We start from the raw sequence: 115,343 nt of genomic DNA, 5'->3' as shown, positions 1-115,343 counted from the left end.
CCAGGATCGACGACGCGCGGCCCAAGGTGGTCGTGTCGGCCTCCTGCGGGATCGAACCCTCGCGCGTGGTGCCGTACAAGCCGATGCTCGACGCCGCGCTCGACCTGGCCTCGCACCGGCCCGCGCACTGTGTGATCCTGCAGCGCGAGCAGGCCCCCGCCGAGCTGGTGGAGGGGCGGGACGTCGACTGGGCGAGCGCGAAGGCCGACCCGGCCGAATGTGTGCCGGTGCGCGCGACCGATCCGCTCTACATCCTCTACACCAGCGGCACCACCGGCCTGCCGAAGGGCGTCGTGCGCGACAACGGCGGGCACGCGACGGCGCTGCTGTGGAGCATGGCCAACGTCTACGACATCGCGCCGGGCGAGGTGTTCTGGGCGGCCTCCGACGTCGGCTGGGTCGTCGGGCACTCCTACATCGTGTACGGGCCGCTGCTGCGCGGCGCCACGACCGTGCTGTACGAGGGCAAGCCGGTCGGCACCCCCGACGCGGGCGCGTTCTGGCGGGTGATCGCCGAGCACCGGGTGAACGCGCTGTTCACCGCGCCGACCGCGTTCCGTGCCATCAGGAGGGCCGACCCGCAGGCGGCCCTGCTCGACGGGTACGACATCTCGTCGCTGCGGACGCTGTTCCTCGCCGGGGAGCGCCTGGACCCCGACACCTACCACTGGGCGGCGGACAGGCTTGGCGTGCCGGTCGTCGACCACTGGTGGCAGACCGAGACCGGCTGGCCCGTCGCCGCCAACCTGCGCGGGCTGGAGCCCATGCCGGTCAAGCCGGGCTCCCCCACCGTGCCCGTCCCCGGATACGACGTGCGCGTGCTGCGCGCCTCGGGCGAGGAGTGCGCCCCCGGCGAGGAGGGCGCGATCTGCATCCGGCTCCCGCTCCCGCCGGGCACGCTCCCCACCCTCTGGCAGGACGACGAGCGCTACGTGCGGTCCTACCTCACGGCCTTCCCCGGCTACTACCTGACCGGCGACGGTGGCCACCTCGACGAGGACGGCTACCTGTTCGTGATGGGCCGCACCGACGATGTGATCAACGTGGCCGGGCACCGGCTGTCGACCGGGTCCATGGAGGCGGTGCTGGCCGCGCATCCGGCGGTGGCCGAGTGCGCGGTCATCGGGGTCGCCGACGAGCTGAAGGGGCACGTGCCGCGCGGCTTCGTGGTGCTGAAGAGCGGGACGGAGATCGACCCCGAGACCCTGCGGGCCGAGCTGGTCCTCGCCGTTCGCGAGCAGGTGGGCGCCGTGGCCGCCTTCAGGCAGGTGGACGTGGTCCCGGCCCTGCCGAAGACCCGGTCGGGAAAGATCCTGCGCAAGACCATGCGCGGGATCGCGGAGGGCTCCGACGAGCCCGTTCCCTCGACCATCGAGGACGCGACGGTGCTGGACGCGCTGCGCCCCGTCATCGGACGCCGCACCACCGCGGACGGTTAGATGCCGGTAGGCCAACGCCTTCGCATTCCCGGGCACCGCACCACCGCAGACGGTTAGGTGCCGGTAGGTCAACGCCCTCGCGCACTTCAGGCACCGTATCGCCGTGGATGACCAGGCCCCGGCAGATCCCCGCGTGTCATCCGGCGCCGCATCACCGCGGACGGCCGGCTCACGCGTGTCGTCCGGCGCGGCACCGGTGGGGGCTGTCGTGGACGGCCGGGTTCAGCCGCGAAGGCCGCACCGCCCGGAGAGCCGACGCTCGGCATCATCACGGTCACAATCTGTTCCCTTTTACGGCTTATCGCACCATGCCATCGTTAAGGTTTCAGCGTGGCGCATGAAGCGGGCATGCTGGTCGCCGGGCGATATCGGCTGATGGACGTGCTGGGCCGCGGCGGGATGGGCACGGTGTGGCGGGCGCGGGACGAAAGCCTGGAGCGCCAAGTAGCGATCAAGGAGCTCATCCTCCCCGACTATCTGGACGTTCCCGCACGTGAGACGCTCTACAGGCGGATGCGACGTGAGGCCCGCGCCGCGGCTCAGTTGAAACATCCGGCGATCATCACCGTCCACGACCATGTCGTCGAGGCCGACGGCCGCCCGTGGATCGTGACGGAGATCATCGACGGACCCTCCCTCGACGAGTTGCTGAGGACCCAGGGGCACCTGCCGCCCCGGCGGGTGGCGGCGATCGGCGCGCAGATCCTCGCGGCCCTGGAGGTCGCGCACGCCGCCGGGATCACCCATCGCGACATCAAGCCCGCGAACGTCCTGCTCGAAGGTGAGCGGGTCGTACTGACCGACTTCGGGATCGCCGCCGTGTCACCCACGGCGCCACCCGCTGCGTCGCCCACGGCCCCGTCGCCCGCAACCCTGTCGTCCACCACCCCACCCACACCAACTGGGTACGGTCGGTCGCCTTCAGTCCCGACGGCAAGATCCTCGCCACCGCGAGTGACGACAAGACGGTGATCCTGTGGGACACGTCCTCACCGGTCGGAGCCGCGGCTTTTCCGTGACCGTGGCTCATCGGAGCGGGCGTGCTCGTCATCGCGGCGGCGGGAGCGGGGGAATCCGTGGAAACCCCCTACTGTCTTGTCGGGGTTCCTTGAGCCTTGCCGGATTTCCTGGAAAGCTCCTGCGGCGCCAGGTACGCCCACTGCCAGAGAGTCTCGACGGGCCCCCGCTCGAAGCGCCGCAGCCAGAGCGTGGACAGCGTCATGAAGAGCGCGCAGATTCCCGCCCAGGCCGCCACGACCCACCACGGCCGCAGGCCGTCGAGCGTCGCGGCCAGGCCGAGCCCCCAGCCGTAGCAGAGCGCCGAGGCGACCAGGTTCTGGAAGATGTAGGAGCTCAGAGCCGTACGACCGACGTTGGTCAGCCCTCGCCTCAATACGCCGGGGGCGCCGCTCGCCCGCCGCGCGAGGGTGGCGACGAGACCGAGCAGCCCCAGCGCCACCAGCGGGGGCAGCAGGTACCGGTCCACCAGGAACCAGCCCGGACCGGCGAACGCAGTGGCCAGGTTCAGCGGCAGGCCCACGGCGAGTCCGCCGACCATGAGCCTCCGGCGCAGTGCCGCGCCCCGCTCCGAGTCCTCGAACACCCCGGCGCGCATCAGCTGGGAGCCGAGCAGGAACAGCACGATGCCCATCGGGACGATGAAGAGGATCTCCAGCCGGTAGAGGACGATCATCTCGATCCGGGCGGCGACCTGCTGCGGGTAGGTGCCGCCGGTGAAGAGCGTGGACGACTCCGCCCCGGTGTCCAGGCTCGCCGAGCTGGTGCCGACGGTGAGCAACCCGATCAGCGCGGCGAACACCGACCCGACAGTGATCATCCACACCCTGATCACGCGGTCGCTCCTGCCGATCAGGTACGCCACGATGATCGAGGTCAGCGCGTAGCCCATGAGCACGTCGAACTCGAAGATCAGCAGGTAGTGGATCAGACCTTCGACGAACAACAACCCGGCCCGCCACAGATACCAGCCGGGCCACGGCACGCCACGGCGCGCGGCCGAACGGTACTGGAGTTCGAGCCCGACCCCGAAGAGCAGGGTGAGCAGCGCGAGGAACTTGCCGTTGGTGAGGAAGCGGAGGAAGGTCTCCACGGTTCCCGGCTGCCCCAGCGCCCCGATGACGTCGGCGGGACCGCCGGGATCGGTGAAGATCCAGATGTTCGTGCCCAGGGTGCCGACGATGGCGATGCCTCTGAGCAGGTCGAGCACTTCGATACGACGACTTGTCACCCCTTCACGATCCCGTCCTGCGGGCCTGCGGACATCGTCTCGCAGACCCATTCGGGACGTACATCGATGTATGTACCGTGCCCGGATTCCGGTCCACAAGGTCCGCGCTTCCCGCCTGGCCCCCGCGGCCCGCCCGGTCGGCCTCGTGCTCGGCGCGTGCGCGCGATCGTCCCGGGGTGATCACACGCCGCACCGGATACGCCCTCCGGCCGTGACGGCGCGGCACCCGTGGAGAACGGGGTCAGTCTGCCCGAACAGCCGACCCGGCGGCTCCCGTCAGTCGCCGGAGACGACGCGGGCGTGCAGCCGGACGGCGGTCGCGGAGTCCCAGCCGAACGCCTCCCGGCCGGCCAGCCACGCCGCCGCCCCCGCGCCGTCGCCCGCCAGGACCGCCGAGGGCCCCAGCCTCTCCCGTACGGCGGAGGCGATCGGTCCCTCGCTGGTCAGTACGCTCCCGGCCAGCACGATCGGGCTCGTCTCGCCCGCCCGGCGGACCTCGGCCACCGTCTCGCAGAGCAACCGGGCCGCGTCGGACACGATCGTGAGGGCTGCCGGGTCCCCCTCGGTCGCCGCCCGACTGACGAGCGGGGCGAGCCTGGCCAATTCCAGCGGGGGCCGCGACTGCGCGCGGACCACCAGCCTGATCGCGAGCGCCCTCATCTCCTCCGCCGTGCCCGAGGCGAGCGTGCTCAAGGCGAGCGCACCCGAGTCCACCGTGCCCGAGGCAAGCGCACCCGAATCCACCGTGCCCGAGGCAAGCGCACCCGAATCCACTGTGCCCGAGAAAAGCGGCTCGCCCTCCAGCAGGGCGCCCGCGACCAGGCCGGTGAGCCTGCCGCCCGCGTCGCCCCTGCTGAGGGCGTGGACTGCGGCGGACGCCGCCTTCCTGCCCAGCCAGAACCCCGAGCCCGCGTCGCCCAGCAGCCAGCCGAGCCCGTCGGCGATCATCACCGGCTCGCCGTCCTCGATCCTGGCGGCGATCGCCCCGGTACCGGCGATGAGGGCGGTGCCGCGCGGTTCCGCCGTACCCGCGGCGAAGGCGATGCCCAGGTCGCCGGTGAGCCGGGGCGGGACGCGCAGACCGGCGGCGGCCCACATGGGGTCGAAGACCAGGCGGTCCAACGCCCCGCCACCCGCCAGCCCGATGACCGCCCCGCTCACCAGGCCCGGGTCGATCCCGCGTAGCGCGAGCCCCAGCGCCCGGCCGATGTTGGCCACCGCGGCGGCGTTGCCGTGGGCCGCGGGGTTGCCGCCCGGCGCCCTGCCGTACCCGGCCCGCCGTCCCGAGGCGTCGAGCAGCAGCGCCCGCGAGGAGGTCCCGCCGACGTCCAGCCCGAGGACGTACATCGCGCTCAGAGATGCTCGCCGAAGAACGCGGTGACGGCCTCGACCGCCCGGGTGACGTGCGGCTCGGTGTCGTAGAGGTCGATGTGCAGCCTCGCGTCCAGCCAGACGATCCGCTTGGGGTCGTCCATCCGCCGGTACGCCTCCTCGGCGCCCTCGGGTGAGCAGAAGCGGTCGACCAGGCCGTGCACGATCAGACCGGGCTTGGGCGAGAGGAAGTCGGCGCCCATCATGTTGTCCACGGTGATCAACTCGCGGACGGAGGCCCGGGTGACCTCGTTGCGCCAGTGCTCCGAGGCCCCCCTGGAGGTGCCGTAGTAGGCGAACGGCTCGTCGCCCGGCATCGCCGCCTCCCCCTCCTCGGCCACCGCGGGGAGATACTCCACCTCAGCACCCCCGTCCTGGCGCTCCAGCACCTCCGTGAACGAGGCCAGCGCCTCCTGGTATCCCGAGGGGGACATTCCGGCGCGCATGCCGTAGGGGTTGTTGTAGGCCCCCGCGACGCCCGCGAACGCCTTCACCCGGGGGTCGAAGGCGGCGAACCTGAGCGCGTAGCCCCCGCCGAGGCAGATCCCGAGCGCGCCGATCCTGTCGCCGTCCACCTCCGGGCGCGAGCGCAGCAGCGAGACCGCGGCCCGCAGGTCCTCCAGCTTGCCCTGGGGGTCCTCGTGGTTGCGTGGCTGTCCGCCCGACTCCCCCCAGTTGCGGTGGTCGAAGGCGAGCGTCGCGTATCCCGCGTCGGTGAGCCGGGCGGCGTACAGGCCGGTGACCTGGTCGCGGGTGCCGGTGAACGGGCCCGTGAGGACCACGCCGGGGTGCGGGCCCGGCCCCGCCGGGATCCGCAGGTCGCCGAAGAGGGTGATCCCTCCGGCGGTGAACTTCACCTTTTCCGACATGCTCCAAGTCTGTACGGTCCGCGCCGCGGAAGCCAACGAGCCCCCCGCGGCCCCCGCACACCCGCGGACCTCCGCTGTCTCCACACCCCCGGGTGTCCCCGGGCCGGCCCGTTCCCGCTCGTCCGGCCTGAGCCGGGAACGGGAACGGGAACGGGACTTACCAGGATCTTCCGGGTCTCAGGAGTCGAATCCGAGCCCCATCCGATCCAGGGTGCGCAGCCAGAGGTTGCGGCGGCCCTGGTGCAGGTCGGCCTGGGCGATCGACCAGCGGGTCATCTGGATCCCGGCCGAGCGGACCGGCTCGGGCGGGAACGGGACGGGCTTCTCCTTGACCATCCTGAGCTCGGTCCGCTCGGTCCGCTCTCCGGCGAGCAGATCGAGCATGACGTTCGCCCCGAACCGGGTCGCGCCGACGCCCATGCCGGTGTATCCGGCGGCGTAGGCGAGGCGCCCGCCGTGCGACTGGCCGTAGAAGGCGCTGAAGCGGCTGCAGGTGTCGATGACCCCGCCCCACCTGTGGGTGAAGCGCAGCCCGGACAGCTGGGGGAACGTGGTGGAGAAGTGTTCGGCCAGCTTGACGAAGGTCTCGTCGCGCTGGTCGTACTCGGGTTTGATCATTCCGCCGTTGTAGTAGACCGCGTCGTAACCGCCCCAGAGGATCCGGTTGTCCTCGGTCAGCCGGTAGTAGTGGAACTGGTTGGCCGCGTCCCCGACCCCCTGCCGGTTGTGCCAGCCCACCGAGGCCAGCTGGTCGGCCGAGAGCGGCTCGGTCATCAGGGCGTAGTCGTAGACCGGCACCAGGAAGTGCTTCAGCCGCCGCAGCAGCGGCTGGAACACGCCGGTGCCGAGCGCGACCCTGCGCGCCCTCACGCTGCCGTGCGGGGTGATCAGGTCCAGGCTCGTCGGGGTGTCCCTCATCGTCCGTACCGGCGTGCGCTCGTAGATGCGCACGCCCAGCGAGAGGCAGGCCTGCCGGAGCCCCCAGGCCAGCCGGGCGGGGTCGAGCATGGCACAGCCGTCGCGCTCCCAGTGGCCGCCGATGTACGTGGGCGAGTTCACCTCCGCCCGGACCTGTTCGGTGTCGAGGACGTCGAAGCGGACGCCCAGGTCGCGGGCGACGCCGAGGTTGCGGTTCATCTCCTCCAGCTGCCACGGCTCGGTGGCCACGTGCAGCTCGCCGGTGCGCTCGTAGCCGCAGTCGATGCCGTACTCGGCGACCGCCTCGCCGATCTCGTCGAGGTTGTCGACGCCGAGGCGTTCGAGCGTGGCGATCTCCTCGGGCCAGCGCTCCAGCCCGTTGGCGATGCCGTGGGTCAGCGTGGCCATCGCGAAGCCGCCGTTGCGGCCGGACGCCGCCCAGCCGATCCTGCGCCCCTCAAGGAGGACGACGTCGAGCGATGGGTCGCGTTCCTTCGCCATCAGGGCGGTCCAGAGCCCCGAGAAGCCTCCGCCGACCACCGCCAGATCGGCGCCGGTCTCGCCGAAGAGCCGCGCCTGCGGCTCGGGTTTCGCCGGACTGTCGAGCCAGTACGGCTTGCGCTCCGCGTCAGCAAGAGCCTTCAGCGGATCCACAAATCTCACTTCCCTACGTGAGTCAGGTTGTCTTTGTGTGTATCGCGTGGTCGTGGAGATCACGCGCGGGTTCCCCCCCGCCTGAGTCCGATCTCGCCTCCCTGTTCTGTGCCGGGAATCTGTACTCTGCCGGATTCTGTCTCTGCCGGATCCTGGTCTTTACCGGATTTCGCTCTCCTGCGGGACGTTGTCCGCCGGAACCGTCGTCGCCGGTGATCCGGGTACACCGAAGCCCCGTGGCCCGGTGAGGGCACGGGGATCGACGACGGCTAGGTGCGGCGGCGCGCGGTGACCGTGTTGACCACGGCGATGGCGACGCCTACCGCGAATATAAGCGTTCCGAGGATGTTGACCTGAGGCGGCACCCCGATACGGGTGGCCCCCCAGATCCACAGCGGGAACGTCTGGGTGGCTCCGCTGGTGAACTGGGTGATCACGAAGTCGTCGATGGACAGGGCGAAGGCGAGCAGCGCGCCGGAGAGGACCCCGGGCAGGATCATCGGGAAGGTGATCCGCCAGAACGTGATCCACGTGGACGCGCCGAGGTCGCGCGCCGCCTCCTCGATCGACCGGTCGAGCCCGATCACCCGGGCCCGCACGGTGATCGCCACGAAGGAGAGCGAGAACAGCACGTGCGCGACGACCACGGTCGCGAAGCCGGTCTGCACACCGACGCTGATGAACAGCGACAGCAGCGAGGCGCCCATCACGAGCTCGGGCGAGGCGATCGCGGCGAACATCACGAGGTTGGTCGCGCCCTGCCCGCGGAACCGGTAGCGGCCCAGGGCGAGCCCCATGAGCGTGCCGATCACCGTCGTGATCACCGTGGAGAGCACGGCGATGTAGATGGAGTTGCGCACCGCGTCAAGCAACTGGGGGTACTCGTCCAGGCGGCCCCACCACCGGAGGGTGAACCCCTGCCAGGTCACGTTCGACTTGCTCTGAGTGTCGTTGAAGCCGAACAGGATCATGACGAAGATCGGCAGGAACAGCCAGGCGATGATCAGCCAGACGTAGCCGAGGAGCAGCCGGTCGCCCAGCCGCCTGCCGCTTCGCGGGGTCCGCCGCCCGGCGGGCGCGCTCGTCGTCGTGTTCTCGGTGTTCTCCGGGCTCTCCGTGACGTCGATGGTGCCGCTCATCGGGCCGCCGCCTCCAGGACGTTCTCGGTGCCGAGCGCCTTGGCGTAGGCGAAGATGCCGATCAGCATCGCCGCCATCAGCGTGAACGACAGCGCGGCGGCGGTCGGGTAGTCGTTGTTGACCAGATATTCGAGCTGGATGATGTTGCCGATCATCGTGTTCTCCGGGCCGCCGAGGATGCCCGCGTTGACGTAGTCGGCGGTCATCGGGACGAACGTCATCAGCACCCCGGCGAACACACCGGGCAGCGAGAGCGGCAGCACGATCTTGGTGAACGCCTCCCGCTTGGCCGCGTACAGGTCCTGGGCGGCCTCGACCACCTTGGGGTCCACCCGCTCCAGCGCGACGTAGATCGGCAGGATCATGAACGGCAGGTAGTTGTAGACCAGTCCGCCGATCACCGCGTACGTCGTCTGCAGCACGTGGAAGTCCTCGGGCAGCAGCCCCGCCGACTTCAGCGGTCCGAGCAGCATGCCGTCGTCGGCGAGCAGGAACCTCCACGACACCGTGCGCAGCACGAACGAGACGAAGAACGGCAGCAGCACCAGCAGCAGGTAGGTGGACTTGCGGCTGCCGCCCTTGAAGGCGATCCAGTAGGCCATCGGGTAGGCGAGCGCGATGGAGATGAGGGTCGCGGTCAGGCCGTACCCGGCCGAGCGCAGGAACTGCGTCTGGTACTGCGCCAGCGCCTCGCCGTACACCGGGAAGTTGAACGTCTGGATGAATCCGTCGACCACGTTGCCCTCCTGGGTGGACACCGAGGCCATGAAGACCATCGGTACCACCAGGAAGATCGCGAGCCAGAGGCCGCCGGGCAGGATGAGCAGGTAGGGGGTGAGGCGCTTCACCGGCCGATGACCCCTTCCGGTCCGATTCGCTCTCTCATTCGCCTAGCCCTGCGTGACGGGTTGGAAGATGTCCTCGAAGATCTTCTCATCCGCGGAGTTGAGCGTCTTGTACGACCGCAGCTTGGCCATGTCCTCCTCCGAGGGGAAGATCAGCGGGCTCTCGGCGATCTGCTCCAGCGTCTTCTTCTCCTCCCCCGTCGCCTTGGCCGCGTCGGCGAGGACGAGATCCTTCGCGGAGGAGACCGGGGTGATGAAGTTGATGTACTCGACCAGCATCGTGGCGATCTTGGGCTGGTAGACGTAGTCCATGTAGGTGAGCGCGTCGACCGGGTTCTGCGCGGTCTTCGGGATGCACATGTTGTCGGTCCAGATCGTGCCGCCCTCCTCGGGCACCACGAACTTCAGGTCCTTGCCCTCGGCGACCTGCTGGAAGATGTCGCCCGACCAGGCCATGGTGATCCAGATGTCGCCCCTGGCGAGGGCGTCGACGTAGTCGTTCTCGTAGTACTTGCGCACCAAGCCCGCGTCGCGCTGCTCCTTGAGCTTCTCCCCCGCTTTCTTCCAGTCGGCCTCGGTCGACTTGTCGGGGTCGATGCCCAGGGCGAACATGCTGAAGTTGGCGACCTCCTGGGTGTCGAGCATCATGCCGACCTTGCCCTTGTACTTGGGGTTCCAGAGGTCGTGGATGCTCTTGACCTCGTCCACGTACTTGGGGTTGTAGGCGATGCCGGTCACGCCGACCGTCCACGGGATCGTGTGGGCGTTGTTCGGGTCCCAGGTGGGGTTCTTCACCGCGGAGCTCGCGTTCGCCGCGAAGTTCGGCAGCTTGGAGTGATCGAGGGGGACGAGATAGCCCAGCGCGAGGGCCTTGCTCAGCTGGAGGCCGTTGGTGATGATCATCAGGTCGTAGCCGATGTCGTTGTTGGCGGCGAGCAGCGGCTGGATCTTGCCGAAGAACGTGCTGTTGTCCTGGATCGCCTCCTGGTACTCCACCTTGATGCCGGTGTCGGCGGTGAACAGCTCCAGCGAGGGGTACCGCTTGCCGTCCTTGTCGATGTAGAGCGGCCAGTTGGCGAAGCGCAGCGTGCCGTTCTTCTGCTTGGAGCCCCAGTATTCGGCGAGGGCGTCCTTCTGGGGAACGGCCTCCACCTTCTTGCCCTGCACACCGCAGGCGGCGAGGGCGAGGCCGGCGGCCGACATACCGCCCAGACGAAGGGCGTCACGGCGAGTGACGGAGCGGCTCTGCGTCATGCCTCGCAGAAAGGCGGGGTTCGTGCGGGGGTCCATATCGAGCTCAACTTCCGATCGCGTACGAGTGGTGCGGCAGCCACGACAGCCAGACGGCGTCTCCACGCTCCGCCGTACTCGCGCTGTCCAGTGCGTTCTGCTGGAAGACGGTCACCTCTTCGCCGTGTGCCAGGCAGACCGTGTAACTGGTGTAGAGCCCCAGGTACACCACCTCTGAGACGGTGCCGCGCACGACGCTGAGGTCTCCGACGGGTTGCTCCTCCGTGGTTATCCTGATCTTCTCCGGGCGTACCGTGATCGCGATCGGCTCCCCGGCTCCGAACGATCCGCCCTCGGTGAGGACATGGTCGTCCTCACCCAGCTTAAGCACCGCAAAACCTGACTGGAACCGGTCGACAGTGCCGCTGAGCAGGTTGGACGTGCCGATGAACCCTGCTACGAAGGCGGTCGCGGGCCGCTCGTAGATCTCTCTGGGGCTGCCGAGCTGCTCGACCGTGCCGTCGTTCATGACGGCGATGCGGTCACTCATCGTGAGCGCCTCGCTCTGGTCGTGAGTGACGTACACGAAGGTGATGCCGACCTCTCGCTGGATGCGCTTGAGCTCGATCTGCATGGCCTGGCGGAGCTTGAGGTCGAGGGCGCCGAGGGGCTCGTCCAGCAGGAGGGCGCGGGGGTTGTTCACCAGGGCGCGGGCGAGGGCGACCCGCTGCTGCTGGCCTCCGGACATCTCCCTGGGGCGGCGTTTCTCGCGCCCGGTGAGGTCGACGATCTCCAGGATCTCGCCGACCCGGCGCTTGATCTCGGCCTCGGCGACCTTCTTGCGCCTGAGGCCGAACGCGACGTTCTCCCAGACGTTCATGTGCGGGAAGAGGGCGTAGGACTGGAAGACCATGTTGACGTCGCGCCGGTTGGGGGGGACGTCGGTGACGTCCTGGCCGTGCAGCCGTACGGTGCCACGCGAGGGATCCTCGAACCCGGCGATCATGCGCATGGTGGTGGTCTTGCCACAGCCCGAGGGGCCGAGGAGGGAGAAGAACTCCCCCTCGGCGATCGACAGGGTGACACCCTTGACCGCCTGGACGACCTCGCCGTGGGAGACGTACTCCTTGACGACCCCGTCGAGTTCGATCGCGGGCACGTGGGACGAGTGGGAGACGGCGTCGGCCGTCTCCGTGCTCGCCTGAATTTCGGTCATGCCAGGCTTATCCCTCTGTTCGCGGCTATTCGCCGATGTAGTGCATGACGTGCTTGACGCGCAGGTAGTCGTGCAGGCCGAAAACGGACAGGTCCTTGCCGTAACCGGAGTGCTTGAAGCCTCCGTGCGGCATCTCCGAGACGAACGGTATGTGAGTGTTGACCCATACCACGCCGAAGTCGAGACGGTTCGACACCCTCATCGCCCGGCCGTGGTCGGAGGTCCACACCGAGCCGGACAGGCCGTATTTGACGCCGTTGGCCTTGGCGACCGCGTCGGCCTCGTCGGTGAAGGTCTGGACGGTGATGACCGGCCCGAACACCTCGTTCTGCACCATCTCGTCGTCCTGCCTGAGGCCGTCGACGATGGTGGGGGCGAAGAAGTAACCGCGGTCGCCGATCCGGTTCCCGCCGGTCAGGACCTTGGCGTGGCCGGGGGCCCGGTCGATGAAGCCGGTGACGCGGGCCAGCTGGTCGGCGTTGTTGAGCGGGCCGTACAGGGCGCTCTCCTCGGAGAGGTCGCCGGTCACGGTGCTCGCCGCCGCCTCGGTGAGCGCGGCCACGAACTCGTCGTGGACGTCCTCGTGGACCAGCACGCGGCAGGCCGCGGTGCAGTCCTGCCCCGCGTTGTACAGGCCCGCGGTGGCGATGGACTCCGCGGCGGACTTGAGGTCCTTGACGTCGTCGAACACGATGACGGGCGCCTTGCCGCCCAGCTCCAGGTGGACCCGCTTGAGGTCTTCCGCGGCGCTCCTGGCCACGGCCATTCCCGCGCCGACGGAACCGGTGATCGCGACCATCGAGGCGGTCGGGTGACCGACGACCAGCGCGCCGGTCTCCCGGTCGCCGACGACGACGTTGAAGACACCCTTGGGCAGGACGTCTCCGATGATCTCGGCCAGCTTGACCGTGGAGACGGGGGTGGTGTCGGAGGGCTTGAGCACCACGGTGTTGCCGGCGGCGAGCGCCGGGGCGATCTTCCAGACCGCCATCATCATCGGGTAGTTCCAGGGGGTGACCTGGCCCACCACGCCGATCGGCTCATGCCTGATGACGGAGGTGTGGTCGGCGAGGAACTCGCCGGACGTCGGGCCCTCCAGCGTGCGCGCGGCCCCCGCGAAGAAGCGGAAGTGGTCGGAGGCGATCGGGGTCTCGTCCTCGGCCATGCGGGCGCGCGGCTTGCCGGTGTTGCGGCACTCGGCCTCGTTCAGCTCCTCGGCCCTCGCGTCGATCGCGTCGGCCACCTTGAGAAGGAGGTTGGCGCGCTCGCCCGGGGTGGCCTGGCTCCACGACTCGAACGCGGCGGCGGCCGCGGCGTACGCCGCGTCGATGTCCTCGGTGCCCGAGACGGGGGCCTTAAGGTAGATCTCGCCGGTGCACGGATCGATGACGTCGGAGAACCGGCCGCTCCTGCCCTCCACGAGCTCGCCGTCGATGTAGTTCCGCAGGCGGGGGAGTTCGTTGGTCTCAACCGGGGTGGTCACCGTCGGCCTCCTATGGATCGGGGCTGAGTTGTCGCGACTCTTACAGAGCGAGAGTCCTACGACAAGGGATTTCGTTGTTAAGATACCAAATTGCTACGAAATCGCTTGACAGAGGCGCCGGAACTGACAGCATGTCGCATCGGAGCCGCAACATGACGGCAACAGCCCCGCAACATGACGCCAGGGAGCGCCCATGACGACGCCGCCCAAGGTTCGCCGCGAAAACGACGCCAGGCCCGGCCCCGTCGTCCTCGACGAGATCTCCAAGCAGATCATCGAGCAACTGCAGACGGACGGGCGCAAGCCGTACGCCGCGATCGGCAAGGCCGTGGGGCTCTCCGAGGCCGCCGTACGCCAGCGGGTGCAGCGCCTGCTCGACGCCGGAGTCATGCAGATCGTCGCGGTGACCGACCCGCTCACCCTGGGCTTCCCCCGTCAGGCCATGATCGGTATCAAATGCGAGGGCGACCTGGAGACGGTGGCCGACGAGCTGTCCGCCATCAGGGAGATCGACTACGTGGTGCTCACCGCGGGGTCGCTCGACATCATGGTCGAGGTCGTCTGCGAGAGCGACCAGCATCTTCTGGAGATCCTCGGCAAGATCCGGGCCATCCCGACCGTCAGGGCCACCGAGACCTTCGTCTATCTCAAGCTTCACAAGCAAACCTACTCCTGGGGCACCCGCTGACGAGGCCCCACGCACTCCCCCGCCGTATGGCGGCGAACCAGGAGAGACCGGGAAAACCTGAAGGGATGTCGTCATCGGCTGACGCGGCTCTCCAGGGCTCCCGCGAGATCGGCGAGAAACTCGTCGACCTCACCGATCGCGTACCCGGGCCGCAGTATCACCGTGGTGAACCTGGCCTCGCGCACGCCCTCGGGGGTGAGGGGCGTGTCGGTGGTGCCACGCAGGGTGGCCACGGCACGGTCGAGGAAGGCGTCCACCTCGTCCTCGTCGTAGCCCATGCCGAGGCGGCCTGACCTGAAGGCGACCCGCTCCACCCGGGCGGCGTGGCCCTCCCACTCCCCCTGGTCCTCCCGGTCTTTCCGCTCCGGCTCCGCGGGCGCGGTGTTACGGGCGGGGACGATCGGGCGTCCGCCTGTTTCTGTGGACCGGGTCTCGACCGCCACGATGAAGGCCTCAAGCGCGAAGTCGACGGCGAGCTCGTGGTAACCGCCGCGCCTGGTGCGGAGACGAGCGCCACGGATCTCGTCCGCGGTGATCGGCTCCCCCTCCGGGGTGGCCCTGCCGAGGGTGCCCTCGATCCGGCGGACCAGCCGGTCCACCTGAGCCATGTCGTATCCCCTGCGAATCCCAAGAACCCGTGGAAAGCGGTTCAAACCCGCATCCTTTCGCCTCTCCCCGACTGGATTTCTGTCCGTGCATCCCTTCCGAGGGGAGAAATCGAGCGTGGTGGGTCGGGTGACTCACCGAACGAGGCTTCCTGGAGATCCTCTTATTTGTTTATTTATCAGGTCGAGCCCGCTTCCAGGGGGCAGATCGCATCATGGTCGGCGATCAACGGCGAATTCCGGCATGATCACCGGTAATGTTGCGGTTCATGCGGCTCTCCACAGTGTCCTTTCGATACTCGCGGCGCGGCCCCTGGATCCTGCGGGACGTCGAGCTCACACTCCGTCCCGGTTCCGTCATCGAGGTCACCGGCCGCAACGGCGCCGGAAAATCGACGCTGCTGCGGCTGATGGCGGGATTCGTCCCCCCGTCCCGAGGCTCGATCGCCGACCGGCCCAAGGTCGTCGGCTACGCCCCCGACGTGTTCCCCTCAGACCAGCCGTTCACCGTCGCCGCCTACCTCGTCCACATGTCCAGGATTCGAGGGCTCTCCTCCTCCGCCGCCGCGGCCGGGGACCTGGCGGAGCGACTGAACGCGGCCCACCTGCTGGACCAACCGCTCGGCGACCTGTCCAAGGGCAGCGCACAGAAAATCGGGCTCATCCAGTCGCTGCTCGCCCCGCCGGACCTGCTGATCCTGGACGAGCCCTTCGCCGGACTCGACGAGCAGACCCGTACCGAACTCCCTGTGATCATCGAAGAAATCGCCGCACGCGGCGGTACGGTCGTGGTCAGCGACCACCAGAACCAACTTCAGCACTTCCCCGGCGCCGATCACTGGCTCGTCGTGAACGGCGACGTCACCGTCGGCGCCCGCGACTCCGCGGCACTTCCCACCACCTCAACACCTCCCACCCCCGCTCCGCGAGACACCCCGGAAACCAGCCCCTCCCCGGACACCTCGAAGGAGCACTCGCCGCCCCCTCGATCCCCCTCGGAAAGCTCGTCTCCGCAGGTGGTGATCGAGGTGCTCGTGGACGCGGGCGACGCCGACGAGGTGGAACAGAAGCTCCGCGCCGACGGCTACCTCACCAGGCGGTCATCGTGATCCACCTCGTACGCTTCAAGCTCTCCGCCTACGCCCGGTCACACCGGCTGCTCCAGCCGACGATCGGGCTCTTCGCGATGCTGTCCGTCTTCTACTCGACGCTCGCCCCGCCGGGCAAGGAGCTGCCCGCGTACGCGGACTCGGCCGGTTTGCTGATCCTCGTCTTCGCCTGGGCCGCCCGAGGGCTGCTCGACACCGAACCCCCGACGCAGCGGCTCATCTCCATGACGGCCGCCGGGCGTCCCGGCCGCGAGATCGGAGCCGGGCTGCTCGCCGCGCTCACCGTCAACCTCGGCATGGCGGCGATCGCGGTCGGGCTGCCGCTGCTCCACGGCTTCGCCGCCATGCCCGCCCCCGCCGACCTGGCGAGCGGCATCGCGCTGCACGTGCTCGGCGTGAGCGCGGGAACGGCCCTGGGCGCCCTCACCAGCCGCCCGATCCTCGCCTCCCCGGCCGTCTCGATGCTCGCCCTCTTCGGCGGCTATCTCGCCCTGCTGCTGATCAGCCTCACCCCCGCGGGCCACCTCGCGGTGCCGATCATGCCCTGGATGCGCGCCGCCAACGCCGGCCTGCTCGGGGAGGTCCTGCTCCCCATCTCCGCCGCCACCCTCTTCTGGACCGCCGCGAGCCTCCTGCTGTACACACGCCTACGCCGTCTGAACCCCTGAAGGGGGTCGCGGATGCGACCGATCGATGACGGAACCACGGCCGTCAGACGTCGATTTCGAAGCCCGCCACCGGTCTGCGACACACAAGGGTGGGTGTCGTCGAACCACCGGACTCACCGTGGTCCAACGACACCCACCCACTCGACAGCTACACAGACCTCACCCGGATGAACCGCCCGGGCGGAGGACCGCCTCCGGAATCAGAAGGCGGATGAGGCCGCGACCGGGCCGGCCGTCCAGTGGTTCGGACCGGTCGGCCACGTCTGGGACGGCGCCTGCTGTCTGAGCACACTCTCCTCGGGGGTGCCCACGGCGCAGCGCGTGCCGCGCGGCGGCACCTTCAGAGAGATCAAGTACTCGTCGAAGATGTCCGTCTGACACTTGTCCTTGCCGTAGATGCGGTGCCCCCAACCCTCGTATGTGAGCAACACTGCCTTCGGCCCGAGCTGACGTGCCGCGTTGGCGGACCATATCCACGGGGTGGCCGGATCGTGCAGGGAATTCCCGAGCAGCAGCGGCGCGTCGCCCGTGTACCGCAGCGCGTGCGGCGCGTTGGTGGTTGGGTAGTTCATGCAGATCGGCAGGTCGTCGATCGGGTACGGGTGATACCCCGTGTCGGGTGCGAGCCGGTTGGAGACACGGATGAGTGCGGCGTACTCCGCGTAGTTACGCACCTGGAGGTTGTAGTCCTGACAGAGAACCGCGGTCGGCAGATACGCGACGTCACCCTCCACGGGCTGTCGGCCCGGCAGCGGGGGCACCCACTCCGGCAGCGGCCCGCCGTTCAACCAGTCGATCAACTGCCCCAGCATGCGCCACGCCGGCGCCACAGGAAGATGGCTCGCTGCAGACGGATCCGGATCATCACCGAAGGCGCCGGAGACGGTGGTATCCCCTACGGCGTACCAATATGTCAACGTTGAGCATGGCCTGTGCGATGTTCGGTGCGGGGCGACCGCCATGAAGCCGGCCCGCAGCCTGGAAGAGGAGAGACGGCTGGAGAACCAGCCTTGACGACACGTGCCGTCGACACCGATGCCATGACCGGCGACCATGCGGTCAATTACGCGGGGCCGCGACCTCCCAGAGGGCACTCACCGGCATGGCGCGCATGCGGTCGCCGAACGGGAGCGTCTGCGTCCCCGTGTAGAGGACGATTCCCACCGCGAAGTCGTCACCGAGGCGGGCCGCCAGGTGCCGCAGTCCCTTGAAGTCATCCGGTCGCACCGTCGAGGACGCCTTCACCTCTATGCCGACCACCCGTCCCTGGCGATTCTCCAGCACGGCGTCGACCTCTACCTTGTCCTTGGTCCGGTAGTGGAACAGCTCCACACGTTCGTCGGACCAGGTGATCTGGCGAGCCAGCTCCATCAGGACGAAGCCCTCCAGAAGTGGGCCGAAAGCACCTTCCGGACGCACCAAACTCCTGGAGTCGGCGCCCAGGAGGTTGGCCGCGATCCCGGAATCAACGAACGCCATCTTGGGGGTTCCGGTCGCACGGCTGCCGAGGTTGCGTGACCAGGCGGGGATCCGCTTGATCAGGAAGACCTCTTCCAACAGGCCGAGATAGCGATGAATCGTGCTCGTGGAGAGCTCGACGTCCTTGCTCAAGGACCCGGAAACCAGCAGCTGTCCCGATCTGGCGGCCAGCAACCGAATCAGAGCTCGCATCTCCGCCGTCCGTTCGATCTCCGCCAGCTGACTCACATCGCGTGCGACGAGGTCCGCGACGTAGGAGTCGAGGAATCGCTCCCGTCTACGGATGTTGTTGCGCGACACCGCTTCGGGAAACCCACCTCGGACCAGCCGTTCCGCGTACTCGGCACGGCTGACCTCGGAGGTGTGGTGAAGGTCGTCGGGTCCCGCGAAGACCGCGTCCACGAATCCGTCGGCCGTACCGTCGATCTCTCCCTGCGAGAAGGGCCACAGTTCGATGGTCTCCATCCGGCCGGGCAGCGCGTCGGGAAGCCCGCGAAGCCCGAGTACGCGCGCCGACCCGGTCAGCAGGTATCGCCCCGGCCTCGGATCGGTGTCCACCTGCTCCTTGATGGCGAGCAAGCATGTCATAGCCCGAGGCTCAGTGACAGAATGGCCGCTGGGTTGCTGAAAGATTGGTCGCCATCTCGCTGACAGGATGGTCGCTTGGTCGCTGAGAGTTTCGTCGCTGATTCGGTGACGGATTGGTCGCCGTTCCGCACAGGTGGAGATCGCCGACCGGCCACACCTGGCCGGTCGGCGATGCGGCGCAGGGCGTGGGGCGGCTGGGTGCTGTGCCCCGAGGCGGCGATGCGGCGCGGGGCGGCTGGGTGGGTCCCCCGAGGCGGCGCGGGGCGTGAGGACTGGGTGGTGCCCCTGCGGCGATCGGGGCCTCGGGGCACAGCCGTACGGTGAGGGCTACTACTCCGCGCTACTCCGCGGCGGCGAGCTGGCCGCAGGCACCGTCGATCTCGCGGCCTCGGGTGTCACGGACCGTCACCGGCACACCGTGGTACTCCAGGCGCCTGACGAAGGCCCGCTCGTCCTCCGGGCGAGAGGCGGTCCACTTGGAACCCGGGGTCGGGTTGAGCGGGATCAGGTTGACGTGCACCAGCTTGTTCTTGATCAGCTTGCCGAGCAGGTCGGCGCGCCACTCCTGGTCGTTGATGTCCTTGATCAGCGCGTACTCGATGGAGACCCGGCGCTTGGTCCTGGCCGCGTAGTCCCAGGCCGCGTCGAGGACCTCCGCGACCTTCCAGCGGGTGTTGATCGGCACCAGGGTGTCGCGGAGCTCGTCGTCGGGGGCGTGCAGCGAGAGCGCGAGCGTCACCGGCAGGCCCTCGGCCGCGAGCTTGCCGATCGCCGGGACCAGGCCGACCGTGGAGACGGTGACGCCCCTGGCGGAGATGCCCAGGCCGTCGGGAGCGGGCTCGACCATGCGGCGCACGGCGCCGATCACGGCCTTGTAGTTGGCCAGCGGCTCGCCCATGCCCATGAAGACCACGTTGCTGACCCGTCCCGGACCACCCGGGACGTCACCGGCCGCGAGCGCGCGAGCCCCGGCGACGACCTGCTCGACGATCTCGGCGGTGGTCATGTTGCGGGTCAGGCCCGCCTGGCCCGTGGCACAGAACGGGCAGTTCATGCCGCATCCGGCCTGCGACGACACGCACATCGTCGTACGGTCGCTGTAGCGCATGAGGACCGACTCGACCAACGCACCGTCGAAGAGCCGCCACAGCGTCTTACGGGTGGTGCCGGCGTCGGTGGTCATCTCCCTGACCGAGGTGAGCAGCTTGGGGAACAGCGCGGTGGCGAACTTCTCCCGCGCCGCGGCCGGAAGGTCCGTCATCAGCTCGGGATCGCCGTTGAGCTTCTCGAAGTAGTGCCGGGAGAGCTGGTCGGCACGGAACGGCTTCTCACCCAGCTCGGCGACGACCGCGCGGCGCTCGGCCATGGTCAGGTCGGCCAGGTGGCGGGCGGGCTTGGCCCGGCGCGGCGCCACGAAGGTGAGCTGGCCGGGAGCGGGGGTCCCGGACGGGCTGACGGTCGACAAGTCCAACGCCTTCTCTCAACGGTTACGCGATTGCTCGAAGCGGTGCCCGACAGTGATCTAGAGTCCGGAGGTATGGCGACAAACCGCCCCATGGGCCCCGCAGGAGAGCGGGGAGACGGCGTCGAGGTCGTGCTTACCGACATCAATCCCTACGGAAGCCGCACCCTGGTGGTCGAACGTGACGAGACTTCCTCGGTAGCTTACCTGTGCGGGCCGGGAGGGACGGTGCACGGAGCCGTCTGGCTGGCCAACCACGGCCCGGCCCCGGACGGAATCGACCAGGACCGTCTGGAGGCCGAACTGCCACCGGTCGCCCCCAGGGCGAACACCCGTCACCCCGGCGGCAGAGGACCTCTGGGCGCGCTGCGATCGCTGTGGTTCGAGGAGGGCGACGGCGTCGCCCTGTACGAGAACGACGAGCTGCTCGCGGTCATTCCTGGATGGGCGGACATGCGCCGGGGAATGCCCGGCTACTCCCGTGACGCTCTGGGCGAGTCCCCGTTCGCCTGGTCGCTGGAGGATGCCCACGACGGCCTGGCCCCTCGGATCTCCAAGGCGCGCGCCTACTGGGAGTGGCGTGGCGGAGACGGAGCCTGGGCCTCGTTCCAGCAGTTCGTGATGGGTCACCTGGATCGCAAGGTCGGCACCGCGGGCAGGTTCTGGGACGCGGGGGGCGAGCGGATGCCCGCGGTGGGCATCACGGAACGCCCGCCGGAACGTGGCAGGGAGCACACGATCCTGTCCACGGTCGGGATGAGCTGCCAGCGGATGCCCACCGTCGAGCAGTACATCGACCGTCCGGACGCGTACGCCCGGGTGGAGCTCGCCGTCGCCTCCCCCGGTGACGCCCGCGACGCGGCCCGGCTGTTCCTGTGGCTGGGGCAGTATCCGTGGCACTCGGTCACCTGGCTGGGGCACGGCCACACCGCCAGGTGGTATCACCGCCCTGAGACCTTCCCGCTCGGCTCCGCCTACGGCGGAGTGATGATGCTGACCGGGCTGCCGGGACTGCCCGACCTGTCGGGTTTCTCCTTCGGCGGCGACTCCGTCCAGTGGCTCTGGCTCGTCCCGATCACCCCGGACGAGCTGGGTCTGGTCTCGGCCGAGGGCTACCGGGCGGTGCTGCCGCGCCTGTCCGCGACCCGGCTCACCAGGGCGGGATGATCGACGCCCTCCCTGACTCGTACGGGTGACGACCGCACCGCACCCGGGCGGGATGTCACGGGCGGCCTCGGACCGGGGCGGGCTCAGATCAGCAGGGTGAGCAGCACCCAGACCGGGATCAGCGTGGCGACGAGGGAGTCGAGGCGGTCCATCATGCCGCCGTGGCCGGGAAGCACACTGCCCATGTCCTTGACGCCGAGATCTCGCTTGATCACCGACTCGATCAGGTCACCGAGCGTGGCGAAGATCACCACGACCGCGCCGATCAGGACGCCCTTCCAGATGTCGGCCTCCAGCAGCCACGCCACCAGCCAGCCGCCCACCGCCATGCAGGCCAGCGCCGACCCCGCGAAGCCCTCCCAGGTCTTCTTCGGGCTGATCACCGGGGCCATCTTGTGCTTACCCAGGGTGATTCCGGCGAAATATCCGCCGATATCGCTCGCGGCGGTGGTGGCGATGAAGACGACCACCCGGTCGGGGCCCTGGTCGGGGTTGGCGAGCAACAGCGCCACGAACCCGACGAGCAGGGAGGGATAGACGACGACCAGGATGGTCGCGGCGGTGTCGCGGACGTAGTTCTCCGTGCCCAGGAACATCCGCCAGATCATCAGCCCGAGCACGGTCATCGCGAAGACGCCGACCAGCCAGGCGGTCCCGCCCCAGGCCGAACCGGTCAGATCTCCGCCCCAGTAGGCCGCGGCCAGCATCGCGGCCATGCCTGCCAGCACCGGGACGAGGGGGACCTTGATGCCTCTGGCCTCGAACGAGCGGACCAGCTCCGTCACTCCGATACCCACCGCGGCGACCACCACGGCGAGGAAGAGCACCTTCACGAAGTAGAGGGAGGCGATGATGATCGCCGCCAGGGCGAGCCCCACCGCCGCCGCGACGGGGAGATTACGGCCGGTACGGCTATTGCCCGCCACGGGTTCCACAGGGGGTCCTACTTTCATACCTACACAAAATCCTTGTCCCGCACGGACAGCCCGCGCGGGACAAGGATCATGGCTCAAACCTCGAGCAGCTCGGCTTCCTTGTGCTTGAGCAGCTCGTCGATCTTGGCGACATGCTTCTGGGTGAGGTCGTCGAGCTCCTTCTCCGCCCGGCGCACCTCGTCCTCACCGGCCTCGCCGTCCTTGATCATCTTGTCCAGGGTCTCCTTGGCGCTGCGCCGGATGTTGCGAATGGAGACCTTGGAGTGCTCCGCCTTGTTCCTGGCGACCTTGATGTACTCCCTGCGGCGCTCCTCCGACAGTTCGGGGAAGGCCACGCGGATCACCGCTCCGTCGTTACCGGGGTTCACACCGAGGTCCGAGTTGCGGATCGCCTTCTCGATCGCGGCCATCGAGCTCTTGTCGAAAGGCTGGATGATGACCATGCGCGCCTCGGGCACGTGGAACGAGGCGAGTTGCTGAATGGGGGTGGGTGTCCCGTAGTACTCAGCGCTGATCTTGTTGAACATCGACGGGGTGACCCGACCCGTGCGGATGCCCGCGAAGTCGTCCTTCGCCACCGACACAGCCTTGTCCATCTTTTCCTCGGCTTCGAGGAGGGTTTCGTCGATCACAGCGGCTCCCTGTCTTCTCGGTCACTCCCCATCCTCACGCACTCCGCGGGAGGCCATCACGCCGGAGGTCCACCGGACCACCACAATGGCGTACCGCTCAGCTCGCTACGTCAGGTTCGCACCCTGTCTTCTCGGTCACGTGCCCCTCCTCGCTCGCTTCACGGAACGCTTCCACCTCGCGTCCCACTCCGCCGGCTACGTCGGGCCCGCTTCCTGTCCTCTGGTCGCTCACCACTCCTCGCTCGCTTCACGGAACGCTTCCACCTCGCGTCCCACTCCACCAGCTACGTCGGGCTCGCTTCTTGCGCTACCGGCTCGTCACCGTGCCGGTCCTGGCACCATGCCGGCTCGTCACCGTGCCGGGCTCACCAGCGTGCCGATCTTCTCACCGCGTACCGCCCGCATGATGTTGCCCTCACCCATGAGGTCGAAGACCACGATGGGAAGGTTGTTGTCCATGCACAGGCTGATGGCGGTGGCGTCCATGACCCCGAGACCACGGGTCAGCACCTCACCGTATTCGAGATGGTCGAACCGGACGGCGTCAGGGTTCTTACGGGGGTCGGCATCGTAGACGCCGTCCACCTGGGTCCCCTTGAGCAGCGCCTCGGCGCCGATCTCCAGCGCTCGCTGCGCGGCGCAGGTGTCGGTGGAGAAGAACGGCGAGCCGAGCCCTGCCCCGAAGATGACCACGCGGCCCTTCTCCAGGTGGCGGATGGCACGGCGGGGCAGGAACGGCTCCGCGACCTGCTGCATGGTGATCGCCGTCTGGACGCGGGTGTCGATCCCCCGCTTCTCCAGGAAGTCCTGGAGGGCCAGACAGTTGATGACCGTGCCGAGCATGCCCATGTAGTCGGCCCTCGCGCGGTCCATGCCACGCTCGGACAGGGTGGCGCCCCGGAACATGTTGCCGCCGCCCACGACGACCGAGACCTGCACACCGCCGCGGACGGCCTCGGCGATCGAGTCCGCGAGGTGGCTCACGACGCCCGGGTCTATGCCCAGCGGCTCACCGCCGGCGAACGCCTCCCCGGACAGCTTCAACATCACCCGCTTCCAGCGAAGCGGATCCGAGTACGAAGAAACCGCCGGCGTAGCGGGTCCTGTGTTCTCCTGCACGGCGGCGGCCTCCTCGTTTGATGCTCTGCCTGAAGAGCGGATGTCAGGGATCAGGCCTGGCCGACCTTGAAGCGGACGAAGGCCTGGACCTTGACGCCGTTCTCGTCCGCGAACTTCGCGACCGACTTCTTGTTGTCCTTGACGAAGGACTGCTCAAGGAGAGTGAAGTCCTTGTACCAGCCGTTGACCCGGCCATCAACAATCTTGCCGATGGCGGCCTCGGGCTTGCCCTCCTCGCGGGTCATCTCCTCGAAGAGCGCGCGCTCCTTCTCGATGACGTCGGCCGGGACCTCGGCGGGGCTGAGGTACTTCGGGGCCATCGCCGCGGCGTGCTGCGCGATGTCCTTGGCGACGTCACCGTTCGAGGAGTCGAGCTGCACGAGCACGCCGACCGCCGGGGGGAGCTGGGGGTCGGTCTTGTGCATGTAGGCGCCGATGAAACCGCCCTCAAGCACGGCGAACCTGCGGATCTCGATCTTCTCGCCGAGCGCGGCGTTGGCCTCGTCGAGGTGCGTCTTGACGCTCTTGCCGGAGAGCTCGGAGTCGAGCAGCGCGGGCACGTCGGACGGCTTGGTGGCCAGGATGTGGTCGACCACCTGGGCCGCGAGCTCCTGGAAACGCTCGCCCTTGGCGACGAAGTCGGTCTCGCAGTTGAGCTCGAGCAGCGCGGCGGCGGAGTCGCCCTCCTGCTTCAGGGCGACCAGGCCGTTGGAGGCGGTGCGGGCCTCACGCTTGCCGACGTCCTTGGCGCCCTTGAGGCGGAGGATCTCGACCGCGCGGTCGAAGTCGCCCTCGGACGACTCGAGAGCCTTCTTGCAGTCCATCATGCCGGCGGCGGTCAGCTCACGAAGCCGCTTGACGTCGGCCATGTTCACGGAAGCCATTGTCTTTTCCTCGTGGGAATCGTCGTGGATCGGGTGGGTGCCCCAACTGAGCGGCACCCACCCGGAAGGGTCTTGCGGGTCGTACGGCCAAACGAGCCGTACGGAAGTGACCTAGGCCTGCTTCTCGGTGGACTCGGCCTCGGCGGCCGGAGCCTCTGCGACCTCGGCGGCCGGAGCCTCCGCAGCCTCAGCGGGAGCCTCGGCGGTCTCGGCGGGAGCCTCCGCAGCCTCGGCGGGGGCTTCGGCGGTCTCGGCCTCGGCGGCCGGAGCGCTGTCGGCACCGCCCGCGAGCAGCTCCTGCTCCCACTCGGCCAGCGGCTCGGCGCCACCGGCGACGGCCGGCTTGTCGTCCCCGCCACGGTTGGCGCCGGCGCGGGCCATGAGACCGGCGGCGACGGCGTCGGCGACGACGCGGGTCAGCAGACCGACGGCGCGGATCGCGTCGTCGTTACCCGGGATCGGGTAGTCGACCTCGTCGGGGTCACAGTTGGTGTCGAGAATGGCCACGACCGGGATGTGAAGCTTGCGAGCCTCGCTGATCCCGATGTGCTCCTTCTTGGTGTCGACGACCCACACGGCGCTCGGGATCCGGGACATGTCCCGGATGCCGCCGAGGGTGCGCTCAAGCTTCTCCTTCTCGCGGCGGCGCATGAGGAGCTCCTTCTTCGTGAGCCCCGAGGCGGCCACGTTGTCGAAGTCGAGCTCCTCCAGCTCCTTCAGGCGCTGGAGCCTCTTGTGCACGGTGGAGAAGTTGGTGAGCATGCCGCCCAGCCAGCGCTGGTTGACATACGGCATGCCGACACGGGCCGCCTGCTCGGCGATGGCCTCCTGGGCCTGCTTCTTCGTGCCGATGAACATGATCGTGCCGCCGTGCGCGACGGTCTCCTTGACGAAGTCGTAGGCCCTGTCGATGAAGGCCAGCGACTTCTGGAGGTCGATGATGTAGATGCCGTTGCGCTCGGTGAAGATGAAGCGCTTCATCTTCGGGTTCCAGCGACGGGTCTGGTGGCCGAAGTGAACGCCGCTTTCCAGCAGCTGTCGCATGGTGACGACGGGGGTGGACATTGATTGTCCTCCAGATCGGGGCACCCATCTCTGGGCGCTGTTCTCGGTTGGACGCGACAGCCCTCGGCTGTCGCCCTGATGCCCCGAACCGGATCCAGCCGGGCTTTCGCCCGGACCGAGGGATCCCGGTTCTTGACGGGGCATGCGAAGTCGGCCCATGACTCACAGGCCACCAAAAAGTGTACCCGTAACCGCGCCTCTTCCCGACCTTGGGGCGTCAAGCACCCCTTACGCGTCGCGTGGAAGGCCGTGCGGTCGGCGCCGGGCCCGGGGGAAGAGGCTGACCTGTGCCTCGGAGACCCGAGCCCCGGGCGGGGCGTCCATTCGGTCCCTGACGGTGGTCTTGTAGGGGGCGAGCAGCTTCTCGATCCGCTCGTTCAGCGCCTTCAACTCCTCGGCGTCGACCAGCAGGAGGGCGCGGCTGAACAGAGCGGCCTCGCGCCACTCACGCGACTCCCGCTCAAGATTCTCCAGCGCCCTGCTCGCCTCGTCCGCCGCCTGCTCCCGAAACGCCTTGATCAGGAACTCCTTGGCGCCACGCACGTCCGGACCGTCGTCCGGATCAGGGCTGACGCTGAAGCCCGTGGCGCTGGAGCGCCACAGGCGCTCCCTGCCGTCACCGCGGCCGTCGTCGCGCACGGGCGCGTCCTCGACGAAGCCGTACTTGGCGAGCATGCGCAGGTGGTAGCTGGCCGCGCTGGGGGTGATCCCGACGACCTCGGCGACCTCGGTCGCGGTGCAGGGCCCCTCGGCCTGGAGCCGGTTCAGGATCGCGAGCCGCGCGGGGTGCGCCAGCGCGCGCATCGCGGTGGGATCGGTGAGGGACTTGCGCGTCGATGCCTCGGTCATGTGCAGACCGTACCCACTCCATATGTGAAACATTGCCTTCATAACTATGAAGGGTTATCTTCACAGTTATGAAGCGTTCCTTTCAAAATCTTCGGAGACCTGAAGAGGGCGGGTCCCCGTGACTCCCACCACCCCCGTGGCCCCCGAGGACTCCGAGGACTCCGCCATCCCCACGCCCCCCGAACCCTCCTCACCCCCCATCGCTCCCGAGGCCTCCGCGACCGAGCCGGGGCCCCTGCGGAAACAACGCGACTACCGGCTCCTGCTCTCCGCCCGTGCCGTCACCGAGACCGGCACGGAGATCTCCCGGCTCGCGGTGCCACTGACCGCCGCCGTCCTGCTCGGCGCGTCCCCGGCCCAGATGGGCATGCTCACCGCCGCGTCCTCCCTGCCCTACCTGCTGATCGGTCTCCAGGCGGGTGCCCTCGCCGACCGGCTGCGGCGGCACCGGCCGGTCATGGTCGCCTGTGACACGGTCTCGGCCGTCGCCATGGCCACGATCCCCGCGGCCTGGATCACCGGGTCGCTGAGCGTGCCGTGGCTGATCGCGGTGGCGTTCGTCGTCGGCACCTGCTCGGTGATCTTCCGGGCGGTCAACTTCCCGCACCTGGTCACGGTGGTTCACGAGAGTCAGCGGACCGAAGCCCTCGCGGGCTTCCAGTCGGCCTTCGCCGTGGCGACCGTCGCCGGACCCGGTCTCGCCGGACTGCTCGTCCAGCTGATCACGGCACCGTTCGCGCTCCTGGTCGACGCGGTGTCGTTCCTGGCCTCGGCGTTCCTGATCAGATCGATCAAGGCGCCGGAGAACCACACTCCCGCTCCCCGGCGCGGCATGTGGACCGAGATCCGCGAGGGCCTGGCCACAGTGGCCGGGCACCCGACGCTCCGCGCGCTCTGCGGCGCCGGTATCACGATCAACTTCTTCGGCAGCGCCTACATGGCACTGTTCGTGATCTACGCGCTCAACGAGCTCGGCCTGGCCGGAGGGCTGGTCGGCGCCATCACCGCCTTCTTCGGCGTCGGCGGCCTGCTCGGCGCGGCCGTCGTCTCGCGCCTGACCGGACGGTACGGCGAGAACCGCATACTGGCCTGCTCCGTGCTGCTCTTCCCCGTCGACTTCATGATCGTCGCGCTCACCTCAGGACCGGTGTGGCGCAGCTTCCTTCTCCTGGCCGTCAGCGCGGTGATCTCCGGCGTGGCCGTCGTGGCCTTCGCCGTCTGCATGGGCGCCATCACCCTGCGCGAGACCCCCGCCGAACTGCGCGGCCGGGTCAACGCCACGCAGGCCTTCATGATCCAGGGGGTCCTCACCCTCGGCGGTCTCGCGGGCGGCCTCTCCGGTGAACTGCTCGGACTGCGCCCGGTGTTCTGGATCTCCGCGGCCGGGGTGCTGACCGCGGCCGCGTGGATCTGGCTCTCCCCGCTGCGCCACCCCTCCGCCCCCCGAACCCGATGACCTCGCACTCCCCCGGACTCGCCTTCCAGAGCTCTCGGAAGACCTCACCACCAGGTGGGCGGGTGCTCGCCCCTCTCCGGAGGCGGGCTCGACCAGTACGGCGACATACCGTCGATCGTTCCGGGCGCCCGGAGATAGGTCAGACGACCGAAGGCGCTGTCCATCTCCTCGATCACGCCGGTGACATCGGGCTCCGGCGTGGCCGCTCCGTCGACCCGGCCAAGGCCGTCCAGCCATCGCGCGGTCCCGGCCAGGGAGAGCTCCACCCGCCAGGATCCTCCCTCGGCTGATCGGCGGAGCAGTGCGGCCATCGCGCCGAAGGCGGCCAGGTAGCCGGTGGCGTGGTCGAGGACCTGGGCGGGCAGCGGGCGGGGCCGCGCACCGTCGCCGCCCTCGTGAGCGATGCCGCACGCCATCTGCACCAGACTGTCGAACCCGCGCCTGCCCGCCCACGGCCCTTGACCCCCGTACGCCGAGACGTCGACGCACACGATCCCCGGCCTGATCTCCGCCAGCCTCCGGGGGCCGAACCCCAGTGCCTCGAGAGCCCCGGGACGGTAGGACTGCACGAGCACATCGGCCCCCGCCACCAGGTCGCGCAATGCGGCGCTCCCGGCCGGAGTCCTCAGGTCGAGATGGCAGGACCGCTTGCCGAACGCGGTGCCGACCACCAGCCCCGGCACCTCGGGAAGGTGCCCGGCACCCACCCGGAGCACCTGGGCACCGTGAGCGGCCAAAGTGCGGGTCGCCACCGGTCCGGCGATCACCCTGGTCAGGTCGAGCACCCGCACCCCGTCGAGCGCCCGCCCTCCCCCGCCTTTCGAGGCGTCGGTCCTCGCGCCGCCGGAGGCGCCGACCCGGGTCAGGTGGACCAGCGGCGACGCGGCGACCGCCCGTGACTGCGGATGCCCACGCCACCCGGTGCGGTCGCGCATGGCCGCGGCGCACCCTCCCTCGGCCGTCACCGCCTCCTCGACCTCAACGGCGCCCCGGCTCGCGCAGGCGCGTTCGACGGCGTCCCCGTCCGCACCCTCGGGCAACCCAAGCGCCGCGAGGGCCGCGTCACGATGATGGTCGAAGTTGCAGTGCAGCCGAACCCAGCCGTCGGCGGCGCGGTAGTCACCGGAAAGGGGCGCCCACGGATCCACAGCGGCTCCGTCGATCCTGAAGTGGCGCTCGTCCAGAAAGGCGATCGCCGCCTCCCGCACGTCCACGGCGGCCTGGCTTCCGCCTCCCCTGAGCGCGGCCGCCGCCCCGGTGGCGGCCCCGACGGCGACGGCGGCGGCGGTGCCCACGCGGAAGACGGAGGGCAGTACCGGATCGTCCCCGCTCACCCGCACCGGCGGCAACTCGACGCCCACCTCCGCCGCCAGCTCGCGAATACGCTCTTCGACCACGCGATCCCCGCTCTCACGACGTCCTGGGCCATCCTCTCCCCCATCCTCAGCCACGCCTCCCGGCTTGGCCACGTCTACCGTCCACTGTCCACAGAATCCTGTTCGGTCCATCTCCGCCGCATCACGGGTCTTCATGCTTGCCGACATGAAGACCGTCCACACGGTGGGGCTGCGAGCCCTGCTGTGCTCACTGGTCCTGGCCACACCGGCGGGCGCCCACCGCGTGACCTCCCTCGCGCACCCCGTAGGCGCGACCGGCCGCGCATATGGCACGGCGGCCCCCATGAGCACCCCCGCGACCGCCCTCACGGCCGCGCACGGCCACGCGGGGACGACACCCCCCGCTGAAGCACACGCCACCTCCCCTTCCGGGGAGTCCTCTTCCATGGCTCCAGGGGGATCCCGTGCCAGGAAATCCGCTCCCCCTGCCGGAGGGTCCTCTCCTTCGGAATCCTTCCTCTGGGAATGGCCGCTCAGCGGACGGCCACGGGTGCTCAGGGGCTTCGCGCCACCCGCCCAACCGTGGCTGGCCGGTCATCGGGGCACCGACCTCTCCGCGTCCCCCGGAGCCGAGGTGCGCGCCGCGGGAGCGGGAACGGTCGGTTACGCCGGGCCGCTCGCGGACCGGGGCGTGGTGACCGTGCTCCACCCCGGTGGCCTGCGGACCACCTACCTGCCCGTCCAGCCCTCGGTGCGGCGCGGGCAGGCGGTGGCCGTCGGCGAGGTGATCGGCACCCTTCAGGACGCCCCTGGGCACTGCCCCGCCACCTGCCTGCACTGGGGCCTGCTCCGTGACCGCGCCTATCTCGACCCGCTACTCCTCCTCGGCCACGGCCAGGTCCGTCTGCTTCCCGTGTGGCCCACCCCGCCCCTATGACCCCACCGAGAAGGGGACTTCATCCGCCGGGAGGGCGGTCGGGGCGGAGGCGCCAGCCCCGGGAGACGCGTTCGACGTAACCCGCGGCGGCCAGACCTCCGAGGCAGGAGAGCACGGTCTCCAGGTCGACGCCCGCGGCGACGGCTATCGTCGCGGGGCCCACACCGACCCGGGTGGGCATGACTTCGACGACCTTCCGGCTCTCAGGGTCGAGCCGATCTCGGGGAAGCACCGGGCCGCGCGGCTCCGGAGCCAGGTCGGTACCCATCGTTCCGACGAGCTCGATCATCTCTTCGGGACCGGTGACGCAGGTGGCCCTGCCCTGGCGGATCAGCCGATGACACCCCGCGGAGAACTCCGAGGTCACCGGGCCCGGCATCGCGGCCAGATGACGGTTGAGCGCGATCGCGTGTCCGGCGGTGTTGAGTGCCCCGCTTCGCACGGCCGCCTCGACGACCACGGTGCCCCTGGTCAGGGCCGCGATGAGGCGGTTTCTGATGAGAAACCTCGGCCTGGTCGGGTGCGCGCCCATGGGGCACTCGCTGACCAGCACCCCCTGCGACCGGATGGCGGCGAACAACTGCTGGTGCGCGCTGGGATAGGCGACGTCGGCGCCGCAGGCGAGCACGGCGACGGTCGGCCCCTCACCGGCGAGGGCACCCCGGTGGGCGGCCCCGTCGATGCCGTGGGCACCGCCGGAGACGACCCCCCATCTTCTCTCGCTCAGCCCCGCCCCAAGCTCCGCCGCCACGTGCGCGCCATACGGCGTGGCGGCTCGGGAACCGACGACCGCGACGGATCTGAGGCAGGAGAACCGCAGGTCGGCCTCACCGTGGAGCCAGAGAGCGTGGGGCCTGGAGTCTCCCAGGTCGTCCAGCTGGGTCGGCCACTCGGAATCGCCGGGAACCACCAGCCTCGCCCCTATCCGCTCCCCCTCGGCCAGGTCTCGCTCAGGGTCGGCCGTCCTCAGCCTGGCCGCCCAGGAGGCGACCATCCTGTCGATCCTGGCCGCGAGCCGCCCATCCCGCACCGCCCCCGGGCCGTCACCCGCTTCAGGGCGCTCGCCTTCGAAGCGGCCACCGGACGGGATACCACCGGACGGGTCGAACCTCCCAACCGGTAGGCCGGTGCCCCCACCCGGCGAGCCGAGGTTTCCAGCCGGTGAGCAGGGGCCTCCAAAACCGGAGCCTCCAAAAGCCGAGCCAGGCTCTCCAGCCGATGGACCGAGATCTCCAAAACCGAGGTTTCCAGCCGATGCACCAAGATCTCCGACCGGCGAGCCGGAGTCTCCAACCGGTGGACCGGGGTTTCCGGCCGGGCGGCCGTGGGTGTCGGCGAACCATCGGGTGAGATCCGCGTCCGCGGCGCCCTCGCGGATCAGGGCGACGGCGGCCTCGGGGCCGCGTAGGGCCACGAGGGCGCCCATCACGGTGTCGCCCGGCTCGGCCAGGCGCATCAGGGTGAGCCGTGCCAGTCTGTCGCTCATCGTTCCTCCCCCAGCCAGAGCCCGAGCGCGGACTGGGTCTCGTGGAGCTCCGGCCGATCCTTGCCCGCGAGATCGGCGAGGGTCCAGGCCACCCTGAGGATCCGGTCGAGGCCCCGGGCACTCAACCGGCCGCTGTCGAGATGCCCGAGCAGCGGGGACATCGCCACGGCCGGTGGCCGGTATTCGGTATGGAGGGCACGGGCGGGCACCTCCGCGTTGCAGCGCCACGGCGTGTTCGCGAACCGCTTGGCGGCCCGCTCACGCGCGAGCAGCACCCGCTCGGCCACCACCCGGCTCGACTCGATGAACCGGCGGTCGGCGAGAAGCTCGCGCCTGGTCGAACGGAACAGGCCGACCTTGATGTCCACCCGGTCGAGCAGCGGACCGGAGAGCCGGGCGAGATAGCGGCGGCGGGCCGCGGGAGCGCACGCGCACGGGTCGTTCGGGGTGGAGGGCCGCGCGCACGGGCACCTGTTGGCCGCCAGCACCAGCACGAACCTGGCGGGGAAGGTCACCGTCGCCAGCGCCCTGGAGACCGTCACCTGCCCCGATTCGAGCGGCTGTCTGAGCGCGTCGAGAACGGTCGTCGAGAACTCTGGGGCCTCGTCCAGGAAGAGCACCCCCCGATGAGCCAGCGAGACGGCTCCCGGGCGGATCATCCCGCTGCCCCCGCCGATGACGGACGCGACGGTCGCGGTGTGGTGGGGCGCCACGAACGGCGGGCGGACCAGCAGGGGACGGTCCCTGGGCAGCACACCGGCGACCGAGTGGATCGCGGTCACCTCCAGAGCCTGGTCCCGCTCCAGGATGGGGAGCAGAGTCGGCAACCGCTCGGCGAGCATGGTCTTGCCCGTCCCCGGAGGACCGAGCATCCAGAGGTTGTGCCCGCCGGCGGCGCAGATCTCCAGCGCGCGACGGGCGAGAGGTTGCCCGGCGACGTCTCCCAGATCGGGGGCGTCACCGGGCTCCTCCCCCGCACCACAGGCGTCTCCGGGGCCCACCTCGCCGGGAAGTCCCGGCGGGAGAGGACACGCGGCCCTCGAATCGCGATCTGCAGCACCGGCCCCACCTCCCCCACCAGAACCGGCTCCTCCAGAACCGGGCGGGAGGCCCCCTACCGGCCCCTCGGCCCGCAACCAGCTCACCAGCGCGCTCAGCGTGGTCGCCGGAACCACGGTCACCCCCGGCACGAGACCGGCCTCGGCGGCGTTACGAGCCGGGACGACGACGGTGCGGGCACCGGCGGCGACGGCCGCCAGCACGGCGGGGAGCACGCCCCGCACCGGCCTGATCGAGCCGTCCAGGCCCAGCTCGCCCAGGAAGAACGGCTCGGCGACCCTGGCGGCGGGCACGAACCCCGCCGCCGCGAGCAGGGCCATCGCGATCGCGACATCGAACAGGCTTCCGCGTTTGGGCAGGCTGGCGGGGAACAGGCTCACCGTGATCCGGGAGTCGGGCCAGGCGTATCGGCTGTTGACCAGCGCGGAACGGACCCGGTCGCGGGCCTCGCTCAGCGCGGTGTCGAGCATCCCGATGAAGTGCAGACCCGCCACACCGCTGCCGACATCGGCCTCGACCTCGACGAGACGGCCGGTCACCCCGACCAGGGCCACACAGCGCGTGCGCGCGACGGCCACTCACCTCACCCCCTGAGGGGAGCGAACGATCCATGACAGGCCGGGAGCCCCCAGAGCCCCTGAGAGTCGGGGAGGCATCAGCACACCCCCCGCTCGTGGCGGACGACGAAATCCCCGGCGAACCGCTCCAGGGCGACGACATCGACGCGGATCGCGTCGAACCGGCACCGGTCCTCACACTCGGCGAGCCATCTGGCCGCGAGTCTGCGCAGGCGGGAGATCTTCGCGTCCGTGACCGCCTCGAAGGCGGTGCCGTGACTGCGACCCGAGCGGGTCTTGACCTCCACCGCGACGAGCGTGTTCCCTTCTCGGGCGACGACGTCGATCTCCCCGTCGGGGCACCGCCAGTTGCGATCCAGAATCTGCAGGTCGTGTGCGAGCAGATAGTCGACGGCGAGCTGTTCGCCGTGTTTGCCGAGCTCGTCCTTCGCGGCCATGGAACCACCTCCGGTTCCAGACCTTCGCTCAGCTCACCGCACCGCCGAGGAACCGAATGCGAATCTGTGGAAAACCGGCCAGGCAGCGCACACGCCTGTGGACAACCTCCCGCGTCCGCTCGGTCACGTACAGTGCCTCAGGCCGCTCAGATCTGCCCTCACCTGTCCTCAGGGCCCCTTGGGTCCTCGACCCGTCCGTGGGCGAACACCCTCAAGGCCGTCGAGGAAAGCCGCTCAGGAGGAGAAACCCTCCTTTGGCATCTCCAGGTCGGGCTTGGCGAGCTCCTCGACGTTCACGTCCTTGAAGGTCACCACACGGACGTTCTTGACGAACCTCGCCGGGCGGTACATGTCCCAGACCCAGGCGTCCTGCATCTTCACGTCGAAGAACACGTCACCGTTCTCGGCGGTGCGCACGTCAAGATCGACGGAATTGGTGAGATAGAAGCGCCGCTCGGTCTCCACGACATAGGTGAAAAGGCCGACAACGTCGCGGTACTCACGGTAAAGCTGCAGCTCCATCTCGGCTTCGTACTTTTCGAGATCCTCTGCGCTCATACCGGTCCTCCTGTTAAACGCCCACCCCGGCCCGCCCGATCAGACGGCACCGGCCCCCACTTCATTCTCACCCATCACCTCGCCCGCTCCTGACCGCGCCACCGTCGAGAACGAGAAGCGGTGATCCGGACACGGACCGTAGGTTCTGAGAGCCCTGCGATGGTCGGCGGTGCCATACCCCTTGTGCACGGCGAATCCGTACCGGGGATGGCGTTCGTGCAGCGCCACCATCATCTCGTCCCGCGTCACCTTGGCCACGATCGAGGCCGCGGCGATGCAGGCCGCGACCTGATCCCCCTTCCACACGCCCAGCGACGGTGCGGGCAGGCCGGGAACGGGAAACCCATCGGTCAGAACGTAGCCGGGGTGACAGGATAGTCGCGCCACCGCCCTGCGCATTCCTCCGATGTTGGATCTGTGCAGCCCTCGGGTGTCGATCTCACCCGGCGGGATCACCACCACGCTCACCGCCTGCGCGGTCGCCGTGATCCGCTCGTACAGCGACTCACGCCGGGAGGCCGTGAGCAGCTTGGAATCGTCCAGGCCGTCGATCCGGCCGCCCAGCACCACGGCGGCGACCACCAGCGGCCCGGCACAGGCGCCTCGGCCGGCCTCGTCGACCCCCGCCACGGGACCGAGCCCGCGGCGGCCGAGAGCCCGCTCGTAGCCGTACAGTCCCGAATCCCGCCGGACCACGCTGGGTCTGGGGCGAAACGCGACTGTCATGGCACCACGGGTAACACAGCGACCATGACCAGAGAGTACGCCCCCTCCGGGGCATTCGGTACCGCTATCTCACCTTCAGGAAGCTCTCCGGTCTGGCGAGAACGGTGGCCCTGGAGAACGGCCAGTAGATCGCGACGGCACGGCCGATGACGTCACTCTCGGCGACCGTCCCCTCCCCCAGCCTCTCCTCGTGGGCACGCGAGTCGGCGGAGGCGGTGCGGTGATCGCCCATCACCCACAGCCGCCCCTTGGGAACGACCTTCTCGAACGACTCTCCCGAGGGGAAGTCGTCAGGATGGAGATAGGAGCCCTCTTCGAGCGGCACCCCGTTGACCGTGATGCGCTTCTTGGCATCACAGCACTTCACCGTGTCACCGCCGACCGCGATGACCCGCTTGATGGTGTCCTCGCTGTTCCAGCCCTTGAAAACGACGAGGTCACCGCGCTCGGAGTCACCGTGCAACTTGTTGACGACCACCCGGTCGCCCTCCACAAGGGTGTTCTCCATCGACTCGGACGGGATGTAGAACGACTGGAAGACGAAGACCTGCAACAGCAGCGCCACCACCACCCCGCACACCAGCAGGAACAGTGATTCGCGCAGGCCACCGCCCTTGCCGTTCTTCTTTTTCTTCTCAGCCTCGGGTTCAACGGTCATGAGATCCGGCTACCGCCTTGAAAGCCGGCGACGACGCCACAGCACCAGCGGGACGGCTCCCGCGAAACCTGCTAGGAGCGGAGTCGCCCCTCCCACGGCCGCCGCTGCCTTGAGGGCCGACTGGCCGAAGATGTCGGGAATGGGAAGGGTCGTGGCCCTGGAGAACGGCCACACGATCACGAAGGCCCGGCCGATCACCTTGTCCACCGGGATCGTCCCGCCACCGGGGTCACCGAGGTGGGAGCGGGAGTCGAGGGACACCATCCGGTGGTCGCCCATCACCCACAGGCGGCCCGCACCGACCTTGGCCTCGAAGAAGCTCTGGGACGGCACGTCGCCCGGGTAGAGGTAATCCTCGTCGAGCGGCACCCCGTTGACCGTCACCCTGCCCTTGTCGTCACAGCACTTCACGGTGTCGCCGGGGACGCCGATGACCCGCTTGATGTAGTCCTTCTCACCGGGAACCACACCGAAGGCGATGCCGACCCAGCGGAAGAACCCCGCGACCGGGTTGGACGGCTCCTCGATGGGAACCTCGGGGTCCCAGGAATCGACCCCGGAGAAGACCACCACGTCGCCGCGCTCGATGTCACGGACGTGGTAGACGAGCTTGTTGACCAGGACCCGGTCGTTCGTGAGGAGGGTGTTCTCCATCGACTCCGACGGGATGTAGAACGCCTGGATCACGAAGGTCTTGATGACGAGGGCGAGCACCAACGCCACGACGACCAGGACGGGCAACTCCTTCCAGAAGGAGCCCTTCTTCTTGCCTTTGCCGTCCTCGGCGCTCTTCTGAGTGTCTTCGGCGACCACGTCCACCTCGTCCTCGACAGGTCGACGCGAAACCGCGCCGTACTCCCGGTCTTCGCTAGTCATCGCTGACGAGCCTAGATGATGGGCGGTACCAAGTGGTCGAGTGACGGGGTACCGCATAGCCATGCGTATTGCCATAGGAGGTCAAACCTCCTTACATGCGACTGGCCCGCTCCCCGGTGAAGGGGGCACGGGCCAGGCCGACGGGCGCTGACGCGCCTAGCGGGCTTCGCGCTTCTCGCGGATGCGGGCGGCCTTGCCGCGCAGGTCACGCATGTAGTAGAGCTTGGCGCGGCGGACGTCGCCACGGGTCACGAGGACGATCTTCTCGATGACCGGGCTGTGCACCGGGAAGGTCCGCTCGACGCCGACGCTGTAGCTGACCTTGCGGACGGTGAAGGTCTCACGGGAGCCGCCGCCCTGGCGGCGCAGGACGAAACCCTTGAAAACCTGGACACGGGACCGGCTGCCCTCGATGACTCTGACGTGGACCTCAAGCGTGTCACCGGGCCGGAAGTCCGGGATGTCGGTGCGGAGCGAGGACTTCTCAAGCTCGCTGATCAGCGTGTGCATGGCAGTGGTACCTCATTTACGAACGCACCCGGAGGTCCATCCGGCCGCGACGGAGCGGCGTCGCGATGGACACGCGTGCTGAAGTGGACTATGTCTCGGAGACCGCGATGAGACCGGTCCGGGGACCGGATGGGCAGTCGGCGGCAACGCTTCAGTCTGCCATATTTTCCCGACCGACCGGAAATCAACCGGTCAGAGCGGCCGGTCCGGGGGAACCCGCCGAACCCGCCCCGGGCAGATCCAGCTCCGCCAGGACCCGCCTGTCGTGCTTGTCCAGGCTCTCGGGGTCGAGCGCCGCCAGCAACTCCGGCCGGTTTCTCGCGGTACGACGCAGCGCCTGGTCGCGCCGCCACCTGGCGATCTTCCCGTGGTGCCCGGAGAGGAGGATCTCCGGCACCTCGTGCCCCCGCCACTCGGGCGGCTTGGTGTAGACGGGACCCTCAAGGAGGTTCTCCATGGCGCCGGGCGCGAAGGAGTCGTCCACGGCCGAGTTGACGTTGCCGAGCACGCCCGGCAGCAGCCGCCCGACGGCCTCGATCATCACCAGCACCGCCACCTCGCCCCCGGCGAGCACGTAGTCACCGACGCTGACCTCGTCCACGCGCATGCGGGCGCCGTACTCGGCCATCACCCGGGAGTCGATGCCCTCGTAGCGGGCCGGGGTGAACAGCAGCCACGGCTCGGCGGCGTACTCCATCGCCAGCCTCTGGGTGAAGGGCACGCCGCTGGGGGTCGGCACGATCATCCTCGGAGATCCGGCCGGGCCCGAGGCGAGGACCGCGTCGAGAGCCTCCCCCCACGGACCGGCCTTCATGACCATGCCGGGACCACCGCCGTAAGGGGTGTCGTCCACGGTGCGGTGCACGTCGTGGGCGTGGTCGCGGAGCTGGTGGAGGTGGACGTCGAGGATGCCGCGCTCACGGGCCTTGCCGATGAGGGAGACGTCGAGGGAGGCGAAGTACTCGGGGAAGATGGAGATGACGTCGACACGCATGTCAGACCATCTCGTCCGGGTCGAGCAGTCCGGCGGGGGCGTCCACGACGAGGACGCCCTTGGCGAGGTCGATCTCCGGGACCAGCGCCTTGACGAACGGCACGTAGACCTCGGCGACCTCGGCGACCGCGGCACCCCTGGCGGCCCCCGGCTTCCCTCCGCGCCGTACGACGAGCAGGTCCTGGCCGTGGTGGAGCACGTCGGACACCTCTCCCACCGGCTCGCCGTCCGGCTTGACCACGGTGAGGCCGATGAGCTGGTGGTCGTAGAACTCGTCGGGATCCTCGGGGGGCGGGATGTCGTCCGAGTCGATGACGAGCATGGTGCCGCGGAGTTCCTCGGCCCCGTCGCGGTCGGTCACGCCCTCGAACCTGACCAGCAGGATCCCGGAGTGCCAGCGGCGGGACTCGACGACCAGCGGGCCTGTCGACGCGGGATCCGTGACCAGTGCGGTGCCCGGGGCGAAGCGCCTGTCCGGCTCGTCGGTGCGCACCTCCACGGACACGTCCCCGCGGAGTCCGTGCGGGCGGCCGATCCGGCCTACGACGAGCTGCACGCCCGCCTCCTCACGTAATGGTGTCTGTGAAAAACGGACGGGCCACCCACACTGGGCGGGTGGCCCGTTCGCTCGATGGACGCGTCTCGCCGGCTAGCGGGCCTCGTTCAGGTCGAGAAGATCGACCCGGACGTACTTGCCGTCACCAAGAGCGTTCACGACCGTGCGAAGCGCCTTGGCCGTCCGACCGCCGCGGCCGATGACCTTACCGAGGTCCTCGGGGTGGACCCGGACCTCAAGCACACGCCCGCTGCGGATGCGGCGAGCGTGAACCTGGACGTCGTCAGGATGCTCGACGATGCCCTTCACCAGGTGCTCGAGGGCCTCCTCGAGCACCTCAGGCCTCGCCTTCCGGCTTCTCCTCGGCGGCCGCGGTGGGCTCAGCCGGGGTCTCGGCGGCGGCCTCTTCGGCCTTGGGGGCCTCGGCCTTGGGAGCGGCCTCTTCAGCCTTGGGAGCCGACTTGCGGGTCGACTTCTTCGGCGTGGTGGCGGCCTCCAGGGAGAGCGACTCCTTGGCCGCGGCCTCGTAGACGGCGTGACGGTCGGCCTTGGGCTCGGCGACCAGGAGCGGGGCCGGAGCCGGCTCGCCCTTGAACTTCTGCCAGTCGCCGGTGAGCTTGAGGAGCTTGAGCACGGGCTCGGTCGGCTGCGCGCCGACACCCAGCCAGTAGGCCGCCCTGTCGGAGTCGACCTCGATGCGCGAGGGGTTCTCCTTCGGGTGGTACAGGCCGATCTCCTCGATCGCCCGGCCGTCACGCTTGGTGCGGCTGTCGGCGATGACGATGCGGTACTGCGGGTTGCGGATCATACCGAGCCGCTTGAGCTTGATCTTGACTGCCACTGGTGTGGTCTCTCCTGCATTAGAGCGTGGGTGAGCGGCGTCTCATCGAGTGGGGCACGAGGAGAGGACCGTCCAAGGGACAGGCATGGCACGTGGGAGTGAGAGGGCAACCACGTGTCACGATGTTCCAACATGTCATTGTGCCAGACGTGCGGGGGTGCCCTGCCAACTCGCGGCCATCCGGTACGGCGGCCGGAGGGCAAATCTCGGTAATCCCCGTGTGTCCGGGCCCCCCTCCGGGGCGGCCTGGTGCGCTAAATGGCCGCCGTGGCAACCACCCTCAGATCTCTGCTGCTGACCGCGACCGGATCCATCACCGTGCTGGGCACGGTGCTGGCCATCAGGGCGACGACTCCGGCGGGCCAGGCCGACGTATCCCCGGCGCCCGTCTCGTCCCCCATCGGGGGTTCTGCCGGAAGCTCCGCCAGGACCTTCGGAGGACTTTCGGGAGGCGCAGGGGGCCCAGAAAACTCAGAAAGCCCGGAAAACGCGGAAAGCCGGGGAGCACCCGCCTCACCGGTGATCCCGGTCCCGTTGGAGGCCTCGGCCCCGCTGGGACTTCTGCCCCCGTGGGGGATCCCGGTCCCACCGGGGGCACCCGCACGGGCTGCGCCCCCGCCATCCTCGCCGTCCCTGGCCCCCCCGCTCTCGCCCTTGGCGCCCGTGCGGCTTCCCCCGCCGTTCCCGCTGTACGAGGGGGAGGCCGGGGCGCCGAGGTGGGAACACTATCTGGGGCGCACCCCGAGCAGTTCGAACACGGCGACGAGGATGAACCCCCCGACGATGATCACCCAGATCCACCTGGCGCGCGCGTGGAACCCGTCATCGCTCATTTCTGGCCGGGAAACTTGAACTTCGAGGGGTCGAAGCCCGGCGGCAGCTCCATGCCGGGCGGCAGCTGCTGCCGGGAGCCCAGCTTGCCGAGGAGTCCGTTACCCGCGGAGGGCGCGGGCTCGTCGGTTTTGCCGGGGGCGGCCTTGCCAAGCGCGGCCTTGCGCGGGTCTCCGCTGACCCTGCGCCCCTTGGCCGCCTTCTTCTGCGCGGCCTTGCCACCCTTGCGACCACCCGGCATGCCGGGGATGCCCATGCTTCCGGCCATCCGCTTCATCATCTTCTGGGCGTCGAAGAAGCGGGTGACCAGGCCGCTCACCTCGGTCACCGTCACGCCGGAGCCCTTGGCGATGCGGGCTCGGCGAGAGCCGTCGATCATCTTCGGGTTGTGACGCTCGGCGGGGGTCATCGAGCGGATGATGGCGGCGATGCGGTCGAGGTCGCGGTCGTCGACCTGGTTGAGCTGATCGCGCATCTGCCCCATACCGGGCATCATCCCGAGCAGGTTCTTGATGGGGCCCATCTTCTGGACCATCATCATCTGCTCAAGGAAGTCTTCCAGGGTGAAGTTCTCGCCCGAGGTGAGCTTGCTCGCCATCTTGGCGGCTTCGGCCTCGTCGAAGGTCTTCTGGGCCTGCTCGATCAGGGTGAGGATGTCACCCATGTCGAGGATGCGCGACGCCATCCGGTCGGGGTGGAAGGCGTCGAAGTCCTCGAGCTTCTCACCGGTGGAGGCGAACATGATCGGCCTGCCGGTGATGTGGCGGACCGACAGGGCGGCGCCGCCGCGGGCGTCGCCGTCGAGCTTGGTCAGCACGACGCCGTCGAAGCCCACGCCCTCCATGAAGGCCTGGGCCGTGGAGACGGCGTCCTGGCCGATCATGGCGTCGACGACGAACAGGACCTCGTCGGGCGAGACCGCGTCGCGGATGTCGGCCGCCTGCTTCATCAGCTCCTGGTCGATGCCCAGGCGGCCCGCGGTGTCGATGATGACGATGTCGTGCTGCTGCCGCTTGGCGTGGTCGATCGACTGACGGGCCACCGCGACCGGGTCGCCGACGCCGTTGCCCGGCTCGGGCGCGTAGACCGCGACGCCCGCGCGCTCGGCCACGACCGAGAGCTGCTGGACGGCGTTGGGCCGCTGGAGGTCGGCGGCGACGAGTAGCGGCGTGTGGCTCTGTTCCCGCAGCCAGCGGGCGAGCTTGCCCGCCAGGGTCGTCTTGCCCGCGCCCTGCAGGCCCGCGAGCATGATGACGGTCGGCGGGTTCTTCGCGTAGCGAAGCCGCCGGGTCTCACCGCCGAGGATCTCGATGAGCTCGTCATTGACGATCTTCACGACCTGCTGCGCCGGGTTCAGCGCCTGGGAGACCTCGACGCCGCGGGCGCGCTCCTTGACCTGGGCGACGAACGCCTTGACCACGGGCAGCGCGACGTCGGCCTCGAGCAGCGCGATACGGATCTCGCGGCAGGTCGCGTCGATGTCGGCATCGGACAGCCGACCCTTGGATCGAAGGGAGGAGAAGACCGATGTCAGCCGGTCGGAAAGCGTCTCGAACACGTGATTGGCCAGCCTCTGCGCTACAGGTCTGCGACTCGACCTCCCAGCCTATCCGCTGGGAGGTGCGACTGACGCCCTCCCTCGGTCAGCGACCCCAGCCGGGGACGGCCATCCGCATGGTGAGCGCGTGCTCGACAAGCGTGATGAGCGTGGCCTTCACCGCGTCGCGCGAGCGGGCGTCGGTCCGGGAGATGGGGATGTGAGGCGCGAGTGTCAGAGCCTCGCGTACCTCCTCCTCACCGTGGAGGTAGGTGCCGTCCCAGCCGTTGACCGCGACGACGAAGGGGAGTTTGGCCTCCTCGAAGTAGTCGATCGCCGGGAAGCTGTCGGCGAGCCGCCGGGTGTCGACGAGCACGATCGCACCGATCGCGCCGCGCACCAGGTCGTCCCACATGAACCAGAACCGGTGCTGACCCGGCGTACCGAACAGGTACAGGATCAGGTCACGGTCCAGCGAGACACGACCGAAGTCCATCGCGACCGTGGTGGTCGTCTTGTTCGGTGTGAGGCCGAGGTCGTCGATCCCGGCGCTGGCGTCGGTCATCACCGCCTCCGTGGTCAGCGGCAGAATCTCCGACACCGCCCCCACGAAGGTGGTCTTGCCGACACCGAATCCCCCGGCGACGACGATTTTCGTCGATGTCAGGCCGCCGCCGCGGCTAGAGCCTGCGAAGTCCACTGAGCACCCTTTCCAGCAGGTTGAGATCCGGCTTACCCGCGTCCAGCTGCGGCTGGTGGATCTGCACCAGGCCCTCGGCGGCCATGTCGGCCACCAGGATCCGGGTCACGCCGAGCGGGATGCGGAGCATCGCGGAGATCTCAGCGACCGAACGCACTTGCCGACACAGGCCGCTGATCGCCTGATACTCCGGGGTGCGGGTGGATAAATCATGATGTATGGAGGTCGCCGAGGAGACCAGGGCCTCCAGGGCGAGTTGGGTCCGGGGGGCTGTGCGCCCCCCGGTCACGGCATACGGACGGACGAGGGAGCTCTGCTCCGACGGCGCCGGGTGCATGAGATGCGAAGGAGCGCCCTGATTCCGGTAGGGGTCGTCCATCGATTGATAGGGACCGCCCTGTTGCCGATGGGGGTCGTCCATTGATTGATAGGGATACCCGCCGTGCGGGTCCCCCTCACCGATCCAGCCACGGCCTGCCACGGCAGCCTCCTCGCGTCATCGCCGTTACCGTGAATGGGAAGACTGCAGCTCAGCGCGAACGGCAGGAGTCAGCACCTGGCCCGCCCGCTCGACGAGCATCGTCATCTGGTAGGCCACCAGTCCCATGTCACAGTCAGCGGCGGCCAGCACCGCCAGACAAGAACCGTCACTGATCGACATGATGAGGAGCAGCCCTCGCTGCATCTCCACCACGGTCTGGGTGACCGCTCCGCCCTCGAAAACCCGGGATGCCCCCTGGGTCAGGCTGATCAAACCCGCCGCGACCGCGGCCAACTGGTCGGCTCTGTCCCTGGGAAATCCGTCCGAATACGCCAACGGCAGACCGTCTGCTGACACGACGACCGTGTGCGCCACACCCGGGACGTTGTTCACAAAGTCGGTGATCAGCCAATTGACCCCCCGGGCGGCCTGGCTCATTTCGCGCACGTGTCATCCTCCTTGGCGACCATGATGAGCTCGCTCACCGGTCCTCCTTGTTTCCTTCAACGTCCCGGCCGAAGTCGGGATACGGCCGCCCGTCTCCGGCTCCGCCCCTGGCGGCCGCGCGCCCCTGCCGTACTCCCTGCTGGAAGCTAGCCAGCCTGTTGCGCACCGCCTCCGGGGAGATCGTCGGCCGGTGCACGGGAGCTTGGGGTGCCGCGCTCAGGTCGGGCGCGGCCGTACCGGGTACCAGGTTCGCCTTGGGCACCCGCTTGGGCAGCCCGGAACCGGTGATCCCTCCGAGTGAGGGTTCGCTGGCGGCCTTGGCCGCCTGCCAGCCCACGTCGGCGGGCGACGACCAGCCGTTCCCCTGGGCGGGGGCGGCCGGCTGCGAGAGCTGGACGGTCTCGTGGGCGACCTGGGTCTCGGGGACCGCCTCGGTCCGTTCCTGGACGGCCGGGGCCGGCTCGACCTTCCTGAACCAGTCGGACTCGACGGCCGCGAAGATCGGCAGGAACTCCTCCTTCGCCTCTTCCATGGGCGAGGAGTCGGGGATCACCGGCAGCGGGCCGGTGTTGTCCGCCGGATCGAAGACGCGCCGCCCGAACGGCCCGGAGTCGCCGGTGGACGGCCATCCCCCGGAGTCGCCGCGTGAGGCGGCCGACCAGACGTCGGAGCCGCTGTCCCTGCTCTGCTGCCCGCCGGGCCAGACGGGGGCGTCGCCACGCGCGGGCGCGCCCTGGCCCGCCGACCACGTCCCCACCTCGCCACGGGGTCCGCCCCGTCCCTGCCACCCCGAGGGGTCGGGCTGGGAGACGTTCGGCCAGCCGTTGGGATCCGCGCCGGGCGGCGGTACCTGTCCCGGCCAGGGGGTGTCGACGGGCGCCTGCCCGAACTGGCCGCCTCCGAGGGGGGGCTGCGAGGCATCGAAGGAGTTGAACTGCTGCCCCAGGTCGAAGGAGGCGAACGAGTTCTGGTGAGCCGCCTCGAAAGAGGCGAAGGACGGTATCGGGGGGGCCGCGGGGCTGGCCAGCACGGGCGGGCGGTCCATGGAGGCCATCGACCCGGCCCAGTCGCCGCTCTGCATGCCACCGGGAGGCCCGCCCGGACGGTTGGCGACGGCGAGCAGGTTCTCCGGGAGCAGGACCATCGCGGTCAGACCGCCGCTGTCCTGCTGCCTGAGCTGGACGCGGATGCCGTGCCTCAGGGCGAGGCGGCCGACCACGAACAGGCCCATCCTGCGGGAGACGGAGACGTCCACCACCGGCGGGTTGGCCAGTCGCCAGTTGGCCTGGGAGAGCTCCTCGGCGGTCATGCCGATGCCGATGTCGGTCACCGAGACCATCACCCCGCCGCCGTCGATGCGGTTGCTGGAGACGATGACCTTGGTCTCACGCGGGGAGAAGGAGATCGCGTTCTCCACGAGCTCCGCGATCAGGTGGACGACGTCGTTGACGGAGGTGCCCGCCACGGACACTCCCGCGGACAGCTGCAGGTCGACCCGCTCGTAGTTCTCGACCTCCGACAGCGAGGCGCGGACCACGTCGATGAGCGGGACCGGCTGGCTCCACCGGCGGGCGGGCTCCTGGCCCGCGAGGACGAGGAGGTTCTCGGAGTTGCGGCGCATGCGGGTGGCGAGGTGGTCGAGGCGGAAGAGGCTGCCGAGCCGACCCTCGTCCTGCTCGCCCTGCTCCAGGCTCTCGATGAGGGAGAGCTGGCGCTCGACCAGGGTCTGGCTGCGCCGGGAGAGGTTGACGAACATCGAGTTGACGTTGCTCCGCAGCGTGGCCTCCTGACCCGCCAGTCGCACGGCCTCGCGGTGGACCTCGTCGAAGGCCCGGGCCACCTCACCGATCTCGTCGTCGGAGGCGACGCCGATCGGGGTGATGTCGGTGGTCGAGACCTCGCCGCTCTCGCGCATGGTCTGGACGGTCTCGGGAAGACGCTGGCCGGCGATGGACAGCGCCTCGGTGCGGAGCCTGCGCAGCGGCCTGACCAGCGAGCGCGCCATGACGGCGGTGATGATCAGGACGAGGAGGAGCAGCAGCCCGCTCAGCCCTGCGGCGATCAACGCGCCGCGCTGCTCGGACGCCTGCAGGACCTCGCTCTGCATGATGAGGGCGCCGGCGACCTGTTCCTCCACCGTGCGCATGCGCTCGATGACGTGGTTCGAGGCGTCGAGCCAGGTCGCCTGATCGGTGAGCGCGCTTTTTGAGACGTCGACGTTCCTCAGCGGCTGGCCGTTGAGCGCCATGAAAACGGCGCGGGCGCGCATCGCCGCCGCGCGGTCCTTCTTCTGGCCGCTGACCGTGTCGTCATAGAGCTGGCGCTGTTCGACCGACGCCTCGGAGCGGAAGGTCGCGAGCTCTCCGTCGAACTGCGCGCGGGCGGCCAGCATGGCGTTGAGGCCCTCGGCGCTGAACCCCCTGACGGCGAGGGCGACGGCGAGGTTCGCCCGCTCCCTGGACACCTGTTCCTTCGCCCTCGCCAGCGCGGCGAACGCGACCGCGCCGCCGGCGAGCTCCTGGTCGGAGACGCCCTGGATGATCTCGTCGTGCAGGGCGAGCAGGTCCGCGATGGTGCGGGAGTACATGGCGATCGTGGGCTGGGCCGGGAGCTGGGTGTTCTCCCCCGAGGCCAGTTCGCGCACACTCTTGATCTCGTCGATGCGACGGCGGATCTGGGTGAGCTCGGTCTCGCCCCGAGTACCGAGGGTCTCCAGCAGACCGCTGTCGGCCATCGCGGCGTTGACGCGGGGGCTCACCTGCCCGACGGCCTCGTCGACCTCTTCGTACTGCTTGCGCAGGTTCGGCTTGCCGGTGGACGGGCGGCCCTGCGCCACGAACCTGGCCGACAGGTCTCGCTCAAGCTGCAGCTCGTCGACCAGGTCGCTGAGACCCGCCGTGAGCTCGGCGGTGGTGCGCACGCGCTCGTAATCGGCGGCGCTGCTGATCGAGCCGGTGACCCGCAGGCCTCCCAGCACGATCGCGGCCACCGTGGGAACGACGATGAGCGCGATGAGCCGCGACCTCACCCGCCAGTTCCTGAGCGCTAGCTTGCTGCCGTTTCTCGCGGACTCCTCGGAGTCGCGACCGTCGAGGTCCTGACCCGGGCCGCTCCGCGGCCGCCCCCCCTGGTTGTCGAATCCCAGGGCAGGTGCCGGCCCGGATCCGCGTTCGCTGGGGATTGACGCTGTCCTCACTGGCCTCCGCTGCCTCTCCTCGGATCGTCTGCTTGGAGGGGATCGCGTCACGCAGATGATGTGCGAGTGACGCCGACGCATCCATGGGGTAGGGGTTATTGGAGCACAGCCGGATCAGTTCGGCCAACAGCACATAACTCGCATTCTTCACTTAACGGGTACACAGCACCCGTAACCGGGCGATGACTCTCCGCCCTGTAACCACAAACTTCCACAAAGTTGCCAAACAGATTTATTGACATCTTTCGCCACGCCCGCTATATCCGCTCATCCTGTGATTGATACGCATGTGACAGCAGGGGCATCTATGACCGCTTTGTGGCTTCGGGGCGATAGGGGCGAAAGAGGTGATATTTGTAATTTGACTGATCTACTCCGCTACTCTGATCCGCGGTCGGCATACCCCCCTTGACCAACATGCCTCCCGGGACCCCCTCTATGTCGCCCGATGAGTTATCGCGAGTTCCGGCAAGGGCGGTCAAACGCAGCTAAGGAGACCCATGAGGTTCAAACTTGCGAGCCGGGCCGTCATCGCAGGAGTGGCCGCGGCCCTCGTGCTCACCGCCTGCGGAGGATCTGACACCCCCACTGACACCACCGCCGCGAACGCGGGTGGCTTGGAGAAGGCCAGCCTCAAGATGGGGGCGCTGCCGATTCCCGACTCCGCCGCACTCTACATCGCCAGAGACAAGGGCTACTTCAAGGAGGAAGGGCTCACCGTCGAGATCGAGCCGGTGCCCGGCGGCGCCCAGGCCCAGCAGGGCCTCATCGGCGGCAGCCTGGACGCCACGCAGACGAACTACGTCTCCACCTTCCTCGCCGTCTCCAAGGGCCAGAAGATGAAGATCATCTCTGACCTCTACCAGGCCGCCCCGAACTCCTTCAACCTCATGGTGCCGAAGGACTCCACGATCAAGACGCCGGCGGACCTCAAGGGCAAGAAGATCGCGGTCAACAGCAAGCAGAACATCGGCACCCTGGCGGTGACCACGGTGCTCAAGACGCACGGCCTCACCGAGAAGGACGTGGAGTTCGTTGAGTTCCCCTTCCCCGAGATGGGGGCCCAGCTGGCCAGCGGGGTCGTCGACGCCGCCTGGATGACGGAGCCGGCCCTCACCGCGGCGCAGAAGGCCATCGGCGCCCAGAAGCTCGCCGACACGATGGTCGACTCCACCGCCGACTTCCCCATCGCGGGAGTGGCCGTCACCGAGAAGTTCGCCACCGAGAACCCCAAGACGGTCGCCGCCTTCCAGCGGGCGATCGCCAAGGCCCAGCAGATCGCCGCCACCGACCGCAAGGCCGTCGAGGAGATCCTGCCGACCTACACCAAGATCGACGCGGCGACCGCGGCCGTCATCACGCTCGGCTCCTTCCCCACCAGCCTCGACGAGACCCGCCTGCAGCGGGTCGCCGACCTCATGCTTGAGCAGGGCTACCTCACCAGCCCCATCCAGGCCAAGTCCATCCTTCCCGGAAACCTCGGGTGACACGGCGCAACCCGCTCGACAGCAGACTGCTCTGCGGCGCCCTCGGCGTCGCAGGGCTGTTCTGCGTCATGGAGGCCGCGGGCCGGGCCGGGCTGATCGACCCGCTCTCGTTCCCGCTCGCCTCCACGGTGCTCGGCCGGGCGGCCGCTCTCGTGACGGACGGGGAGTTCCTCTCCGACGTCGCCTCGACCCTCGGCGCGTGGGCGACCGGGCTGCTGCTCACGGTCGCGATCGCGGTGCCCGCCGGGTTCCTGCTCGGCAGCCTGCCCCGTGTGGAGAGCGCGCTGCGGCCGATCGTGGAGTTCCTGCGCCCGATCCCGTCGATCGCGCTGATCCCCCTCGCGCTCGCCGTGTTCTCCGACAGGTTCGACATGAAGGTCACCCTGGTCGTCTACGCGGCGACCTGGCCCGTCCTGATCAACACGATGTACGGCCTCAAGGACGTCGACCCGCTCGCCAAGGAGACGCTCCGCAGCTTCGGGTTCGGGAAGCCGGCCGTGCTGTGGCGGGTCTCCCTGCCGAGCACCGCGCCGTTCATCGCCACCGGTGTCCGGCTGGCGTCGGCGATCGCGCTCATCGTGGCGATCAGCACGGAGTTGATCGGCGGCGGCTCCGACGGCATCGGCAGCTACGTCCTGGAGAGCGCGGGCGCCGTGGACACCACGGAGTACGTCATCGCCGCCGCCATCTGGGCCGGTGTCATCGGGGTGGTCACCAACGGCCTGTTCGTGCTCGCGGAGCGGCGGCTCTTCCGCTGGCACACCGCCCGTACGGAGGTGGTGTGATGAACGGCGCGATGCGTGCCGTCGGCCGGCTGTGGCCGGTGCCGGTCGTCGTGATGCTGTGGGAGCTGGTCACCCGCTACCTGGAGATGCTGAGTTTCCCTCCCCCGTCGCAGATCGCCGCCAGCGGGTACACGATGTGGCTGACCGGGCCCGCGGAACAGCTCTGGCTCACCGACGCGGCACTGGAGAACCTCCCGGCGAGCGTCGGCCGCCTGCTGGCCGGATGGGTGCTGGCCGGGGTCGTCGGGATCGGCCTCGGGGTCGCCCTGGGCCGCTCCCCGCTGCTCTTCCGTCTCGTCGATCCGCTCGTCCAGTTCGCCCGCGCCATCCCTCCTCCCATGCTGCTCGCGCTGTTCCTGGCGCTGTTCGCCATCGGCCCCCGGATGCAGATCAGTTTCATCGCGTTCGGCATAGTCTGGCCGATCCTGATCAACGCCTGCGACGGCGCCAGGCACGTCGACCGTCAGCATCTGGACACCGCGAGCGTCTTCGGGCTGTCGGGCCGCGAGCGACTGTTCCGGATCATCCTGCCCTCGGCGATGCCGAAGATCTTCGCCGGTCTCCGGGTCAGCCTGTCGCTCGCGCTGATCCTCATGGTGCTCTCCGAGCTGATCGGCAGTGTCGACGGGATCGGCTTCCAGCTCCTGGACGCCCAGAGATCGTACGACTTCCCCGGCGTGTGGGCGACCATCGTGGTGCTCGGCGTCCTGGGATACGCGCTCAACTCGGCGTTCCTCGCGGCCGAGCGACGTGCCCTGTCCTGGCACCGATCCGCCAAGCAGACGACCTGAGGACCTGTTGTGCTCGAAATCACGAACCTGTCCCATACCTACGGCAGCGGTCCGGGCGCGCACAACGCGCTGGGCGGCATCAATTTGAAGGTCGCCCAGGGCGAGCTGGTGTGCGTCGTCGGCCCCTCCGGGTGCGGCAAGTCCACCCTGCTGCGCTCCATCGCGGGGCTGCTCCGGCCCAGCGGCGGCCAGGTCACGCTCAACGGCGCCCGTGTGGAGCGGACCCCCGACAATCTGGCCGTGGTTTTCCAGGACTACAGCCGGTCCCTGTTCCCCTGGATGTCGGTGGCCGACAACGTCTCGCTCCCGCTGCGCCGCAAAGGGCTGGACAAGCAGCGGCGCAGGCAGTCGGCGCTGGAGGCGCTGGAGGAGGTGGGCCTGCAGGGCGCCGCGGCCAAATACCCGTGGCAGCTCTCCGGCGGCATGCAGCAGCGGGTGTCCATCGCCCGCGCGCTCGCCTACCGGCCCGCCCTGCTGCTGATGGACGAGCCCTTCGGCTCCGTCGACGCCCAGACCCGCGAGGATCTGGAGGACCTCACCCTGCGGGTTCGCGGACTGCACAACATGACGATCGTGCTGATCACCCACGACATCGACGAGAGCGTCTACGTCGGTGACCGCGTCGTGGTCCTGTCCAAGGCCCCCGCCGGGATCGTGGGCGACCTGCGCGTGGACCTGCCGGGCCCTCGCGACCAGATCACCACCCGCGAGCACCCCGACTTCGTACACCTGCGCGCCGAGGTCGGACGTCTGGTACGCGGCATGCGCAGCCCGTCGGCCTCGACCCACTGAAGACGACACGACCTTCGCAAACACGGCTCCCCCTCCGGCCCGCACCCCGGAGAAGAGAGGATTCTCATGAGCGACCCACAGGCACCGGTCTGGGATGCGATCGGCGGTGTATCCCGTTTCGCCGCCCTGGCCGCGATGGCCGAACTGGGCTGCGCCGACCACCTGCGAGACGGCGCCCTCACCATCGACGAGCTCGCGCTGCGCTGCGGCGCCGACGCGTCCGCTCTGGGCAGGATGCTGCGCCAGCTCGCCTCCATGGGCATGGTCGCGACGACCACGCCCGGCACGTACGAGCTGACCGAGGCGGGTGCCGTCCTCCGCGACGACACGCCCGGCTCGTTGCGCTCCGCCGTACGGATGATCGCCGAGGACGGCTTCTGGTACGGCATGGGCAAGCTCCCGCAGACCGTTCGCACCGGAAAGTCGGCCTTCGTGGAGCGGCACGGCCCCCTCTACGAATACCTCGGGGCCCACCCCGAGGCGGGCGCGCTGTTCGACGACTACATGGTGGCCAGGGCACAGCCGTTCGCGGACGCGGTGGCCTCCCGCTACGACTTCTCCGGCCTGCGGACCCTGGTGGACGTGGCCGGCGGCAAGGGGCACATCCTGGCCGCGGTACTGAAGGAGTATTCAGATCTCAGCGGGGTGCTGTTCGACCGGGAACGCGTGGTCAGCGGGGCTCGCAGGTTCTTCGCCGAGGCAGGCCTTGAAGATCGGTGCAGTTTCGTCGAGGGCGACTTCTTCGTCTCCGTACCCGCCGACGCGGACGCCTACCTGCTGAGCAGCGTGATCCACAACTGGTCCGACGAGGACTCCGTACGGATCCTGCGCAGCATCAGGGAGGTCATCCCCGACGAGGGCCGGGTGCTGATCGTGGAGTTCGTGGTCCCGGACGACGACCGACCGCACATCAGCAAGGACGTCGACATGCGGATGCTCGCCCTTTTCGGCGAGGGTATGGAGCGCAGCACCGGCGAGTACGCGGAACTCTTGGGTAAGTCGGGTTTCCGGCTCAACCGGCAGATAGAACTCACCGCAGGTTCCTCCATCATCGAGGCTCTGCCGATGTAGGAATGCGAACGACGGCCGGTGGCGTGAGGTTCACGCCACCGGCCGTCGCCGTTTCGTCCGCCTTTCAGGCGGAACCTCTTTCACCCGCGACCGCCTTTCACCCGGGATCGCTTTCGCAGGCCGTTTTCACGCGCGGCCGTTCCCATCAGGATCGCCCTCATATGACCCGCCTTTCGCATCGCCCGGCTTTCGTTCGGCGCCGTTTTCCGCACAAAAAGGAAATGGCCACCGTGAAATCGGTGGCCACATGAGCGATTGACAGCGCGTGCCGTCGGACCGCGGGCGAAGACGGGTGTGGGCCCCGCCCTCTTCAGGGGACGGGGCCCACACCCGTGACGTCAGACCCTGAGCGTCAGGACGTGCTCGACCAAGGTGATCAAGGTCGACTTCACGGCGTCGCGGGACCGGGCGTCGGTCCGGACGATGGGAATGTGCGGGGAGATCGTCAGAGCCTCCCGCACCTCCTCCTCACCGTGGACGTGCGATCCGCCGAACCCGTTGAGGGCCACGACGAACGGCAGGCCGGCCTCCTCGAAGTAGTCGATCGCCGGGAAGCTGTCGGCGAGCCGCCGGGTGTCGACGAGCACGATCGCACCGATCGCGCCCTTCACGAGGTCGTCCCACATGAACCAGAACCGGTGCTGACCCGGCGTACCGAACAGGTACAGGATCAGGTCACGGTCCAGCGAGACACGGCCGAAGTCCATCGCGACCGTGGTGGTCCGCTTCGTGGGAATGTGCGAGAGGTCGTCGACGTCCGCACTCGCCTCCGTCATCACCGCTTCCGTGGTCAGCGGCATGATCTCGGAGACCGCACCGACGAAGGTCGTCTTGCCGACACCGAACCCGCCGGCAACAACGATCTTCGTCGACGTCATTCCGGCGTCAGAGCCTGCGAAGCCCACTGAGCACCCTTTCAAGCAAATTGAGATCCGGCTTACCCGCATCCAGCGACGGCTGGTGGATCTGCACCAGGCCCTCGGCCGCCATGTCCGCGATCAACACCCGGGTCACGCCGAGAGGCATGCGCAACAGGGCGGAGAGCTCGGCAACCGAGCGCACCTGCCGGGACAGCGAGATGATCGCCTGATATTCCGTGGAGAGCGTGGTGGGGTCCACGCTCGCGAACGTCGCCGAGGAAACCAGCGCCTCGAGAGCGAGCTGCATCCGGGGAGCGGTCCTGCCCCCGGTCACAGCGTACGGGCGAATCAAACGATCTCGTCCGCTCTTGGCCTGAGGCGTGCTCGGGGGGTCGTCCCCCGGACCACGCCAACCTGGTGCGTCCATATCACCCCCCTATCGCTGAACCGACTGCAGTTCGGCCCGGAGCGCAGGCGTAAGCGCCTGGCCGGCACGCTCTGCGAGCAGTGTCATCTGGTAGGCCACGAGGCCCATGTCGCAATCCGGCGCGGCCAGCACGGCCAGCGCGGAACCGTCGCTGATCGACATGGTCAGCAGGAGGCCCCGCTGCATCTCGATCACCGTCTGCACCACAGGACCGCCCTCGAAGACCCGCGAGGCACCCTGGGTGAGGCTGATCAGACCGGCCGTGATGGCGGCGAGCTGGTCCGCCCTGTCCTTGGGGAAGCCCTGGGAGTAGGCCAGCGGGAGTCCGTCCGTGGAGACGATCACCGCGTGCGCGACTCCGGGCATCTCCTTCACGAACTCGGTGATCAGCCAGTTGAAGCCGCGAGCGGCCTGGCTGAGTTGGTTGTTCACTGCTGGTTCTCTCCCTCGACGGTGTTGGCTCGCTCGCTCATCTCAGCGCGCCCCTGCCGTACGCCTTGCTGGAAACTGGACAGACGGCTGCGTACCCGTTCCGCCGATATCGGCGGCATCGGGGGGGCCGGAGCCGCCTGGGCCGCCGAAGCGGCTCCGGGAACGAGGTTCGCCTTGGGTACCCGCTTGGGAAGGCCCGCTCCGGTCACGCCACCCTCGACGGGCTTCTTCGCGACCTCGGCGGCAGCCCAACCCTGGTCGGAAGGGGTGCTCCACGGCTGCCTTTCGGCCGCGGGCTCGGCCGGCCGCGACGGCTGCCCCTGCTGCTGCGGCGTCCGCTGCGGCAGCGGTTGCGCCTGTTGCGGCGTGCGCTGCGGCAGTGGTTGCGCCTGCTGCTGGGGCGTCCGCTGCGGCAGCGGCTGGGCCTGCTGCGAGGGCGGCGGCGTGGAATGCGTGATCTGCGGGATGTTCTGGGTCTCCAGACCCTGCGGACCCCGCCTCACCCGCTGTTCCATCGGCCGCGGCCTGGCCTCGGGCTCCGGCTCCGGCTCGGACTCCGGCTCGGACTCCGGCTCGGGAGCGATGGGCGCGCTGCGGCGGAACCAGTCGGATCCCACCGCCTCGAAGATCGGCAGGAACTCCTCGGGCTCCGGTTCCGTCGGCGGCACCTCGACGACGGGAAGGGCCTGGGTGTTCTCCACCGGCTCCAGCCGGCGCGGCGTCCACGGGTCGATCGCGGGCGGGTCCGGCCAGGCCGAGGGGAACGACGGCGGCGCGGTCGACGCGAGCGGGGACGACCACAGATCCTCCACCGCCGAGGCGGGCACCACCGGCCCCGACCACATGTCCGCGGACGTCGGCATCGGCACCTGGGGAGGCGGTTGGGAAGGCGCCTGGGCGGGCGGCGTCCCGAGACCGGTCGGCTGCCGGGCTCCGCGCGCCGCACCGGTCCCGAACGGGTCGGGGTTCGGAGCGGTCCCGAACGGGTCGGGGTTCACCGAGGCGAACGGGTCCTGGTTGGACATGGAGCCGAACGAGTTCGACTGGCCGTCGAAGGAGCCGGACTGCATGCCCTGCCCCGACATGGCCATCTCGGGCATCAACGGGGACTGGGCGACCACCTGCACCGGCAGCAGCACGACGGCGCTGAGACCACCGGTGTCCGGGCGCCTGAGCTGGACCCTGATTCCGTGGCGCATGGCCAGGCGGCCGACCACGAACAGACCCATCCGGCGGGAGACCGACAGGTCGACCGCGGGAGGCTCGGCCAGGCGGCGGTTCGCCTCGGCCAGTTCCTCGTCGCTCATGCCGATGCCGGAGTCGGTGACCGCCAGGATGACGGCGCCCGTCTCGTTGCCGTTGCTGGACACCGTGATCTTGGTGTCCTGCGGCGAGAAGAAGATCGCGTTCTCGACGAGCTCCGCGACCAGGTGGACGATGTCGTTGACGGCCTGGCCGATGATCGAGATGCCCGACTCGACCCGGAGGTTGACCCGCTCGTAGTTCTCGACCTCCGACAGCGAGGCGCGGACGACGTCGCTGAGCGGGACGGGCTCGCTCCACCGGCGGCTCTGCTCCTGACCGGCGAGGACGAGGAGGTTCTCGGAGTTGCGGCGCATGCGGGTGGCGAGGTGGTCCAGCTTGAAGAGGCTGCCCAGCCGCCCTTCGTCCTGCTCGCCCTGCTCCAGGTCGTCGATGAGGTCGATCTGCCGTTCCACCAGCGACTGGGTACGGCGGGAGAGGTTGACGAACATCGCGTTGATGTTGCTGCGCAGGCGGGCCTCGTCACCGGCGAGCCGGATCGCCTCCCGGTGGACCTCGTCGAAGGCCCGCGCCACTTCCCCGATCTCGTCTCGGGAGGCCACTCCGATGGAGGGCACCTCGACCTGCGGGGCGTGGTCACCGGACTCCCGCAGCACCCGGACGGTCTCGGGCAACCGGGTGTCGGCGACCTCAAGCGCCTCGCTGCGCAGCCTGCGCAGCGGCCGCACGAGCGTGCCGGCCACCCAGGCGGTGATGAGCAGGATCATGACCAGCAGGACCAGGATCGCGGCACCGGAGATCATCGCGCTGCGCTGCTCGGCGCTCTGCATCTCCTGGCTGCGGGAGACCACCGCGGACGCCAGACGGCGCTCGACGGTCCGCATGCCCTCCACGGCCGCGGTGGCGTCGTCGTACCAGACGGTCGCGCTCCTGGCCCAGGTGCGGCCGGTCATCCGTTCCAGCGGCTTGTTCTCGCGCATGAGGGACATGACGAGGGCGCGGGTGGCATCGGCCTGGTCGACCTTGGGGCCGTTCACCGAGTCGCGGAAGCTCTTGATGTCGGCGGCAGAGGCGGTGGCCTGGAAGGCGTTCTCCTCGCTCTGCTGGCTCCGGTAGGCGCCGAGGAGGTCGGCGGGGTCGTCGAAGTCGAACTTGCGGTCGAGGAAGCTGATCAGGAGCGTTCCCCGCTGCCTGGCGACCTGCTCCTTGGCCCGGGTCAGCGCGCCCAGCGCGAGCGCGTCTCCGATGAGGCGCTCGTCGCCGCCGCTGCGACCCAGGTCGTCGTGGAGGGTGATGAAGTCGGTGATCATCCGCGTGTACATGCCGAGGGCCGCTCGGGGGAGCACGCTCCCCTCGGTCATCAGCCTGCGCAGGCCGGGGAGCCCGTTGAGCCAGCGGCGGATCTGGGCGACCTCGGTACGGACGCGGGTGGCCTGCGAGGGGTCGAGGGCGTCCATGGCGGCCAGCACCTGGCCACTGCTCCGGTCGACCACGTCGCGCTGTTCCCGCACCTTGTTGAGGTTGGCGCGGTTGGTGGCGGCGATGTACCAGGCGGTGAGGTCGCGTTCCTCGGCCATCTCGTGGGAGAGGGTGCCGAGCGAATCGACCAGCCCGGCGACCTGGCTCATCCGGCGGTATCCGTCGGCCGTGGACAGGGCCGTGGTGAGCTGGAGGCCGGTGAGAAGTACGGCCGCGGCGGTCGGGAGCAGGATCAGCGCGACCAGACGGGGACGCACGCGCCAGTTCGCCGGCAGGAGTCGACTGCCCACCCCTGACGCGCGGTGGCTCCGGCGGTCTTGTGTCATCACTGGCCTACGTAACCCCTCGCCGGATTTGGAAGCGGCGGAAGCAATTTGAGCACATCCTTTATGTCACTTCGAATGGAGTAAGTGCGGATATATCCCCACAAAAGGGACATGCGGCATCAAAGCCGTCAGGCTGGTCGGAAGGAATCCCTCACCTCCGGAGCCTGATGTTTGATCATCAGATGGCGGGTCACAGAGTATTCCTGAACCGCCTCCTGACTCATGTCCTTACCGAAGCCACTTCCCTTGACACCGCCGTGCGGCGCCTCGGACGCGATGGGCAGATGGTCGTTCACCCAGGTCACGCCCACGTCGAGCCGGTGCGAGACGCGCAGCGCCCTCGCCACGTCCCTGGACCAGACCGAGGAGGCCAGGCCGTAGGGAGTGTCGTTGGCGAGCCGTACCGCCTCGTCCTCACCGTCGAAGGGCAGGGCCACGAGCACCGGACCGAAAAGTTCTCCCTGAACGATCTCACTGTCCTGCGCCGCGCCCGAAATCAGTGTGGGCGGGTAGTAGAAACCGGGCCCTTCGAGCGGGACACCGCCGTGGAGCACCGAGGCGCCCGCCGCCACGGCGCGCTCGACGAAGCCGTGCACGCGGTCGCGGTGCGCGGCGGAGATCAGCGGACCGATGTCGGTGGCCGGGTCCCAGGGGTCGCCCACCGTGATCTGGGCCAGCGTCGCGTGCAGCGCCTCGACCGACTCCTCGTACACGTCGCGGGAGATGTAGACCCGGGTCGCGGCGGTGCAGTCCTGGCCGGTGTTGTAGGTGGCGCCCATCGCGACGCCCCTCGCCATTTCGGACAGGTCCGCGTCGCCGAAAACCAGCGCCGGCGCCTTGCCGCCGAGCTCCAGGTGGACCCGCTTCAGAGAGCCGGTGGCGCCGCGCATGACGGCGCGGCCGGTCGCGGTGGAGCCCGTGACGCTCACCATGTCGACGCCGGGGTCGGTGACGAGGGCCTCGCCAACCTCCGCGTCGCCCAGGACGACCTGGAGCAGACCGTCGGGCGCGCCGGCTCGGGCGAACAGCCGCGCCATCCTGAGCGTGGTGCCGGGGGTCTGCGGGGCGGGCTTGATGATCACGGCGTTCCCCGCCGCCAGAGCGGGGCCGATCTTCCATACCGCCATGACCAGGGGGAAGTTCCAGGGGGCGATCGATCCGACGACCCCGACCGGGCGGCGTACCAGTACCGAGGTGTAGCCGGAGCTGAGCACCCCCGCGCCGGTGCCGTCCAGGGAGCGGGCCGCACCGGCGAAGAAGCGGAGGTTGTCGGCCGCGAACGGCAGCTCGCCGTCGCGGAAGACCGCCGCGGGCTTGCCGGTCTCGATGACCTCCAGCCGGGTGAGCTCCTCCGCGTCGGCCTCGACGAGGTCGGCGAAGCGCAGCAACACCCTGGACCGTTCAGCCGGGGTCGCCGTGCTCCACTCCTCGAACGCCGCGCGGGCCCGCCGCACGGCGGCGGCCACCTCCTCGATCGAGGTCTCGGCCACCTCCCGCAGGAGGTCGCCGGTCGCCGGATTGATCAACTTGCCCATGGAACTTCCCTTGTCGTGGTGATGCGAAAAGCGATCAGGCCCCTGCCCGCTCGATCAGGTCGGCCGCCTTGCGCAGGCCGTCCCTGCCGCGGATCTCCTCACCCGCGGCGGCCAGGCGCTCGCGCAGCGCGGTGTCGCCCAGCAGCCGCTCCAGCGCACCGGTCAGCTCCTCGTCGGAGAAGCCGTAGGTGGACAGGCGCACACCGTAGCCGAGCTCGTCGACGCGCTGCGCGTTGTCGTACTGGTCCCAGAACAGGGGCAGCAGGATCATCGGCTTGCCGAAGTGCAGCGCCTCGGTGGTGGTGTTGTTGCCGCCGTGCGTGATGACGAGGTCGACCAGCGGAATGATCTTCGTCTGCGGGACGAACTCGGCGCCCCACATGTTGTCGGCCAGCTTGATCTCCTCGTGCAGCGGGCCCTTGGAGACGATGAAGCGGTACGGGGTGGTGGCCAGCACGTCGATGACCCGCTGCATGAGGCCGACGTCCGCCGAACCGAGCGAGCCGAGCGAGAAGTAGACCAGCGGCCCCTCCTGGCCGGCGAGCGAGTCGGGGAGCTCGAAGCTCTCGTCCGTCTCGCGCACCGAGGAGTCCAGGCGGTGCCAGGAGTCGCCCAGCGGCCGGGCGTCGGTGTAGTCGGCGATCTCCGGGAAGACGTACAGGTTGAGGTCGCCCTCGTGGATGAAGTCCAGGTCCGGCAGCGAGGGGGCGCCCTGCTCGACGACCCACTCGTTGAAGGCCGTCCAGATCTCGCGGTGGGTGCGGTCGTACTCGGCGTTGAAGGCGTCCCACTCGGAGCGGTCGTCGGCGGGAAGCCCGGAGAAGACCGGAGCGACGCCCTCGCCGCGCACCTCCAGCGGGTTGCAGGAGACGATGCGGACGAACGGCTTGCCCGCCGTCACCAGCGCGGGGAAGGCGATGACATTGTCCTCGACGATGACATCCGGCTGGACGCGCTCGATAATCGCCTTCAGTTGAGGCTCGCAGTACTTGGCGCCGTCGATAAGCGCGTCCCAGATCGGCTTGGTGACCGTCTCCAGCTGTTCCAGCGTCGACTTCCTGTATTCAGGGGCGGTGTCCCTGATGAAGTCCTTCCAGAACTGCCCCGCGTCCTGCTCCTCTTCGGAGGGCGGCGCGAGATCGACAAGGTCCTCCTCGAATCCGAGGGCCTCCAATTTCCCCTTCCATGAGGCCTCAGCTGCGAAAACGACTCGATGACCGCGCTTACGAAGAATGTCACCGATGCCGATGCAGTTGTTCGTGGGCCCGTAGGCACTCTCCGGCATGAACAGGATCGTGAGCGACATCACGCCTCCTTGCGTCTAGGGGGTTGCGGCTCTTTAGGAATGATTCAATTCTCGGCTGGTAAAAACGCTGGGAAAGGGCCACTATGGACCCCGGCACAGAGCGTGGTTTTCAACGAACGGGGGAGTATGACGCGCAAGGGACGGGCGGACCGGCGCCTGGATCTCATCGCGGCCGCACACCGGGCGATCGTCCGGCACGGCACCGAGGGGGTGCATCTCAACCACGTCGCCGAGGAGGCCGGTCTCACGTCCGGAGCGGTCCTCTACCACTACCCGCGCCTGAGCGAGCTGCTCGTCGACGCCCACCACGCCGGGATGGAACGCTTCTACGAGCAGAGACTCAAGCGGATCAGCGGGATGCGCGACCCCGCGGAGAAGCTCGTCGTGACCATCCGCTCGGGGCTGCCGCACGGCCCGGACGATCCGGACGTCCGGCTGCTCAACGAACTCGGCGGCGCCGCGGCCCGCAACAGGATGTACGCCCTCCTGCTGACCACCCTCTACGACCGCCAGGTCTCGCTCTACCAGAGCATCCTCGACACCGGGGCCGCCCTGGAGACCTTCAGGCTGTCGGGTGACTCCCTGCCCATCGCCCGCAACCTGGTCGCGCTCGAAGACGCGTACGGCTACCGCATAACGGCCCGCCACCCGGTTATCGGCCCGCAGGAGGCGGCGGAACTCATCCTCGCCTACGCCAGGACCGCGACGAAAAACCCGCTCAAGTCTTCTCATTGAGGGATCAGCACTCCGTCCCCGTCCGCCCAGCCGAGCGCGACGACGGAACCCGCCCGCACCTGCGTGGCCCCCGGGGTGGCCACCAGGACGGGCGTGGAGCGCCCGCCCACCTGAACCGACACGTGCGAGACGCCGCCGAAGAAGCTCACGTCCACGACCTCGCCGCGCAGCACCCCCTCGCTCCCGATCCTGAGCCGCTCCGGCCGTACGGCGAGCAGCGCGGGCGTGCCGTCGGGCAGGTTCGAGACCCCCGGAAGTATGCCGAGCCCGTCGCCGGCCAGGCCGACCGAGCAGGCCCTGCCGGGGAAGATGTTGTTCGCCCCCACGAAGTCGGCGACGAACGGGGTGCGCGGGCGCTCGTACAGCTCCACCGGGGCGTCCACCTGCTCGACCGAGCCGGCGTTGAAGACCGCGATCCTGTCGGCCAGGGACATCGCCTCCTCCTGGTCGTGGGTGACCACGACGAAGGTGATGCCGACCTCGTTCTGCAGCCGCTTGAGCTCCAGCTGCATCTCCGCGCGCACCTTCTTGTCCAGCGCGGACAGCGGCTCGTCGAGCAGCAGCAGGCGCGGCCGCTTCACGATCGCGCGGGCGAGCGCGACCCGCTGGCGCTGGCCGCCGGAGAGCTGATGCGGTCTGCGCCCGGCCATGGCGTCCAGCCCGACCTTCTCCAGTACCTCATCGACCCTGCGGCGGATCTCCGCCCTGCCCAGCCTCTCCCTCTCCAGGCCGTAGGCGACGTTCTTCGCCACGTTCATGTGCGGGAACAGCGCGTACGACTGGAACATCAGGTTGACCGGGCGGCGGTGGGCCGCCTGGCCGAGCAGGTCGTCGCCGTCGAGCGTGACGGAGCCCTCGTCGGGTGTCTCGAAGCCCGCCAGGATCCGCAGGAGCGTCGTCTTGCCGCAGCCGCTGGGGCCGAGCAGCGCGAAGAACTCGCCCTGCCGGATCTCCAGGGAGACGTCCGACAGCGCCGTGACGTCGCCGAACCGGCGGCTGACACCTGTGATCTTCAGCATTAGGACAGCGACTCCGTCAGTCGGGTCATCCGCTGGGTCACGATGACCGCGGTGAAGCTCACCAGCAGCAGCAGCGTGGCCAGCGCGTTGATCTCGGGGGTGACCCCGAAGCGGACCATTGAGTAGATGACGATGGGCAGGGTCGGCGTGGTGGGCGCCGCCGTGAAGTACGCGATGACGAACTCGTCGATCGAGAGGGTGAACGCCAGCAGCGCGCCCGCCATGATGCCCGGCGCCAGCTGCGGCAGCGTCACCCGCAGGAACGTGGTGAACGGCGTCGCCCCCAGGTCTCTGGACGCCTCCTCCAGTGAGGTGTCGGCGCCGGTGAGCCGGGTGCGGACCACGGCGGTCACGAACGCCATGCCGAACACCGTGTGGGCGAGCAGCACCGAGTGCAGCCCGAGGGTCGACTTGATCGTGGCGTAGAACACCAGCAGCCCGATGGCGAGCACCAGGTCGGGCAGGATCGCGGGCAGCACGCCGAGCGCGTCCAGCGTCCGCGACCTGGTGTGCCTGGCCAGGCCCACCGCGAGCAGGGTGCCGAGCACCGTGGCGAGCACGGTGGAGCCCGTGGCCACGATGAGGGTGTTGACCAGCCCTTCGCGGATCTTGGCGTTTCCGGCGAGGACGCCGTACCAGTCCAGGCTGAAGCCCTCGTAGACGTAGGGGGACTCGCCCGCGTTGAACGACATCACGACGAGCACGACGATCGGCGTGTAGAGGAAGACGTAGGTCACCCAGAAGGGGACGTACAGCAGGCGTGATCTACGCACGTCGGGTACTCCAGGCCTGCAGGAGCAGCAGGACGATCAGCACGGCGATCAGCGCCAGCGCGAGGGTGGACCCGAACGGCCAGTCGCGTGCCTTGAGGAACTGGTCCCTGATCAGGTTGCCGACCATGATGGAACGGCCGCCGCCGAGCAGCTCGGGGATGACGAAGTTGCCGAAACTCGGCACGAAGACGAACAGGCAGCCGGTGAGCACCCCCGGCAGGGTGAGCGGCAGCGTCACCGACACGAACGTGCGCGCGGGTGAGGCGCCGAGGTTCGCCGAGGCCTCGCGCAGTTGCGGGTCGAGCTTCTCGATCGCCGCGTACAGCGGCAGGACCATCAGCGGCAGGTACGAGTAGATCAGGCCGGTGACGATGGTGCCCTGGTTGTAGAGCAGTTCCAGCGGGCTGTCGATCAGCCCCAGGTCCATCAGCGTGCTGTTGACCAGGCCCGGACCGCTCAGCAGGATGATCCAGGCGTAGATGCGGACCAGGAAGTTGGTCCAGAACGGCAGCACGATCGCCACCAGGGCGATCGTCTTCCACTTCCGCGGGAGCTGGGCGATGAGATAGGCCGTCGGATAGCCCACCAGCAGGGCGATCAGCGTCGCGATCGTGGCCAGCTTCAGCGAGCCGAGCACGATCTCCAGATAGAGCGGGTCGAGCAGCCGGGTGAAGTTCTTCCCGGTGACCTCGTAGACCACCCCGCCGAACCGGCCCCTGCGGAAGATCGTGAAGCTGATGAGCAGGGCGAGCGGTACCAGCAGGAAGACGAGCAGGTAGATCAGGCCGGGTCCCAGGAAGACGAACCTTCCCAGGGCACGCGACCGGCGCGCCCGCGATCTCGCGGACGCGCCGGAAACGGCGGAACGTGTCACTGCTTCGCCGTGACCTCGGTCGCGAGCTGGGTGAACTTGGCCGAGTCCTCGCCCAGGTCGATGATCGACTCGCCCTTGAGCAGGTCGGAGGGGCTCATCTGCAGCGGGGCGTTGTCAGCCTTGAGCTTGGGGTCCAGCGCGTCCATCGCGGCCTTGTTCGGGACCTTGTAGAGGATGTTCTCCGCGGCCCAGGCGTGGACCTTCGGGTCCAGGATGTAGTTGATGAAGGCGTGTCCCGCCTCCTTGTTCTTGGAGGACTTCAGCACGACCATGGTGTCCACCCACAGGTCGCTGCCCTCCTTCGGCACCACGAACTTGATGTTCTTCTCGGTGGTCGGGCACCAGCCGTCCCACGCCTCGACCATCACGGCCTCGCCGCTCTTGAGCATGTCGCCGAAGGTGACGTCCTCGTACTTGAGCAGCTTCGGCTTGGCCTCCTCAAGCTTCGCCTTGACCTTGGCGAGCTCCTCGTCGCTCCTGGTGTTGACCGAGTAGCCGAGTGCCTTGATGGCGGGAAGGGCGAGCCAGCGCTCGGTGGTCATCATCGTGACCTTCTTCACCGCGTCCGCCGGCGGGTTGAGAATATCGTTCCAACTCGTCGGAGCGGTCTTCACCAGGTCGGTGCGGTAGCAGATGCCCGTGGTGCCCCAGGTATAGGGAACCGAGAAGACGTTGCCCTTGTCGTAGGACAGCTCCTTGGCCTCGGGGTAGAGGTTCGCGAGGTTGGGGATCAGCTCGGGGCTGAGCTGCTCGAGCAGTCCGGCCTCGTTGAGCGCCTGGGCGTACTGGCCGGAGACGAAGGCCACGTCGATGCCGGTGTCGGCGCCGCTGGTGAGCTTCGCCATGACATCCTCGTTGGTGGCGTGCTCCGTCACCTTGAGGGTCGTCTTGAGGTTGTCCTTGATCCTCTGGGGCAGGTCCTCGGGCGTATAGCCTGTCCAGACAGAGATGGTGATGCTCTGCTTGGAAAGGTCCGCGTTGGGGTTGAGCTGCGCCGTCGAGGCACCGGCGGCGGGCGCGGCGGAGTCCGCGGCCTCCCCGCCACATGCCGAGACTGCGAGTGCGAGACCGGCGGCCAGGGCGGCGGCCGGAAGACGACGGGTGTACCGGGTGCGGGACACGACCGCTACTCCTCCAGAATTCAGTGTAAGTGGGGTAGACCGGCCGTAAGGGACACGGCGGACCAAAGCAGGAGTGTTGCAGTCAACATTAACTTGAGCAAGACTTCCACCGACATCACCACTGGAGAGTTTGGTCCGTTTGTTAAATCCAGCTTCAATCTGGCGCCGGATCGACACGGTTCCCCGGGCCGGCGACGGGCGGACCAGCGAGCTCGTCGAGGCTCTGACCTGCGATATCCCTGATCAATTCGGCGTACGGAGATTCCACTCACTCCCCGTAACGATCACTACTCTTTCCTCAATCGACACTCAATTGTCATCGAGGGCGGAGGTCGAACGAGGGTTCGAGGTCGATCAGACCAACCATTCGGTGGTCGTCGGCGAGAAGGTCGTTGTGAAATGGCTCACCCCGCCCGCACCGCTCCCCCACCCCACACCCGACATGTTCGCGCACCTCACGTCAGTCGGTTTCACCGCGACCGCGACGCCGTACGCGTCCGTCTCCCGGCGCGCCGACGACGGCTCCGAGCTGCTGCTCGCCCTGGTCACCGCGTACCTGCCCGGGGCCGCTGACGGCTGGGAGTGGTGCGTCGACGAGGCCGTCTCGCGCGGCACCTCCTTCGCCACCGACCTGGGCGTCCTCGCCGCCGACCTGCACGCGGCGATGGCGACCCCCTCCGCGACCTTCCCCACCCCCGTCAGGCAGGCGGACGCCGTACGGGCGGGAGAGAGCCCGTGGTCACTCCGGGCGGGCGAGGCGTTGGAGGAGGCACTCGCGCTGACCGACGGCGAGGACGGCGACTGGCTCGCGGAGCGCGCCGACGCGCTCCGCGCCGAGCTGGCGCCCCTCGCCCGGGTGAGGGCCACCCCGTTGATCCGCATCCACGGGGACCTGCACGTCGGCCAGATCCTGCGCTGGCGGGACGGCTACGCGGTGATCGACTTCGACGGCAACCCGACCGTCGCGGGCGCCGACCCCTTCCAGCCCGCGGCCCGCGACCTCGCCCAGCTCACCACGAGCCTCGAACACGTCGGCCAGGTCGCGATCAGGCGCCGCGACGCGGACCCCGCGATGATCGCCGGGTGGTCCGCCACGGCCCGTGCCGTCCTGGAGTCGGCCTACCTCAGGCGGCTGGAAGAGCTGGGGCACGCCGCCCTCCTGGACCGTTCCCTGCTGCGCCCCTTCGAGATCGAGCAGGAGTGCCGCGAGCTCGTCTACGCGGCCAGGCATCTTCCCCGCTGGCGCTACGCCCCGATGGGCGTGCTGCGCTCCCGATACCGCTGATCTCGGCGAACCCGCTGTTCACCACGAAGGAGACCCCGTGATTCCCGACCTGTACCTCGCCGACCTGGAGGCCAAGCCCGCCGCACTGGCCGCCCTCGCCGGCACCCTGGAGGCGGGCGATCCCTTCGCTGGGATTCCCTCCGGGATCCGGCGGGTGCTCCTCCTCGGCATGGGCAGCTCCCGGTACGCCGCCCAGGTGGCCGCGCTGCGCCTGCGGGCCGCGGGGATCGACGCCGTGGCCGAGTACGCCTCCGCCGCGGCGTCCTACCCGCCGAGCCCCGACATCCTGGTGGTCGCCATCTCCGCCACCGGCGGCAGCCGGGAGACCCTGGACGCGGTCGCCCGCCACCGGGGCCGGTCCTTCGTCCTCGCGCTGACCAACCACCCGGACTCGGCCGTCACCGAGGGCGCGGACCTGGTGGTCCCGATGGTGGCGGGCGAGGAGCGCGGCGGTGTCTCCTGCCGGACCTTCCAGCACACCCTCGCCCTGCTCCTCGCACTCGGCGAGCGTCTCACCGCACCGGGCAGGGACGTGCCCGGGTTGATCCGCCGTACGGCCGAGGCCACCACCGACCTGCTCGACCGTCGCGACGAGTGGCTGGAGTCGGCCGCGACGCTGCTCGACGGCCCGAACGGCGTCTACACGATCGCTCCCGCCGAGCACCTGTCCTCGGCCGAGCAGTCGGCCCTGATGTTCCGCGAGGGGCCCCGCAGGGCGGCCGACGCGTGCGAGACCGGTGACTGGGCCCACGTGGACGTCTACCTCACCAAGACCCTCGACTACCGCGCCATCCTTTTCCCCGGCTCCCGCTACGACGAGCAGGCCATGGACTGGATCCGGCAGCGCGGCTCCACCGTCCTGACGGTCGGCGGCGAGCTTCCCGGCGCCAAGGCCTCCGTCCGCTACCTCCATGACGACGACCCCGACGTGGCGCTCCTGACCGAGACCCTGGTGGCCGAGCTCGTCGCCGCCCGCTGGTGGCTCGCCTGAGACCGGCGTCCGCTCCGCCTGACGCGGGACGCCTCCTGTCCCGCGTTCCGCACCCGTACCGGATCTCCGCGAGACGCGACACGTGCGAGGAACGGGCCTATTCCTTGAGGTGGTTGAGTACGCGTTCGAGGAGGTCGGGCCCGGGACCCGCCGCGCTGACCCGGGGGTGGTGGATCCGCACCAGCCCTTCGGACTCCATGTCTGAGACCAGGACGCGGGTGACGCCGAGAGGGACACCCAAAAGAGCGGATATCTCGGCGATCGAGCGGATACTTCGGCACAGATCACTGATGAAACGATATTCCCGGATATAGGAGAGGCCGAGCGGGGCCGTGGTCGTGGTCGAGACGAGTGCCTCCATGGCGAGCTTGGAACTCGGGACGACCCGCCCCCCGGTCACCGCGTACATCCGGATCAGCGAGCTCTCCTCCTCGGCCGGCTCGTCGTCCTCGTCCTCGGACGCGTATCCGAAACGCCCGTCCCGCCGGGCTCCGGCCCCGGCCGTCTCCTCCTGAGCCTCGTATCCCCGCGCCCCGGCACCGGCCGCGCCGACGAACGGCACGAACCCCGGCCTCTCCTCCGGCGAGCCGTATCCCCGCGCCCCGGCGGAAAACCCGTACCGAGGCGTGTCGTCCCACCGCTCCTGCCACGAGGAGGCTCGGCCGTCGTGAAGCTCCCGCCCCTGGTCCCGGTTGTCGGCCCGCACGCTACCCCTCCCTGTCCGGGAGCTCGTTGCGTGCCCTGCGCACACCCTCCTGGAAGCTCGACATGCGGCTGCGCACCTGTTCCGGCGAGAGGCGCGGCACGTCCGGCGCGGGGGACGGCTCGGGTTGCGCGAGCGGCGCGACCGAGCCGGGGACCAGGTTGGCCCGGGGGGTGCGTCTGGGCAGGCCTGCCTCGGTCGTACCGCCGTGCGCCGGAGCGCTCACCGCCTGCGCGGCCTGCCAGCCGCTGTCACCGGGCGAGGTCCACGGTTCCGGCTCGGCCGGCGAATCCTCCGGCGCGGAGTCACCGGGAGCGGCGCCCGCCTCGGGGTGGGCCGTCTCCGCACCGGAGTCCCCGGAGGGATCGGCGATCCGGAACCAGGCGGACTCGACCGCGGCGAAGATCGGCAGGAAGTCGTCCTCCCGCTCAGCCGGGACCTCGCCGGCGAGGAGGTCGGACGGTCCTGGAAGAGGGTCGAACAGGCCGGGGGGCGGCTGCGGGAACTCCCCTCGCTCCCCCGGAGGACGGAACCGCTCCGCGGGCGGGTTCCACACGTTCCGCTCGGTCGCGTCCGACTCGCCCTCTTCGGTGAAAGGTGCCTGCGTGACCGTGGGCGCCGCGAACACGGGAATCCCTCGGTGCGGGAACGGCGAGTCGGGCGAATCGGGCGCCTCACCGGGGAACAGGTGACCGGTCTCGCCTTGCGGGAAGCCGACCACACCGGCGGGAAGCCCCGCGCTCGGTGGCGTACCGCCGAAGGCGGCCGAGGGACCGTGCACCTGTTCCCCGATGGGCGGCAGGACGAGAAGCGACTCCGGGAGCAGGACCATCGCGGCCAGACCGGAGTCCTGCGGGCGGAGCTGGACGCGGATACCGTGCTTGAACGCGAGGCGGCTGACGACGAACAGGCCCATGTGGCGGGCGACCGAGGCGTCGGCGGCCTGCGGGTTCGCCAGCTGCCAGTTGGCCTCGGAGAGCTCGTCGAGCGTCATGCCGATGCCCTTGTCGGTCACCGACACCATCACACCACCGCCGTCGATCCGGCTGTCGGACACCGTGACCCTCGTGGTCGGCTGCGAGAACGAGACGGCGTTCTCGATCAGCTCGGCGAACAGGTGGACCACGTCGCTCACCGCGGGGCCCGCGACGGCGACCTCCGCCCGGACCCGGTTCGTCACCCGCTCGTAGTTCTCCACCTCCGACAGCGAGGCCCTGACCACGTCCATCAGCTCGACCGGCTGCCTCCAGCGCCGCGCCACCTCCTGCCCGGCGAGGACGAGCAGGTTCTCGCTGTTGCGGCGCATACGGGTGGCGAGGTGGTCGAGCTTGAACAGGTCCGCCAGCCGCTGGTCGTCGCGCTCACCGCGCTCCAGCCGCTCGACCAGGGTGAGCTGGCGTTCCACCAGGGTCTGGCTCCGCCTGGAGAGGTTGACGAACATCGCGTTCACGGTGTTGCGCAGCCTCGCCTCCTCCCCCGCCAGCCGAACCGCCTCCCGATGGACCTCGTCAAACGCCCTGGCGACCTCGCCGATCTCGTCACGCGACAGTACCCCGATCGGTGACACGTCGGCGACCATGCTCTCACCGTTCCCACCGTGCGATTCGCGAACCCGCTGGACGTACGCGGGCAACCTCTCCCCCGCGACCTCCAGGGCCTCCCTGCGCAACCGCCGCAGCGGCCTGACCAGCGAGCGCACCACCCAGATGGTGACCACCAGCACGAGCGCCATCAGGGCGGCGACGGCCGCGGCGACCATCAGGGCACGGTTCTGCTCGTCGTCGCCGAGCCGCTGGCTGCGCGCGACGATGACCTGGGCGTGCCGCTCCTCGGCCTCGCGCATGTGGCCGATGGTGACGGTGGCCGCGTCGTACCACTCCTTGGCGTCGTCCTTCCGCTCCAGGTCCAGACCCCTCAGCGAGTTGCCGGAGGCAGCACGGAGCAGGACCAGCTCGCGGATGAGGGCGGCGCGTTCGGCGCTGCGGCCGTTGACGGTCTCGTCGAAGAGGCGGCGGTCTCTGCTTCCGGCCTCGGCGGCGAAGGTCTTGCGCTCGTTACGCTCGATGGAGATCGCGCCGAGGAACTGCTCCATCTGTCCCTGCTCGAACCGTCCCGCCACGAGCACCACCGCGAGCAGCGCCCGTTGGAGGGAGAGTGCCTCCTTGGCGCGGGCGAGCGCGTCCAGGGTGAGCGCCTGGCCGAAGAGGACGTCGTCGGCGCTGCCCTTGCCGAGTTCGTCGTGCAGGGAGAGCAGGTCGGCGATGACCAGGGAGTAGGCGGCGATGGTCGCGTCGGGCAGCAGCGTCGACTTCAGTGCCTGCTCACGCAGCAGGTAAAGGTCGTCCAGACGGGTGATCGCGGTCTCGACCTCTTCCCTGGTACGTCCGCTCACCCCCTCACCGAGCAGCGAGCCGCTTTCGCGGACACGCGCCGCGGAGCCGTCGACCAGGTCCATCTGGGCTTTTATGTTCCTTACGCCGCCCTCAGGGCGGCCGAGGGCGATGAACCAGGCGGTGCGATCGCGTTCCTCGGCCAGCTCATGAGTGAGCGCGCCGACGCGGGCGGAGAGCCGGGCGAGGTCGTTGACTCGCTGGTAGTCGCCCGCTGCGCGCAGCGAGGCGAACACCTGGACACCGCCGAGCAGCACCGCGGCGATGGAGGGCACCAGAACGAGCGCGACGAGGCGACGGCGCACCCGCCAGTTCCGCAGGCGCAGACGGCTGCCCGCGCCCTGGATCTCGTGTGTACTCACCGAACGCTGCCCTCTCGGTGGATGAACCCCCTGGCCGAATTTCCTGTGGTTCTCGGCAATTCGAGCACATATCAACCGGTGGGGCCAAGCGAACGCAGCTCTATAGATGCGTATTCGTGGTGAAGCAGGGACCGCATCCGGAGCTCCAGCTACGACTGGAACTCCGGATGCGGTCAGCCGAATAATCTTATTAGGAACTTCCAGACCCCTATGGTCGTTTGTATCGTTCCAAACGGGGGCGATGCAGGCATCCCAACGAGCGTGACATTGTGATCCACCATATCCGCGCCATATCTTGACCCCCTGCATCGGTAGTTCCCACCGTGCCCCCCGTGCCCTCGGTCCGCCGAGTCCGGGTGGCGAGCCCTGGAGGAGACCGTGGCCACACCCGGCGACGCCGCGCGTCAGGTTCGCGGCTCCCGCTCGACCGTCCGCGTCCTGCTGGCGCTCACCGTACTGCTCCTCCCACTCGCCGCCTGCACCCAGGAGGCGGCCGCACCCGCGCCCCGGGCATCCGACGGCGAAACCGTGAGGATCGCCGTCAACGGGTGGGCGGGCTCCGAGGCGAGCGCCGCGGTCATCGGCCACCTGCTCACCCAGGAGCTCGGCTACCGGGTGGAGACGGTGAGGCTCGACCCGCCCCAGTCCTGGGAGGGCCTGGGGAAGGGCACGGTGGACGTGATCGTGGAGAACTGGGGACACCAGGCCCTGAAGCAGACCTACATCGAGGAGAAGAAGGTCGCGGTCTCCGCGGGAAGGAGCGGCCCCACGGGGGTCATCGGCTGGTACGTCCCCCAGTGGATGGCGGACGAGTATCCCGGGATCACCGACTGGCGACAGCTCAATAAGTACGCACACCTCTTTAAAACCGACAAATCCGGTAATTTAGGTCAACTGCTCGACGGGGATCCCTCGCATGTCACCAACGACGAGGCCCTGGTCCGCAACCTCGGCCTCCACTACAGGGTCGTCTACGCGGGCAGCGAGAAAGCGCTGATCGACGCGGCCAAGCGGGCGACCCGCAACCGGACCCCGCTGCTGATGTACTTCTACGAGCCACATTGGCTTTTCAGCCAGATCAAACTGGCGAAGGTCAACCTTCCGCCGTACGCGATCGGCTGCGACACCGACCCCGCCAGGATCAGGTGCGACTACCCGCCGTACCTGCTCGACAAGATCGTGAGCAGGCGGTTCGCCGACACCGGCGGCAGGGCCTACGAACTGGTCAGAAACTTCAACTGGACGAGCGAGCAGCAGAACGCGGTGGCGAACGACATGACCGACAACGGCCTCGGCGCCACCCAGGCGGCCCAGAAATGGATCGACGCCAACAAAATAACCTGGAAGGAGTGGGTGCCGGGATGACGACTCCCGGCTCACGCCCCGCCGGGGAAGACCCGGCCCCCTTCTCCGGAGACGACCCCGCCGAGCACGGGACCGTCCCGGAGAAAACGCCGGACTACGCGGACGTCCCATAGGCCGTGCGGACCCGCAGAACATGCTCGACCAGAGTGATCAGCGTGCGCTTGACGGAGTCGCGGGAGCGGGCGTCGGTCCGCACGACGGGAATGTGCGGAGCCAGCGTCAGCGCCTCCCGCACCTCCTCCTCCTGGTGCGGGAACTCCCCGTTCCAGCCGTTGACACCGACCACGAACGGAAGCTTGGCCTCCTCGAAGTAGTCGATCGCCGGGAAGCCGTCGGCGAGCCGACGGGTGTCGATCAGAACCACCGCGCCGATCGCGCCGCGGACCAGGTCGTCCCACATGAACCAGAACCGGTGCTGACCCGGCGTACCGAACAGGTACAGGATCAGGTCACGGTCCAGTGAGAGCCGGCCGAAGTCCATCGCGACCGTGGTGGTCGTCTTGTGGGGAGTCAGCCCGAGGTCGTCGATCCCGGCGCTGGCGTCGGTCATCACCGCCTCCGTGGTCAGCGGCAGAATCTCCGACACCGAACCCACGAACGTGGTCTTGCCGACACCGAACCCGCCCGCGACAACGATCTTCGTTGACGTCAGGCCACTCTGGCTAGAGCCTGCGAAGTCCACTGAGAACCCTTTCGAGCATGTTGAGGTCCGGTTGTCCCTCGTTGAGATGCGGCTGGTGGATACGGACGAAGCCCTCGTCGACCATATCGGCCACCAGCACGCGGGCCACGCCGAGCGGAACCTTCAGTAGAGCCGATATCTCGGCGACCGAACGATACGAACGACAGAGCCTGATGATCGCATCCTGTTCGGGAGTGAGCAGCGCCAGGTCCTCCTCCATGATGAAGGAGGAGGAGACCAGCGCCTCCAGCGCCAGGTGGAAACGAGGCTCCGACCTGCCACCGGTCACGGCGTACGGGCGGAACAGAGGCTCGTCGTCCCCGGTTCCGTCAATCCCGAGCACGAGCCTCTCCCGTGATGAGACCGATCGGGAGCGCGGTCATCACCGGCCCCGGGAAGACTGCAGCTCGGCACGGAGCGCCGGGGTGAGCACCTGTCCCGCCCTGTCGACGAGCAGGGTCATCTGGTACGCCACCAGACCCATGTCGCAGTCGGGGGAGGCGAGCACGGCGAGCACGGAGCCGTCGCTGATCGCCATGACCAGCAGCAGGCCACGCTCCATCTCGACCACGGTCTGGGTGACGGAGCCTCCCTCGAACACCCGCGAGGCACCCACCGTCAGGCTGAGCAGTCCCGCCGCGACCGCGGCGAGCTGATCCGCCCTGTCAGGCGGAAACCCCTCGGAACTGGCGATCCTCAGCCCGTCGGCGGAGACGCACACCGCGTGCGCGACACCGGGCGTGCCGCGGACGAACTCGGTGATCAGCCAGTCGAACCTGCGTGCCTCATGACTCAGGGTCGTCACGAGCCTTCCTCCTCGTCAACCAGGCTTCTGGTGGTGGTTTCGACTACTTCGGCGCGGCCCCGCCGTACGCCTTGCTGGAAGCTCGACAGACGGTTGCGCACCCTGTCCGGCGACATAGGCGGCATGGGGCTGACCGGTACGGCGGCGGCCGTACCGGGTACGAGGTTCGCCTTGGGGGTGCGTTTGGGCAGCCCCGCCGCGGTCACCCCGCCGAGCGAAGGTTCACTCGCCGCCTGGGCGGCGCGCCACCCCGCGTCGGCCGGGGTGTTCCAGCTGTCAGGCTCCTCCGCCGGAACGGGCTGCTCGGCGGCCACCGCCCCCACCTGCTCTCTTGTCCGCGGTGTCTCGTGAGCCGGCATGCCGTTCGGGGGCGTCGGCTCCTCCGGCTCGTAAGACCCGCCCTCCGGTCCGGCGGACCCGTCGGCCCCCTCGGCGCGGCGGAACCAGGCGGACTCGATCGAGGCGAAGATGGGCAGGTACTCCTCCTGCTCGGCTTCGAGCGAGGAGACCCCCACCGTGGGCATCTCCTCCGCCGTCGTCTCCTCGTACGAGGACTGGCTCCAGGCGGAGAAATCGGAGGCGGGAAGGGCACCGTTGCCGTTGACCTGGCGCTTGGGCAGGGGCTGACCGCCTCCCTCGGAGGAAACCGGCCAGTCCTGGGCCGGGCGGTCGGCGGAGCCGAACGAAGGCAGATCCACGGACGTCTGCCCGAACGAGGTCTGTCCGAACGACGCCTGCCCGAAAGGATCCCGTCCGAACGGGTCCTGCCCGAACGGAGACTGCCCCTGCTCGAACGAGGGGTGGGTGTGTCCCAGCCCCGGCTGAGACTGCCCGTACGAGAACTGCTGAACGGGCGGGCGACCCGTGGTGGACGGCTGGGCGAGGAGGTCCTGCGAGGGGGCCTGCTCGCCACCCCATGAGGGCGTCTGCACCGGCTGGGTCGCCTGGACGACGAGCGCGGGCGGGAACAGGACCATGGCGACGAGACCGCCGCCCTCCTGCGGGCGCAGCTGGACCCGGATGCCGTGGCGCAGCGCGAGGCGGCCGACCACGAACAGGCCCATGCGCCGCGAAACCGAGACGTCGACGACGGGCGGGTCGGCCAGCCGGCGATTCGTCTCGACCAGTTCCTCGTGGGTCATGCCGATGCCCGGGTCACTCACCGCGAGCAGCGCGCCGCCGCCCTCGATCACGCTGCTGGAGACCACGACCTGGCTCGCCCGGGGGGAGAACTGGATGGCGTTCTCCACCAGCTCGGCGACCAGGTGCACGATGTCGTTGGCGGCGCTGCCCGCGACCGAGATCGTACGGTGCACCTTGACCTGGACCCGCTCGTAGTCCTCGACCTCCGACAGGGAGGCGCGGACGACGTCGACGAGCTTGGCCGGCTGGCTCCGCCTGCGGGTCGGCTCGTGACCCGCGAGGACCAGGAGGTTCTCGGAGTTGCGGCGCATGCGGGTGGCCAGGTGGTCGAGCTTGAACAGGTCGGCCAGGCGGCGGCCGTCCTCCTCGCCCTTCTCCAGACCGTCGATGAGCGAGATCTGCCGCTCGACCAGGGTCTGCGTGCGCCGCGACAGGTTGACGAACATCGCGCTGATGTTGGACCTGAGCTCGGACTCCTCGGAGGCGAGGCGGACGGCCTGCCGCTGGACCTCGTCGAAGGCCCTGGCGACCTCCCCGATCTCGTCGCTGGTGTCGATCGGGATGAGGTCGAGGTCGGGCTCACGGGTGTCGCCGGAGACCCGGAGCCGTCGCACGATCTCGGGAAGCTTGAAGCTCGCGACCTCCAGCGCCTCGGCGCGCAGGCGGCGCAGCGGCGTCACCATCGAGCGGGCGATGACGACCGTGAGTCCGAGCACCAGCAGGAGCAGGAGCAGGATCAGCCCCGCGGTGATGATCGCGTTGCGCTGCTCGGCGTCCTGAAGATCCCGGGCCCGGGTCACCACGTCGCCGGCGACCTTGTTCTCGACCTTCCGCATCTGGTCGAGGACCACGGCGTTGTCCGAGAACCACTGCTTGACCTCGTTGAAGTTCGACAGCAGCCGCCCGGTGCGCGCGGGATTGCTGGCGAGCACGATGACCCTGGCCTTGGTGAGCTCGGCTCGGTGGACCCTCTCGTCGATCAGGGCGGTAGCGAGAAGCTGCGCGTTCGCCGGGGTCGACTCGACGCCGAAGTCCGCCTGGTACTCGTCCATGCGGGAGCGGGAGGCGATGAACTTCTCGATCTCCTGCGGGGTGATGAGCGAGGGCGCGTAGTAACCGGCCAGCAGCCGGGCGCGCTGCTTGGAGACCTCCTCCTTGGCGTACGCCAGATCGCTGAGCGCGCGGGTGTTACCGACGATCTCCGGATCGTCGCTGACGAGCGTGAGCTCCTCGTGGAGTGTCAGCAACGGAGCGATCATGAAACTGTATCGTTCCATCCGGTTGATACCGGGCAGAGCACGCAGCGCGGGAAGGCCGTCCAGCTGGTAGGTCACGTTCTTGGCCGCCTCGACGATTCTGGCTCCGTAGGAGTCGTCGATCGCCTGGACTTCCTGCCGCACCTTCCTCACCAGCGCGTCCACGGTCTTCCGCTGCGCGTCGGAGCTGTCCTTCAGGCTCTTGTTCGTGGGCTGGAACGACGACCAGGCACCGCGGTCACGCTCCAGGCCGAGCGCCTGGGCGAGGTCGCGGAGTCCACCGGAGTACTCCGCCGCGGCGGCGGTCCGCTGGTAGACCGCCACACTGTCGATGGAGGCCACCACCCGTGTGCCGGCGAGTACGACGCCCACCGCCGTCGGTACCAGGATCAGGGCCGTCAGACGCGAACGGACGCGCCAGTTCTTCAAGCCGAAGCGGGCGGCAGGCCGCTTAGCGCGGTCGGGTGCCGAAGCGCCCCCGCCCTCGGATGTCGCCGTAGTCACCGCTCTCGATACCCCTCAATCACGACACAAGTGGACAACATCACACCACAAGGTCACGAGCAAGAATCGGCAAAACCGACATAGGGCCTTCAATCGTTACGAAGGCGACGAGGGACCGATTTTTTACGGTTACCGCAGGGCAGCAAGCACTTGATCGCGTACCTGTGCCCGCTGGACCTCGTCGGTCAGTGGGCGACCGGCTCTGTCGACCACGTAGAAGACGTCCACCGCCTCTGCGCCGAGAGTCTCCACACGGGCGGCCCGTACGTCAAGGCCACATTCACCAAATGCTCTACCAATCCGCCACAAAAGACCCGGACGGTCATGGGCACGCACCTCGATGACGGTCGCGGTGTTGGAAGCGTCGTCCACCAGGTTCACCCTCGGCGGCGCCACCGGCACCCGGGCCGGGCGCATCGACCTGGTCCTCCTGGCCAGGCGTTGCTCGATGTCGAGACGACCGGCCAGGACGAGGCGCAGATCGGCCTCCAGCGTCGCGGGGTCGGGCGGCGAACCGTACTCGGGAACGACCGAGAACTCGATGACGGCGGTCGCACCCGCCGAGGCCGCCGACGCGGAGCGGACCACCATGCGGTGCGCGGCCAGCACCCCGGCCGCGCGCCAGAGCAGGCCGGCGCGGTCGGGCGCGACCACGGTGACCGCTCCCCCGTTGATGCGCACGGCGCCGCCGCCGTGGCGGGCGAGGGAAGCCTGCTCCACCGAGAGCGAGGGCGCGGGACGCAGCGGGGTTCCCGAGAGCGCGGAACGCACCCGGCGTACCAGGTCGGCGACGAGTGAGGCCTTCCACGAGTTCCAGGCGGCGGGCCCGGTGGCGTGGCCGTCGGCCACCGCGAGGGCCGCCAGCAGTTCGAGGACCTCACGCGAGCCGACGGCCTCGGCCACCCGGGAGATCGTCACCGGGTCGTCCAGGTCGCGGCGGGTGGCCGTCTCGGGCAGCAGCAGATGGTGGCGGACCACGGTCTCCAGGATGTCGACGTCGGCCGGGGGCAGGCCCATCCGGGTCCCGATGTCGCGGGCGACGACGGCGCCGGTGGTGGAGTGGTCACCGGGATAGCCCTTGCCGATGTCGTGCAGGAGCGCGGAGATGAGCAGCAGGTCGGGCCGCGAGACCTCGCGGGTGAACGAGGCGGCCCCCGCGGCGGCCTCGATCAGATGCCGGTCGACGGTGTAGCGGTGCACCGGATTGCGCTGCGGGCGGTGCCGCACCCGCTCCCAGTCGGGCAGCAGGCGGACCAGCACTCCCGCCTGGTCGAGTTCCTCCCAGACGGGCACGGCCGCGCGGCCGGCCCCGAGCAGCGCCACCAGCGCGTCACGCGCCTCGTCCGGCCAGGGCACGGGCAGCGGCGGCGACTGGGCGGCCAGCGTGGTGACCGTGGCGGGCGCCAGCGGCAGCCCCGCCTCGGCCGCGGCGGCGGCGGCGCGCAACACCAGGACCGGGTCCTTGCGCGGGTTCACCCCGCGAGCGAGCACGACCTCTCCGCCGTGCTCGACGACGCCGTCGGCGAGCGGGCGGCGACCACGAGGGGTGGGGCCGGTGAGCAGCCGGTCGACGGTGCGCCAGGTGGCGTCGAAGGCGTGCCCGATCGTCCTGGCGGCCTCGGCGAGCCTGCGCATCAGCGCCTCGGCGTCGAGCAGCCCGAGCATCCCGGCGACGGCGTCCTGCTCCTGGAGCACCAGCCTGTCCGCGCCGCGGGCGGTCACCAGGTGCAGACCGTGCCGGACGTCGAGCAGCAACTCATATGCCTCACGGACCCGAGGGCCGGGCGCCGAGGCGACCCACGCCGCCGCCACCGCCTGCATCGCCTGCACGTCGCGGATGCCGCCGCGGGAGTCCTTGAGGTCGGGTTCGAGCAGGAACGCCAGCTCGCCGCTCGCCTCCGCCCGCTTGTCCGCGGCGTCGCGCAACTCGCCCAGGCGGCGCCGGGAGTCGGCACGCCACTCGGCGAGCACGATCTCACGCGCCGAGCGCGTCAGCTCCGGGTCTCCGGCCACGTGCCGCGCCTGGATCAGGCCGAGGACCGCCTTGAGGTCCTCCCTCGCGACCTTGGCCGCCTCGTCCACCGTCCGCACCGAATGGTCGAGACCGACCCCCGAGTCCCAGATCGGATACCAGATGCGGTCGGCGACACGCGCGACGTCCTCCCGCCCGTCGTGGAGCAGGACCAGGTCGAGGTCACTGCCCGGCGCGAGCTCGGAGCGTCCAAGGCTCCCGACCGCGACGAGCGCGACCCCGGTGAGGGCGCCGCGCTCGTCGTTTCTCGTCGTTCCCCCGTTAGGCCCGTACGGCGTACCGCAGGCGGTACGGACCAGGTCCGTCAACCAGCGGTCGATGTCCGCGGCCCGTTCCTTACGGGCCGCGGCGTACGAGCGAGTGTCGCCTCTCACCGGTTAGAGCGCCTCAGGTCCGCGTTCCCCGGTGCGGACGCGGATGACCGTGTCCACAGGGACGGACCACACCTTGCCGTCACCGATCTTGCCGGTCTGCGAGGCCTTGACGATGACGTCGATGACATCCTCGGCGTCCTCCTCCTCGGCGAGCACCTCAAGGCGGACCTTGGGCACCAGGTCGACCTGGTACTCGGCACCCCGGTAGACCTCGGTGTGACCACGCTGGCGGCCGTAACCGCTCGCTTCGCTGACCGTCATTCCCTTGACCCCGAACTGCTCCAGGGCCGCTTTCACGTCATCGAGCTTGAACGGCTTGATGATCGCTGTGATGAGTCTCATGCGTCCACCTTCTTAGACGCCGGGGTGGGGGCCGGACCGTTGACGGCGGCCACACCCGAGGAGTGGATGGTGCCGAGGTCGTAACCGGTCTCGGCGTGGGAGGTGATGTCGACGCCGGTGATCTCGTCTTCCTGCGAGATGCGGAAGCCCATTGTCTTGTCGATGATCTTAGCGATGATCCAGGAGATAACGAAGGAGTAGGCGCCGACCGCGACGGGACCGAGCACCTGCACACCGAGCTGGGAGATCGGTCCGCCGTAGAAGAGGCCCTTCTCCTGGCCGTCGGCGAACGGGTAGGCGGCGACGAAGCCCAGCGCCACCGCACCCACGACACCGCCGACGAGGTGGACGCCGACCACGTCGAGGGAGTCGTCGTAGCCGAGCTTGTACTTCAGGCCGACCGCGTAGGCACAGGCGACACCGGCGAGCGCGCCGATCACGAACGCCGCCCAGGGGTCGACGAAACCACAGGCCGGAGTGATCGCGACCAGGCCGGAGACCGCGCCGGAGGCGACACCCAGGGTGGTGGAGTGACCGTCGCGCATCTTCTCGACGAGGATCCAGGCGCCCGCCGCGACGGCGGTGGCGATCTGGGTGTTGATGAACGCCAGACCGGTCGTGCCGTCAACGGCGAGCTCGGAGCCCGAGTTGAAGCCGAACCAGCCGAACCACAGCAGGGCCGCGCCGAGGAGGACCAGCGTGAGGTTGTGCGGTCGCATCGGGTCCTTGCGCCAGCCGACGCGCTTGCCGATCACCAGGGCGACCGCGAGGGCCGCGGCTCCGGCGTTGATGTGGACGACCGTACCGCCGGCGAAGTCCTCGATGCCGAGGCTGCTCAGCCAGCCGCCGCCCCACACCCAGTGGGCCACGGGGAAGTAGACGACCGTCGCCCAGATGACGGCGAAGACGACCCAGGCGCCGAACTTCACCCGGTCGGCGAGCGCTCCGCTGATCAGGGCGACCGTGATGATCGCGAAAGTCATCTGGAACGTCGAGAAGACCAGGCTCGGCATACCGGTGCCGTCATCCTTGGTCGCCGTCTCGACGAGACCGTTCAGACCGATGTTGTCGAGTCCACCGATAATCTTGTTGAGGAATCCCGAACCGTCTCCGACGGTGTCGAAGGCGAGCGAGTGGCCGTAGAGCACCCAGGCGATCGTCACGACGATGATGCTGACCCACGACATCATCATCATGTTGAGCACACTCTTGGCCCTGGTCATGCCCCCGTAGAAGAACGCGAGACCCGGTGTCATGAGTAGGACGAGTGCGGTACTCGCGAGCATCCAGGCTGTGGAGCCGCTATCGATCTCCATGCGAAGCGACCCTCCTTCCAATTGGCTTTTGCCGGTTTCACATGCAGTGATCGCTTCTGGGCTCCATCGACCGGCCGCGCACTGACGTTGCGCCACAGCGTGTTCTTCTACCGTTTCAAGGTGTGACCTTGCGTGTTTCACATCTGTGAATCTCGGCAGCATGGTGTTTCAGATGTGTTTCGGACAAGGTGTGCCATGACTTGAAGATGGCCTTAAAAGAGCCCAGGTGAACTCCCCTTGGCAGTTACCTGGGCCTCCGCTGCCCCCACGCCACGCCCATCGGACCCCCTCGATCCGGGCAAATAGGTTGGCCCATAACCCCTGGTCACCCGCAGAGCGGACCTTGGCGATGTGCCGCCAGGCTCCCGGGGGGACGGATCAATCTCGCGGCCGTTCACGCTGCGGTGGGCGGATGCTCCGGCCGGCCGTCTCAGTTACCGTCTGGTGGTTCAGGCCTCCGGCCTGCTCGGGCGCGATGCTTGCGGGCTCTTTTAAGCCGGCCGGAACACCCGCCCACCTCCGCTGCGCACGCCCCCGCCGCACGGCGTACGGACCGTAGTCGCTCCCTCTCCGGCCGCCCTGCGTCCTGTGTGCGGCTGAAGCGACCCGTACGAGACCGCCCAGGGCGGGCCGCCGTAACTGAAGCGTTACTTTCGAAAGGAGCGCACGGCGAGCACCGTAGAAAACCAAAAGCCCACCGCGCCGTTCCCTCTCCCCACACAATGCGGCCGAACGCAGAAACACCAACCATGAAACAGCCCGAACCACACCGGTTCAGACCCTTACGAATAGCCGGCACGCCACCGCGCAATGGCACGGAGGTCCTTCGGGCGAGGGATAGCCGCCGTCATCGATGAGCGGGTGGTTTATGGGTGGTGAGCCTAGCCGCAGTGAGGGCGTGGCGGGCGAGGGAGCCGATCTCCAAGCCGCAGTGGACCAAGAGTTGGCCGGTGTTCAGGGGGCGACCGGGATCGCGATAGGCGAGGACTGTCAGACAGGAACCGGGGTGACGTCGACCAAGGATCAGGGCCCCGGCGTTGATTCGCTATGTCCCGCTTCTTCGGGTTGATCAAATGTTGTAGACGGTAAAGGCGTCGTTGTGATCGAGGAGGTCGCGGCGGGCATGGGCGATGTTGGCTCGGTCTGCCAGACGGGCGGTGCTGATCGCCAGATTACGGAAGCCGGCCAGAGTTCTGGGCGCGGTACCTGTCCTGAGCTGGGAGTGATCCTCCCGGAACGTTACGTCACGGACCCAATGGAGCCGATTTTCCACTCCCCAGTGCGCCCGCTCGTCATGGTTGAGGTGAGTGGGCCCGGCCAGGTCGGTGGGCGGGCTGGTGATGCCGTACACGATCTCCTTACTGGTCCACGCGCCGTCCAGATCACCGACGTCGCGGCGGAGCCGGAAGGCTTGCCGGGCACCTGGGAAGAGGGTGTCGTCTACTTCGGCGGTGCGGATGGTCCGGCGTTCGGTACGGTCGTGCCCACGATCACACTCGACGGCGGTGGCGGGGCTCCATCTGAGCTACGGTCCTTACCTGTGCGGTTGCTCTTCAGGAAGCGGCGGCCGGACGTGCTGCCGCATATCTTTGGAAGTCTCGGATGAGCCGTACAGGATCCGAGGGACAGTTGCCGCTTAGCTTGCCGGGGCTGCGCTCCAGCGGTTCAGGGGGAAGTCCATCGTCCAGTTGTACTGTCGAAGCGCTGGGTAGCCGAGCACCACGTCCATCGGCATGGGGTCTTGGGGCAGTGGCACGGCTGCGACGGTGTGGGCTGCGAGAGTGATCTCACCGACAGTGGCCGCCGCCATGCGGTACATCGGCGTTTCCTGTGACGCGCCGGTCGAGTCATAGCCGATGCTCGTGCCTACCAGCGTAAACAACGATCTGTTCTCGGCGATGAAGTCGGCATTCACCACAGTCACGGCGGCACCCGTGTCCCAGCACGCCTGTCCGGTTATACCAGGAAATTTCACGTCTAGAAAAGGGTGCCCACGCGGGCTGCGGCGCAACGGCCAACGCGTCGGCAAGGATCCACCGGGGGCGAACCCGACCTCAGAATGATCGAAGTCGATCACCAAGGTCATGTCGCCAAGAAAGTCCATAGCTACGAGATTCTGCTGGTTCTTACCGGTGGAGCGTACGACGGTGAGGTCGGTTTTCTCGATCGGCCCGATCGTGAGCTTGCTCAGCACCACTAGATCTTCTGTGGGCGAGGCGCCGAACACACCATTGGAACGCTTGTGGCCAGCCACCTTGAGAGTCGAGGTGAACTCGTCGGCCATCAGCTTTGACTGTGCTGCGCCGGTGTCTAACAGTAGACGGTAAGGGCGGCCATCGATCGTCCCTTCCACGAAGAGTGAGACGAACTCAGGGTCGTCCGGGTCTGGTTCCAGAAGTAGCGGCAACGAGATCATCAGCTAAAGCTAGTTCAAGGCCAATTTGGCCGCCAGTGAGGTTCCCCCAAGGCCGGGTAGCTAAGGCTTCGTTGGGGGATGCAAGCGGGACGGTGTGGCCGGTGGGACGGCTGTGTAGCGGCCGGTCCTGACTCTTTTGATCAGTCCTTTCTCGGTCCAGCGGGCGAGTTGTCGGTAGGTGGCGACGAGGGTGACGTCGCCGAGCAGGGCCCCGGCGTTCTTGAGTTCTGATGCGGTATGGCGACGTTGAGCATTTGGCCAGGTGACATGCGAAAGAGCGCGACTTCTGATGATCTTTCAGGCATCTAATCCGAAGATCGCCCCAGGAGTCGCGCTCGTGTCCCCATCTTCCCTGACCAACCCCTGCACGGTCCCGCTTCTTGACCAGCTCACCGACCTGGCGTTGTGGGAAGCCGAACTGACGACCGACCCGGTCGTGGTGGAATCAGCGTTGATACGCCGGTTGGCGGCGGTGCCGGATCAGCGCTCGGCATGCGGGCTACGCCATCCGCTGGTGGTCATCATCGTGAAGCGCAACCAGCCGCTGGCCCGTACCGCCCGCCCAGGCGCTGCTGTCGGGCCCGGACGCCGAGTGGACCCAGAACACCGCCATCGGCGACGATCACGGGCACGGCCGCACCGAACGCCGGACCATCCGCACCGTACAGACCGACGACACGCTGTTCCCCGGCGCCCGCCAAGCCTTCCGGCTCCGCCGCGACGTCGGTGACCTGGACGGCGCCTGGAGCAGCAAAGAGATCGTGTACGGCATCACCAGCCTGCCCGCCGAAGCGGCCGGGCCCGCACACCTCAATCATTACGAACGCGCGCACCGGGGTGTGGAAAACCGGCTCCACTGGGTCCGGGACGTAACGTTCCGGGAGGATCACTCCCAGCTCAGAACAGGTAGCGCACCCAGGGCACTGGCGGGCTTTCGGAATCTGGCGATCAGCACCATGCGCCTGGCCGATCGAGCCAACATCGCCCATGCTCGCCGTGACCTCCTCGACCGCGATGCCGCTTTCGCCGTCTACAACATCTGATCAACATGCCGGAACTGGACATAGCGAATCAACGCCGGGGCCCTGGACCAAGGATGGCATGGATATCGGCGGGATAGCCGGTGGCGACCAGCAGGATGAATGTGATGGACGTGAACAGGGCCGTGAGGTCGTCGTCGCTGAGCGCGTGCGGCCAGATGTGCGGGTCGCCGAGCGCAGTGAGGTCGTGAATGTGGACGTAGCGCAGAGCGGCGCCCAGCCCTGCGCTCCTTTCCGAGGTGGCGCTTCAGCTACGGCGCCTCCCCCGACGCTCCCGTACGGATCGCTTCAGCCACCCACGGAACCCAGGGCGGCCGGAGAGAAAGCCACTACGGTCCGCACGCCGTACGGCGAGAACACGTACAGCGGAGGTGGACGGGTGCTCCGGACGGCTTAAAAGAAGCCCGCAACCACCGTGCCCGAGCAGGCCGGAGGCCTGGGTCACCAGACGGTGACTGAGACGGCCGGCCGGAGCACCCGCCCACCGCAGCGTGAACGGCGAAGAAACCCACCGCGACAAAACCGACCGGCGACGCGCCACAGCCCGAACAGCCGTGGAATCGACCAAGCGTGAACGGCACGAGGCTCACACAACCTGAACACCGTGGAATCGACCAGGCGTGAGCGGCGACGGAACTCGCCACGGCGTGAGCAACACGGAACCGCCGCAGCGACAAGCCTCACCGTGAAGAACCCCACGATCCGGCACGGTCCAAACGAGACCGTGCCGGATCACAAGGGCTCAGGCCGCCGTCGCCATCTTCCGCAGCCGTGCCAGAGCGTCACGCTCGATCCGGCGGGCGCGGTCGCGACCGATGCCGTACCGCTCGCCGACCTCGGTCAGCGTGTGCTCGCGGCCGTCCATCAGGCCGTAGCGCCAGCGGAGCATCTCACGGGTCTGCCCCTCAAGCCCGGTCAGCCACTCCTCAAGGCGCTCGCGCTCCAGGATGTCCATCGCCTGCTGCTCGGGGTCGGCCCACGTGTCATCGGCGATCATGTCGCCGAGCTCGGTCTCGTCCTCGTCACCCACGCCCAGTTGCAGGGAGACGGGGTCGGAGGCCCAGCGGCGGAGCTCACGGACCCGCTCGATGGGGAGTTCGAGCACCGTGGCCAGATCGGCGTCGGTCGGCTCGACGTCGAACTCGGCCAGCATGTCGCGGCGGACCCGCATCAACCTGGTCATCTGCTCGCCCGCGTGGGTGGGCAGGCGCACCGGCCTGGCCTGCTCGTGGATGGCGCGTCCCACCGACTGCCTGATCCACCACGTGGCGTATGTCGAGAACTTGTAACCGCGCCGGTAGTCGAACTTCTCGACCGCGCGGACCAGCCCCAGGTTTCCCTCCTGGACCAGATCGATCAGTGGCATTCCCCGCCCGGAATATTTGCGCGCGACGGCCACCACAAGACGTAGATTGGCCTGGATGAATTCATCCTTGGCCCTCTGCCCGGAAACGGCCAGCCGTTCAAGCTCCTCATCGGCCGCGTTCCCGATCCGCGGCTCCGTCAATCCGCCCAACCCACCGTCCAGCAACTGCTCAGCGAAGAGACCCGCCTCGATCCGCTTGGCGAGCTCGACCTCTTCCTCCGCGGTGAGCAGGGGCACCCGTCCAATCTCTGCCAGGTAGGTCCCGAGCAGGTCTCGATCAGAGACATGCTGATCCTGCGTCCGATTCCCCGTCGGCCTTGCCATCCGATGGCACCTCGCTCCGCGTGCTTATGACGTGTCCAACCGCTCGCTCAAGGCCCCGTGCGCTCAGACACATCGCTTGTCTTTTCAACGGACGGATCAGGGCAAAGATTCCCTCAAGAAGTACGCCTGGAGAATGGTTTTGGATTTCCTCCTCAAGGAGGATGTTTCCCTGCGCCGCGACGAGGACTACGACTAACCCCAGCAAAGTGGCTCAAACCAGGCGGCGCCCTTCCTTCCAGACCTGCCTCACCAGCGGTACCCCCGGCCGGTAGGCGAGGTGGACGTAGGTGGGTGTGTCGAGAATCACCAGATCCCCCCTACTGCCCACCCGCAGTGTGCCGACGTCCCCGCGGCGCAGCGCCCTCGCCCCGCCGTACGTGGCGGCCCTGATCGCCTCCAGCGGCGTCATCCGCATCTCGCGGACCGCCAGTGCCACGCAGAACGGCATGGAGGAGGTGAAGGAGGAGCCGGGGTTGCAGTCGGTGGCGAGCGCGACGGTCACGCCGGCGTCCAGCAGGCGGCGGGCGTCAGGGTAGGGCGAGCGAGTGGAGAACTCCGCGCCGGGCAGCAGGGTCGCCACCACCCCCGACGACGACAGCGCCGAGACGTCGTCGTCGCTCAGATGGGTGCAGTGGTCGGCGGAGGCCGCGCCCACCTCGGCGGCGATCCGCACCCCCGGCCCCGCACCCAGCTGGTTGGCGTGGATCCGCGGCAGCAGTCCCGCCTTCACCCCGGCGAGCAGGATCTCCCTGCTCTGGTCGGCGTCGAAGGCTCCGCGCTCGCAGAACACGTCGACCCACCGGGCGTGCGGCGCGCACGCCTCCAGCATCTCCCCGGTGACGGTGCGGACGTACTCGTCGGCCGAGGAGGCGTCGGGGGGTACGACGTGCGCCCCCAGGTAGGTGGTCTCCTCGGTGAACCTCCGCGCGATCTCCAGTGACCTGCGCTCGTCCTCGACCGTGAGACCGTAGCCGCTCTTGATCTCGACCGTGGTCGTCCCCTGGGCGAGCATCTCGGCGACCAGGGCGGCGGTGCGCACCGCGAGTTCGGCGTCGGAGGCGGCGCGGGTGGCCGACACCGTCGTACGGATGCCTCCCGCCGTGTACGGGCGCCCCGCCATACGGGCGGCGAACTCGGCGGTGCGGTCGCCCGCGAAGACGAGGTGGGCGTGGCTGTCGACGAAACCGGGGATGACGCAGCGCCCCTCCACATCCACCCGCTCGTCGGCGTGCGGAGCCGCGTCGGCGGGACCCGCCCACACCACCTCGCCGCCCTCGACCACCAGCGCCGCGTTCTCGACCTCCTCCCGCGCCGGGTCGCCCGTATAGAGCAGGCCGATGCGATCGAAAAGGGTGCTCGTCACCGGACGGTCCTCGCTCGTCATACCGACCTCTCCTCTCGTACCTCGGCGACCGCTTCCGCGAGCATCGCGCCCACGTCGCCGAGTACGTGTCCGCCGTCGACGACCACGTGACGCCCGCCCGACACCACGGAGTGCACGTCGGCGGCCGTCGCGGCGAAGACCACGGTCTCCGCCAGGTGCGCCGGGGAGGCTCCGGCCGTACGGACCGAGTCCAGGCGCACCGACACCAGGTCCGCCCAGGCGCCGGGGACGAGCATGCCCGCGTCGGCGAAGCCGAGCGAGTCGTGCCCCGCGGCCGTGGCCGCGTTCAGGAGTTCGGCGGCCGACCAGTGACCGCGCCGCTCGGTCGCGAGCCGCTCGTCCAGCTCGACCGCGCGGGCCTCCTCGAACAGGTCGATCACCGCGTGGCTGTCCGAGCCGAGCGTGATGGGCGAGCCCGCCTCGAACAGCCTCCTCGCCGGCCCGATGCCGTCGGCGAGGTCGCGCTCGGTCGTCGGGCACATGCACACGCGCGTGCCGGAGGCGCCGAGCAGCGCGACGTCCACGTCCGACAGGTGCGTGGCGTGTACGGCGGTCGAGCGGGGACCGAGCGCGCCGTGCGCGTCCAGCAGCTGGACCGGGGTCGCGGCGTAGGCGTCCACGCAGGCGGCGTTCTCGGCCCGCTGCTCGGAGACGTGGGCGTGAAGCGGGACCGCGTGGTGCCGGGAGAACTCGGCGACCACGGGGATCTGCTCGGCCCGCACCGCGCGGACCGAGTGCACGGCCACGCCGATCTCCACGTCCCGATCCTCCCGGTATCCGGCCACGAGCGCCTCGGCCCGCGCGGCCCACCCGTCGGCGTCCCCGTCGCCGAACCGCCGCTGCGCACCGCTCAGCGGGGCACCGACGCCGCCGGTCAGGTAGCAGGCGTCCAGGAGCGCGATGCGCAGCCCCGCCTCCCGTGCGGCCTGAACGAGCGCGTGCCCCATCGCGTTCGAGTCGTCGTACGGCCTGCCGTCCGGCCCGTGGTGCAGGTAGTGGAACTCCCCCACGCAGGTGATCCCGGCCAGCGACATCTCGGCGAACGTGGCCCTGGCGAGCCTGAGGTAGGAGTCGGGGTCGAGCGTTCCCGCCACGCCGTACATCTGCTCGCGCCAGGTCCAGAAGCTGCCCTTCTCGCGCTGCGTCACCCCGCGCAGGGCGCGGTGGAAGGCGTGGGAGTGCGCGTTGGCGAGCCCGGGGAGGGTGAGGCCCGCGAGCCGGACGGCTCCGCCGGGCGGGGTCGTCACTCCGGTGACCATCTCGGCGATCAGGGTGTCCCTGACCTTGACGAGCACTCCCGCGACGACCTCGCCCGGCGGCAGCCAGGCCAGCTCGCACCAGTAGTTCAGCTCCCGCACAGGTCCTCCACGATGGCGGCGAGGGCGGTGACCCCGGCGTGACAGTCGGCCCGGTCCGCGTGTTCCTCCGGAGAGTGAGAGATTCCCGTTGGATTGCGGACGAACACCATCGCGCTGGGCACGCCCGCGGAGGCGAGGATGCCCGCGTCGTGTCCGGCGCCGGTCGGCAGGACGGGTGCGCCTCCCGCGGCCTGTGCGACCCGTTCCCGCAGGGCCGCGTCGAAGTCGACGACCGGGGTCCACGACTCGACCGTGACCTCGGCCCCGGAGAAGTCGGTGAGTTCGGCGACGAGCGCCCTCACCGCGTCCTCGTCGCCGCCCCTGGCGTCCAGCCAGGCGCTGACCAGGCCGGGGATGGCGTTGGCGTTGTTGGGCGACACGCGTGTCTTGCCGAAGGTGGCGACCACGCCGCCGCGCTCGGCGGCCTGGCGGGCGTGCAGGACGGTGCGGGCGAAGGGCAGCATGGGGTCGTCGCGGTCGGCCAGGCGGGTGGTGCCCGCGTGGTTGGCCTGGCCGTGGAAGTCGAACCGCCAGCGGCCGTGCGGCCAGATGGCCGAGGCGACGCCGACCCCGGCGCCGGTGTGGACGAGGTCCTGTCCCTGCTCGACGTGGAGTTCGACGAAGACGCCGATGTGCCGCAGGGTCTCCTCGTCCCTGCCCAGAGCGCCGGGGTCGCGCCCCGCCGCGCGCAGCACCTCTGCCAGCGAGTCGCCCTCGTCGTCCTTCAGGGCGCGGGCCCTGTCCGGGTCGAGGATCCCGGTCAGCAGGCGGGAGCCGACGCACGGGACGCCGAACCTGGCGCCCTCCTCGTCGGTGAAGCAGGCGATTCCCACCGGGCGCGCGGGCCGGAAGTCCTTCGCCCGCAGCAGGTCGAGGGCGGCGAAGGCCGACACGACGCCGAGGGGGCCGTCGAAGGCGCCGCCCTGGCGCACCGAGTCGAGATGACTGCCGGTGACCACGCCGGGCCGGTCCGAGGGGTCACCCCACCAGGCCCACAGGTTGCCGTTGCGGTCCTCCCTCAGGTCGAGGCCGCGTCTGGCGGCCTCCTGCCCGAACCACCGCCGGAGTTCCAGATCCGCGGGCGACCACGCGTCTCGCAGGTAGCCCAGGGTCCGGCCGTCACGTCCGAGGTGCTCTATGGCACCCCACATCTCGTCGAACACCCTCCCATTATGTGAATGAGACCATTCATTGGCGAGCCCGCCGCGCCCTCGGCCCGGCGCACTCCCAACCTGAGGCGCCTTCGGCCGGGAACGTCCCGGTCCCGTACCGCGCTCAGTTCGAGGGCTTGCCGGAAGGACGGATGGTGATCTCGGTGATGTTGGCGTCCGGGGACGCGGTGAGAGCGGTCAGCACCACCCGGGCCACCGAGTCCGCGTCGAGGTGATCCTCCTGCCGGTAGGGGCCGCCCTCCTGTGCCCGTACCTCACGCTGCATGTCGGTCGCGACCCGCCCCGGGTAGATCGTGGTGACCTGGAGCTCGGGCTCCTCCAGGCGGAGCCCGTCGGCGAAGGCGCGCAGCGCGTACTTGCTCGCCGCGTAGGAGACCCAGCTCGGGTTCGCCCGCAGCCCGGAACCGGAGTTGATCAGCATCACGTGGCCGTGCGCCGCGCGCAGGGCGGGCAGCAGCAGCCGGGTGAGCTCGGCCACCGCGACCACGTTGATCTCCATCGTGCGCCGCCACACCTCGGCGGGGGTCTCCTCGACACGTCCCAGGTTCACCACGCCCGCGCTGTGCACCAGCACGTCGAGCCGGTCGATGTCGGCGACGTCGGCCTCGGTGACCGCGGTGAGCTCCACCGGCCAGGGCCGCGCGCCAGGTAGCTCGGAGACCATTCCGGACAGCGCCTCGGCGTCTCGGCCGCCGAGCAGCAGGTCGTGTGTGGGGGCCAGGGCACGGGCGATCGCGGCACCGATCCCTCTGGAGGCGCCGGTGATCAGCGCGGTAGGTCGTTCTGACATGGCAGTCACCTTACCCATGGCAAAAACGATCACCACGAGCCGTCAGTCGAGTTGCTCGGTGAAGACCCCGGCCTGGTCGGTCATCCGCTCGTACTCCTCAAGCCTGGCCTGGGTGCGCAGCGGCGCCGCGTCGGCCATCGCCTCCACCAGCACCATGGCCAGGGCGAGGGGGCCGGCGTGCGAGTCGAAGACGAGCCGCTCGCCGACGGGGGCGGCCAGGACCACATCCGCCGCGAAGGGCACGTCCCGCCGGTCGGTGATCACCGCCGTACGCAGGCCGAGGTCGCGGGCATCCCGCAGGGCCTGCACGGCCTCGGCCGGGTAACGGGGCAGGACGACGGCGACGAGCCAGGCCGCTCCCGCCCTGCGCGCGGCGTACAGGCCGTCGGCCAGCTCGGAACCGCCGTGGGTGAGCAGGCGGACATCGGGGTGGATCCGCCGCGCGAAATAGGCGAACGTGGTGGCGAGCCCGCTCGACACCCGCAGGCCGAGCACCGGCAGGGGCTCGCATCCCGCCAGGTTGGCGCCCAGCTCCGAGAGGTCGGAGGGGTCGCTCAGCGCGTCGCGCACGCTCCGCAGGTTGTCGATCTCCACGTCGATCGCGGTCTGCAGGTCGTTGGCCCGCGACGGCCTCCTGCCGCCCACCACCAGGGGCCGCAGCGCCTGCCGCAGCTCGGGATATCCCCCGAAGCCGAGCACCATCGCGAACCTCGTCACCGACGGCTGGCTCACCCCGGCCCGGTCGGCGAGCTCCACGCTGGACAGGAAGACCGCCTCGGACAGGTGGTCGCCCAGGTAACGCGCGATCCGCCGCTGAACGGGCGACAGTCTCCGCCCCTCCAGAAGCCGGTCGAGTCCGTCACCCACGCCCCCTCCAACCGCTCGAACCCCCACGAGCATTCCCCTCCCGTCCCGCCCCGCTGTCGTTCATACACCCGCAGAGACGAAAACGAGCGGCACCGGGGGAATTCGCGCACCGCGATCGGGACACGGCACGCGAATCGGCACCCGTACGTTCCCGCGGGGACCCGGTCGCGGCGTGCCCGGTCAGGACTCGCGCATCGGGACGCGGACGCCCCGCTCCTCGGCCACGGTGGCGGCCTCGTCGTACCCGGCGTCGACGTGGCGGATGACGCCCGTGCCCGGGTCGTTGGTGAGGACCCGGTTGAGCTTCTCGGCCCCCAGCCTGGTGCCGTCGGCCACGGTGACCTGCCCGGAGTGGATGGAACGGCCGATGCCGACACCGCCGCCGTGGTGGATGGAGACCCACGCGGCGCCGGAGGCGACGTTGAGCATCGCGTTCAGCAGCGGCCAGTCGGCGATCGCGTCGGAGCCGTCCGCCATGCCCTCGGTCTCCCGGTACGGGCTCGCGACGCTGCCGCAGTCGAGGTGGTCGCGGCCGATCACCAGCGGGGCCTCGATCTCCCCCGAGGCGACCATGTCGTTGAACCGCTCCCCCGCCAGGTGGCGCTCGCCGTACCCGAGCCAGCAGATGCGGGCGGGCAGCCCCTGGAAGTGGACCTTCTCCCCGGCCATCCGGATCCACCTGGCGAGCGGCTCGTTGTCGGGGAACAACTCCAGGATCGCGCGGTCGGTCTTGGCGATGTCGGAGGCGGCGCCGGACAGCGCGGCCCAGCGGAACGGGCCCTTGCCCTCGCAGAACAGCGGCCGGATGTAGGCGGGCACGAAGCCGGGGAAGTCGAACGCGCGGGTGTAGCCCGCGAGGAGCGCCTCGCCCCGGATCGAGTTGCCGTAGTCGAAGACCTCGGTCCCGGCGTCCTGGAAACCGACCATCGCCTCCACGTGGGCGGCCATGGACTCGCGGGCCCTGCGGGTGAAGCCCGCCGGGTCCTTCTCACGCTCGTCGGCCATGTCCTCGAAGGCCACGCCGACCGGCAGGTACATCAGCGGGTCGTGGGCGGACGTCTGGTCGGTGACGACGTCGATCTCGGCGCCCCTGCGCAGCAGTTCCGGCACGACCTCGGCCGCGTTGCCCTCGACCCCGATGCTCAGCGGCTCGCGCCGGTCGCGGGCCTCGTACGCCAGGCGCAGCGCCTCGTCGAGGTCGGCGGCGCGGACGTCCAGGTAGCGGTGCTCGATACGCCGGTCGATCGACCTGGGGTCGCAGTCGACGCAGATCACCACGCCGCCGTTCATCGTCACGGCGAGCGGCTGGGCGCCGCCCATGCCGCCGAGCCCGGCGGTCAGCGTGATCGTCCCGGCGAGGCTCCCGCCGAACCGCTTGGCGGCCACGGCCCCGAAGGTCTCGTAGGTGCCCTGCAGGATGCCCTGGGTGCCGATGTAGATCCAGGAGCCGGCCGTCATCTGCCCGTACATGGTGAGCCCGGCGGCCTCCAGACGCCGGAACTCCTCCCAGTTGGCCCAGTCGGGCACCAGGTTGGAGTTGGCGATGAGCACCCGGGGCGCCCACTCGTGGGTGCGGAACACCCCGACGGGGCGGCCCGACTGCACCAGCAGCGTCTCGTCGCCCTCCAGGGTGGTCAGGGTACGGGTGATCGCGTCGAAGGAGCGCCAGTCGCGGGCGGCCTTGCCCGAGCCGCCGTAGACGACGAGCTGCTCAGGATGCTCGGCGACCTCGGGATCGAGATTGTTCTGGATCATGCGGAGCGCCGCCTCCTGCGGCCACCCCTTGGCGGTGAGCGTGGTGCCGCGCGGCGCGCGCACGATCCGGCTGCCGGACATGCCCGACCTCCCCCTCAAGAATGAATGAACGTATTCATACTTGGTCACCCGGAGGCCACAGGTCAACCCGGCAAAGGGGGTGCCGCGGGCAGCACGCCCGCGACACCCCTGGTGTAGCCGTAACGATCGCCACGTCCCGGCTCCTCGTCCCGCACGGACGGGACCGGGTGATCGAATGCGGCGCGCGCCCGATGGGCGCTCCGATGCGAAGGAGAGGCTCCGCACAGGCGGGGATGCCCGGTTCACCCGACGGCGAATCAGCCCCTCGCCTCGATGTCCGAATTATTCCTTTATGGACGATATGAATTTACGCAACCGAGCCGGTCCCCACAGGACCGGGTGGGAAAGGCGGCCTCCGCCGCAGCGGAGAGGCGGTGGGCGACCACCGGGAAACCGATCACGGAAGGGTTTCGGCGGCAGGGCGCCCGAGGTGGTGCGGGAGTCAGCGGCGGCGGACGCCGTACTCCCTGCGCATCTCCGCGACGGTGTCCAGGATCTCGTCCTTGGTCTTCAGAAGCCTCGCCTCGGCCTCCTCCGTCCTCGCCTCGGCCACCTTGCGGCGATCACCCACCCGACCGGCCAGCTTCAGCTTGGCCTTGGCCTTCATTTCACGCAGGTTGAGCTTCTCCATAAGACCCATGATCAGCACCCTTCGGCAGAGAGGACCCTCAACTGCCCCGCGAGGGGCCGAGTATGCGTCACAGGAGCCCCCCGCCTCCCCTGGGTCCCCGGCCTCACCGGTTCAGGTCTTCTCAGTCGGGGTCGGGAACGTCGTCGTAGTCGACGTCACCCTCCTCGGCGCGGCGGAGACCGATGTCCTCCACCCAGGCGCGGGCGAACCCGCGGATCTCCGTGATCCGCTCGTCGTCCACGCCGTAGGCCTCGAAGTCCTCGTCCGCGATCAGGTCGACGAACTCCAGCCTCATCACCAGCTCCGCGAGCTCGAACTCCTCGTTGTGCAGGCGGGCGAGGTGTTCTAGCTCGCGGAAGCCGTACAGGTGGGAGACCGAGGCGATGTCGATGACGTCGCGGGCGAGGCTGCGCTCGTGCAGCGCCCGCATCTTCAGGCCGACCGCGTCGTCCAGGGAGACGACGGAGATGTCGCCGACGATCACGGGCTGCTGCTGGAACGCCTCCCTGAGCAGGTCGAACTCGCAGCTCTGCTCGGTCACCGGGTCGCTCACCACCAGGCGGCCCATCCGGGGCGTCACCTCCGTCATGGTGACCTCCAGCCCGGCCTGCCTGAACGCCTCGGCCATCCCCTCCGCGACCTCGGGCAGCGGCGTCTCGGCGGCGGTGGCGAAGTCGAGGTCGTCACTCGGGCGCTCGGTGAAGCCGTGGGCGTTCATCGCGTAACCGCCCGCCAGGACCAGCCCGAACCTGCCGCAGGCGGGTAAGGCGGCCTCCAGCATCCGCTGCTGGAACGGAGGCAGGATCACCGTTCCCACCCCGGCGCCGCGGCGCCCGGCCCCAGGGCGGTGATCTTGGTTTCCCAGGCTCTCCGGTAACTCGGCCCGATGCCCCGGCGCAGGGTCGGCCAGTCGGCGACGAGATGCTCGGCGTTCAGATAGGACTCGGCGTCGGAGCGGCCACCGCCGGTGATGACCGTGCGGTAGAGGCTCATCCGTAGCAGCGGGTTCACCAGATCGAACTCGGTGAGCCCGGACCAGCCGAGGTGGACGGGCAGGGCGACCGTCCCCGTCGCCGGGCCTCGCAGGTCGGCCAGCGATTCGGGGACGCGCCGATCCACGCCGTCCCACCGGGAAGGAAGCGTACTCACGCCCCCCAGTATGCCCGCCGCTCGCCCGGGGTCCACGGGGCGCGCGGACCCAGGACGGGCTCAGTGGCGGGAACGAAGGCGGGTGGAGGGGAGGTCGTGGCGACCGGAGAGGAACTCCTGGAAGGCGATCTTTCCGCGGATCACCGGGCGGCGCCAGCGCTCCTCGCGCCCCTCCGCCCTCGCCATCTTGCGGGGTTGTGGACGCCGGGAGCCGGGCGCGAAGAACCAGTGGGCCCAGGGCGACCCCGGGCGGGCGAGCCGTATCGCGCCGGCCACCAGAAGGATCGGGACGAACAGCCCGGCGAGCCCCGTCCAGATCTTGCCCTTGAGCAACGTGATCACGGCGAGCACGAGGTTGGTCACGATGAAGGCGACCGTGAGCCACATGCCCTGGGATTCGCCGGCGTAGTCCTCCCAGCCGAGGGGACGCAGGCCGATCAGGAGCAGGGCCGTGACCGCGACGGCGACGAACACGGCGTCGACCGAGGCCCGGCCCTCCTCCTCCCAGTAGACGTCGTGCAGGTGCAGGATGAGCGCGAACTCGTCCAGGATCAGGGCGGCCCCGGCGCCGAAGACGGCCGCCGTCACCGCGTACCAGCCTTCCGAGACCCCCGAGACGATGAGGCCGGACACCCCGCCGAGCAGGGTGAGCACCACGCCGAACACCACGTGGTGGATGTGCATCTCACCGATGTTGACGTTGCCGAACCAGCCGATCCTGGCACGGATGAGCCGGACGTTGATCCTGGTGAGCAGGAAGACGGCGATCAGCGCGACGAAGAAACAGAACAGCGGCAGCCGCCCTGTGTCCATGATCCTCTCTCGGAACAAATCCCCCACCGTCTCCCAGGCTATGCGAGGAAAGCCTCCGGTCCCGCGCGGGCGTCACGACGGCACGGGACTTCCCCGGGCACCCGCGTCAGGCGCGTCAGGCGCGTCAGGCGAGGAAACCCCGCAGCAGCGCCGCGGTCCCCTCAAGGTGCTCGGCCACGGCGCGGCGCGCGGCTTCGGGGTCCCCGGCCAGGATGGCAGTCACGATCGCCTGGTGCTGGAGGGCGGCGTGCTCGATGTTGCGCTGGAGCACCGGGATCGCGTTGAGCAGGTCGGTGACCCGGAGCCTGGCGTCGGCGCAGGCCCCGGCGAGCAGGGCGGAGCCGGTGAGCTCGGCGATGGCGAGATGGAAGGCCGTGTCGAGGCGGCGGTAGTCCTCGGGGCCCGCCGAGTTCACCTCGCGCAGCCTCTCGCGCAGGGTCTCGCGCCGCTCCGGGGTGAGGGGGGTGGTGGCGAGCACCTGGGCCGCGCCGCACTCGACCGCCATCCTGAAGGTGAGGGCGTCGGACAGGTCGTCGGTGCCCATGTCGGCCACGGCCCGGCGCAGGTCGTCCCGGTGCGGGTGCGGCGGGGTGTTGTGGGTGAGGAAGGCGCCACCGTACCGGCCGCGGCGCACCTCCAGATAGCCCGCCTCCTGCAGCTCGCGGATGGCCTCGCGCAGGGTGACCCTGCTGATGCCGAGCTGGGCGGCGAGCTCCCGCTCGGGCGGCAGTTTCTCCGACACCAGCCCCAGCTTGATGACCTGGAGCAGGCGCTCCACCGTCTCCTCGAACGCGTTGCCGACCCGCACCGGCCGCAGCACGGCCGTCAACCGCGACAGCTCGTCCAATTATCTCCTCCGGCCCTTGACAACGCTCCCCCCGCTGCACGTCAATGGTCTAACACTAGCCCAATAAGACCCCGACGAGGAGGGCGTGTGGACGTCACCGAGCTTCAAGACGAGGTGCGGGCGGGGCGGATCGACACCGTACTGCTTGCGGTCGTCGACATGCAGGGGCGCCTCCAGGGCAAACGCCTGTCGGGGCGCTACTTCCTGGAGGAGGTGCTGCGGCACGCCTCCGAGGGCTGCAACTACCTGCTCGCGGTCGACGTCGACATGAACACGGTCGACGGCTACGCCATGTCGTCGTGGGAGCGCGGATACGGCGACTTTGTCATGAAGCCCGATATGTCCACCCTGCGCCGCGTGCCGTGGCAGGAGGGGACGGCCCTGGTGATGGCCGACCTGGTATGGGAGGACGGCTCCGACGTGACCGCCTCACCGCGCCAGATCCTGCGCAGACAACTTGCCAGGCTGGAAGAGCGGGGCTGGGGCGCCTTCGTCGGCACCGAACTGGAGTTCGTCGTCTTCGACGACACCTACGAGGACGCCTGGCGCCGCGGCTACCGCGACCTGACCCCCGCCAACCTCTACAACGTCGACTACTCCCTCCTCGGCACCGCCAGGGTCGAGCCGCTGCTGCGCAGGATCAGGCTCGGCATGGAGGGCGCGGGCATGTACGTCGAGTCGGCCAAGGGCGAGTGCAACCTCGGCCAGCACGAGATCGCCTTCCGCTTCGCCGAGGCCCTGTCCAGCTGTGACAACCACTCGATCTACAAGAACGGCGCCAAGGAGATCGCCTCCCAGGAGGGTATGGCGATCACCTTCATGGCCAAGCCGAACCAGCGCGAGGGCAACTCCTGCCACATCCACATCTCGCTCAGGGACACCGGCGGGGAGCCGGTGATGGCCGGTTCCGGGCCGCACGGGCTGTCGGCGGCGGGAGGACACTTCATCGCCGGGCAGATCGCGCTGATGCGCGAGCTCACCCTGCTGTACGCGCCGAACATCAACTCCTACAAGCGGTACGTGCAGGGCAGCTTCGCCCCCACCGCGGTCAAGTGGGGCGTGGACAACAGGACGTGCGCGCTGCGCCTGGTCGGCCACGGCCCCTCGCTGCGGATCGAGAACCGGGTGCCCGGCGGCGACGTGAACCCCTATCTGGCGGTCTCGGCGCTGATCGCGGCCGGCCTGCACGGCATCGAGAACGAGCTGCCGCTTGAGGACGCCTTCACGGGGAACGCCTACTCCTCGGGCGCGGAGACCGTGCCGAGCACGCTGCGCGACGCGCTGGAGCTCTGGGAGACCTCCGAGTTCGCGGCGGCCGCCTTCGGTGAGGACGTCGTGGCGCACTACGCGAACAACGCCCGGGTCGAGCTCGCCGCCTTCGACGCGGCGGTGACCGACTGGGAGCTTTTCCGGGGATTCGAACGGATGTGAATGTGAAGATCATAAATCCGGCGACGGAAGAGGCCGTCGCCGAGATCGAGATGGCCGACGCCGCCGAGATCGACAGGGCCGTGGAGCGTGCCAGGCGCGCCTTCGCGCACTGGCGGAACGTCGCACCGGGGGACCGTGCCCGGCTGCTGCGCCGTTTCGCCTCGCTGGTGCGCGAGCACGCCGAGGAACTCGCCCTGCTGGAGGTCGCCAACGCCGGGCACACGATCGGCAACGCCCGCTGGGAGGCGGGCAACGTCGCCGACGTGCTCGACTTCTACGCGGGGGCGCCGGAGCGTGACCACGGCCTGCAGATCCCGGTGCCCGGCGGGCTCGATGTCACCTTCAGGGAGCCACTCGGCGTCGTCGGCGTGATCGTGCCGTGGAACTTCCCGATGGTCATCATGACCTGGGGGGCGGCCCCCGCGCTGGCCGCGGGCAACACCGTGATCGTCAAGCCCGCCGAGTGGACGCCGCTCACCGCCCTGCGGGTGGCCGAGCTGGCGCTGGCCGCCGGTCTGCCCGAGGGGGTGTTGCAGGTCCTGCCGGGGGCCGGGGAGGTCGCGGGTGCCCGGTTGGTCGAGCACCCGGGGGTGGCGAAGATCGTGTTCACCGGCTCGACCGAGGTCGGCAAGCAGATCGCCGCGACCTGCGCCGGACAGGTCAAGCGGCTCACCCTGGAGCTGGGCGGCAAGAGCGCCAACGTGGTCTTCGCCGACGCCGACCTGGAGAAGGCCGCGGCGACCGCGCCGTACGCGGTGTTCGACAACGCGGGCCAGGACTGCTGTGCGCGCTCCCGGATCCTGGTCGAGCGCTCGGTCCACGACGAGTTCCTCGCGCGGTTCGGCGAGGCGGTGCTGAACGTCCAAGTCGGCGACCCCCGCGACGAGGCCACCGAGATGGGCCCGCTGATCAGCGCCGAACACAGGGAGCGGGTGGCCTCCTTCGTCACCGAGCCGCCCCACCTGCGGGGCGCGTGCCCGTCGGGGCCGGGGTTCTGGTTCCCGCCGACGGTCCTGACGCCCCGGTCGGCCGACGACCGGGCGTTCACCGAGGAGATCTTCGGCCCCGTGGTGTCGGTGGTGCCGTTCGACGACGAGGCGGACGCCGTACGGATCGCCAACGACACCCCGTACGGCCTGAGCGGGTCCATCTGGACCCGCGACGTCGGCCGGGCGCTTCGGGTGGCCAGGGCGGTGGAGGCGGGCAACCTCAGCGTCAACTCGCATTCGAGCGTCCGCTACTGGACCCCGTTCGGCGGTTTCAAGCAGTCGGGCCTCGGCCGCGAACTGGGCCCCGACGCCCTGTCAGCGTTCACCGAGACCAAGAACGTCTTCATTTCCGAGGAGTAGAAGCGATGCTGCGTTTGCAGGACCGTTTGCAGGACAGGGTCGCCGTCATCACCGGCGCCGGAAGCGGGATCGGCCTCGCCACCGCGCGCCGGTTCGCCGCCGAAGGCGCCCGCGTCGTGTGCGTGGACCTGGACGAGACGACCGGCTCGGCGGCCGCCGAGGAGGTCGGGGGACTGTTCGTGCGGGCCGACGTGACCGACGAGGACGACGTCGCCCGCGTGTTCCAGACCGCGTTCGACACCTACGGCAGCGTGGACATCGCGTTCAACAACGCGGGCATCTCGCCGCCCGAGGACGACTCGATCCTGGAGACCGGCATCGACGCCTGGCGCCGGGTCCAGGAGGTGAACCTCACCTCGGTCTACCTGTGCTGCAAGCACGCCATCCCGTACATGCGGCGGCAGGGCAAGGGGTCGATCATCAACACCGCGTCGTTCGTCGCCGTGATGGGGTCGGCGACGAGCCAGATCTCCTACACCGCCTCCAAGGGCGGGGTGCTCGCCATGTCCCGCGAGCTGGGCGTGCAGTTCGCCCGCGAGGGGATCCGGGTGAACGCGCTGTGCCCGGGGCCGGTGAACACGCCGCTGCTGCAGGAGCTGTTCGCCAAGGACCCCGAGCGGGCGCAGCGCCGCCTCGTCCACATCCCGGTGGGCCGCTTCGCCGAGGCGTCCGAGATCGCCGCCGCGGTGGCGTTCCTCGCCTCGGACGACGCGAGCTTCATCACCGGCTCCGAGTTCCTGGTGGACGGCGGCATCTCCGGCGCGTACGTCACCCCGCTGTAGACCTCGTGTCCCTCTCCCCCGTGGGTCGTCCCGGCATGTCCCCGGCCCTTTCCCGGGTCGGCCCGCCGTGGTCGATACCGTGCGAGGAGGGGACGCGGCTCCCCCGCCCGGCTTCGGGGGCAGCCAGGAGTTCCGGCAAGAGCAAGACAGGAGATCATGTCCCGTCCCGTCATCGGCATCACCTGCTATGTCGAGCCCGCGCGCTTCACCGTCTGGGAGACGACCACCGCGCTTCTGCCGTACGACTACGTCGACCACGTGGCCCGCGCGGGCGGGCAGCCGGTGATCCTGCCCCCCGCCGGCGACCCCTCGGCGCTGGTGGAACGCCTGGACGGGCTGATCCTCGCCGGTGGCGGTGACGTCGGCCCCGAGCGGTACGGGCGGGAGCCGCACGAGCGGACCGGCTACGTCAGGCCGTTCCGCGACGACGCCGAGCTGGGACTGGTCGAGGCGGCTCTGGAGCGGGGCACGCCGTTGTTGGGGATCTGCAGGGGCATGCAGATCCTGAACGTCTCGCTGGGCGGCAGCCTCCACCAGCACCTGCCCGACGTGGTCGGCCACGCCGGGCACGCCCCGGCCCCCGGCCGGTACGGCAGGATGCCGGTGCGGCTCGCCCCCGGCAGCCACACCTCGAAGATCTTCGGGACCGGGACCGTGGAGGTGGCCCACTACCACCACCAGGCCCTCGACCGGCTCGCCGAGGGCCTCACCGTGACCGCCCACGCCGAGGACGGCACGGTCGAGGCCGTGGAAGTGGACGACCACCCCTTCGCCGTCGCCGTCCAGTGGCACCCCGAGACCGACGACGAGTCGGCTCTGTTCGAGGCGCTGGTACGGCACGCCGCCCCCTGACCGGCACGGATCGGGGCCGTGAGGGGATTTCGCTCGGCCGGTGCGGGCGGTTAGGCTGGCGGCGACACCGGTGAACCCGTGCGGGAGAGCGTCCTGACAGCCAGCCCAGGACCCCTGAAGGAGCAAGCCCTCCCCGCGAACCTCTCAAGGCAAAGGACCGTGCGGGTAGGTGCCCTCTGGAAAGCAGGTCCCACGACCTCGCCGAAGGTGAAAGTCCGGTAAAACTCGGATGAAACTCTCAGGCACCCACGACAGAGGGGGAGGATGCTCTCATCTGTCCCTTGTCTGAGGTGCGCACATGTCCCGACCTACGCCGCTGCGCGGCGTCCACGAGTCCCTCGGCGCGACGCTGACCGACTTCGCGGGCTGGCTGATGCCGCTCCGCTACGGCAGCGAGTCGGCCGAGCACAACGCGGTCCGCAAGGCGGCCGGCCTGTTCGACCTCTCCCACATGGGTGAGATCTTCGTGACGGGCCCGCAGGCCGCCGAAGCCCTCGACTACGCGCTGATCGGCCACCTCTCCGCGCTGGAACCCGGCCGCGCCCGCTACACGATGATCGTTGACGCCGGGGGAGGCGTGCTGGACGACCTGATCGTCTACCGGCTCGCCCCCGCCGAGTTCATGGTCGTCGCCAACGCCTCCAACTACCCCCGGGTGGCCGCCGAGCTGACCGGCCGCGCCAAGGGCTTCGACGCCGCGGTGGAGGACCGCTCCGACCGGTACGCACTGGTCGCGGTCCAGGGGCCGCGCTCCGTGGAGATCCTGGGCTCGCTCACCGACGCCGACCTCGAAGGGCTCAGGTACTACGCCGGCCTGCCCGCCGTCGTCGCGGGCCGCGAGGCCCTCGTCGCCCGTACGGGATACACCGGCGAGGACGGCTTCGAGTTGTTCGTCGCGGCCGAGGACGCCGAGCCGCTCTGGGCCGCCCTCACCGAGGCGGGCGCGCCGCACGGCCTGATCCCCGCGGGCCTGTCCGCCCGCGACACCCTCCGGCTGGAAGCCGGGATGCCGCTGTACGGCAACGAGCTGTCGGCCGGCCTGACCCCGTTCGACGCCGGGCTGGGCCGTGTGGTGAGGTTTGACAAACCGGGCGACTTCGTCGGCCGGGCCGCCCTCGAATCCCTCAAGGACGTCCCGCCGTCCCGCCGCCTGGTGGGCCTCGTCGCGACCGGCCGCAGGGTGCCCCGGCACGGGTATCCGGTGGTGGTCGCCGGTGACGGCGCGGTCGTCGGTGAGGTCACCAGCGGGGCGCCCTCCCAGTCACTGGGCAGGCCCATCGCGATGGCCTACGTGGACAACGACCAGTCGTCAGGACTGGCCGTCGACATCAGGGGCAGCCACGAGCCGGTCGAGATCGTCGCACTGCCTTTCTACAGGAGGAAAAAATGAGCAGCATTCCCGAGGACCTGCACTACACCAAGGAACACGAGTGGATCTCCGGCATCGATGACGGCCTCACCCTCACCGTGGGCATCACCGCCTACGCCGCCGAGGCGCTGGGTGACGTGGTCTACGTGCAGGTGCCCGAGGTCGGCGCGACGGTCGCCTCCGGTGACGCCGTCGGCGAGGTCGAGTCGACCAAGTCGGTGAGCGACATCTTCGCGCCGGTCAACGGCGAGATCGTGGAGGTCAACCAGGCCGTCGTGGACGACCCCTCGCTTGTTAACAGCGACTCCTACGGTGAGGGCTGGCTGTTCCGCGTACGTCTTGAGGGCTCCGCCGACGACCTGCTGTCGCCCGAAGAGTACGCCGCGCTCACCTCAGGTGAGTCCTAAGCCTTTCCCCGCTCGCGTCACGGTCACGCGCGTCGGAGGGCGCGCGTGGCCGTCCACGCTGGAAGGATTCAGATGACGATCAGCGTCTTCGATCTCTTCAAGATCGGAATCGGCCCGTCCAGCTCGCACACCGGCGGCCCGATGGCCGCCGCCCACAAGTTCGCCCGCGGCCTCCACCAGGACGGGCTCCTGGAGAAGACAGCCCGGGTGAGCGCCGTCCTGTACGGCTCGCTGGGCCTGACCGGCAAGGGCCACGGCAGCGACAAGGCCGTGCTGCTCGGCCTGTCCGGCGAGAAACCCGAGCTCGTCGACGTCGACGCGGTCGAGGGCCGGCTCGCCGCCATGCGCGAGTCGGGCACCATCTCCCTGTACGGATCGCGCGAGATCCCCTTCGTCATCGGCGAGGACCTCGTCTTCGAACGCAAGATCTCGCTCCCCGGCCACCCCAACGGCATGCGCTTCACCGCCCTGTCCGAGTCCGGCGAGACGATCCGCGAGAAGGTCTACTACTCGGTCGGCGGCGGCTTCGTCGTCGACGAGAACGCCACCGGCGCCGACCGGATCAAAGCCGACGACACCGTCCTGCCGTACCCCTTCACCACGGCCGCCGAGCTGCTCGCCCAGTGCGCGGAGACCGGCCTGTCCATCTCCGGGCTGATGCTGGAGAACGAGCAGGCGTTCGGCCGCACCGAGGCCGAGGTCCGCGACCAACTGCTCGTCCTGTGGCAGGTCATGAGCGAGTGCGTGCGGCGCGGCATCGGCAAGGAGGGCGTGCTGCCCGGCGGCCTGAAGGTCCGCCGCCGCGCCCACCAGCTCCACCGGCAGCTGCGGAGCGAGCCGGGAGAGAAGGACTCGCTGCAGACGATGGACTGGGTCTCTCTCTTCGCCCTCGCGGTCAACGAGGAGAACGCCGCCGGCGGCCGGATCGTCACCGCGCCCACCAACGGCGCCGCGGGCATCATCCCGGCCGTGCTCACCTACTACGACCGCTTCACGAAGGACGCCGACGACGAGGGCGTGATCCGCTTCCTGCTGACCGCCGGGGCGATCGGCGTGCTGTTCAAGGAGAACGCCTCCATCTCCGGCGCCGAGGTCGGCTGTCAGGGTGAGGTCGGCTCGGCCTGCTCGATGGCCGCCGCCGGGCTCACCGAGGTGATGGGCGGAACCCCCGAGCAGGTCGAGAACGCCGCCGAGATCGGCATCGAGCACAACCTGGGGCTCACCTGCGACCCGATCGGTGGTCTGGTGCAGATCCCGTGCATCGAACGCAACGCGGTCGCCTCGATCAAGGCCATCGCCGCCGCCAGGATCGCGATGCGCGGCGACGGCCGCCACTTCGTCTCACTGGACAAGGCCATCAAGACGATGCGCGACACCGGCCGCGACATGCTCGACAAGTACAAGGAGACCAGCCGGGGCGGGCTCGCGGTGAACGTCATCGAGTGCTGACAGCGGGCAATCGCTACCAAATTTCGCATCACGGGCAGCCTCCTCCGATCCCACGCCTATGCTGGGTGGCCATGCGCGGGATTCGGGAGGTCGCGGTGGTAACGGGAACGCCCCCGGCAAGCCGCTCCCGTCGCTCCCGCCGCCCAGCCCGCCTCTCCCACTCCCTGCGGACGCTCCGCTTCCTCAGGTCGCACTGGCTCTTCATCACCGCCCTCCTTGCGGGTGGCGGCCTGCGGGTCCTCGCCATGCTCGGCTACCGGCCCGCCCTGTGGTTCTGGGCCGACTCCTTCGTCTACCTGAACGCCGGGCTCGACCCTCGCCCTTTGGAGTCCCGTCCCGCGGGTTACTCGCTGTTCCTGTGGATCCTCAAGCCGCTGTCCAGCATCCCCGCGGTGGTCGCGGTGCAACACCTGCTCGGACTGGTCGTGGCCGTCTGCGTCTACCTGCTGCTGCGCAGGCTGGGCGGGCTGCCGGGGTGGGGCGCGACGCTCGCCACGCTGCCGGTACTGCTCGACGCCTACCAGATCCAGCTCGAACACCTCGTCATGGCGGACCTGCTCTTCCAGTTCCTCGCGGTGCTCGCGGTCACGCTGCTGCTGTGGCGGCGACGCCCCGCGGCGTGGGTCGCCGCGCTGGCCGGGGCTCTGCTCGCCGCGGCGACCGTCACCCGCACGATCGGGCTGCCGCTCATCGCCGTGGCGCTGGTCTGCATGGTGATCCGCCGGGCCGGGTGGCGGGCGGTCCTCTCCGCGACGCTGGCCGCCGCGATCGGCCTGGGCTCGTACGCGGCCTGGTTCAGGGCCGAGCACGGCAGTTTCGGACTGACCAGGGCAAACACCTTCCTCTGGGCCCGGACGATGACCTTCGCCGACTGCGCCAGAATCCAGCCGGCCGGCCCCGAGGCGGCCCTGTGCCCCGTCGAGCCGTACCGGCAGCGCGCGGCGCCGCCCGTCTACATCTGGGACGGCGAGTCGCCGCTGAACAAGGTCAAGGGCAGCTGGGCCGAGCGCGACGCCCTCGCGGGCGCCTTCGCCACCCAGGCGATCATGGCCCAGCCGCTCGACTTCCTCCGGGTGGGCCTGGAGGACGCGGCCCACATCTTCGACTGGACCCGGCGCGTCTACCCGGCTCCCGGCCCACAGAGCGCCTACGTCTTCCCCGACACCGTGCGGCCCTTCACCTCCAGTGCCGCCTCGCAGGGCAAGACCGCCGAGCAGCTGACCGTGGCCTACCAGGGCTCGTCGGGAGCGCCGGTGATGGCCGAGCCCTACGCGGGCCTGCTGCGCGAGTACCAGGAGTACGGCTTCGTGCGGGGCCCGTACCTCGCGGTGATCATGTTGGTCGGCCTGGTCGGCGTGCTGATGCGGCTGCGGAGGTTCGGCGGCGCGGTACTGCTGCCCTGGGCCGCGGGGACGATACTGCTGATCCTGCCGCCCTTCATCGCGGCCTTCGACCACCGCTACGTCGTCCCCGCCCTCCCGCTGCTCTGCCTGGCCGCCGGACTCGCCTTCGGCGCCAGGCACGAGAAGCACGAGGAGAACGCGCCCGAGGTTCCGGTGGGGAGCACGGACGAGGAACCTCCGGGCGAGGGCCCCGGCGACGAGGACCCCTCGCACGGCGCGACGGCCGAGCGACCGGTGTACGCGAGCCCCTTCGACGAGACGGCGCACAGGTCGTACGGCGGGCGGGCTCACAAGGAGAGCACGTCCGTGAGGACCTCGTACGGCGAGGCGGCGGACCGGCCGGTGTACGGCACGACGGGCGAGACACCCGCGTACGGAAACGCGGCGGACCGGATGGTGTACGGAGGAACGGGTGAGCGCCCGGCCTACGGGGCGACGGGCGAACGACCGGCGTACGGGGCGACGAGCGAACGGTCGGCGTACGGAGGGGCGGCGGACCCGCCGGAGTACGGAGGGTCAGCGGCGGCGAACGTGAAGGCGAACCACCACGCCGAGTTCTACCTCCCCGAGCGCCCGTCTGACCTTCCCCACCGCGTCTCTGTTCAGCCGGGACACGAGCTTGCCGACATCGGTCGAGGGCGCGCAGCCCACCCCGATGCGCAACCGCTCGTGCCGTACGTACCTGACGCGGACACGAGTGAGCCCTTCGACTTCTTTAAGAGCGACTCCAAGCATGGCGGTCCCCGTCCCGGTCCGTCTGCCCCACCGTCCCCATCCCAGGGCGTGTAGCAGCCACCGCAGCGCCAGGAGAGCGAGCGCCACCAGCAGCAGCGCGACCAGCCAGCCCGGCAACGGATGCGCGGCCAGCCACCGGGGGAACCCTCGGGGCACGAGCCTGGCATCGGGCGCCTGTCCCGGCAGGTCACCGCGTCCCCTCAGGGAGGCGTAGAGCCCGGCGCACACCAGCACCGTCCCCGTGACGGCCAGGCCGATCCGGTTGCCCGGGTAGGGCCTCATCAGGCCCCCTTCCTGCGCAGCCGTACGACGACCTCTCCCGCGCACATCGCGCCCAGACCCGCGAGCCGGTCGCCCACCGCCGCACCCACCCGGCGCAGCACGGGGCCGGTCCGCTCGGCGTCGGTGAACACGGTGACCTCGACGATCCGCGACGTGAGCCGGACCCGTGCCCCGTTCACCTCCTCCACCGACTCGGCGGCCTCCCGCAGCGTGCGGCGGAGTCCGGACCTGGTGATGCCGATCACCATGTGCGGGTCTCCCGCCTCCAGCGGCACCAGCCGGGACCGCCCCGGCAGCGCGGCGAGCGCGAGCATCACCAGGCCCACCGCGACGGCGAGCGTCGAGGCGGCGAACACGGCGGGATCCGACCAGTTCCACGCGCCGACGCCCTTGACGAGCCGCCGGTAGGGCACCCGCGCGAACGGAGAGTCCATGAGCAGGCCCACCGTCACCGAGGCCGAGGCCGCCAGCACGGCGAACACCGTCAGCGCCGTGGGGACACCCGCGAGGGTCCTGCCCGGCCTGAGCATCCGCACCGACCTGCGCCGGACGTCCTGGAACCGCTCGGCCCCCGCCTTGCCTCCCAAGCCCGCGGTGTTCCCCGCGGCACCGGTGCCTCCCGAGCCCGCCAGGACGTCCTGGAGAGTAGTCGTCATTCGGCCATGTGTACGCGTTCCGGCAGGACCGGACCGGGGATCAACCGCCCACTTGCACGATCTTGAGCCCTCCCTGGCGGGAGCATTGATCACCAATACGGCAACATGAACGATGCTCATCTTCTCGGTATCGGGGTTATCCTGCGGACATGGACGACCGCCAGCGCTACGACCGGGCCACAGCGCACCTGGACCCTCCCTTCGCCGTCCTCGACCTGCGGGCCCTGCGCGCCAACGCCGAAGGCATGGCCCGCCGCGCCCGAGGCAAGCCGATCAGGGTCGCCAGCAAGTCCATCAGGTCCCGGGCCGTGCTCGAACGCGTCCTCGCCATGGACGGCTTCACCGGGATCATGGCCTTCACCCTCCCCGAGGCCCTCTGGCTCGTCTCCACCGGGATGCGGAACGTGCTCGTCGCCTACCCCACCGTCGACCGCGCCGCGCTCACCGAACTCGCCGCCGAACCGGTCGCGGCGCGGGAGATCACGATCATGGTCGACCGGGCCGAGCACCTGGACCTCGTCGAATCCGCCGTCGCCGCAGTCCGCGACCGCCACGAGATCCGGCTCTGCCTGGACGTCGACGCCGGCTACCTCGCCCTCGGCGGCCGGTTCAGGGCGGGCGTCCGCCGCTCCCCCGTCCGCGAGGTCGACCAGGCCGCCGACCTCGCCACCGAGATCGCCAAAAGGCCCGGGTTCCGGCTCGTGGGCCTGATGGCGTACGAGGCCCAGATCGCCGGGGTCGGCGACGACCCGCCGGGCAACCCCGCCCTCACCCGGGCCGTCCGCCTGATGCAGGCCAGGTCCCGCCGCGAGCTGATCACCCGCAGAGGCCGAATCGTCCAGGCCGTCCGCCAGATCACCGACCTGGAGTTCGTCAACGGCGGCGGCACCGGCAGCATCGAGAAGACCACCGAGGAGAGGGCCGTCACCGAGATCGCGGCCGGATCCGGTTTCTTCCATCCCCGCCTGTTCGACTTCTACCGGGGATTCGCGGGCCGGCCCGCCGCCCTGTTCGCCCTGCCCGTCGTACGCCGCCCCGCCCCCGGTGTCGTCACCGTCCTCGGCGGCGGCTACCCCGCCTCCGGCGCCCCCGGCGACGACCGTCTGCCCCAGCCCTACCTGCCGTGCGGGCTGCGCTACGACTCCAACGAGGGGGCCGGAGAGGTCCAGACCCCCCTCATCGGGCAGGCCGCGGAAGACCTGCGCGCCGGCGACCGGGTCTGGTTCCGGCACGCCAAGGCGGGCGAGCTCTGCGAGCGCTTCGCGAGCCTGCACCTGATCGACGGGGACGAGGTCGTGGACGAGGTCCCCACCTACCGCGGCGAGGGCCGCACCTTCCTCTGACACGAAACGGGCACCCGCCGTCTCACCGGCGAGTGCCCGTTCCCCTCACATCTCGGTCCCGTCCTCCGGGCCCGATGGCCCGCGGTGCTCCCGACCTCGGAGAGATCTCAGAAGCCCAGGTCGAGCTCTTCCCACCTGCTGCACTTGTAGGTCGACCAGCCGCGGTACTTGACCTGGCAGGTCTTGACCCGCACCTCGCTCACGTCGTGCGCCGTGACGCGGAAGCGCTTGGTGTCGTCGTAGCTGCACAGCCTGTCGCGCTTGGCGACGTCCCAGTCCTCGTCCTCGGACGAGATGATCTGCACCTCGACGTAGGCGCAGCGGCCCCCCTGGCGGAGGGTGCGCCTGTCACCGTCGTACAGCTCGCCCCGCAGCCTGAAGGTGTTGTCCTCCTCGTCGTCACCCCTGACCGAGTACACGGCCTCCAGCGTGGCCAGGCCGTTCCTGGACTCCTGCTCGAAGCTGTCGTCGAAGTCTCGCGCCGAGGACGCCGAGGACGCCGAGGACACAGCCGAGGCGGACGTCGGTGTCGCGGCGAAGGCGGCCGGAGCCGCGGTCAGCATGAGACCCGTGGTCGCCGTCACCGCGATCGCGGCGCGAATGATGCTTTTCATGGATTTACCCCTCCTTTTTCCTACTCGCGATGGTCCGCGAGCGGGAAAAAGGTCACATGAGTAAACCCCTACTCAATTCCGGGCAGCCGATCGGTCACCGGCGACATTCGCCCCCTGGCCGGTGACGGTCAGCGACGACGGCGCCGCCACAGCATGACCACCGCGCCGAGCGCCAGCGCCGCCCCCACCCCGATCAGGATCGGCGCCAGGTCCGGCCGTTCGTCCGCCCACAGATCCTCGGGCTCGCCGGCGAGCCTGACCGGCTTCGGCCCCGCCGCGCCCCCCACCAGGTCACCGACCTGAGCGGCGAGATGCTCCGCGTTCGCCCGGACCTTCGCCACACCACGCGCCGCGACCCGCTTGGGGCTCACCCGGTCCGCGATGGCGTCCACCGTCTGGGCCAACTCCGCGCGCGTGCGCTCGATCTGTCGTTCCAACTCCGCGGGATCGGTGTCCGCCATGGCTATCCTCCCCTACTCCTTGACATTGATCAGTCTGTCAGGTCCTACCCACCCACGGCACTTCGGGCAGGCCGGTAAGTTGACCGGGGAACCATTCCTCGGAGGAGCACCATGAAACTTGAGCCGGGCGACGCCGCCCCGGACTTCACCCTTCCCGCCGCCGACGACACCACCGTGTCGCTGGAGAGCCACCGCGGTAAGCGCGTCATCCTCTACTTCTATCCCGCCGCGATGACCCCGGGCTGCACCAAGCAGGCCTGCGACTTCCGCGACAGCCTCGCCTCGCTCACCTCGGCCGGATTCGTCGTGCTCGGCGTCTCGAAGGACAGCCCGGCCAAGCTCGCCAAGTTCGTCGAGCACGACGCCCTCACCTTCCCGCTCCTGTCCGACCCCTCCCTTGAGGTCCACAAGGCCTACGACGCGTACGGGGAGAAGACGATGTACGGCAAGACGACCCTCGGGGTCATCCGCTCCACCTTCGTCATCGACGCGGACGGCAAGATCGAGAAGGCCCTCTACAACGTGAAGGCGACCGGCCACGTGGCCCGCCTCCGCCGCGAACTCGGCCTCGACTGACACCCGATTTTCGCCATTTAATATGACATGAGCGCGCCCCAAGAATTGTCGGCCCCATTACCTAAACTTGGGGCGTGCCCACCAAGTACAAATACACCCCGGAAATGCTGGCGGAGGCCGCGGCCGCATCCCTCAGCATCGCCGACGTCCTCCGCCGCCTCGGCATCACCATCGCAGGCGGCAACCACGCCCATATCAGCCGCCAGCTGAAGCGCTTCGAAATCGACACGTCGCACTTTCGCAGGGTCTCCCCCAACAGAGGGAAGCCCTCGCCGCGACGCAGTCGTCCGGAACAGGTTCTCGCCATGCGACCGGAGGGCAGCCCACGCCCGGACCCCGGGCAGCTCAGGCGCTGCCTGATCGAGACCGGGATGCCATACCGCTGCGCGGCCTGTAGGATCGAGGACGCCTGGCGAGGTCAGGCATTGACGCTGCACGTTGACCATATCAATGGCAACTGGCTGGACAACAGAAAAGAAAACCTGCGTTTTCTCTGCCCTAATTGCCATTCACAGACAGAGAATTTCGCAGGAAAGAATAGGGGTCGTAGCCCAACGGTAGAGGCCGCGGTTTTAGGTACCGTCCAGAGCGGGTTCGAATCCCGTCGACCCCACAAAACAATTAAGAATCAACCGGTCGACGTAAAGTCGATAGACACCAGCGTGACAATATCGGCCCAGGATTCATTTTTCATAGAATACTGCCGGAGCGAAAGACGCTTCGCGTCGAGATCCGCGGTCATACGCAGAGCCATTCAATTACTGCGCGAATCCGTCCTCGCGGAGGACCGCGTCGCCGCGTCCGATCCGGCGGGTTGAGGCCGGGGCCCCGGGGACGCGCGTTCGGCCGGCTGCGCCGTGGGTGGTGGATTCGGTGAGTCGCCCGCGTGAGCCCGGGCCGACCGCCCGAGGGACCGGCGTCGCCCGGTGCCGCACGAGACGGCACGATGTTCACCGCCGGACGGGAAGACCCCCGTGGATCCGCGCGGGTAAGCGGGTAGGCAGGTGCGCAGGTGAGCGAGCAAGCCGACGATCGTGGCGAGACCGCCGAAGCGTCCGAGAAGGCGCTGAGCGATATGCGGCGAGGGAGCTCTGTCCGATGTGGCGGCTATCCGTCGCGGCGGGGGAACAGGAGAGAAAACGTCAGGTCGCGCGGCCTGTCTTCGTAGCCGCGCGACCCGGCGTCGTTGTGATTGATCACCACAAACTATCTCCCTTTACTCACCCCGGAGGGCGCTCCCAGAAACCATGGTGCCCCAGAGTCCGTAAAGGCTGTGTAAGCCGAGCCGAATGTGCGGCCCGATGTGCGACCTGAGTCGTACATCGAGCTCCACCTTGAGGGGGAAGGGCTCTGATCTGCGCATACGTATTGTAGTGATGTGTTCGGCAGACTACGCGCCTGGAGCGTGCGCCATCCCAGGATCACGGACGCCCTGTGGCTGACTCCGTTCCTGCTGGTCTCGCTGCTCAATGTCTGGGCCGTCGGGGTGATCGACCTGGTGGCCTGGGGGGCGGAGAGGCTGGGGCTGTGGGGGTTCGCGGGGCTGACGCTGATGTTGTTCGTGCCCCTGTTCTGGATGCGCGAGCGTCCGGTCGAGGTCTTCGCGATCGTCTCGTTCGCCTCCTTCCTCCAGTGGCTCGCCGGGGTTCCGCCCCTGTTCTTCAACACCTCCGTGCTCGTCGCCATGTACGAGGTGGCATCGCGGCGTTCGCTGCGCTGGGCGGTCGGGGCGGGGCTGGTGGTGGAGCTGGGGTTGTTCCTGGTGTTCGGGCGGGTGCCTCAGGGGTTTGATCTGCGTGCCTTCGCCACGGCCTCGGCGTTCGCGGCCGCGATCTGGATGACGGGGATCTACGCGAACACCCGCCGCCGTTACCTGGAGGGTCTGGAGGAGCGGGCCGAGCGAGCGGAACGGGATCGCGATCAGCAGGCCAGGCTGGCAGCGGCTGCGGAGCGGGCCAGGATCGCCCGTGAGCTGCATGACGTGGTCGCGCACAACGTGAGTGTGATCATCGTTCAGGCCGACGGGGCGGGGTACGCGATCGACCGCGATCCCGAGCAGGCGCGCAGGGCGATGGAGGCGGTCTCGGCCACGGGCCGCAGGGCGCTGGCGGAGATGCGGCGGATGGTGGGCGTTTTGCGAGCCGACGGTGTCCAGGAGGAGTACGCTCCGCAGCCGAGCCTGTCGCAGTTGGACGATCTGGTGACGCAGGTGCGGGAGTCGGGGTTGCCGGTGGAGTTGCGGGTGTCCGGTGTTCCCGCAGAACTTCCCGAGGGGGAGCAGCTCACGGTTTACCGGATCGTTCAGGAGGCGCTCACCAATACCCTCAAACACGGTGGCCCGGACAGCAGGGCCACCGTGGAGATGGAGTACGGCGTGCGGGAGCTGCTTTTACGGGTGACCGACGACGGTCGTGGCGCGGCGACGCCGGAGCGTGAGGGCGGGCACGGCCTGGTCGGCATGCGCGAGCGGGTCGCGATGTTCGGCGGGAGTGTCAAGGCGAGCCCCGTTCCCGGTGGCGGGTTCCAGGTGGTGGCGCGGCTGCCGATCGGCGATACCGGGGCGGGGCGGGCGGCTTGACGGAGCACGCGGTGGGTGACCAGGTGATTCGGGTGATGCTGGTCGACGATCAGGAGTTGCTGCGCACCGGTTTCCGCATGGTTCTCGACGCCCATCCCGATATCGAGGTCGTCGCGGAGGCGGGTAACGGGGCCGCGGCGGTGGAGGCGGTGCGGACGGTCGCCGTGGACGTGGTGCTGATGGACGTGCGGATGCCGGTGATGGACGGGGTGGAGGCGACACGGCTGATCTGTTCGACGGCCGGTGGGCCTCGGGTGCTGATCCTGACCACGTTCGATCTGGACGATTACGCGTTCGCGGCGTTGAAGGCGGGCGCGTCGGGGTTCCTGCTGAAGGATGTGCCGCCCGCCGATCTGGTGAGCGCGATCCAGTCGGTACACAGCGGGGACGCGGTGGTGGCGCCGAGTACGACGCGGCGGCTGCTGGAGCGTTTCGCGGTGCACCTTCCCTCCGCGGTGGCCGAGCCGGCGGTGCTGACCGGGTTGACCGCACGGGAGCGGGAGGTGCTGGTGCTGGTGGCGAGGGGGTTGTCGAACACGGAGATCGCGGGTCGGCTGGAGTTGGCGGAGGCGACGGTCAAGACGCATCTGGGCCGGATCCTGGCGAAGCTGAGCCTGCGGGATCGAGCACAGGTTGTCGTATATGCCTATGAATCAGGAATCGTAACTCCACATTCGGCCGATTAGCATCGTCGTTTGACTACTCCCCGCCCTGAAGGACGGGGATTCCAGCCCTCACGGGCCGGGGTTCCTGCTTCGTCGGCGACCGCACCCGGGAGGACCCGGAATGTCTGACGTCACCTCCACAGGCAGACACGGCAAGACCTGCCGCCAGGATGTTCTTCGCGGCGTTGACGTCCCGGTCGTGCCGGGTGCCGCAGGACGGGCACTGCCACGTCCGGGTGCTGAGGGAAAGCCGGGCGAGCAGGTGCCCGCACACCGAGCAGGTCTTCGAGCTGGGATACCAGCGGTCGATCACGATCAGGTGGCGACCGTGCCGGGCCGCCTTGTACTCCAGCATGCGGCGGAAGGTGCCCCACCCGCAGTCGGAGATCGCTTTGGCCAGGGACCGGTTGCGGACCATGTTCTTCACGGCGAGGTCTTCGATCACGATCACGTCGTGGTCGCGGACGAGGCGCGCCGAGGTGCGGTGCAGGAAGTCGGTGCGGGAGGCGCGGACCTTGCGGTGCGCGCGGGCGACCTTCGCCTTGGCCTTGGCCCGGTTGGTGCTACCGCGCTGCTTGCGGGCCATGCGCCGCTGGTAGCGGGCCAGGTTGCGTTCCCGTTTGGCCAAATGACGCGGGTTGGCGATCTTCTCGCCGTCGGAGGTGACGGCGAAGTCCTTCACGCCGACGTCCACCCCCACCATCGTGCCGGTCGCCGGAGCCTGCTTCGGATCGTCGACCTCGACGGCGAAGGAGGCGTACCAGCGCCCGCACGCCTCGCGCGAGACGGTCACCGTGGTCGGGTCGATGCTCGCCGGGTCGATGTCCGGCCAGGACCACACGAAGTCCAGCGGGGCGTCCAGCTTCGCCAGGAACAATCGCCCATCGCGGTAGCGGAACCCCGACCGGGTGTACTCGGCGCTCTGGCGTCCGGTGCGGGACTTGTAGCGCGGGTATCGGGCGCGTCCGGCGAAGAAGCTGGTGAAGGCGACCTGCTGGTGGCGGATGGCCTGCTGCAGCGGAACCGACGACACCTCGTTCAGCCACGCCGACTCGTCGGTCGCCTTCATCGCCGTCAGGTAGGCGTTGGCCTGGATGAAGTTCGTCGTGGCCCGCTCGCCGTGGTAGCGGGCGTGCCGCCAGGCCAGGGTCCGGTTCCACACCACGCGTACGCAGCCGAACGTGCGGCTCAACATGGCCGCCTGCTCGGGGGTGGGGTAGGCCCGCACCTTGTATGCCGTACGCACGCCCGGACCTTATCGGAACGCACGGCAGGCGATAAGCGTTATGGCACCGTGCCCCGTTTCCTCCCGGCCCTGAAGGACCGGGTCTCCACACTCAAGGAGTTCAGATGACGAACCTTGACGGCCGGCTCCGCGCGTCGCACTCCGATCGTGACGCGGTCATCGAGCGGTTGCGCGTGGCCACGGGAGAGGGACGGCTCAGTCTGGAGGAGTTGGAGGAGCGGATCGAGCGGACGCAGGCGGCGAGGACGTACGACGACCTGAGGGCCATCACCGCCGACCTGCCGCGAGACGACGCGGGGCTCGCCATGCTGGGTGCCGGGGGCGTCGGAGGCGGGGTCCTGGAGCTGCGGACGAAGCACGGGGAGGTGCACCAGAAGGACTACTGGGTGGTGCCCCCGCGCATTGTGGCGAGTTGTAGCTCGGGCACCGTGAAGATCGACTTCACCGAGGCGGTGTGCTCGCACCGCGAGGTGTTGCTGGAGGCGACCTGCGGGATGGGCACCATCCTGGTGACCGTGCCGCGTGGGTGGACCGTGTGGATCGACTCGCTGACGACGAACATGGGCACGATCAAAAACAAGGCCACCGAACCCGGGCACCCTGACGCGCCGGTGCTGCGTGTCACTGGCAAGGTCGGCCTGGGCACCTTGAAGATCAAATACCCGCGGAGGTAATACCGGTTGAAGGCCGGGAACCTCCCCCGCCGGAGACAGGAACCGCGCGAGTCTTCCCGTCGGATACGAGAGCCGCGCGAGCCTTGACCGAAGGCGAGAGCCTCGGCCGGAGACAGAGCCTCGGGCCGGAGACGAGAGCCTCGGGAGAACCCCGCTGGATCAGAAACCCGCGAGCGCCCCGGCCTTCGGGCAGGAATCCCACCGAGCGCGCGGCCCCGTTCGCCTCGTCCGCCTCGTCCGAATGGCCGAGGCGGCACTACGGCGGAGGTCGCGCCCCTCCTTCTCCCGACCCCCTCCGTATCCCTACAAGTCAGGCCTAACGCCTGATGGATCCCTCTTTCCCCATCAATAGCGTTTGGTGCGTCATAACATCACACGTTGTTGAGGAGAGCTGTCGTGACCATCACCGGAGAGGTCGGCGCGTGGGACGCGCGGGAAAGCGCGGCGCCGGCCGTGACGGCCAGAGGTCTCACCAAGGTGTACGGCCGGGGGGACACCGCCGTGCACGCGCTGCGCGGAGTGGACGTCTCCTTCGCGACGGGCGCCTTCACCGCCATCATGGGCCCCTCGGGGTCGGGCAAGTCCACGCTGATGCACTGCCTGGCCGGACTCGACACGGTGAGCGGCGGACAGGTGCGCGTCGGGGACGTGGAACTGACCGAACTCAACGACAAGAAGCTCACCATGCTCCGCCGCGATCGGATCGGCTTCGTCTTCCAGGCGTTCAACCTGCTGCCGACGCTCACCGCCGAACAGAACATCCGGCTCCCGCTGGAGATCGCCGGGCGGCTGGCCGACCCCGCGCTGTTCGACCGGGTCGTGGAGACCGTGGGCCTGCGCGACCGGCTCGGCCACAAGCCCGCGGAACTGTCGGGCGGCCAGCAGCAGCGCGTCGCGGTCGCCCGCGCCTTGATCAGCAGGCCGCAGGTCATCTTCGCCGACGAACCCACCGGCAACCTCGACTCGCGCAGCGGCGCCGAGGTGCTCTC

The 115,343-nt window shown here is 69.2% G+C and carries 107 protein-coding genes, 1 tRNA gene, 3 pseudogenes and 2 riboswitches (2 of these 113 running past the window's edge); of the genes and pseudogenes, 35 read left to right on the top strand and 76 right to left on the bottom strand.

The genetic code is table 11. The features are described 5' to 3' along the window. The 3 genes and pseudogenes from ABZ664_RS08680 to ABZ664_RS08670 all read left to right on the top strand — a co-directional run. Positions 1-1,439, top strand: partial view of a propionyl-CoA synthetase gene (locus ABZ664_RS08680; protein ID WP_362505072.1) — the 3' portion only. 448 nt of this gene lie to the left of the window's left edge; 1,439 of the gene's 1,887 nt are visible here — the last part of the coding sequence; the start codon falls outside the window, past its left edge; the stop codon is at positions 1,437-1,439. 348 nt (positions 1,440-1,787) lie between these two features. Further along, a pseudogene (locus ABZ664_RS08675) lies at positions 1,788-2,252 on the top strand (serine/threonine-protein kinase); the annotation flags it as partial. Between the two features lie 113 nt (positions 2,253-2,365). Continuing rightward, positions 2,366-2,458, top strand: a pseudogene (locus ABZ664_RS08670) (WD40 repeat domain-containing protein); the annotation flags it as partial. Between the two features lie 68 nt (positions 2,459-2,526). Here ABZ664_RS08670 and ABZ664_RS08665 read toward each other — a convergent pair. From ABZ664_RS08665 to ABZ664_RS08625, 9 genes are all read right to left on the bottom strand, one after another. Then, positions 2,527-3,687 carry a DUF418 domain-containing protein gene (locus tag ABZ664_RS08665; RefSeq protein ID WP_362505069.1) on the bottom strand — a complete coding sequence of 387 codons (1,161 nt, stop codon included), beginning with the start codon at positions 3,685-3,687 and terminating at the stop codon, positions 2,527-2,529. A 276-nt stretch (positions 3,688-3,963) separates the two neighbouring features. After that, positions 3,964-5,034 carry a BadF/BadG/BcrA/BcrD ATPase family protein gene (locus ABZ664_RS08660; RefSeq protein WP_362505066.1) on the bottom strand — a complete coding sequence of 357 codons (1,071 nt, stop codon included), beginning with the start codon at positions 5,032-5,034 and terminating at the stop codon, positions 3,964-3,966. A gap of 5 nt (positions 5,035-5,039) precedes the next feature. Next, complete coding sequence (locus ABZ664_RS08655) at positions 5,040-5,927, bottom strand: alpha/beta hydrolase (RefSeq protein ID WP_362505063.1); 888 nt, start codon at positions 5,925-5,927, stop codon at positions 5,040-5,042. Positions 5,928-6,104: 177 nt separating this feature from the next. Then, positions 6,105-7,499, bottom strand: a complete 1,395-nt coding sequence (locus ABZ664_RS08650) for an FAD-dependent oxidoreductase (protein WP_362505060.1) — start codon at positions 7,497-7,499, stop codon at positions 6,105-6,107. A 269-nt stretch (positions 7,500-7,768) separates the two neighbouring features. Then, positions 7,769-8,638 (bottom strand): ABC transporter permease, encoded by an 870-nt coding sequence (locus tag ABZ664_RS08645; protein ID WP_362505057.1) that lies wholly within the window; start codon positions 8,636-8,638, stop codon positions 7,769-7,771. After that, entirely contained in the window at positions 8,635-9,486 is an 852-nt protein-coding gene (locus ABZ664_RS08640) for an ABC transporter permease (protein ID WP_362505055.1), read from the bottom strand. The genes ABZ664_RS08645 and ABZ664_RS08640 overlap by 4 nt, the downstream gene beginning before the upstream one ends. A gap of 42 nt (positions 9,487-9,528) precedes the next feature. Beyond that, a complete protein-coding gene (locus ABZ664_RS08635) occupies positions 9,529-10,737 on the bottom strand; it encodes a spermidine/putrescine ABC transporter substrate-binding protein (RefSeq protein ID WP_362505052.1) in 1,209 nt (402 codons plus the stop codon). Between the two features lie 43 nt (positions 10,738-10,780). Beyond that, positions 10,781-11,929, bottom strand: a complete 1,149-nt coding sequence (locus ABZ664_RS08630; RefSeq protein ID WP_362505049.1) for an ABC transporter ATP-binding protein — start codon at positions 11,927-11,929, stop codon at positions 10,781-10,783. A gap of 25 nt (positions 11,930-11,954) precedes the next feature. Beyond that, positions 11,955-13,412 (bottom strand): gamma-aminobutyraldehyde dehydrogenase, encoded by a 1,458-nt coding sequence (locus ABZ664_RS08625; RefSeq protein ID WP_362505046.1) that lies wholly within the window; start codon positions 13,410-13,412, stop codon positions 11,955-11,957. A gap of 193 nt (positions 13,413-13,605) precedes the next feature. Here ABZ664_RS08625 and ABZ664_RS08620 point away from each other — a divergent pair, with 193 nt between their 5' ends. After that, the gene (locus ABZ664_RS08620; protein WP_329091340.1) at positions 13,606-14,100 is read left to right on the top strand and encodes an Lrp/AsnC family transcriptional regulator; all 495 of its coding nucleotides are present in this window, start codon (positions 13,606-13,608) and stop codon (positions 14,098-14,100) included. Positions 14,101-14,171: 71 nt separating this feature from the next. Here ABZ664_RS08620 and ABZ664_RS08615 read toward each other — a convergent pair whose 3' ends face one another. Continuing rightward, on the bottom strand, positions 14,172-14,753 hold the full coding sequence (locus tag ABZ664_RS08615) for a DivIVA domain-containing protein (RefSeq protein ID WP_362505043.1): 582 nt from the start codon (positions 14,751-14,753) through the stop codon (positions 14,172-14,174). A 221-nt stretch (positions 14,754-14,974) separates the two neighbouring features. Between ABZ664_RS08615 and ABZ664_RS08610 the strand changes: the two genes are divergently transcribed. Together ABZ664_RS08610 and ABZ664_RS08605 are read left to right on the top strand one after the other, a co-directional pair. After that, complete coding sequence (locus ABZ664_RS08610) at positions 14,975-15,814, top strand: ATP-binding cassette domain-containing protein (protein WP_362505040.1); 840 nt, start codon at positions 14,975-14,977, stop codon at positions 15,812-15,814. Further along, positions 15,811-16,482: a hypothetical protein gene (locus tag ABZ664_RS08605; protein ID WP_362505037.1), complete on the top strand. Its 672-nt coding sequence runs from the start codon at positions 15,811-15,813 to the stop codon at positions 16,480-16,482. Before ABZ664_RS08610 ends, ABZ664_RS08605 begins: the two co-directional genes overlap by 4 nt. Positions 16,483-16,682: 200 nt before the next feature. On the opposite strand, the gene ABZ664_RS08600 is transcribed toward ABZ664_RS08605, so the two are convergent. The 3 genes from ABZ664_RS08600 to rlmN all read right to left on the bottom strand — a co-directional run bounded on the left by ABZ664_RS08600 (position 16,683) and on the right by rlmN (position 20,014). Further along, positions 16,683-17,282 carry an alpha/beta hydrolase gene (locus ABZ664_RS08600; RefSeq protein ID WP_362505034.1) on the bottom strand — a complete coding sequence of 200 codons (600 nt, stop codon included), beginning with the start codon at positions 17,280-17,282 and terminating at the stop codon, positions 16,683-16,685. Positions 17,283-17,541: 259 nt separating this feature from the next. Beyond that, positions 17,542-18,549, bottom strand: a complete 1,008-nt coding sequence (locus ABZ664_RS08595) for an ATP-binding protein (RefSeq protein WP_362505031.1) — start codon at positions 18,547-18,549, stop codon at positions 17,542-17,544. Between the two features lie 340 nt (positions 18,550-18,889). Beyond that, positions 18,890-20,014, bottom strand: coding sequence for a 23S rRNA (adenine(2503)-C(2))-methyltransferase RlmN (gene rlmN / locus ABZ664_RS08590; RefSeq protein WP_362505028.1), 1,125 nt, complete (start codon positions 20,012-20,014; stop codon positions 18,890-18,892). A gap of 72 nt (positions 20,015-20,086) precedes the next feature. On the opposite strand from rlmN, the gene ABZ664_RS08585 reads away from it, so the two are divergent. Beyond that, positions 20,087-21,178 carry a suppressor of fused domain protein gene (locus ABZ664_RS08585; RefSeq protein ID WP_362505025.1) on the top strand — a complete coding sequence of 364 codons (1,092 nt, stop codon included), beginning with the start codon at positions 20,087-20,089 and terminating at the stop codon, positions 21,176-21,178. Positions 21,179-21,261: 83 nt separating this feature from the next. On the opposite strand, the gene ABZ664_RS08580 is transcribed toward ABZ664_RS08585, so the two are convergent. The 6 genes from ABZ664_RS08580 to ABZ664_RS08555 form a co-directional block, all read right to left on the bottom strand. After that, on the bottom strand, positions 21,262-22,104 hold the full coding sequence (locus tag ABZ664_RS08580; RefSeq protein WP_362505022.1) for a phosphatidate cytidylyltransferase: 843 nt from the start codon (positions 22,102-22,104) through the stop codon (positions 21,262-21,264). A gap of 83 nt (positions 22,105-22,187) precedes the next feature. Beyond that, entirely contained in the window at positions 22,188-22,745 is a 558-nt protein-coding gene (gene frr, locus ABZ664_RS08575; RefSeq protein WP_362505019.1) for a ribosome recycling factor, read from the bottom strand. Between the two features lie 351 nt (positions 22,746-23,096). After that, positions 23,097-23,792 (bottom strand): UMP kinase, encoded by a 696-nt coding sequence (pyrH, locus tag ABZ664_RS08570; RefSeq protein WP_350948679.1) that lies wholly within the window; start codon positions 23,790-23,792, stop codon positions 23,097-23,099. Between the two features lie 122 nt (positions 23,793-23,914). Further along, complete coding sequence (gene tsf, locus ABZ664_RS08565) at positions 23,915-24,748, bottom strand: translation elongation factor Ts (protein ID WP_362505016.1); 834 nt, start codon at positions 24,746-24,748, stop codon at positions 23,915-23,917. 111 nt (positions 24,749-24,859) lie between these two features. Next, positions 24,860-25,813 carry a 30S ribosomal protein S2 gene (rpsB, locus tag ABZ664_RS08560; RefSeq protein WP_362505013.1) on the bottom strand — a complete coding sequence of 318 codons (954 nt, stop codon included), beginning with the start codon at positions 25,811-25,813 and terminating at the stop codon, positions 24,860-24,862. 228 nt (positions 25,814-26,041) lie between these two features. Beyond that, positions 26,042-26,662 carry a helix-turn-helix domain-containing protein gene (locus tag ABZ664_RS08555; protein ID WP_362505010.1) on the bottom strand — a complete coding sequence of 207 codons (621 nt, stop codon included), beginning with the start codon at positions 26,660-26,662 and terminating at the stop codon, positions 26,042-26,044. Between the two features lie 118 nt (positions 26,663-26,780). Between ABZ664_RS08555 and ABZ664_RS08550 the strand changes: the two genes are divergently transcribed. After that, entirely contained in the window at positions 26,781-28,118 is a 1,338-nt protein-coding gene (locus tag ABZ664_RS08550; protein ID WP_362505007.1) for an MFS transporter, read from the top strand. Between the two features lie 44 nt (positions 28,119-28,162). On the opposite strand, the gene ABZ664_RS08545 is transcribed toward ABZ664_RS08550, so the two are convergent. Next, positions 28,163-29,515, bottom strand: coding sequence for a CoA transferase (locus ABZ664_RS08545; protein WP_362505004.1), 1,353 nt, complete (start codon positions 29,513-29,515; stop codon positions 28,163-28,165). Between the two features lie 145 nt (positions 29,516-29,660). Between ABZ664_RS08545 and ABZ664_RS08540 the strand changes: the two genes are divergently transcribed. Next, on the top strand, positions 29,661-30,392 hold the full coding sequence (locus ABZ664_RS08540; protein WP_362505001.1) for a M23 family metallopeptidase: 732 nt from the start codon (positions 29,661-29,663) through the stop codon (positions 30,390-30,392). A gap of 19 nt (positions 30,393-30,411) precedes the next feature. Here ABZ664_RS08540 and dprA read toward each other — a convergent pair whose 3' ends face one another. From dprA to ABZ664_RS08450, 18 genes are all read right to left on the bottom strand, one after another. Then, positions 30,412-31,878: a DNA-processing protein DprA gene (gene dprA / locus ABZ664_RS08535; RefSeq protein WP_362504998.1), complete on the bottom strand. Its 1,467-nt coding sequence runs from the start codon at positions 31,876-31,878 to the stop codon at positions 30,412-30,414. Continuing rightward, complete coding sequence (locus ABZ664_RS08530; RefSeq protein WP_362504995.1) at positions 31,875-33,515, bottom strand: YifB family Mg chelatase-like AAA ATPase; 1,641 nt, start codon at positions 33,513-33,515, stop codon at positions 31,875-31,877. The genes dprA and ABZ664_RS08530 overlap by 4 nt, the downstream gene beginning before the upstream one ends. Before the next feature lie 77 nt (positions 33,516-33,592). Next, positions 33,593-33,952, bottom strand: coding sequence for a YraN family protein (locus ABZ664_RS08525; protein WP_362504992.1), 360 nt, complete (start codon positions 33,950-33,952; stop codon positions 33,593-33,595). 234 nt (positions 33,953-34,186) lie between these two features. Beyond that, a complete protein-coding gene (locus ABZ664_RS08520) occupies positions 34,187-34,510 on the bottom strand; it encodes a DUF2469 domain-containing protein (protein ID WP_350948689.1) in 324 nt (107 codons plus the stop codon). A 39-nt stretch (positions 34,511-34,549) separates the two neighbouring features. Next, a complete protein-coding gene (locus tag ABZ664_RS08515; protein ID WP_362504988.1) occupies positions 34,550-35,236 on the bottom strand; it encodes a ribonuclease HII in 687 nt (228 codons plus the stop codon). A 64-nt stretch (positions 35,237-35,300) separates the two neighbouring features. Further along, positions 35,301-35,894 carry a signal peptidase I gene (gene lepB, locus ABZ664_RS08510; protein WP_362504985.1) on the bottom strand — a complete coding sequence of 198 codons (594 nt, stop codon included), beginning with the start codon at positions 35,892-35,894 and terminating at the stop codon, positions 35,301-35,303. A gap of 9 nt (positions 35,895-35,903) precedes the next feature. Beyond that, on the bottom strand, positions 35,904-36,770 hold the full coding sequence (gene lepB / locus ABZ664_RS08505; protein WP_362504982.1) for a signal peptidase I: 867 nt from the start codon (positions 36,768-36,770) through the stop codon (positions 35,904-35,906). Positions 36,771-36,926: 156 nt separating this feature from the next. Beyond that, a complete protein-coding gene (gene rplS, locus ABZ664_RS08500; RefSeq protein ID WP_362504980.1) occupies positions 36,927-37,280 on the bottom strand; it encodes a 50S ribosomal protein L19 in 354 nt (117 codons plus the stop codon). Positions 37,281-37,464: 184 nt separating this feature from the next. Further along, a complete protein-coding gene (gene trmD, locus ABZ664_RS08495; protein WP_362504977.1) occupies positions 37,465-38,274 on the bottom strand; it encodes a tRNA (guanosine(37)-N1)-methyltransferase TrmD in 810 nt (269 codons plus the stop codon). Between the two features lies 1 nt (position 38,275). After that, on the bottom strand, positions 38,276-38,830 hold the full coding sequence (rimM, locus tag ABZ664_RS08490; protein WP_362504974.1) for a ribosome maturation factor RimM: 555 nt from the start codon (positions 38,828-38,830) through the stop codon (positions 38,276-38,278). Positions 38,831-38,923: 93 nt separating this feature from the next. Further along, positions 38,924-39,166: an RNA-binding protein gene (locus ABZ664_RS08485; RefSeq protein WP_329091253.1), complete on the bottom strand. Its 243-nt coding sequence runs from the start codon at positions 39,164-39,166 to the stop codon at positions 38,924-38,926. A 1-nt stretch (position 39,167) separates the two neighbouring features. Continuing rightward, complete coding sequence (gene rpsP, locus ABZ664_RS08480; protein WP_350948696.1) at positions 39,168-39,671, bottom strand: 30S ribosomal protein S16; 504 nt, start codon at positions 39,669-39,671, stop codon at positions 39,168-39,170. 254 nt (positions 39,672-39,925) lie between these two features. Next, on the bottom strand, positions 39,926-40,072 hold the full coding sequence (locus tag ABZ664_RS08475; RefSeq protein ID WP_362504970.1) for a hypothetical protein: 147 nt from the start codon (positions 40,070-40,072) through the stop codon (positions 39,926-39,928). 428 nt (positions 40,073-40,500) lie between these two features. Continuing rightward, complete coding sequence (ffh, locus tag ABZ664_RS08470) at positions 40,501-42,060, bottom strand: signal recognition particle protein (protein WP_362504967.1); 1,560 nt, start codon at positions 42,058-42,060, stop codon at positions 40,501-40,503. An 85-nt stretch (positions 42,061-42,145) separates the two neighbouring features. Beyond that, complete coding sequence (locus ABZ664_RS08465) at positions 42,146-42,706, bottom strand: ATP/GTP-binding protein (RefSeq protein ID WP_031158879.1); 561 nt, start codon at positions 42,704-42,706, stop codon at positions 42,146-42,148. Positions 42,707-42,719: 13 nt separating this feature from the next. Beyond that, on the bottom strand, positions 42,720-43,118 hold the full coding sequence (locus tag ABZ664_RS08460; RefSeq protein WP_362504964.1) for a DUF742 domain-containing protein: 399 nt from the start codon (positions 43,116-43,118) through the stop codon (positions 42,720-42,722). Positions 43,119-43,244: 126 nt separating this feature from the next. Further along, positions 43,245-43,658 (bottom strand): roadblock/LC7 domain-containing protein, encoded by a 414-nt coding sequence (locus ABZ664_RS08455; protein WP_326646986.1) that lies wholly within the window; start codon positions 43,656-43,658, stop codon positions 43,245-43,247. Positions 43,659-43,701: 43 nt separating this feature from the next. Continuing rightward, a complete protein-coding gene (locus ABZ664_RS08450; RefSeq protein WP_362504961.1) occupies positions 43,702-46,695 on the bottom strand; it encodes a nitrate- and nitrite sensing domain-containing protein in 2,994 nt (997 codons plus the stop codon). Positions 46,696-47,363: 668 nt separating this feature from the next. On the opposite strand from ABZ664_RS08450, the gene ABZ664_RS08445 reads away from it, so the two are divergent. From ABZ664_RS08445 to ABZ664_RS08425, 5 genes are all read left to right on the top strand, one after another. After that, on the top strand, positions 47,364-48,350 hold the full coding sequence (locus tag ABZ664_RS08445; RefSeq protein WP_362504958.1) for an ABC transporter substrate-binding protein: 987 nt from the start codon (positions 47,364-47,366) through the stop codon (positions 48,348-48,350). Next, positions 48,347-49,135: an ABC transporter permease gene (locus ABZ664_RS08440; RefSeq protein WP_362504955.1), complete on the top strand. Its 789-nt coding sequence runs from the start codon at positions 48,347-48,349 to the stop codon at positions 49,133-49,135. The genes ABZ664_RS08445 and ABZ664_RS08440 overlap by 4 nt, the downstream gene beginning before the upstream one ends. Next, on the top strand, positions 49,135-49,926 hold the full coding sequence (locus ABZ664_RS08435; RefSeq protein WP_362504952.1) for an ABC transporter permease: 792 nt from the start codon (positions 49,135-49,137) through the stop codon (positions 49,924-49,926). Before ABZ664_RS08440 ends, ABZ664_RS08435 begins: the two co-directional genes overlap by 1 nt. Before the next feature lie 9 nt (positions 49,927-49,935). After that, the gene (locus ABZ664_RS08430) at positions 49,936-50,718 is read left to right on the top strand and encodes an ABC transporter ATP-binding protein (RefSeq protein ID WP_362504949.1); all 783 of its coding nucleotides are present in this window, start codon (positions 49,936-49,938) and stop codon (positions 50,716-50,718) included. 66 nt (positions 50,719-50,784) lie between these two features. Further along, entirely contained in the window at positions 50,785-51,789 is a 1,005-nt protein-coding gene (locus ABZ664_RS08425; RefSeq protein ID WP_362504946.1) for a methyltransferase, read from the top strand. A 338-nt stretch (positions 51,790-52,127) separates the two neighbouring features. Here ABZ664_RS08425 and ABZ664_RS08420 read toward each other — a convergent pair whose 3' ends face one another. The 6 genes from ABZ664_RS08420 to ABZ664_RS08395 all read right to left on the bottom strand — a co-directional run bounded on the left by ABZ664_RS08420 (position 52,128) and on the right by ABZ664_RS08395 (position 59,417). After that, positions 52,128-52,667 carry an ATP/GTP-binding protein gene (locus ABZ664_RS08420; RefSeq protein WP_350948706.1) on the bottom strand — a complete coding sequence of 180 codons (540 nt, stop codon included), beginning with the start codon at positions 52,665-52,667 and terminating at the stop codon, positions 52,128-52,130. Positions 52,668-52,674: 7 nt separating this feature from the next. Further along, entirely contained in the window at positions 52,675-53,076 is a 402-nt protein-coding gene (locus tag ABZ664_RS08415) for a DUF742 domain-containing protein (protein WP_350948707.1), read from the bottom strand. Positions 53,077-53,085: 9 nt separating this feature from the next. After that, a complete protein-coding gene (locus ABZ664_RS08410; protein ID WP_350948708.1) occupies positions 53,086-53,508 on the bottom strand; it encodes a roadblock/LC7 domain-containing protein in 423 nt (140 codons plus the stop codon). Then, positions 53,505-56,507, bottom strand: coding sequence for a nitrate- and nitrite sensing domain-containing protein (locus tag ABZ664_RS08405; protein ID WP_362504942.1), 3,003 nt, complete (start codon positions 56,505-56,507; stop codon positions 53,505-53,507). The genes ABZ664_RS08410 and ABZ664_RS08405 overlap by 4 nt, the downstream gene beginning before the upstream one ends. Positions 56,508-56,704: 197 nt before the next feature. After that, complete coding sequence (locus tag ABZ664_RS08400; RefSeq protein ID WP_362504939.1) at positions 56,705-58,111, bottom strand: aminobutyraldehyde dehydrogenase; 1,407 nt, start codon at positions 58,109-58,111, stop codon at positions 56,705-56,707. Between the two features lie 34 nt (positions 58,112-58,145). Further along, positions 58,146-59,417: a glycosyltransferase gene (locus ABZ664_RS08395; protein ID WP_362504937.1), complete on the bottom strand. Its 1,272-nt coding sequence runs from the start codon at positions 59,415-59,417 to the stop codon at positions 58,146-58,148. A 126-nt stretch (positions 59,418-59,543) separates the two neighbouring features. Here ABZ664_RS08395 and ABZ664_RS08390 point away from each other — a divergent pair, with 126 nt between their 5' ends. Next, positions 59,544-60,152 carry a TetR family transcriptional regulator gene (locus tag ABZ664_RS08390; protein ID WP_362504935.1) on the top strand — a complete coding sequence of 203 codons (609 nt, stop codon included), beginning with the start codon at positions 59,544-59,546 and terminating at the stop codon, positions 60,150-60,152. Here the strand turns inward: ABZ664_RS08390 and ABZ664_RS08385 are convergent. From ABZ664_RS08385 to ABZ664_RS08370, 4 genes are read right to left on the bottom strand one after another with little or no spacing between them, the layout of a single operon-like run. Next, positions 60,146-61,171, bottom strand: coding sequence for an ABC transporter ATP-binding protein (locus tag ABZ664_RS08385; RefSeq protein WP_362504932.1), 1,026 nt, complete (start codon positions 61,169-61,171; stop codon positions 60,146-60,148). The genes ABZ664_RS08390 and ABZ664_RS08385 overlap by 7 nt on opposite strands. Beyond that, complete coding sequence (locus ABZ664_RS08380) at positions 61,171-61,944, bottom strand: ABC transporter permease (protein ID WP_362504929.1); 774 nt, start codon at positions 61,942-61,944, stop codon at positions 61,171-61,173. Before ABZ664_RS08380 ends, ABZ664_RS08385 begins: the two co-directional genes overlap by 1 nt. Then, positions 61,937-62,818 carry an ABC transporter permease gene (locus ABZ664_RS08375; RefSeq protein ID WP_362504926.1) on the bottom strand — a complete coding sequence of 294 codons (882 nt, stop codon included), beginning with the start codon at positions 62,816-62,818 and terminating at the stop codon, positions 61,937-61,939. Before ABZ664_RS08375 ends, ABZ664_RS08380 begins: the two co-directional genes overlap by 8 nt. Then, entirely contained in the window at positions 62,815-63,939 is a 1,125-nt protein-coding gene (locus ABZ664_RS08370; protein WP_362504923.1) for a spermidine/putrescine ABC transporter substrate-binding protein, read from the bottom strand. Before ABZ664_RS08370 ends, ABZ664_RS08375 begins: the two co-directional genes overlap by 4 nt. 394 nt (positions 63,940-64,333) lie before the next feature. Between ABZ664_RS08370 and ABZ664_RS08365 the strand changes: the two genes are divergently transcribed. After that, on the top strand, positions 64,334-65,224 hold the full coding sequence (locus ABZ664_RS08365; RefSeq protein ID WP_362504920.1) for a phosphotransferase: 891 nt from the start codon (positions 64,334-64,336) through the stop codon (positions 65,222-65,224). 37 nt (positions 65,225-65,261) lie between these two features. Then, the gene (locus ABZ664_RS08360; RefSeq protein WP_362504917.1) at positions 65,262-66,215 is read left to right on the top strand and encodes an SIS domain-containing protein; all 954 of its coding nucleotides are present in this window, start codon (positions 65,262-65,264) and stop codon (positions 66,213-66,215) included. Positions 66,216-66,312: 97 nt separating this feature from the next. On the opposite strand, the gene ABZ664_RS08355 is transcribed toward ABZ664_RS08360, so the two are convergent. Continuing rightward, positions 66,313-66,921, bottom strand: coding sequence for a DUF742 domain-containing protein (locus ABZ664_RS08355; RefSeq protein ID WP_362504914.1), 609 nt, complete (start codon positions 66,919-66,921; stop codon positions 66,313-66,315). A gap of 1 nt (position 66,922) precedes the next feature. Continuing rightward, a complete protein-coding gene (locus ABZ664_RS08350) occupies positions 66,923-69,670 on the bottom strand; it encodes a nitrate- and nitrite sensing domain-containing protein (protein WP_362504911.1) in 2,748 nt (915 codons plus the stop codon). A 378-nt stretch (positions 69,671-70,048) separates the two neighbouring features. Between ABZ664_RS08350 and ABZ664_RS08345 the strand changes: the two genes are divergently transcribed. Further along, entirely contained in the window at positions 70,049-71,035 is a 987-nt protein-coding gene (locus ABZ664_RS08345) for an ABC transporter substrate-binding protein (RefSeq protein ID WP_362504908.1), read from the top strand. A 94-nt stretch (positions 71,036-71,129) separates the two neighbouring features. Here the strand turns inward: ABZ664_RS08345 and ABZ664_RS08340 are convergent, their stop codons facing one another. The 9 genes from ABZ664_RS08340 to ABZ664_RS08300 form a co-directional block, all read right to left on the bottom strand. Next, a complete protein-coding gene (locus tag ABZ664_RS08340; RefSeq protein WP_362504905.1) occupies positions 71,130-71,717 on the bottom strand; it encodes an ATP/GTP-binding protein in 588 nt (195 codons plus the stop codon). Continuing rightward, positions 71,698-72,060: a DUF742 domain-containing protein gene (locus ABZ664_RS08335; RefSeq protein WP_362504902.1), complete on the bottom strand. Its 363-nt coding sequence runs from the start codon at positions 72,058-72,060 to the stop codon at positions 71,698-71,700. The genes ABZ664_RS08340 and ABZ664_RS08335 overlap by 20 nt, the downstream gene beginning before the upstream one ends. A 39-nt stretch (positions 72,061-72,099) precedes the next feature. Further along, complete coding sequence (locus ABZ664_RS08330) at positions 72,100-72,513, bottom strand: roadblock/LC7 domain-containing protein (protein ID WP_362505138.1); 414 nt, start codon at positions 72,511-72,513, stop codon at positions 72,100-72,102. A 5-nt stretch (positions 72,514-72,518) separates the two neighbouring features. Further along, complete coding sequence (locus ABZ664_RS08325) at positions 72,519-75,425, bottom strand: nitrate- and nitrite sensing domain-containing protein (protein ID WP_362504899.1); 2,907 nt, start codon at positions 75,423-75,425, stop codon at positions 72,519-72,521. Between the two features lie 129 nt (positions 75,426-75,554). Then, positions 75,555-77,831, bottom strand: a complete 2,277-nt coding sequence (locus ABZ664_RS08320; protein WP_362504896.1) for a [protein-PII] uridylyltransferase — start codon at positions 77,829-77,831, stop codon at positions 75,555-75,557. Between the two features lie 3 nt (positions 77,832-77,834). Continuing rightward, complete coding sequence (locus ABZ664_RS08315) at positions 77,835-78,173, bottom strand: P-II family nitrogen regulator (protein ID WP_350948726.1); 339 nt, start codon at positions 78,171-78,173, stop codon at positions 77,835-77,837. Continuing rightward, positions 78,170-79,489, bottom strand: coding sequence for an ammonium transporter (locus ABZ664_RS08310; protein ID WP_362504892.1), 1,320 nt, complete (start codon positions 79,487-79,489; stop codon positions 78,170-78,172). The genes ABZ664_RS08315 and ABZ664_RS08310 overlap by 4 nt, the downstream gene beginning before the upstream one ends. A gap of 1,069 nt (positions 79,490-80,558) precedes the next feature. After that, on the bottom strand, positions 80,559-80,840 hold the full coding sequence (locus tag ABZ664_RS08305; RefSeq protein ID WP_362504889.1) for a hypothetical protein: 282 nt from the start codon (positions 80,838-80,840) through the stop codon (positions 80,559-80,561). A 285-nt stretch (positions 80,841-81,125) separates the two neighbouring features. Further along, on the bottom strand, positions 81,126-81,905 hold the full coding sequence (locus ABZ664_RS08300; protein ID WP_362504886.1) for an aspartyl protease family protein: 780 nt from the start codon (positions 81,903-81,905) through the stop codon (positions 81,126-81,128). Positions 81,906-82,666: 761 nt separating this feature from the next. Here ABZ664_RS08300 and ABZ664_RS08295 point away from each other — a divergent pair. Next, on the top strand, positions 82,667-82,948 hold the full coding sequence (locus ABZ664_RS08295) for a hypothetical protein (protein WP_362504883.1): 282 nt from the start codon (positions 82,667-82,669) through the stop codon (positions 82,946-82,948). 28 nt (positions 82,949-82,976) lie between these two features. Here the strand turns inward: ABZ664_RS08295 and ABZ664_RS08290 are convergent, their stop codons facing one another. From ABZ664_RS08290 to ABZ664_RS08230, 13 genes are all read right to left on the bottom strand, one after another. After that, the gene (locus tag ABZ664_RS08290; RefSeq protein WP_362505135.1) at positions 82,977-83,153 is read right to left on the bottom strand and encodes a hypothetical protein; all 177 of its coding nucleotides are present in this window, start codon (positions 83,151-83,153) and stop codon (positions 82,977-82,979) included. Between the two features lie 534 nt (positions 83,154-83,687). Further along, positions 83,688-84,635, bottom strand: a complete 948-nt coding sequence (locus tag ABZ664_RS08285) for a sigma-70 family RNA polymerase sigma factor (protein ID WP_362504880.1) — start codon at positions 84,633-84,635, stop codon at positions 83,688-83,690. Between the two features lie 211 nt (positions 84,636-84,846). After that, positions 84,847-86,019 carry an imidazolonepropionase gene (gene hutI / locus ABZ664_RS08280; protein WP_362504877.1) on the bottom strand — a complete coding sequence of 391 codons (1,173 nt, stop codon included), beginning with the start codon at positions 86,017-86,019 and terminating at the stop codon, positions 84,847-84,849. Continuing rightward, positions 86,016-87,377: a formimidoylglutamate deiminase gene (locus ABZ664_RS08275; protein ID WP_362504874.1), complete on the bottom strand. Its 1,362-nt coding sequence runs from the start codon at positions 87,375-87,377 to the stop codon at positions 86,016-86,018. Before ABZ664_RS08275 ends, hutI begins: the two co-directional genes overlap by 4 nt. Further along, positions 87,365-88,528: an allantoate amidohydrolase gene (locus tag ABZ664_RS08270; protein WP_362505132.1), complete on the bottom strand. Its 1,164-nt coding sequence runs from the start codon at positions 88,526-88,528 to the stop codon at positions 87,365-87,367. Before ABZ664_RS08270 ends, ABZ664_RS08275 begins: the two co-directional genes overlap by 13 nt. A gap of 124 nt (positions 88,529-88,652) precedes the next feature. Then, positions 88,653-89,339: an SDR family oxidoreductase gene (locus tag ABZ664_RS08265; RefSeq protein WP_362504871.1), complete on the bottom strand. Its 687-nt coding sequence runs from the start codon at positions 89,337-89,339 to the stop codon at positions 88,653-88,655. A gap of 42 nt (positions 89,340-89,381) precedes the next feature. After that, on the bottom strand, positions 89,382-90,206 hold the full coding sequence (locus ABZ664_RS08260) for a MurR/RpiR family transcriptional regulator (protein ID WP_362504868.1): 825 nt from the start codon (positions 90,204-90,206) through the stop codon (positions 89,382-89,384). A 180-nt stretch (positions 90,207-90,386) separates the two neighbouring features. Beyond that, entirely contained in the window at positions 90,387-92,042 is a 1,656-nt protein-coding gene (gene hutU / locus ABZ664_RS08255; protein WP_362504865.1) for a urocanate hydratase, read from the bottom strand. Positions 92,043-92,484: 442 nt separating this feature from the next. Beyond that, positions 92,485-92,682, bottom strand: coding sequence for a hypothetical protein (locus ABZ664_RS08250; RefSeq protein ID WP_350949811.1), 198 nt, complete (start codon positions 92,680-92,682; stop codon positions 92,485-92,487). Positions 92,683-92,794: 112 nt separating this feature from the next. Continuing rightward, on the bottom strand, positions 92,795-93,481 hold the full coding sequence (locus tag ABZ664_RS08245; RefSeq protein WP_362504862.1) for a nucleotidyl transferase AbiEii/AbiGii toxin family protein: 687 nt from the start codon (positions 93,479-93,481) through the stop codon (positions 92,795-92,797). Then, the gene (locus ABZ664_RS08240) at positions 93,478-93,822 is read right to left on the bottom strand and encodes a hypothetical protein (protein ID WP_362504859.1); all 345 of its coding nucleotides are present in this window, start codon (positions 93,820-93,822) and stop codon (positions 93,478-93,480) included. The genes ABZ664_RS08245 and ABZ664_RS08240 overlap by 4 nt, the downstream gene beginning before the upstream one ends. A gap of 60 nt (positions 93,823-93,882) precedes the next feature. After that, entirely contained in the window at positions 93,883-94,635 is a 753-nt protein-coding gene (locus tag ABZ664_RS08235; RefSeq protein ID WP_362504856.1) for a hypothetical protein, read from the bottom strand. Between the two features lie 124 nt (positions 94,636-94,759). Continuing rightward, complete coding sequence (locus tag ABZ664_RS08230; RefSeq protein ID WP_362504853.1) at positions 94,760-95,482, bottom strand: FCD domain-containing protein; 723 nt, start codon at positions 95,480-95,482, stop codon at positions 94,760-94,762. Positions 95,483-95,569: 87 nt separating this feature from the next. Between ABZ664_RS08230 and ABZ664_RS08225 the strand changes: the two genes are divergently transcribed. From ABZ664_RS08225 to ABZ664_RS08190, 8 genes are all read left to right on the top strand, one after another. Next, positions 95,570-96,913 carry a glutamine synthetase family protein gene (locus tag ABZ664_RS08225; protein WP_362504850.1) on the top strand — a complete coding sequence of 448 codons (1,344 nt, stop codon included), beginning with the start codon at positions 95,570-95,572 and terminating at the stop codon, positions 96,911-96,913. Positions 96,914-96,915: 2 nt separating this feature from the next. Continuing rightward, on the top strand, positions 96,916-98,262 hold the full coding sequence (locus tag ABZ664_RS08220; RefSeq protein WP_362504847.1) for an aldehyde dehydrogenase family protein: 1,347 nt from the start codon (positions 96,916-96,918) through the stop codon (positions 98,260-98,262). Positions 98,263-98,276: 14 nt separating this feature from the next. Next, positions 98,277-99,044: a 3-oxoacyl-ACP reductase gene (locus ABZ664_RS08215; protein ID WP_362505129.1), complete on the top strand. Its 768-nt coding sequence runs from the start codon at positions 98,277-98,279 to the stop codon at positions 99,042-99,044. Positions 99,045-99,200: 156 nt separating this feature from the next. Then, a complete protein-coding gene (locus ABZ664_RS08210; protein ID WP_362504844.1) occupies positions 99,201-99,896 on the top strand; it encodes a gamma-glutamyl-gamma-aminobutyrate hydrolase family protein in 696 nt (231 codons plus the stop codon). A gap of 71 nt (positions 99,897-99,967) precedes the next feature. Beyond that, a riboswitch (glycine riboswitch) is annotated at positions 99,968-100,066 on the top strand. Continuing rightward, a riboswitch (glycine riboswitch) is annotated at positions 100,067-100,161 on the top strand. It abuts the riboswitch before it with no gap. 33 nt (positions 100,162-100,194) lie between these two features. Continuing rightward, positions 100,195-101,286 (top strand): glycine cleavage system aminomethyltransferase GcvT, encoded by a 1,092-nt coding sequence (gene gcvT / locus ABZ664_RS08205; RefSeq protein ID WP_362504841.1) that lies wholly within the window; start codon positions 100,195-100,197, stop codon positions 101,284-101,286. Next, complete coding sequence (gene gcvH, locus ABZ664_RS08200; protein ID WP_362504838.1) at positions 101,283-101,672, top strand: glycine cleavage system protein GcvH; 390 nt, start codon at positions 101,283-101,285, stop codon at positions 101,670-101,672. The genes gcvT and gcvH overlap by 4 nt, the downstream gene beginning before the upstream one ends. A gap of 72 nt (positions 101,673-101,744) precedes the next feature. Beyond that, positions 101,745-103,121 carry an L-serine ammonia-lyase gene (locus ABZ664_RS08195; protein ID WP_362504836.1) on the top strand — a complete coding sequence of 459 codons (1,377 nt, stop codon included), beginning with the start codon at positions 101,745-101,747 and terminating at the stop codon, positions 103,119-103,121. Positions 103,122-103,192: 71 nt separating this feature from the next. Beyond that, positions 103,193-105,313 (top strand): hypothetical protein, encoded by a 2,121-nt coding sequence (locus ABZ664_RS08190; RefSeq protein WP_362504833.1) that lies wholly within the window; start codon positions 103,193-103,195, stop codon positions 105,311-105,313. Positions 105,314-105,540: 227 nt separating this feature from the next. On the opposite strand, the gene ABZ664_RS08185 is transcribed toward ABZ664_RS08190, so the two are convergent. Continuing rightward, entirely contained in the window at positions 105,541-106,197 is a 657-nt protein-coding gene (locus tag ABZ664_RS08185) for a DUF6286 domain-containing protein (protein WP_362504830.1), read from the bottom strand. Positions 106,198-106,346: 149 nt separating this feature from the next. On the opposite strand from ABZ664_RS08185, the gene ABZ664_RS08180 reads away from it, so the two are divergent. Beyond that, entirely contained in the window at positions 106,347-107,540 is a 1,194-nt protein-coding gene (locus tag ABZ664_RS08180; RefSeq protein ID WP_362504827.1) for an amino acid deaminase/aldolase, read from the top strand. Positions 107,541-107,647: 107 nt separating this feature from the next. Here ABZ664_RS08180 and ABZ664_RS08175 read toward each other — a convergent pair whose 3' ends face one another. Both ABZ664_RS08175 and ABZ664_RS08170 read right to left on the bottom strand, forming a co-directional pair. Next, positions 107,648-108,154 (bottom strand): hypothetical protein, encoded by a 507-nt coding sequence (locus ABZ664_RS08175; RefSeq protein WP_362504824.1) that lies wholly within the window; start codon positions 108,152-108,154, stop codon positions 107,648-107,650. A gap of 128 nt (positions 108,155-108,282) precedes the next feature. Beyond that, positions 108,283-108,615: a DUF3618 domain-containing protein gene (locus ABZ664_RS08170; protein ID WP_350949828.1), complete on the bottom strand. Its 333-nt coding sequence runs from the start codon at positions 108,613-108,615 to the stop codon at positions 108,283-108,285. A 111-nt stretch (positions 108,616-108,726) separates the two neighbouring features. On the opposite strand from ABZ664_RS08170, the gene bcp reads away from it, so the two are divergent. The 5 genes and pseudogenes from bcp to ABZ664_RS08145 all read left to right on the top strand — a co-directional run bounded on the left by bcp (position 108,727) and on the right by ABZ664_RS08145 (position 112,455). Beyond that, the gene (bcp, locus tag ABZ664_RS08165) at positions 108,727-109,191 is read left to right on the top strand and encodes a thioredoxin-dependent thiol peroxidase (RefSeq protein WP_362504820.1); all 465 of its coding nucleotides are present in this window, start codon (positions 108,727-108,729) and stop codon (positions 109,189-109,191) included. A 104-nt stretch (positions 109,192-109,295) separates the two neighbouring features. Beyond that, positions 109,296-109,703: pseudogene (locus ABZ664_RS08160) on the top strand (HNH endonuclease signature motif containing protein); the annotation flags it as partial. A gap of 28 nt (positions 109,704-109,731) precedes the next feature. After that, positions 109,732-109,804 (top strand) — tRNA-Leu (locus ABZ664_RS08155). A 765-nt stretch (positions 109,805-110,569) separates the two neighbouring features. After that, positions 110,570-111,769 carry a sensor histidine kinase gene (locus ABZ664_RS08150; protein WP_362504817.1) on the top strand — a complete coding sequence of 400 codons (1,200 nt, stop codon included), beginning with the start codon at positions 110,570-110,572 and terminating at the stop codon, positions 111,767-111,769. 23 nt (positions 111,770-111,792) lie between these two features. Continuing rightward, the gene (locus tag ABZ664_RS08145) at positions 111,793-112,455 is read left to right on the top strand and encodes a response regulator transcription factor (protein ID WP_362505126.1); all 663 of its coding nucleotides are present in this window, start codon (positions 111,793-111,795) and stop codon (positions 112,453-112,455) included. Between the two features lie 13 nt (positions 112,456-112,468). Here the strand turns inward: ABZ664_RS08145 and ABZ664_RS08140 are convergent, their stop codons facing one another. Continuing rightward, entirely contained in the window at positions 112,469-113,680 is a 1,212-nt protein-coding gene (locus ABZ664_RS08140) for an RNA-guided endonuclease TnpB family protein (protein WP_362504814.1), read from the bottom strand. A 104-nt stretch (positions 113,681-113,784) separates the two neighbouring features. Here ABZ664_RS08140 and ABZ664_RS08135 point away from each other — a divergent pair, with 104 nt between their 5' ends. Then, positions 113,785-114,354, top strand: coding sequence for a DUF1707 domain-containing protein (locus ABZ664_RS08135; RefSeq protein WP_362504811.1), 570 nt, complete (start codon positions 113,785-113,787; stop codon positions 114,352-114,354). A gap of 396 nt (positions 114,355-114,750) precedes the next feature. Further along, positions 114,751-115,343, top strand: the 5' portion of a protein-coding gene (locus ABZ664_RS08130) for an ABC transporter ATP-binding protein (RefSeq protein ID WP_362504809.1). The gene runs 178 nt beyond the window's last position; only the first 593 of its 771 coding nucleotides appear in the window; it begins with the start codon at positions 114,751-114,753; its stop codon lies beyond the right edge, outside the window.

Origin of the sequence: Streptosporangium sp. NPDC006930 (assembly GCF_040635605.1) — a bacterium.
In the GTDB taxonomy this organism is placed as follows: Bacteria; Actinomycetota; Actinomycetes; order Streptosporangiales; family Streptosporangiaceae; genus Streptosporangium.
Note: the sequence above shows the minus strand (reverse complement) of the source record. Positions and strands in the feature narration are given on the sequence as shown.

Bases quoted from the DNA above. Each gene is read 5' to 3' on its own strand.
- rpsB (WP_362505013.1), bottom strand. From the start codon at position 25,813: ATGTCCACCCCCGTCGTCACCATGCGACAGCTGCTGGAAAGCGGCGTT.
- ABZ664_RS08445 (WP_362504958.1), top strand. From the start codon at position 47,364: ATGAGGTTCAAACTTGCGAGCCGGGCCGTCATCGCAGGAGTGGCCGCG.
- ABZ664_RS08595 (WP_362505031.1), bottom strand. From the start codon at position 18,549: ATGACATGCTTGCTCGCCATCAAGGAGCAGGTGGACACCGATCCGAGG.
- ABZ664_RS08190 (WP_362504833.1), top strand. From the start codon at position 103,193: ATGCGCGGGATTCGGGAGGTCGCGGTGGTAACGGGAACGCCCCCGGCA.
- ABZ664_RS08185 (WP_362504830.1), bottom strand. From the start codon at position 106,197: ATGACGACTACTCTCCAGGACGTCCTGGCGGGCTCGGGAGGCACCGGT.
- ABZ664_RS08540 (WP_362505001.1), top strand. From the start codon at position 29,661: ATGAAGACCGTCCACACGGTGGGGCTGCGAGCCCTGCTGTGCTCACTG.
- ABZ664_RS08475 (WP_362504970.1), bottom strand. From the start codon at position 40,072: ATGGGGGACGAGACGGGCGCCGGGGATACGTCGGCCTGGCCCGCCGGA.
- ABZ664_RS08270 (WP_362505132.1), bottom strand. From the start codon at position 88,528: ATGTGGGGTGCCATAGAGCACCTCGGACGTGACGGCCGGACCCTGGGC.
- ABZ664_RS08645 (WP_362505057.1), bottom strand. From the start codon at position 8,638: ATGAGCGGCACCATCGACGTCACGGAGAGCCCGGAGAACACCGAGAAC.
- ABZ664_RS08285 (WP_362504880.1), bottom strand. From the start codon at position 84,635: ATGGCAAGGCCGACGGGGAATCGGACGCAGGATCAGCATGTCTCTGAT.
- hutI (WP_362504877.1), bottom strand. From the start codon at position 86,019: ATGACGAGCGAGGACCGTCCGGTGACGAGCACCCTTTTCGATCGCATC.
- dprA (WP_362504998.1), bottom strand. From the start codon at position 31,878: ATGAGCGACAGACTGGCACGGCTCACCCTGATGCGCCTGGCCGAGCCG.
- lepB (WP_362504985.1), bottom strand. From the start codon at position 35,894: ATGACCGTTGAACCCGAGGCTGAGAAGAAAAAGAAGAACGGCAAGGGC.
- ABZ664_RS08620 (WP_329091340.1), top strand. From the start codon at position 13,606: ATGACGACGCCGCCCAAGGTTCGCCGCGAAAACGACGCCAGGCCCGGC.
- bcp (WP_362504820.1), top strand. From the start codon at position 108,727: ATGAAACTTGAGCCGGGCGACGCCGCCCCGGACTTCACCCTTCCCGCC.
- ABZ664_RS08655 (WP_362505063.1), bottom strand. From the start codon at position 5,927: ATGTCGGAAAAGGTGAAGTTCACCGCCGGAGGGATCACCCTCTTCGGC.
- ABZ664_RS08395 (WP_362504937.1), bottom strand. From the start codon at position 59,417: ATGTCGCTCACGATCCTGTTCATGCCGGAGAGTGCCTACGGGCCCACG.
- ABZ664_RS08420 (WP_350948706.1), bottom strand. From the start codon at position 52,667: ATGACGTCGACGAAGATCGTTGTTGCCGGCGGGTTCGGTGTCGGCAAG.
- ABZ664_RS08415 (WP_350948707.1), bottom strand. From the start codon at position 53,076: ATGGACGCACCAGGTTGGCGTGGTCCGGGGGACGACCCCCCGAGCACG.
- ABZ664_RS08660 (WP_362505066.1), bottom strand. From the start codon at position 5,034: ATGTACGTCCTCGGGCTGGACGTCGGCGGGACCTCCTCGCGGGCGCTG.
- ABZ664_RS08610 (WP_362505040.1), top strand. From the start codon at position 14,975: ATGCGGCTCTCCACAGTGTCCTTTCGATACTCGCGGCGCGGCCCCTGG.
- ABZ664_RS08400 (WP_362504939.1), bottom strand. From the start codon at position 58,111: ATGGGCAAGTTGATCAATCCGGCGACCGGCGACCTCCTGCGGGAGGTG.
- hutU (WP_362504865.1), bottom strand. From the start codon at position 92,042: ATGTCCGGCAGCCGGATCGTGCGCGCGCCGCGCGGCACCACGCTCACC.
- ABZ664_RS08235 (WP_362504856.1), bottom strand. From the start codon at position 94,635: ATGGACACAGGGCGGCTGCCGCTGTTCTGTTTCTTCGTCGCGCTGATC.
- ABZ664_RS08635 (WP_362505052.1), bottom strand. From the start codon at position 10,737: ATGACGCAGAGCCGCTCCGTCACTCGCCGTGACGCCCTTCGTCTGGGC.
- ABZ664_RS08135 (WP_362504811.1), top strand. From the start codon at position 113,785: ATGACGAACCTTGACGGCCGGCTCCGCGCGTCGCACTCCGATCGTGAC.
- pyrH (WP_350948679.1), bottom strand. From the start codon at position 23,792: ATGTTGAAGCTGTCCGGGGAGGCGTTCGCCGGCGGTGAGCCGCTGGGC.
- ABZ664_RS08520 (WP_350948689.1), bottom strand. From the start codon at position 34,510: ATGAGCGCAGAGGATCTCGAAAAGTACGAAGCCGAGATGGAGCTGCAG.
- ABZ664_RS08585 (WP_362505025.1), top strand. From the start codon at position 20,087: ATGGCGACAAACCGCCCCATGGGCCCCGCAGGAGAGCGGGGAGACGGC.
- ABZ664_RS08175 (WP_362504824.1), bottom strand. From the start codon at position 108,154: ATGAAAAGCATCATTCGCGCCGCGATCGCGGTGACGGCGACCACGGGT.
- ABZ664_RS08170 (WP_350949828.1), bottom strand. From the start codon at position 108,615: ATGGCGGACACCGATCCCGCGGAGTTGGAACGACAGATCGAGCGCACG.
- gcvH (WP_362504838.1), top strand. From the start codon at position 101,283: ATGAGCAGCATTCCCGAGGACCTGCACTACACCAAGGAACACGAGTGG.
- ABZ664_RS08555 (WP_362505010.1), bottom strand. From the start codon at position 26,662: ATGACCGAGGCATCGACGCGCAAGTCCCTCACCGATCCCACCGCGATG.
- ABZ664_RS08385 (WP_362504932.1), bottom strand. From the start codon at position 61,171: ATGCTGAAGATCACAGGTGTCAGCCGCCGGTTCGGCGACGTCACGGCG.
- ABZ664_RS08210 (WP_362504844.1), top strand. From the start codon at position 99,201: ATGTCCCGTCCCGTCATCGGCATCACCTGCTATGTCGAGCCCGCGCGC.
- ABZ664_RS08265 (WP_362504871.1), bottom strand. From the start codon at position 89,339: ATGTCAGAACGACCTACCGCGCTGATCACCGGCGCCTCCAGAGGGATC.
- trmD (WP_362504977.1), bottom strand. From the start codon at position 38,274: ATGCGTGTCGACGTCATCTCCATCTTCCCCGAGTACTTCGCCTCCCTC.
- ABZ664_RS08455 (WP_326646986.1), bottom strand. From the start codon at position 43,658: ATGAGCCAGGCCGCCCGGGGGGTCAATTGGCTGATCACCGACTTTGTG.
- rplS (WP_362504980.1), bottom strand. From the start codon at position 37,280: ATGCACACGCTGATCAGCGAGCTTGAGAAGTCCTCGCTCCGCACCGAC.
- ABZ664_RS08425 (WP_362504946.1), top strand. From the start codon at position 50,785: ATGAGCGACCCACAGGCACCGGTCTGGGATGCGATCGGCGGTGTATCC.
- ABZ664_RS08525 (WP_362504992.1), bottom strand. From the start codon at position 33,952: ATGGCCGCGAAGGACGAGCTCGGCAAACACGGCGAACAGCTCGCCGTC.
- ABZ664_RS08390 (WP_362504935.1), top strand. From the start codon at position 59,544: ATGACGCGCAAGGGACGGGCGGACCGGCGCCTGGATCTCATCGCGGCC.
- lepB (WP_362504982.1), bottom strand. From the start codon at position 36,770: ATGACTAGCGAAGACCGGGAGTACGGCGCGGTTTCGCGTCGACCTGTC.
- ABZ664_RS08435 (WP_362504952.1), top strand. From the start codon at position 49,135: ATGAACGGCGCGATGCGTGCCGTCGGCCGGCTGTGGCCGGTGCCGGTC.
- ABZ664_RS08630 (WP_362505049.1), bottom strand. From the start codon at position 11,929: ATGACCGAAATTCAGGCGAGCACGGAGACGGCCGACGCCGTCTCCCAC.
- ABZ664_RS08300 (WP_362504886.1), bottom strand. From the start codon at position 81,905: ATGATCTCGTTGCCGCTACTTCTGGAACCAGACCCGGACGACCCTGAG.
- ABZ664_RS08310 (WP_362504892.1), bottom strand. From the start codon at position 79,489: ATGGAGATCGATAGCGGCTCCACAGCCTGGATGCTCGCGAGTACCGCA.
- ABZ664_RS08180 (WP_362504827.1), top strand. From the start codon at position 106,347: ATGGACGACCGCCAGCGCTACGACCGGGCCACAGCGCACCTGGACCCT.
- ABZ664_RS08460 (WP_362504964.1), bottom strand. From the start codon at position 43,118: ATGGACGACCCCTACCGGAATCAGGGCGCTCCTTCGCATCTCATGCAC.
- ABZ664_RS08195 (WP_362504836.1), top strand. From the start codon at position 101,745: ATGACGATCAGCGTCTTCGATCTCTTCAAGATCGGAATCGGCCCGTCC.
- gcvT (WP_362504841.1), top strand. From the start codon at position 100,195: ATGTCCCGACCTACGCCGCTGCGCGGCGTCCACGAGTCCCTCGGCGCG.
- ABZ664_RS08250 (WP_350949811.1), bottom strand. From the start codon at position 92,682: ATGGGTCTTATGGAGAAGCTCAACCTGCGTGAAATGAAGGCCAAGGCC.
- ABZ664_RS08315 (WP_350948726.1), bottom strand. From the start codon at position 78,173: ATGAGACTCATCACAGCGATCATCAAGCCGTTCAAGCTCGATGACGTG.
- tsf (WP_362505016.1), bottom strand. From the start codon at position 24,748: ATGGCTTCCGTGAACATGGCCGACGTCAAGCGGCTTCGTGAGCTGACC.
- ABZ664_RS08515 (WP_362504988.1), bottom strand. From the start codon at position 35,236: ATGACAGTCGCGTTTCGCCCCAGACCCAGCGTGGTCCGGCGGGATTCG.